This window comes from Shinella sp. 20P9.1.1 (assembly GCF_057798995.1).
Map to the genome: position 1 here is coordinate 1 of NZ_JBYOLC010000015.1, position 85,595 is coordinate 85,595.

General features: G+C 61.4%; 70 protein-coding genes and 5 pseudogenes. 44 read left to right on the forward strand and 31 right to left on the reverse strand.

Going from position 1 to position 85,595, the window contains the following annotated elements; all coding sequences use genetic code 11:
- Positions 1 to 62 precede the first annotated feature (62 nt).
- From dhaL (AC27VQ_RS22085) to AC27VQ_RS22100, 4 genes are all read right to left on the reverse strand, one after another.
- Positions 63 to 701 (reverse strand): dihydroxyacetone kinase subunit DhaL, encoded by a 639-nt coding sequence (dhaL, locus tag AC27VQ_RS22085; RefSeq protein ID WP_421591718.1) that lies wholly within the window; start codon positions 699 to 701, stop codon positions 63 to 65.
- A 28-nt stretch (positions 702 to 729) separates the two neighbouring features.
- Complete coding sequence (locus tag AC27VQ_RS22090) at positions 730 to 2,847, reverse strand: bifunctional sugar-binding transcriptional regulator/dihydroxyacetone kinase subunit DhaK (protein ID WP_488718003.1); 2,118 nt, start codon at positions 2,845 to 2,847, stop codon at positions 730 to 732.
- A 136-nt stretch (positions 2,848 to 2,983) separates the two neighbouring features.
- Positions 2,984 to 3,625 (reverse strand): dihydroxyacetone kinase subunit DhaL, encoded by a 642-nt coding sequence (gene dhaL, locus AC27VQ_RS22095; protein ID WP_488718004.1) that lies wholly within the window; start codon positions 3,623 to 3,625, stop codon positions 2,984 to 2,986.
- 14 nt (positions 3,626 to 3,639) lie between these two features.
- Positions 3,640 to 4,632: a dihydroxyacetone kinase subunit DhaK gene (locus AC27VQ_RS22100; protein ID WP_313530034.1), complete on the reverse strand. Its 993-nt coding sequence runs from the start codon at positions 4,630 to 4,632 to the stop codon at positions 3,640 to 3,642.
- A 543-nt stretch (positions 4,633 to 5,175) separates the two neighbouring features.
- Between AC27VQ_RS22100 and AC27VQ_RS22105 the strand changes: the two genes are divergently transcribed.
- The 5 genes from AC27VQ_RS22105 (at position 5,176) to AC27VQ_RS22125 (ending at position 10,934) form a co-directional block, all read left to right on the forward strand.
- Positions 5,176 to 6,162, forward strand: a complete 987-nt coding sequence (locus AC27VQ_RS22105) for an ABC transporter permease (RefSeq protein ID WP_488718054.1) — start codon at positions 5,176 to 5,178, stop codon at positions 6,160 to 6,162.
- A 119-nt stretch (positions 6,163 to 6,281) separates the two neighbouring features.
- Complete coding sequence (locus tag AC27VQ_RS22110) at positions 6,282 to 7,280, forward strand: autoinducer 2 ABC transporter substrate-binding protein (protein WP_313530036.1); 999 nt, start codon at positions 6,282 to 6,284, stop codon at positions 7,278 to 7,280.
- A gap of 81 nt (positions 7,281 to 7,361) precedes the next feature.
- Complete coding sequence (locus AC27VQ_RS22115; protein WP_488718005.1) at positions 7,362 to 8,930, forward strand: sugar ABC transporter ATP-binding protein; 1,569 nt, start codon at positions 7,362 to 7,364, stop codon at positions 8,928 to 8,930.
- Positions 8,930 to 9,961, forward strand: coding sequence for an ABC transporter permease (locus AC27VQ_RS22120; protein WP_488718006.1), 1,032 nt, complete (start codon positions 8,930 to 8,932; stop codon positions 9,959 to 9,961). Before AC27VQ_RS22115 ends, AC27VQ_RS22120 begins: the two co-directional genes overlap by 1 nt.
- Positions 9,962 to 9,986: 25 nt before the next feature.
- Positions 9,987 to 10,934: a carbohydrate kinase family protein gene (locus AC27VQ_RS22125; protein WP_313530044.1), complete on the forward strand. Its 948-nt coding sequence runs from the start codon at positions 9,987 to 9,989 to the stop codon at positions 10,932 to 10,934.
- A gap of 32 nt (positions 10,935 to 10,966) precedes the next feature.
- Here AC27VQ_RS22125 and AC27VQ_RS22130 read toward each other — a convergent pair whose 3' ends face one another.
- Positions 10,967 to 11,947, reverse strand: coding sequence for a sugar-binding transcriptional regulator (locus AC27VQ_RS22130; RefSeq protein ID WP_488718055.1), 981 nt, complete (start codon positions 11,945 to 11,947; stop codon positions 10,967 to 10,969).
- 185 nt (positions 11,948 to 12,132) lie between these two features.
- On the opposite strand from AC27VQ_RS22130, the gene AC27VQ_RS22135 reads away from it, so the two are divergent.
- Positions 12,133 to 14,184, forward strand: coding sequence for a bifunctional aldolase/short-chain dehydrogenase (locus AC27VQ_RS22135; protein ID WP_488718007.1), 2,052 nt, complete (start codon positions 12,133 to 12,135; stop codon positions 14,182 to 14,184).
- Positions 14,185 to 14,792: 608 nt separating this feature from the next.
- On the opposite strand, the gene AC27VQ_RS22140 is transcribed toward AC27VQ_RS22135, so the two are convergent.
- On the reverse strand, positions 14,793 to 15,263 hold the full coding sequence (locus AC27VQ_RS22140; protein ID WP_488718008.1) for a sterol carrier protein domain-containing protein: 471 nt from the start codon (positions 15,261 to 15,263) through the stop codon (positions 14,793 to 14,795).
- 134 nt (positions 15,264 to 15,397) lie between these two features.
- On the opposite strand from AC27VQ_RS22140, the gene AC27VQ_RS22145 reads away from it, so the two are divergent.
- Positions 15,398 to 16,423, forward strand: coding sequence for a CorA family divalent cation transporter (locus AC27VQ_RS22145; RefSeq protein ID WP_488718009.1), 1,026 nt, complete (start codon positions 15,398 to 15,400; stop codon positions 16,421 to 16,423).
- A 340-nt stretch (positions 16,424 to 16,763) separates the two neighbouring features.
- A complete protein-coding gene (locus tag AC27VQ_RS22150; RefSeq protein ID WP_488718010.1) occupies positions 16,764 to 18,512 on the forward strand; it encodes an ABC transporter ATP-binding protein/permease in 1,749 nt (582 codons plus the stop codon).
- Here the strand turns inward: AC27VQ_RS22150 and AC27VQ_RS22155 are convergent.
- The 6 genes and pseudogenes from AC27VQ_RS22155 to AC27VQ_RS22180 all read right to left on the reverse strand — a co-directional run.
- Positions 18,491 to 19,987: a mercuric reductase gene (locus AC27VQ_RS22155; RefSeq protein WP_488718011.1), complete on the reverse strand. Its 1,497-nt coding sequence runs from the start codon at positions 19,985 to 19,987 to the stop codon at positions 18,491 to 18,493. The two genes, AC27VQ_RS22150 and AC27VQ_RS22155, sit on opposite strands and share 22 nt — an antisense overlap.
- A gap of 2 nt (positions 19,988 to 19,989) precedes the next feature.
- Entirely contained in the window at positions 19,990 to 21,276 is a 1,287-nt protein-coding gene (locus AC27VQ_RS22160; RefSeq protein WP_488718012.1) for a glucoamylase family protein, read from the reverse strand.
- Between the two features lie 240 nt (positions 21,277 to 21,516).
- On the reverse strand, positions 21,517 to 22,224 hold the full coding sequence (locus tag AC27VQ_RS22165) for an ROK family protein (RefSeq protein ID WP_488718013.1): 708 nt from the start codon (positions 22,222 to 22,224) through the stop codon (positions 21,517 to 21,519).
- 217 nt (positions 22,225 to 22,441) lie between these two features.
- Positions 22,442 to 23,458: a phosphogluconate dehydrogenase (NAD(+)-dependent, decarboxylating) gene (gene gnd, locus AC27VQ_RS22170; protein ID WP_488718014.1), complete on the reverse strand. Its 1,017-nt coding sequence runs from the start codon at positions 23,456 to 23,458 to the stop codon at positions 22,442 to 22,444.
- Between the two features lie 30 nt (positions 23,459 to 23,488).
- On the reverse strand, positions 23,489 to 25,906 hold the full coding sequence (locus tag AC27VQ_RS22175; protein ID WP_488718015.1) for a glucan 1,4-alpha-glucosidase: 2,418 nt from the start codon (positions 25,904 to 25,906) through the stop codon (positions 23,489 to 23,491).
- A 158-nt stretch (positions 25,907 to 26,064) separates the two neighbouring features.
- Positions 26,065 to 26,906: pseudogene (locus AC27VQ_RS22180) on the reverse strand (efflux RND transporter permease subunit); the annotation flags it as partial.
- 213 nt (positions 26,907 to 27,119) lie between these two features.
- Between AC27VQ_RS22180 and AC27VQ_RS22185 the strand changes: the two are divergent.
- The 4 genes from AC27VQ_RS22185 (at position 27,120) to dhaL (AC27VQ_RS22200) (ending at position 32,415) form a co-directional block, all read left to right on the forward strand.
- Positions 27,120 to 28,067 carry a substrate-binding domain-containing protein gene (locus AC27VQ_RS22185; protein WP_488718016.1) on the forward strand — a complete coding sequence of 316 codons (948 nt, stop codon included), beginning with the start codon at positions 27,120 to 27,122 and terminating at the stop codon, positions 28,065 to 28,067.
- Between the two features lie 77 nt (positions 28,068 to 28,144).
- Entirely contained in the window at positions 28,145 to 29,644 is a 1,500-nt protein-coding gene (locus tag AC27VQ_RS22190) for a sugar ABC transporter ATP-binding protein (protein WP_488718017.1), read from the forward strand.
- Positions 29,634 to 30,611, forward strand: coding sequence for an ABC transporter permease (locus AC27VQ_RS22195; protein ID WP_488718018.1), 978 nt, complete (start codon positions 29,634 to 29,636; stop codon positions 30,609 to 30,611). The genes AC27VQ_RS22190 and AC27VQ_RS22195 overlap by 11 nt, the downstream gene beginning before the upstream one ends.
- Before the next feature lie 37 nt (positions 30,612 to 30,648).
- A complete protein-coding gene (gene dhaL, locus AC27VQ_RS22200) occupies positions 30,649 to 32,415 on the forward strand; it encodes a dihydroxyacetone kinase subunit DhaL (protein WP_488718019.1) in 1,767 nt (588 codons plus the stop codon).
- Between the two features lie 8 nt (positions 32,416 to 32,423).
- Here the strand turns inward: dhaL (AC27VQ_RS22200) and AC27VQ_RS22205 are convergent, their stop codons facing one another.
- On the reverse strand, positions 32,424 to 33,380 hold the full coding sequence (locus AC27VQ_RS22205) for a sugar-binding transcriptional regulator (protein ID WP_313525547.1): 957 nt from the start codon (positions 33,378 to 33,380) through the stop codon (positions 32,424 to 32,426).
- 185 nt (positions 33,381 to 33,565) lie between these two features.
- Positions 33,566 to 33,715, reverse strand: a complete 150-nt coding sequence (locus tag AC27VQ_RS22210; protein WP_488718020.1) for a hypothetical protein — start codon at positions 33,713 to 33,715, stop codon at positions 33,566 to 33,568.
- A 170-nt stretch (positions 33,716 to 33,885) separates the two neighbouring features.
- Between AC27VQ_RS22210 and AC27VQ_RS22215 the strand changes: the two genes are divergently transcribed.
- Entirely contained in the window at positions 33,886 to 35,265 is a 1,380-nt protein-coding gene (locus tag AC27VQ_RS22215; protein ID WP_488718021.1) for an enoyl ACP reductase FabMG family protein, read from the forward strand.
- A 567-nt stretch (positions 35,266 to 35,832) separates the two neighbouring features.
- On the opposite strand, the gene AC27VQ_RS22220 is transcribed toward AC27VQ_RS22215, so the two are convergent.
- Entirely contained in the window at positions 35,833 to 36,852 is a 1,020-nt protein-coding gene (locus AC27VQ_RS22220) for a LacI family DNA-binding transcriptional regulator (RefSeq protein WP_488718022.1), read from the reverse strand.
- 284 nt (positions 36,853 to 37,136) lie between these two features.
- On the opposite strand from AC27VQ_RS22220, the gene AC27VQ_RS22225 reads away from it, so the two are divergent.
- From AC27VQ_RS22225 to AC27VQ_RS22275, 11 genes are all read left to right on the forward strand, one after another.
- Positions 37,137 to 38,753 carry an extracellular solute-binding protein gene (locus AC27VQ_RS22225; protein WP_488718023.1) on the forward strand — a complete coding sequence of 539 codons (1,617 nt, stop codon included), beginning with the start codon at positions 37,137 to 37,139 and terminating at the stop codon, positions 38,751 to 38,753.
- A 77-nt stretch (positions 38,754 to 38,830) separates the two neighbouring features.
- Positions 38,831 to 39,691 carry a carbohydrate ABC transporter permease gene (locus tag AC27VQ_RS22230; protein ID WP_313525535.1) on the forward strand — a complete coding sequence of 287 codons (861 nt, stop codon included), beginning with the start codon at positions 38,831 to 38,833 and terminating at the stop codon, positions 39,689 to 39,691.
- A 2-nt stretch (positions 39,692 to 39,693) separates the two neighbouring features.
- Positions 39,694 to 40,644: a carbohydrate ABC transporter permease gene (locus AC27VQ_RS22235; protein WP_488718056.1), complete on the forward strand. Its 951-nt coding sequence runs from the start codon at positions 39,694 to 39,696 to the stop codon at positions 40,642 to 40,644.
- A 3-nt stretch (positions 40,645 to 40,647) separates the two neighbouring features.
- Positions 40,648 to 41,742 carry an ABC transporter ATP-binding protein gene (locus AC27VQ_RS22240; protein WP_488718024.1) on the forward strand — a complete coding sequence of 365 codons (1,095 nt, stop codon included), beginning with the start codon at positions 40,648 to 40,650 and terminating at the stop codon, positions 41,740 to 41,742.
- Between the two features lie 3 nt (positions 41,743 to 41,745).
- A complete protein-coding gene (locus AC27VQ_RS22245) occupies positions 41,746 to 42,804 on the forward strand; it encodes an ABC transporter ATP-binding protein (protein WP_488718025.1) in 1,059 nt (352 codons plus the stop codon).
- A gap of 26 nt (positions 42,805 to 42,830) precedes the next feature.
- Positions 42,831 to 43,925 carry a Gfo/Idh/MocA family protein gene (locus AC27VQ_RS22250; protein WP_488718026.1) on the forward strand — a complete coding sequence of 365 codons (1,095 nt, stop codon included), beginning with the start codon at positions 42,831 to 42,833 and terminating at the stop codon, positions 43,923 to 43,925.
- A 22-nt stretch (positions 43,926 to 43,947) separates the two neighbouring features.
- Complete coding sequence (locus AC27VQ_RS22255) at positions 43,948 to 44,862, forward strand: sugar phosphate isomerase/epimerase family protein (RefSeq protein ID WP_069061958.1); 915 nt, start codon at positions 43,948 to 43,950, stop codon at positions 44,860 to 44,862.
- Between the two features lie 77 nt (positions 44,863 to 44,939).
- A complete protein-coding gene (locus AC27VQ_RS22260; RefSeq protein WP_313525520.1) occupies positions 44,940 to 46,121 on the forward strand; it encodes an aldose 1-epimerase family protein in 1,182 nt (393 codons plus the stop codon).
- Positions 46,118 to 46,915 (forward strand): SDR family NAD(P)-dependent oxidoreductase, encoded by a 798-nt coding sequence (locus tag AC27VQ_RS22265; protein WP_421593289.1) that lies wholly within the window; start codon positions 46,118 to 46,120, stop codon positions 46,913 to 46,915. The genes AC27VQ_RS22260 and AC27VQ_RS22265 overlap by 4 nt, the downstream gene beginning before the upstream one ends.
- A 77-nt stretch (positions 46,916 to 46,992) precedes the next feature.
- Entirely contained in the window at positions 46,993 to 48,084 is a 1,092-nt protein-coding gene (locus AC27VQ_RS22270) for a lactonase family protein (RefSeq protein ID WP_488718027.1), read from the forward strand.
- Between the two features lie 53 nt (positions 48,085 to 48,137).
- The gene (locus AC27VQ_RS22275; RefSeq protein ID WP_421593287.1) at positions 48,138 to 49,127 is read left to right on the forward strand and encodes a LacI family DNA-binding transcriptional regulator; all 990 of its coding nucleotides are present in this window, start codon (positions 48,138 to 48,140) and stop codon (positions 49,125 to 49,127) included.
- Here AC27VQ_RS22275 and AC27VQ_RS22280 read toward each other — a convergent pair.
- From AC27VQ_RS22280 to AC27VQ_RS22305, 6 genes are all read right to left on the reverse strand, one after another.
- Positions 49,124 to 50,245 carry a M24 family metallopeptidase gene (locus tag AC27VQ_RS22280; protein ID WP_488718028.1) on the reverse strand — a complete coding sequence of 374 codons (1,122 nt, stop codon included), beginning with the start codon at positions 50,243 to 50,245 and terminating at the stop codon, positions 49,124 to 49,126. The genes AC27VQ_RS22275 and AC27VQ_RS22280 overlap by 4 nt on opposite strands.
- Positions 50,246 to 50,255: 10 nt before the next feature.
- Complete coding sequence (locus AC27VQ_RS22285; protein WP_488718029.1) at positions 50,256 to 51,212, reverse strand: ABC transporter permease; 957 nt, start codon at positions 51,210 to 51,212, stop codon at positions 50,256 to 50,258.
- Positions 51,209 to 52,186, reverse strand: coding sequence for an ABC transporter permease (locus AC27VQ_RS22290; protein WP_488718030.1), 978 nt, complete (start codon positions 52,184 to 52,186; stop codon positions 51,209 to 51,211). Before AC27VQ_RS22290 ends, AC27VQ_RS22285 begins: the two co-directional genes overlap by 4 nt.
- Positions 52,183 to 52,944: an ATP-binding cassette domain-containing protein gene (locus AC27VQ_RS22295; RefSeq protein ID WP_421593283.1), complete on the reverse strand. Its 762-nt coding sequence runs from the start codon at positions 52,942 to 52,944 to the stop codon at positions 52,183 to 52,185. The genes AC27VQ_RS22290 and AC27VQ_RS22295 overlap by 4 nt, the downstream gene beginning before the upstream one ends.
- Positions 52,937 to 53,770 carry an ATP-binding cassette domain-containing protein gene (locus tag AC27VQ_RS22300; protein WP_488718031.1) on the reverse strand — a complete coding sequence of 278 codons (834 nt, stop codon included), beginning with the start codon at positions 53,768 to 53,770 and terminating at the stop codon, positions 52,937 to 52,939. The genes AC27VQ_RS22295 and AC27VQ_RS22300 overlap by 8 nt, the downstream gene beginning before the upstream one ends.
- 74 nt (positions 53,771 to 53,844) lie before the next feature.
- Positions 53,845 to 55,041, reverse strand: coding sequence for a substrate-binding domain-containing protein (locus tag AC27VQ_RS22305; protein WP_421593281.1), 1,197 nt, complete (start codon positions 55,039 to 55,041; stop codon positions 53,845 to 53,847).
- 238 nt (positions 55,042 to 55,279) lie between these two features.
- Here AC27VQ_RS22305 and AC27VQ_RS22310 point away from each other — a divergent pair, with 238 nt between their 5' ends.
- The 11 genes and pseudogenes from AC27VQ_RS22310 (at position 55,280) to tnpC (ending at position 66,277) form a co-directional block, all read left to right on the forward strand.
- The gene (locus AC27VQ_RS22310) at positions 55,280 to 56,473 is read left to right on the forward strand and encodes a CaiB/BaiF CoA transferase family protein (protein WP_488718032.1); all 1,194 of its coding nucleotides are present in this window, start codon (positions 55,280 to 55,282) and stop codon (positions 56,471 to 56,473) included.
- A 2-nt stretch (positions 56,474 to 56,475) separates the two neighbouring features.
- Positions 56,476 to 57,624, forward strand: a complete 1,149-nt coding sequence (locus tag AC27VQ_RS22315) for an extracellular solute-binding protein (RefSeq protein ID WP_488718033.1) — start codon at positions 56,476 to 56,478, stop codon at positions 57,622 to 57,624.
- Positions 57,625 to 57,632: 8 nt separating this feature from the next.
- Positions 57,633 to 58,403, forward strand: coding sequence for an enoyl-CoA hydratase/isomerase family protein (locus tag AC27VQ_RS22320; protein ID WP_488718034.1), 771 nt, complete (start codon positions 57,633 to 57,635; stop codon positions 58,401 to 58,403).
- A gap of 10 nt (positions 58,404 to 58,413) precedes the next feature.
- Entirely contained in the window at positions 58,414 to 59,370 is a 957-nt protein-coding gene (locus AC27VQ_RS22325) for an ABC transporter permease (protein ID WP_313525484.1), read from the forward strand.
- Between the two features lie 23 nt (positions 59,371 to 59,393).
- Positions 59,394 to 60,368 carry a sugar ABC transporter substrate-binding protein gene (locus tag AC27VQ_RS22330; RefSeq protein ID WP_313525482.1) on the forward strand — a complete coding sequence of 325 codons (975 nt, stop codon included), beginning with the start codon at positions 59,394 to 59,396 and terminating at the stop codon, positions 60,366 to 60,368.
- Between the two features lie 100 nt (positions 60,369 to 60,468).
- Positions 60,469 to 61,905, forward strand: a complete 1,437-nt coding sequence (locus AC27VQ_RS22335) for a sugar ABC transporter ATP-binding protein (RefSeq protein WP_488718035.1) — start codon at positions 60,469 to 60,471, stop codon at positions 61,903 to 61,905.
- A 2-nt stretch (positions 61,906 to 61,907) separates the two neighbouring features.
- Positions 61,908 to 63,059: a fumarylacetoacetate hydrolase family protein gene (locus AC27VQ_RS22340; protein ID WP_488718036.1), complete on the forward strand. Its 1,152-nt coding sequence runs from the start codon at positions 61,908 to 61,910 to the stop codon at positions 63,057 to 63,059.
- Between the two features lie 1,193 nt (positions 63,060 to 64,252).
- Positions 64,253 to 64,360 (forward strand): annotated as a pseudogene (locus tag AC27VQ_RS22345) (transposase); the annotation flags it as partial.
- A gap of 12 nt (positions 64,361 to 64,372) precedes the next feature.
- A complete protein-coding gene (locus AC27VQ_RS22350; RefSeq protein ID WP_488718037.1) occupies positions 64,373 to 64,582 on the forward strand; it encodes a hypothetical protein in 210 nt (69 codons plus the stop codon).
- 17 nt (positions 64,583 to 64,599) lie between these two features.
- Positions 64,600 to 64,926 carry an IS66 family insertion sequence element accessory protein TnpB gene (gene tnpB, locus AC27VQ_RS22355; protein ID WP_488718038.1) on the forward strand — a complete coding sequence of 109 codons (327 nt, stop codon included), beginning with the start codon at positions 64,600 to 64,602 and terminating at the stop codon, positions 64,924 to 64,926.
- Positions 64,927 to 65,046: 120 nt separating this feature from the next.
- Positions 65,047 to 66,277: pseudogene (tnpC, locus tag AC27VQ_RS22360) on the forward strand (IS66 family transposase).
- Positions 66,278 to 66,564: 287 nt separating this feature from the next.
- On the opposite strand, the gene AC27VQ_RS22365 reads toward tnpC, so the two are convergent.
- From AC27VQ_RS22365 to AC27VQ_RS22395, 7 genes and pseudogenes are all read right to left on the reverse strand, one after another.
- Positions 66,565 to 67,062: an RES family NAD+ phosphorylase gene (locus AC27VQ_RS22365; protein ID WP_488718057.1), complete on the reverse strand. Its 498-nt coding sequence runs from the start codon at positions 67,060 to 67,062 to the stop codon at positions 66,565 to 66,567.
- 8 nt (positions 67,063 to 67,070) lie between these two features.
- Positions 67,071 to 67,421, reverse strand: a complete 351-nt coding sequence (locus AC27VQ_RS22370; RefSeq protein WP_488718039.1) for an antitoxin Xre/MbcA/ParS toxin-binding domain-containing protein — start codon at positions 67,419 to 67,421, stop codon at positions 67,071 to 67,073.
- A gap of 488 nt (positions 67,422 to 67,909) precedes the next feature.
- On the reverse strand, positions 67,910 to 68,842 hold the full coding sequence (locus AC27VQ_RS22375; RefSeq protein ID WP_488718040.1) for an FAD-dependent oxidoreductase: 933 nt from the start codon (positions 68,840 to 68,842) through the stop codon (positions 67,910 to 67,912).
- 47 nt (positions 68,843 to 68,889) lie between these two features.
- Positions 68,890 to 69,075, reverse strand: coding sequence for a hypothetical protein (locus tag AC27VQ_RS22380; RefSeq protein ID WP_488718041.1), 186 nt, complete (start codon positions 69,073 to 69,075; stop codon positions 68,890 to 68,892).
- A complete protein-coding gene (locus AC27VQ_RS22385; protein WP_488718042.1) occupies positions 69,039 to 70,214 on the reverse strand; it encodes a substrate-binding domain-containing protein in 1,176 nt (391 codons plus the stop codon). Before AC27VQ_RS22385 ends, AC27VQ_RS22380 begins: the two co-directional genes overlap by 37 nt.
- 363 nt (positions 70,215 to 70,577) lie before the next feature.
- Positions 70,578 to 71,624, reverse strand: a pseudogene (locus AC27VQ_RS22390) (ABC transporter permease).
- Positions 71,624 to 73,156 (reverse strand): sugar ABC transporter ATP-binding protein, encoded by a 1,533-nt coding sequence (locus AC27VQ_RS22395; protein WP_488718043.1) that lies wholly within the window; start codon positions 73,154 to 73,156, stop codon positions 71,624 to 71,626. Before AC27VQ_RS22395 ends, AC27VQ_RS22390 begins: the two are co-directional and overlap by 1 nt.
- A 126-nt stretch (positions 73,157 to 73,282) precedes the next feature.
- On the opposite strand from AC27VQ_RS22395, the gene AC27VQ_RS22400 reads away from it, so the two are divergent.
- From AC27VQ_RS22400 to AC27VQ_RS22410, 3 genes and pseudogenes are all read left to right on the forward strand, one after another.
- Positions 73,283 to 74,095 (forward strand): helix-turn-helix transcriptional regulator, encoded by an 813-nt coding sequence (locus tag AC27VQ_RS22400; protein ID WP_488718044.1) that lies wholly within the window; start codon positions 73,283 to 73,285, stop codon positions 74,093 to 74,095.
- Between the two features lie 73 nt (positions 74,096 to 74,168).
- Positions 74,169 to 74,953, forward strand: a pseudogene (locus AC27VQ_RS22405) (IS5 family transposase); the annotation flags it as partial.
- 301 nt (positions 74,954 to 75,254) lie between these two features.
- Complete coding sequence (locus tag AC27VQ_RS22410; RefSeq protein ID WP_488718045.1) at positions 75,255 to 75,572, forward strand: carboxymuconolactone decarboxylase family protein; 318 nt, start codon at positions 75,255 to 75,257, stop codon at positions 75,570 to 75,572.
- A 329-nt stretch (positions 75,573 to 75,901) separates the two neighbouring features.
- Here AC27VQ_RS22410 and AC27VQ_RS22415 read toward each other — a convergent pair whose 3' ends face one another.
- Entirely contained in the window at positions 75,902 to 76,906 is a 1,005-nt protein-coding gene (locus AC27VQ_RS22415; RefSeq protein WP_488718046.1) for a helix-turn-helix transcriptional regulator, read from the reverse strand.
- 323 nt (positions 76,907 to 77,229) lie between these two features.
- Between AC27VQ_RS22415 and AC27VQ_RS22420 the strand changes: the two genes are divergently transcribed.
- From AC27VQ_RS22420 to AC27VQ_RS22430, 3 genes are read left to right on the forward strand one after another with little or no spacing between them, the layout of a single operon-like run.
- On the forward strand, positions 77,230 to 79,365 hold the full coding sequence (locus AC27VQ_RS22420; RefSeq protein WP_488718047.1) for a TonB-dependent siderophore receptor: 2,136 nt from the start codon (positions 77,230 to 77,232) through the stop codon (positions 79,363 to 79,365).
- A 41-nt stretch (positions 79,366 to 79,406) separates the two neighbouring features.
- The gene (locus AC27VQ_RS22425; protein WP_488718048.1) at positions 79,407 to 80,510 is read left to right on the forward strand and encodes an ABC transporter substrate-binding protein; all 1,104 of its coding nucleotides are present in this window, start codon (positions 79,407 to 79,409) and stop codon (positions 80,508 to 80,510) included.
- 9 nt (positions 80,511 to 80,519) lie between these two features.
- Positions 80,520 to 81,599 (forward strand): DUF2218 domain-containing protein, encoded by a 1,080-nt coding sequence (locus AC27VQ_RS22430; protein WP_488718049.1) that lies wholly within the window; start codon positions 80,520 to 80,522, stop codon positions 81,597 to 81,599.
- A gap of 124 nt (positions 81,600 to 81,723) precedes the next feature.
- On the opposite strand, the gene AC27VQ_RS22435 is transcribed toward AC27VQ_RS22430, so the two are convergent.
- Positions 81,724 to 81,963 (reverse strand): BrnA antitoxin family protein, encoded by a 240-nt coding sequence (locus tag AC27VQ_RS22435; RefSeq protein ID WP_313525475.1) that lies wholly within the window; start codon positions 81,961 to 81,963, stop codon positions 81,724 to 81,726.
- Positions 81,964 to 81,988: 25 nt separating this feature from the next.
- Positions 81,989 to 82,615 (reverse strand): transcriptional regulator BetI, encoded by a 627-nt coding sequence (gene betI / locus AC27VQ_RS22440; RefSeq protein WP_488718050.1) that lies wholly within the window; start codon positions 82,613 to 82,615, stop codon positions 81,989 to 81,991.
- A gap of 100 nt (positions 82,616 to 82,715) precedes the next feature.
- Here betI and choX point away from each other — a divergent pair, with 100 nt between their 5' ends.
- The 3 genes from choX to AC27VQ_RS22455 all read left to right on the forward strand — a co-directional run bounded on the left by choX (position 82,716) and on the right by AC27VQ_RS22455 (position 85,552).
- Complete coding sequence (choX, locus tag AC27VQ_RS22445) at positions 82,716 to 83,666, forward strand: choline ABC transporter substrate-binding protein (RefSeq protein WP_488718051.1); 951 nt, start codon at positions 82,716 to 82,718, stop codon at positions 83,664 to 83,666.
- A gap of 20 nt (positions 83,667 to 83,686) precedes the next feature.
- Positions 83,687 to 84,694: an alcohol dehydrogenase catalytic domain-containing protein gene (locus AC27VQ_RS22450; protein ID WP_488718052.1), complete on the forward strand. Its 1,008-nt coding sequence runs from the start codon at positions 83,687 to 83,689 to the stop codon at positions 84,692 to 84,694.
- Positions 84,695 to 85,327: 633 nt separating this feature from the next.
- Positions 85,328 to 85,552, forward strand: a complete 225-nt coding sequence (locus AC27VQ_RS22455) for a hypothetical protein (RefSeq protein WP_488718053.1) — start codon at positions 85,328 to 85,330, stop codon at positions 85,550 to 85,552.
- Positions 85,553 to 85,595: the final 43 nt, after the last annotated feature.

The window sequence follows — 85,595 nt, forward strand, 5'->3', positions numbered from 1 at the left end:
TGGCTTGAATACCGTTCAATGTCATGGACGGCCGATAAATACTGCCGAGCCGGGGGCATTCGCTATAAATCAAGGCGCGCGATAGCTTTGATGAGCACTTCTGCCGATACGGCGCCGGGATCGGGATGGCCGAGCGAGCGTTCGCGCAGACGAGCGGCGCGGCCTTTGGTTGCGATCATGGTGGCCGTGGCCGTCGCGCCGTTTTCCGCAGCGATCTCGACGGCCTTCCAGAAATCCGACTTTGAAAGATTGTTGGTAACTGCCGCGGTCGCTACTTCGGCAACCGGCAACCAGACGTCGAGCATCGTCTTATCGCCGCGCTGCGCCTTGCCGCGGTCGCGAATTCCCTCGGAGATCGCAACCAGCATATCGCGGAAGGCGGCAAGGTCGAGTACGTCGCGGCCAGCAAGCATCTGGGCGGCACGGCGAAAACCCGTTGCATAGAGTGGGCCGGTGGATGCGCCGACGGCATCGAGAAAACCGCTTGCCGCCGTCGAGAACACTTCGGAGGGGCTAGCAGTTTCAAGGTCCAATTTAGCGAGCGCAGCTGTTACGGCCTTGAAGCCGATCGACATGGTGATGCCGTGATCGCCATCGCCGATGGCGCCATCGAGTTCGCTAAGATGGTCCTTCTCGGCTTCGATCACCTTTGACATCCGTTCGAACATTCGGGCAAGCACCCGTGCCGCAGTTTCCGACATGTCTTCCTCCCCTTGGGCGCTGGCGGCCTCAACCCTTTGCCGCTTCGTCCGTCTCCGGCGCATTGATGGTCAGGATCGCCGTCCGGCATGGATGGTGCAGTAGATCCGTCAGCTGGCGGTCGAGATGCAGGATCGAGATCGAGGCGCCCACCATGTCGAGCGATGTGCAATAATGGCCCACCCAGTTCGCCTCGATTTCGATGTTCTTGGCGGAAAGCCGCTGTTCGACCCGGCGATAGAGAATGTAGAGTTCCATCAGCGGCGTGGCGCCGAAGGAGTTGACGAGAACCGCCACCTTGTCGCCGGGCTCGGCCTTCATCTCCTTGAAGATGTTGTCCATGATCGCATCGACGATCTCGTCGGCGGTGCGCACGCGCTCGCGCGACACGCCGGGCTCGCCATGGATGCCCATGCCGAGTTCCATATCGTCGGGACCGATCTCGAAATTGTGCCGCCGCGTCTGCGGCATGGAGCAGGATTCGAGCGCAACCCCGACCGTATAGGTGCGGTCGTTCGCCTTGCGGGTAACGGCCTCGCATTCGCCGAGCGTCATGCCGAGGTCGCAGGCCGCCCCTGCCACCTTGAAGACGAAGAAATTGCCGGCGACGCCGCGCCGTCCTTCCTTGTCCTCGACGGGCGAGGAGGCGATGTCGTCGGTCGTCAGCACCGTGCGGATCAGGATGCCCTGCTCTTCGGCGAGCTCGGCGGCCATCTCGAAATTCATGACGTCACCGGCGTAGTTGCCATAGACGAACAGCACGCCCGCGCCGCCCGAGGCCGCCATGGCGCATTTGACGATGGGGTCTGGCGGGGGTGAGGAAAAGATGTTGCCGATCGCCACAGCATCGGCAAGCCCCTTGCCGACATAGCCGACGAAGCAGGGCTCATGCCCCGTGCCACCGCCGATGACGAGGCCGACCTTGCCGGGGCGCGGGCCGCTACGTGCGACAAGCGCACGACGGGAATTGCCGATCGGTTTGAGATACGGCCTATGCGAGGCGATCAAGCCATCCAGCATCTCCTCGACCACGTCATTGGCGTTGTTGAGGAACTTCTTGACGTGCGTGCGGTAGCTGTTGGCGACCGGTGTACTTTTCTGCCGCTGCAAGAGTTTACCGTCGAAGCTGGTCACGCCATCGGCGCGCAGGATGCCGGCGCCGGTCGCTGCATCCGTGACCAGCACATTGGCATAGCCGCCGCGCAAGGCGGCGAGAAGGGCAGGGACCTTGTCGAAGCCACCGGCCACGGCGACGCGAGTGCCTATGCCACGCAGCATTTCGAGCGAGATGCCGATGGTGCGGTCGTCGAGAGGGCCTGCGACGGGCCGGCCGCGCTCGTCGATGAAGCGGCCGGCGAGCACGCCGGCTGCTCCCTTTGCGAGGTAGTGCTGCAGGGGCACGGATTCGAAGAAACCGCTGGTGTGGATCGTCGAATTGGGGCGCAGCGAGGAGATGCCGAAGACGATACGATTGGCGCGGGCGAGCGTGTCGAACTGTTCGCGGATCAGCGGCTCGGCAAGCAGCATGTCGTGCATTTGCGCAGAGGCGACGACGGCGGGGGCGGTGATATTGACGCAGCGCGCGGAGATCGCGCGCGCAACGGCGGCAGTGGTCAGCTCCGGCGTATAGGCGAAGCTCGCGGTGGTGCCGCCTGTCGCCTGCACGACGGTGACATCCTGCAAAGCACCCGTTTCGAGATGTTCGCCGACCGACAGGATCGTGCGGCCCCAGGCGACGGCGAGCGTGTCGCCGGACTTGATCATCTTGGAGAGCGCTTGTGCGCCGGCGGCCCCCAGCCGGCCGATCAGCGGGCGCGAATCGTCGTCGTTCGGCACGACGAGGCAGTCGGCGAGGCCGAAATGGCGCTTCAGTTCCTGCGCGATGGTGAGAGAGGCGAGGCGGGCGGGCTCGATGGAGATATTGACAATACCCTTTTCGCGGGCGTCGGCGAGGTAGCTGTTGACGGTGGCGCGCGACACGCCCATCGCCTCGGCGATCTCGCCTTGCGTCATGCCGTCTTCGTAGTATAGCCAGCAGGCCCAGACATAGGGGTCGTCGCCATAGCGCAGCGGAATCGTCTCGAGGCCCTCCGGTCCATTGCCCCGGCCGGGGCCGCCCTTGCGCGGTGCGGAAGTCTTCAATGCCATCGGTTTCGCCGGTCCCCCATCAGGCGGCGACCATGAAAGCAACGCCGCCGGTTTGCAACATGCCTCGGCAAAAAAGCGGTGCGCGACCCGTCACGATGGACAGGCCGCGCATCCCGGGAGGAACTTTGCGCCTGTCTCAGGCAAGACGGGCGCGCGCGCCGTCGGAAAGCTCCTTGAGAATGATGGCGCAGGAGGTGGCGCCTGCATCGAGCACGCCAAGCGAGCGTTCGCCGAGGCGGCTGGCACGGCCGATCTTGGCGACGAGGTTTATTGTCGAGTCGCGGCCGGTTTCCGCTGCGGTGACGAGAGTTTCCAGCGCCTCGCCGAACGACTTGCCGTCCGCCGTCGCCGCGTCGAAGGCTTCGACTGCGGGCACCAGGGTGTCGAGCAGCGTCTTGTCGCCGACCTTGGCCGATCCGATCGACTGGATGCCGGCAAGGCCGGCATGCAGCATCCTGCTGTAGGCGGCCGCGTCGATCTTTTCGACGCTCTCGATGGTCTCGGCGAATTCCGTGAACATGACGCCGTAGAGCGGACCCATCGAGCCGCCGATCTCCGTCATCAGAACGGTGCCGAGCGTATCGAGAGACTGGGCAAGCGAGGCGTCCTTGCCCTTCAGGCGCTCAGCGGCCATGCCGAAGCCCTTGGCCATGTTCACGCCGTGGTCGCCGTCGCCGATCTTGCCGTCGATCTCGCTGAGATAGGCGCGGTTCTCAACGATCCGTTCAGCCATCGACAGCACAATGGCGCCAGAGGAGGCATTGTCGAAAATCTGCATCTTGTCTTCCTCCGTTACAGGATCATCGTGCACCGCGTCTCGACCTCGAGCAGCGTCTTCAGTTCGTCGTCGAGCGCCATGACGGTCAGCGTCGCGCCGACCATTTCCAGCGAGGTGAAGTAGTTGCCGATCCAGGTCTTCACGATCTTCAGGCCCCGAGCGGAAATCTCGCTCTCGATCGTGTCGTTGAGGATGTAGAGTTCGTTGAGCGGCGTCGCGCCCAGGCCTGAGACGAGCACGGCGACTTCGGTGCCCTCGGGCAGGTTGTGATCGTCGAGCACGATCTTCACCATGTCCTTGGCGACCTCTTCGGCCGTCTTCAGTTTTTCGACGCGCACGCCCGGCTCACCATGGTGGCCGATGCCGACCTCCATCGTGCCGGGCTCGATCTGGAAGTTCGGATGGCCGACGGCCGGCAGTGTGCAGGGGCCGAGGCCGACGCCGATCGAGCGGCAATTGTCGATCGCCTTCTGCGCGGTGGCGCGGACCTCTTCGAGGCTGGCGCCGGTCGCGGCCTTGGCGCCGCCCATCTTCCACATGAAGATTTCGCCGGCGACGCCGCGGCGCTTTTCGCGCTCGTGCGGCGGGGCGGAGCAGACGTCGTCATTGGCAACGACGGTCGCGATCTCGATCCCGTCCTTGGCTGCAAGCTTCGTCGCCATCTTTACGTTCATGTTGTCGCCGGCATAGTTGCCGTAGAGCACGACGACGCCCTTGCCACCATTGGCTGCGCGGATCGCATCGTGAAAACTTTTCGCAGTGGGCGAGGAAAACAGTTCGCCGACGGCGACCGCATCCAGCATGTTTTTGCCGGTATAACCGATGAAGGCCGGCTCGTGGCCGGAGCCGCCGCCCGTCACCACGCCGACCTTGCCGGCAAATGGGGCATTCTTTGCGACGACGACGCGCGGGTTCTCCGCAAGGCGCACGATGTCCGAATGCGCCTTGACGAAGCCTTTGACCGTATCCTCGACCACGAGGTCAGGATCGTTGATGAAACGCTGCATGGAAACTCCTTGAACTTCGCGGGTTTATAAAACCCGAACATCTGCCAACCTTGAACGCTCGCGCGACCGGGTGCGAACCCTCTCTTCATGTTTGCTGCTCGTATGCGCCGTGACGGACATCTGTCCGGCGGTGTGGCACTGCGTCGCCGACAAGACGTGACGAAGGGGTGCGGTGGGAATTGTCCTGCAGTGCCATGGCAACCCACTCCTCCTCGGTGCCCGACGAAACTTTCTGATTTCGGGTTTACAAATAACATAAGTTGCTAGACAAATGTCAACATAGGAGAGCGACAGATGACGAAATTCGGTTGTCATATGTAGAGAGTTAGGCATGTGGCCCGATAGCTTGAGGCGTCGCTTCCCTCAGAAAAGCTGATTTTTCAGCATCGTTGAGTGGTTTTGGCGGGACTTCGGCAGCGGCTTCATCGAGCTATTGACAAGCGCCACTACTATCTGACAAATGTCAGAGCATGATGATCTGTCGGCACGCGGAAGACCATGGAGGCATGGCAACTCGGGCTGAAAGCTCATGGAGGAGGATCGATAATGAGTTTGCGACTGGATCGGCAGACGCTTTTTCTGGCAGCCATCAATGGCCTCGTCCTGGTCGCCGGTGCGTTCCTGGCCGGGCGCGGCTTCCTTGACAGCTATAACTTGCAGTCGATGGCGGCTCAGGTTCCGGAGCTCGGTTTGCTTGCCCTTGGCGTGATGCTGGCCATGGTGTCCGGAAGCGGTGGTATCGACCTCTCTGGCATCGCGCTTGCCAATCTCGCTGGCATCGTCGCGTTCGGCATTGCCAAAACGCTTGTCCCCGTAGCCGACGATCCGCTGCTCTTTTCCTGGACATTCGCCGCTCTGGCGCTGGTGATCGGCCTCGCTGGTGGTTTCCTGAACGGGATGATCATTGCTTATGCTCGCCTGACGCCGTTGATCGCCACGCTCGGCACGCAGCTTCTGTTCACGGGGCTTGCGATCTATCTGACCAATGGCTCCGCCGTCGGCATGGGCTATATCGAACCGCTCGATGACTTTGGGAATCTGCCCGTCTTCGGCATTCCGCTCTGCTTCGCCCTGTTCCTGGTCATCGCAGCAGCGCTTGGATTCAGCCTCATATACACCCGCTTCGGCGTGCAGCTGATGCTGCTCGGCAGCAATGCGAAAGCGGCCCGCTACGGCGGCATCAATGAGCGGCGCATGCTGCTGGTGACTTACACGATCTGCGGTGTTCTGGCGTCGGTTGCCGGTATCATCATTGCCGCGCGCAATTCATCGGTGAAGTGGGACTACGGCAGCTCCTACGTCCTGATCGCTATCCTCATCGCTGTTCTCGGTGGAGTTAAGCCCGAGGGCGGTCACGGTAAGGTCATCTGCGTGCTTTTGGCGTCGACCGCCCTCCAGATCCTCTCCAGCCTGTTCAACTTCATGAACATCTCGAACTTCTTCCGGGATCTGGCCTGGGGCCTGCTGCTGCTCATGCTTCTGGCATCGGCGCGCGTCAATCTCGGCGTCTGGCTCAAACCCAGTCGCTAGCCGGTTTCCGGCGGCGATCGCCCTCGGGCGCTCGCGATACCAAATCCCGCAACCGCATCTGCCATTCGGCGAGACGGGGAGCGGAGACGTGAATTTGCTCACTTAAACGGAGGAGACGTATGAGCATGATCTCGAAACTCGCAGCCGGCACCGTGCTGGCAGGCCTCATGGCAATCGGCGCTGCGCATGCCGAAGACAGGCCGACGATCGTGACGGTGGTGAAGGTGACCGGTGAAAACTGGTTCATTCGCATGAATGAGGGGGTCGATGCCTATGGCAAGGACAATCCGGGCGTCGACGCGAGCCAGATCGGCCCGGCAAAGGCAGACGCTGCCCAGCAGACCCGCATCATCGAAGACCTGGTGGCCAAGAACGTCTCGGCAATCGCCGTCGTTCCGATGGACCCTTCGGCCCTCGAAGGTGTTCTGCGTCGTGCTTCCCAGCGCGGTATCAAGGTCATCACCCACGAAGGCGACAGCCTCGTGAACACCGACGTCGACATCGAAGCCTTCGACAACAAGGCGTTCGGTGCCCGCATCAACGAAAAGCTTGCCGAGTGCATGGGCAAGTCCGGCAAATGGTCGAGCTTCGTCGGCTCGCTCGGCAGCCTCACGCACAACCAGTGGGTCGATGCCGGTGCTGAGAATGCCAAGCAGTACCCGGAAATGGAGCTGGTTGCCGAGAAGAACGAATCCTTCAACGACGCCAACCGCGCCTATGAAAAGGCGAAGGAAATTCTGCGCAAATACCCTGACATCAAGGGCTTCCAGGGTTCTTCCGCCATCGACGTCATCGGCATCGGCCGTGCGGTCGAGGAAGCCGGTCTTCAGGACAAGACCTGCGTCTACGGCCTCGGCCTGCCGAAAGACACCGGTCCGTATCTCGAAACCGGTGCCGTCGACCAGATCTTCTTCTGGGATCCGAAGGATGCCGGCTATGTCATGAACAAGGTCGCCGATCTCGTCCTGAAGGGCGAAGAGATCAAGGACGGCATGGATCTCGGCGTGACCGGTTACAACAAGATGACTGTCACCAAGGGTCCGGGCAAGGGCATCATCATCCAGGGCCAGGCCTGGGTCGATGTCGATAAGTCCAACTACAAGAACTACCCATTCTAAGATCGTGTACGGACGCGGCGGCTTCAGTCGCCGCGTCCGCATTTCCGCGCCTTTCAGTCTTAAGCCGTTCAGGATTTCTCGATGAATGCCGTCCCGCCATCAGCATCGGCCGAAAAACCGCCCTTCCTCGAGATCAGGAACGTCAAAAAATCCTTTGGCGGCGTGCGCGCCCTCAAGGACGTCAGCCTGACCATCGAGGCCGGCAAAATCTACCATCTGATGGGCGAGAACGGCTGCGGAAAGAGCACACTGATCAAAATCCTCTCGGGCGCGCAGAAGGCCGACGAGGGGGAAATCCTGATAGACGGACAGCCGACTGGTGCCGTTGCCGGCGACCTCGGAGCGATCGGCGCCTTGGGCGCCGGTATCGAGACGGTCTATCAGGATCTCTCGCTGCTTCCCAATCTTTCGGTTGCCGAAAACGTGGCCTTCACGGAGCAGCTTGTGGCGTCTTCCGGGCGCCTTGCCCGGCGTCTCGATCTCGCTACGCTGCATGCGACGGCGCGCCAGGCGCTGGCAGACGTGCACTTGCCGACAGACCGCAGTTTTCTGACACGGCGAACGGACACGCTGCCGCTCGCCACCCGGCAGCTCGTCGCCATCGCGCGTGCGATCGCATCCGATGCGCGATTGGTCATCATGGACGAACCGACCACCTCGCTGACCCGGCAGGAAGTCGAGAACTTGATCAAGGTCGTCGCCCGCCTTCAGGAGCGCGGCGTCGCCGTGCTTTTCGTCACGCACAAGCTCGATGAATGCAAACAGATCGGCGGGCGAGCCGTCATCATGCGCGATGGTATGAAGGTTACCGAGCTGGACGTCGCCACGCACAGCAAGGCCGAGTTCAGCCATTGGATGACGGGCCGTGAGATCAGCGAAACGCGTTACCGCACCGACCCGAAACTGGGGGATGTGCTGCTCAAGGTCGAAGGCCTTTCCAAGGGCGTCGCCTTCGCGAATGCGACCTTCGAAGTCCGTCGTGGCGAAATTCTCGGCATTACCGGCCTGCTCGATTCCGGCCGGAACGAGCTTGCTCTTGCACTGGCCGGTATTTCACCCGCTTCTCATGGCACGATCCGGCTGGACGGCAAGACGATTGCCCCGCAATCGGCTGCCGAGGCGATCAGCCACGGCATCGGTTACGTGCCGGAGGACCGATTGACCGAAGGTCTGTTCCTGGAGAAGCCGATCCAGGACAACATCACGCTGCCGATCCTGGATCGCCTGAAGAATGCTTTCGGCATTATCAGTGCCGGCAGGGCACGCCGCACCGCCGAGGAAAGTGTACGTGATCTCCAGATCGTCGCGCCTGACGTCTCCGCGCCGGTGCAATCCCTTTCGGGCGGCAACCAGCAGCGCGTTCTCATCGGTCGTTGGCTGACCATCGATCCGCGGCTTCTGGTCCTGCATGGCCCGACGGTGGGCGTAGATGTCGGATCGAAGGACACGATCTTCCGCATTATCCAGCGGCTCGCCGATGACGGCATGTCGGTCATCATCATCAGCGACGACCTGCCGGAACTGCTGCAGAACTGCGACCGCATTCTCATCATGCGCCAGGGCCGGATCATTTCCGACGATAGTGCCGTGTCCCTCAATGAGGACAGCATCTATCGCGCCATGGCCGGACATACGAAGGAAACCATCTGATGAGTGACGCGATTTCCGTCTCCGATGCGGGCGATCAGCAACGGAGCCTCGGTCGGCGATTGTGGGACGTTCTGGGTGCACGCCCGGAACTGTTCACGCTCATGCTCGTGGTGGCGACATGCGTTGTCGTAATCATTGCCAATCCCGATTTTCTGCAGATGAGCAATCTGGTGGATATCCTGCGCGCCTCCGTCGTGCGTGGTCTGTTCGCGATGGGCGTGCTTGTGGTTCTGGCAGCCGGTGGTATCGACGTCTCGTTCACCGCCATTGCCGCATTCGTCATGTATGCGCTGACGATGCTCGTCATCAATGTCGCGCCGGGCATGCCGCTGGTGGCCATTCTCGTCATCGCCGCAGCCGGTGGTGCCGGGCTCGGCGCACTGAATGGCCTTCTGGTGCACAAGCTCAGCGCGCCATCGCTCATCGTCACGATCGGCACACAATACGTTTATCGCAGCTTCCTACTGACCTTCGTCGGCACTGCGCTGTTCATGAACATTCCGGCGGCGATGGACAGCCTGGGCAAGGCGTCGCTCTACACCCATGTCTCGTCGAATGGGGTCGCCTCGGCCTTGCCGGCGACGGTGCTGGTGCTTACCGTCGCCGCCCTCGTGACGTGGTTCATCCTCGAGCGGACCCTGATGGGGCGCGCCATCTTCGCGGTCGGCGGCAATCCGCAGATCGCCGAGCGGCTCGGCATCAAGCTGTTCACCGTTCGCGTCTTCGTTTTCGCCTATGCGGGCCTGCTGGCGGGCGTCGCCGGTGTCGTTCATGTCGCGAGCAACCGGCTGGCGAACCCCTTCGATCTCGCCGGCATGGAGCTCGAAATCATTGCAGCGGTGGTTCTGGGCGGGGCGCGCATCACGGGCGGATCCGGCTCGGTGATCGGGACGCTCCTTGGCGTTCTGCTCATCACCCTCGTCAGCAACGTCCTGATCTTTGTCGGCATTCCCAGCACGTTGCAGCTCTTTATCGTCGGACTGTTCATCCTGATCGCCGGCACGATCTTCACGCTGCGCAATCGCGGGTGAATATATTTGAGAATAGGAGGTTTTCGTGGCTCATGATGTTTCCGTCGTCGGGCTTTACATTCTGGACGTGCTCGGTCGGCCGGTCGATGCGATACCGGAAGGCGGCAATGTCGATTTCATCGACGAGATCCGTCTGACGGTTGCAGGCACGGCGGGTGGAACGGTTGTCGATCTGGCGAAGCTCGGACTCAACTGCCTGGCGGTCGGCGCCGTCGGCGAGGATGAAAAAGCCGATTTCGTTCTGGCCACCTTACAGCGCTTCGGGGTCGATACCACGGAAATGCAGCGCCTCAAGGGCGTGCCGACGTCAGCCACCATCCTGAACATTCGCCGCAACGGCGATCGTCCCGCGCTGCACGCCCGCGGCGCATCGGATCATTTCGACGTTCCCGCCGACCGCCTCGATGCGGTGCTGGCCGCGCCCATCGTGCATCTCGGCGGTACGGGGCTTCTCGCAAAACTCGACGGCGAACCGAGCCGCAGGCTACTGGCCGCAGCCAAGCAGCGTGGCCGAATCACGACGTTCGACCTGCTTGGCGCCAATGATGGCACGCTCGGCCTCATCGAGCCGCTGTTTCCGCATATCGATTATTTCATGCCGTCCATCGAGGAGGCCAAGCAGATTTCCGGCGCGGCCGATGTCGAAAGCGCGGGACGGTTCTTCCTAGATCGCGGCGTAAAGCATTGCGTCTTCACACTCGGGGGAGATGGCGTCTGCTTCATGGACGCAGCAGGCGCCGTCGTGCGCGAGCGGGCCTTTGAGATCGAGGTTGTTGACACGACCGGCTGTGGCGATGCCTTTGATGCAGGTTACATCACGGCGCTTCACCACAAGATGGATCTGACGACGGCGCTGAATTTTGCACAGGCGAGTGCCGCGCTCGTCGCCACCGGTTTGGGTTCGGATGCAGGCATCCGCTCGTTCGATGAAACGCTGGCCTTCATGAACAGCGCGCCGCGCAAGGCTGCATGACATCGGCTCATAGGGCGGCGCCTTCCGTCGCCCTAGTCCTGAAGCAGTCGCTCGGCGGACGCCATATCAGTGACGAGATGGGTGGCATAACCACCCTTCAGGACGGCGCGGATCGCATCCGTCTTGTTGGCGCCGCCGGCTATGCACAGGCGGCGTGGCAGTCTGCGCAACTCGTCAAGCTCGATGCCGATGACCCGACTGTCGAAATCGCGGGTGATCTGCTGGCCCGTTTTGTCGAGGAACCGGCATATGAGCACCGCGACTGCGCCTTCTGCGGCATATTCATCGATCTCGGTATTGTCGGTGACATCGGCGATGCGCATCGTGCTGTCGGACCCCAGCGCGCCGACGCCGAACACGATCAGATCGGCTTGGCCTATGCGTTCGAACTGACGACGCAGCACCGGTTCGGCCATCAGCGCATCCCGCAATCCTGCCGAACTCAACACCGCCGGAGCGACCATGTTGACACTGACGGCTCCCAGATTGCGCGCCATGATGGCGGTGCAGAATTCAGCCGAGAATGCCTTGTTGCCGGTCGATGCGCCGGTGACCTGCACCACGCTCAGCCCTTCGAGCGGGCGCGGCAATTCGAGGGCTTCTGCGACGGCGAGAACCGTTTGTCCCCAGGAAACGCAGATCGTATCGCCGGGCTTCGTCAGGCGTTCGATCAGGCGTGCGCCGCCGGCGCCGAGCGCCTTGAGCATCGCCGTCTGGCTTTTATCCTCCGTACCTGGAAGCACCATGACCTGTTCGAGGCCGTATCGTTCTGCGAGCCTGCGGGAAATGTCCGTGCGGGTGGCCACTTCCGCATTCATCAGAATGCGCACGATCCCGCGTTTTCGCGCTTCCTGGAGGTAATTGACGATGGTCGCACGCGAAACGCCCAGAAGTTTTGCAATCTCGTTCTGGGTGAGTTGATCCTCGTAGTAGAGCCACGTCGCCCACACGACGGCATCGTCGAATTCCGCCGGAGTTGGTTGCGCAGTCGGCGCGAGGTCGTCCCGTTTCATGAAGCGTTTCCAGTGAGGTCTCCGCGATTGACTGACACGAATTGCGGAGTTGATCAACCATGTGACATGGTCCATTGACTAATGTCATAACATGATGGCAATTGTAATTCGAGCTGATTTGGGGATGGCGCGTTGCGACTTTGCCCCGCTGATAGGGCGCGCACGTCGTCCGCAAGGGAGTTCTTATGCAGTCGAAATGGTCGCAAGCAGAGTTTGATGCAGTCGTCGGTGCTTATGAGCAGGCAGGCGTGAATCGTGATGTTGCAATCCGAACCTATACGACACGCCTTCTCGGCTCGGTGCCGCAACTGGTGCTGCATGGCGGCGGCAATACGTCGGTGAAGACCACGCTGATCGACCATGACGGCACGCCGGTCGAGGTTCTTTGCGTCAAGGGAAGCGGGTGGGACATGGGCAAGATCGAGCCCGCCGGCCTGCCGGCCCTTCGCCTGGCGGAGCTGAAAGCGATGGTGGAATACGAGACGCTGAGCGATGATGACATGGTCATGCTTCAGCGCAGGCTTCTGCTTGATCCGGCTGCGCCCAATCCGTCGGTGGAAGCCATCCTTCACGCTATCCTGCCATTCAAGCATGTCGATCACACCCACGCCAATGCGATCGTCGCCCTGACGAACCAGCCGAAAGGGGAGGCAATCATCCGGGACCTGTTCCCGGAAATGATCGTCGTGCCCTATGTCATGCCTGGATTCGATCTCTCCAAGGCCTGCCTCAAGGCGTTTTCCAGCCGGCCCGATGCGCCGGGCATGATCCTACTTAAACACGGCATCTTCACTTGGTCGGAGGATCCGCGCGAGGCCTACGAGAACATGATCGCGGCCATCGACAGGGCCGAGAAGCGCATTGCCGAGGGGCAGGCCGCCCCCTTCGGCCGCTTCATCGCGAAGGCAGAGCCGCTCGCAGCCGTTAGCGACATCGCGCCGATCCTGCGCGGCGCACTCGCACTGCCAGAGCAGGAGGAAGGGCGTTTCCGACGCTTCATCCTCGAGCACCGCATGAATGACAATATACTTGATTTTTGCGGCGCACCCAATGTCGGCAACCTCGTACGGCGCGGGAACGCGACGCCTGAGCACGTTATCCACATCAAGCGCTACGGCATCGCCCTTCCTGCACCGCAGGCCGGCGATCTCCGGGCTTGGGGCGAGACAGTCGCTGTGGCGGTCGCTGACTATGCCGCTGGTTACAAAGCCTATTTCGAGCGCAACAATGCCCGCAGCGGCGGTGGCAAGACAATGCTCGATCCGATGCCGAGGGTCTTCTATATCGAAGGCATCGGCCTGTTTGCTGCCGGCCCGACGCAGAAGGCGGCCCGGATATGTGCCGATGTTGCCGAGGCGACCATCGAGGTCATCCGCGGCGCCGAAGGTATCACTACGTTCGAGGCGCTATCCGAGGAAGACCTGTTCGATATTGAATACTGGTCGCTCGAACAGGTGAAGCTGAGCAAGCAGGTTGAAAAGCCGTTGACGCGCCAGGTCGCCGTGGTAACTGGCGGTGCCGGTGGTCTTGGCCTTGCTGTGGCGGAAGTTCTGCGCGCGCAGGGCGCCGAGGTTGCCCTGATCGACGTCGATGCGGAGGGCGTCGGGAGCGCAGCCAAGCGTTTGGGCGGACTTGCGATCGCCTGCGACCTGACGGACGAAGCGGCGTCAGCCGCGGCGATCGCGAAGGTGGCCGATGTCTATGGCGGGATCGATATTCTCGTTTCCAATGCCGGTGCGGCCTTCCAGGGCGCTTTGCTCGATGTGGATGACAGCACCTTCAAGGCGGCGTTCGACCTGAATTTCTGGAGCCATCATTATATCGCACGCGCTGCGGTCAAGGTCATGCGCAAGCAGAAGACCGGCGGTTCGATCGTCTTCAACGTCAGCAAGCAGGCGGTCAATCCCGGTGCGGACTTTGGGCCCTATGGTACGTCCAAGGCTGCGTTGATGGCTCTGATGCGCCAATATGCGCTTGAACATGCTGCCGATGGCATTGCCGTGAATGCGGTAAATCCCGACCGGATCAGGACGCGGCTCATGACCGATGCGATGGTCGAGGAGCGTGCTCGGGCGCGCGGCGTGACATCCGAGGTCTACATGCGTGGCAACCTGCTTCAACGTGAGGTCAGTGCCTTGGATGTCGCCCAGGCGGTGCTGCATCTTGCAATGACACGCACATCGACCGGGGCCGTCATCACGGTCGATGGCGGCAATGTCTCCGCAATGATGCGGTAAGCCGATCATAACTTCGCCTCGGCGTGTTCGATACGGGTGTGCGTCTGGAAGCATATTGCTTTGGGAAGAAGTGGAGCGAATCAGCCGATTGGCCCACTTGCGGGGCGCAGCAGGAGGAGGCCTGAAAAGTAGGGTGGCAGAAGCCGAGGGGTCGAACCAATCGACCGATTGTGCCGTTCGGCCTGCGGAGGTCGTAGCGTCACCTCGCGTTCGTCGGCATGCGTTCCATGGCTGCTCCATCTGACAACGCCCCTGCTACTGCTGTTCGTGTAGTGTTTCAGCCGCCGTTTTGATCGACTAACGAATCGTGACGGCACTCGTCGGCTGATTGATATTCTCGCGAGCGGGCGCTTTGGTAGAATTGCCGGGACACGCTAACTTGTGATCATCGGCACATCTTACGTCGTGGCCTATCCCTCACTGAGACAACAATTCGAATTCTTCGCATCCTTCACGGCGGCAGGAACGGCCAGGCTCATTACCGAAAAGGGTATATCGCTCCCACCAGCGGGTTGATGGTTCGAATCCCATCAAGGCGAGTGCATACCGGGGAGCAAGGGTTGAGCTAGTGTTGTACCTGCTGTCACCGAGCACGACTTACCTAGCATTCAAAATGATATTCCAGAGTGGGGGCGGCGGCTGGAGGCGAAGATCAGATTCAGTTCCTCCGCAACCTCGTCGGAAGCCGTCCAAAGACGGCCCGACGCTGCTAGAGATGACGCTTGGTGTGCGCCAAATATCAGTGCGGCCAATTCCGCGATTGCGATCCGGGCCTCCGGGCTTTCGGTGCTGCGTGCCGCACCCTCCGGGCCGAGAGACCAGAGACCGCCATTGTCGGGGAACAGATCGTCTTCGACGGCGAGCGTTACCTGCCGCGCTCCACCAAAGCGGCGGGCGGAGAGCAAAGCCGCGAGATCGAGAGGCCGTATCCAGCTTTCGTCACGTTGACCGGAGATTTCCAATGTCCGAGGATTGCGCAAAAGCAGGGGCAACGGGTCATCGACCGGTCGGGATGGGAAAACCGCGCGATGCAGAATACGCGTTGGTTCTTGCCCAATATACGATGCCCAATCGTACATGGCGCCAACTCCACGCCTATATATTTATGTATTCGTGCTCTCAAGACACTCGGCAGAGACAGCCGCACAGATGCCGGCCGGTCCTCGCGGCGTCGATATGGATGATGACGAGATTTGTTTGGGAATGATTGACGATGCTGCGTTTCTATCCCGTCGATAGCGATCAAACACGAGGGAGCACTTCGCCGTTATGGATGGACGTTTTCAATCCCAGCGCCGATGAGGTCGCGCAAATCGAGAAAATGACCGGTGCGACGCTTCCATCCATGGGGGCGCTTAGCGAGATCCAGGCTTCGCGTCGCCTCCGGAGCGAACATGGTGTCCTATATATGAGCACACCATCCGCCGCGATGCATCCAGAACAACGCCGGGTGACGCCGCCATTGGGATTTGTCCTTTCTCGCGATCAGTTGATCACGGTTCGATTCATGGAACTGACGACCTTTGATGCCGTTGCCGGCAAATTCACGTCCGGACGGGAAGCGCCGAAATCGGGCCTCGATGTCTTTGTCCTTCTCTGCGAAGAGATCGTGGACCGGGTCGCAGACATCCTCGAACATCTGGCCGGGGAGCTGAATACTCTCGCCGTCGATACATTTCATACCGACGATACGCGCGGCCGACACGCGGCTCGCTCCAACAGGCTTCTGCCGGCGCAGCTTCGCCAAGTCGGCCGGCTGGGTGACAGGCTGTCGCAGGTTCGAGACGGCATACAGGGTTTGGCGCGCGTCGTGGCCTATGCCGAGCAAAATTGCGGCGGCTGGTTCACGGAAGCGCCGAAATTAGCCATCGCCAGCTTGCATCAGGACCTTCATTCGCTGACCGAGTATGAAGAGCAACTCGCAAACAAGGTGCAGTTCGTTCTCGACGCGCTCGTCGGACTAATCGGCATCGTCCAGAACGATGTGATCAAGGTCCTGACGATTGTTTCTATCGCCGGCATTCCCCCCTACGCTGGTCGCGGGAATCTACGGCATGAATTTCAAGTTCATGCCCGAATACGACTGGTTCTGGGGTTATCCCTATGCCTGGGCTGCAATAATCTTCAGCACCCTCATCCCCTTGATCTGGTTCAAATTCAAGGGCTGGTTTTAGTCCGGATCTTGGAGTTCCTGATCTCGTGCCGAAAACAAAGTGACAGGCCGGCGAGGGCTAGCTGAAATTCTGAGCCGAACGCGACTAGTGTCACGCCCGGGGGGGGGGGGGACGGCGCGCTCGACGTGACCAAATTCACTCTCCTCTTCGCCCGCCGCATGTTCGCCAAAACGGCCGGCCCACGCCATGGGTGAAACTAGGTTGAATGATTGAGCTTAATTGCCTTCGGAAATAAGATCAAATACCAACCTCCAGTTGCACGATAGTTCCCAATAGTACGAGAAGTTCCGTCTGGTTTACGCTAGAGGATTAAAATAAGACTATGGGCGGTATCGGCATCGCGTTATCGGCTACGCCGAACGATACCGGGCTGACACGCAAAGTCCTCGATCATCCCGAGCATTCATGGCTGCTCTGAACCAAATTCGCGAAGCTACGGGAGAACCGCAACAGCGTCAATATATGGCGACAATCGCGGCAGCACTCAGCGGTTCGCCGCTTCGTGGCATACTCGTTGTGCTTGCCGTGGGCGTGCTAGTGGTTATTCTTGCCACTGCTTACGGGCAGATAGTTCTCAATCGCTGGAACCGGCCCTTCTATGATGCGCTCCAGCAGCGCAATATGGCTGCCTTGCTGGCCCAATTGCTGGTCTTCTTCGAGATCGCCGGCGGGCTGCTCATTCTCAATGTTGTGCAACTATGGCTCAACCAGATGTTGCACCTGAAGCTCAGAGAGGCGTTAACGCGGGACATGATTGACGAATGGCTTCGTCCCGGGCGCGCCTTTCACCTGGCGCGGCGGGGGCAGATCGGCGTCAATCCCGACCAGCGGCTGCATGAGGACGCGCACCATCTGTGCGATTTGTCGGTGGATCTCGGCGTCGGCCTGCTGCAGGCGGGGGTTCTCCTTGCAAGCTTCGTCGGCGTCCTGTGGGCACTGTCCTCCGGTTTCGTCTTTCATCTGTGGGGGGCCGCCTTCCAGATACCGGGCTACATGGTCTGGGCGGCAATCCTCTATTCCGGCACGGCCTCCTGGCTAAGTTGGATGGTCGGCCGCCCGCTGGTCGCCCTTAACGGAGACCGTTACGCGCGGGAGGCGGATTTGCGCTATTCTCTGGTGCGTGTGAACGAGCAGATCGATGCGATCTCCGTTTCATCCGGCGAAACCGACGAGGCCCAACGGCTTCAGGGCGACCTCAGCGCCGTCATCGCCGCGACGCGCCGGATCGTTTCAGCGACGGTACGCCTTGCCTGGGTTACCTCCGGCTACGGCTGGGTGACCATTGTCGCGCCGATAATCATCGCCGCGCCGGTTTATTTCGGTGGAGAAATGACGTTTGGCGGGCTGATGATGGCAGTAGGCGCCTTTAACCAGTTCCACGCCTCGCTGCGATGGTTCGTCGACAATATCGGTTCCATCGCCGACTGGCGCGCGACCTTGCTTCGTGTTGCCGCGTTTCGGATCGCGCTCCTCGACGCTGAGGTTGCCGACGGTGGGGTCGATCGCATCGTCTTCGTCCGATCGTCAGAACCTGTCATCGTGCTCGACGGGCTGGAAATGGACGTGCCGTCCGGGACGGTGCGGCTCTCGGAGCCGCAGGTGATGGTCCACGCCGGCGAGCGCGTGTTGGTTACTGGTTTGATGGGAGCCGGCAAGACACTTCTGACACACACTATTGCCGGGCTGTGGAGCCGGGGCAGGGGCAGCGTCCGCTTGCCACGCGACGCCAGCGTCGCTTTTTTGGTGCGAGAGCCTTACCTGCCTTCCGGCACGCTACGCGCGGCTCTGTGCTATCCGCGCAACGCCGATGCCTATTCGACCGGGGAGATCGAAGACTGCCTGCGGCGGGCGGGACTGCAGCGCCTGTCCCTGTCGCTGGACCGCAGCGCGCGCTGGGAACATGAATTCGGCAACGACCAGCGCCGGATGCTGAGCGTTGTTCAGGTGCTACTCCACCGCCCCGGCTGGATCGTGATAGACGATATCGAAGACCTGACGGTCGGCGCTGATGGCGAAAGGGTCGTTTCCTTGTTGCAGAACGAACTGGCAGACGCGGCCGTCCTCGCGATGGGAACAGGGGAAGGGCAAGGCAGCCTCTTCACGCATATCCTTCGCCTGCTGCCAGGGCTCGATCAGGCCGATGGCTTGCGCTGAACCGTTCCATCGACATCGCGCCTGTAGGCTTGCGCGGCGAGCATGAGCGCTCCGGACTGGGCCGGATAGGTGTGGACCACCTCCGCCAGCGCCGCCATGCCGATGCCGGTACTCATGACGACGGCCATCTCATTGATCAACTCGCTCGCCCGCGAGGCGACGATGGTCGCGCCGAGAATTCTATCGCTGCCTTCGGCGACGTGGATTTTCACGAAACCGGTCTCCTGCCCATCCGTAATGGCGCGATCGACGTCGCTCAGCATCACGGTATAGCTCTTGATCGGAATGGATTGCCGACGAGCCTGCCAGACCTGAAGGCCGATATGGGCTATCTCGGGATCGCAGAAGGTGCACCAGGGGATGACCGAACCGTCGTACCGCTGTCCGGCCTGCTGCAGCGCGTTGCGCACCGCCGTGCGGGCCGAGAATTGCGCCGCGTTGGTGAATTTCAGCGCCAAGCATACGTCGCCAGCGGCATAGATGTCGGGATTCGTACTGCACAGCAAATCGTCCACCTGGATGCCCCGTCCCGGTTTGAAGACGATGCCCGCTGCTGCCGGATCGAGTTCTTCGACGTTGGGGACCCGGCCTGTGCAGACGAGAATTTCATCAGCTTCGATCTCGCCCCGCACTTCATTGTTGAGAGTCTCCAGAACCTTGACGTCCCCCTCACGCCGCGCCCCGACGACGGCGGTGTTCAGGCGAATCTCCATGCCATCGCGGGCCATCGACCAAGACAGGATTTCGGCGGCGTCGCGCTCCTCTCGAGGGAGGAATTGGGGATCGTTCTGCACAATCGTTACATGCACACCAAGCCGGCAGAAAGCCTGTGCCAGTTCGCAGCCGAGCGGTCCTCCCCCCATGACCGCAAGGCGCTTCGGCAGGGTCGTGATGTCGAAGATGCTGGCGCTCGTAAGGTAGCCGGTCTGTTCAAGGCCAGGGACAACAGGGATCCGCGGCCGGGCACCCGTCGCGATGAGAGCTTTCCTGAAGGCAAGCTGCGTTTCTTTGAAGACAAGCGTATGCGGGCCTGTAAAACGAGCGACACCGAAAAAGATGTCGGCGCCAAGTGCGGCAAGCTCATGAACCGAGTGATAGACCGCGACACGCGTTCGGATACGGCGCATGCGTGCAATCGCCTCGCCGAAATCGAGCGGGAGATCGTTCGACAGTGGTGCGCCGAAGGCGTCGGCCTCGCGCATCCCGTCCTGGACCTGAGCCGTTCGGATGATCGCCTTCGATGGCACGGACCCGGCATTCAGCGAGTTTCCCCCCAAATGGGCACGCTCGACGAGCGCAACGGAAAAGCCGCGCCGCGCCGCCCATTCCGCCGCCTCGAGCCCCGCCGGCCCCGCGCCGACGATCACCAGATCATAGATGGCCTTCGGCTCCGGATCGCGCCAGTCCGGCGGCCGCACGCGCCGTAGGAAGAGAGCGTCATCATCGGGCCAAGCCCGCGGTTTAATCGGTTGCATGTCTATAACCATCCGCCTTCGAACCCGGCTCGCGTAAGACCGTCGCGTATGTATCCACAACCGCGCATGATCTCCCAGATCAGGCCGGTCCGGTGATTTTCGAGCGACATGGCAAGAAGACCCTGGTCGAGCCCGTACCAACCCTCTGACAACCATCCACCCGCATCCCTGCTCAGCGTCGGGTTGAAGCCGCTGGAGAACCTGTCCTTGGAGCAAACCTGCGGATAGCATTCGAGAAGGCGGCGCGTGCCGGAAAGCGCCGCCTCCGGCGAAAAGGGCAGAGTCGCGAGCATCGCCCACGGAGAGATCGTGCCGTCGTCTGGGCCGTAGGGTACGCCACGCGACATGTAGCCAAAGAACCGGCGGTCCCACCCGCTCTGACGCAATGCTGCGACCGATGGTCCGTCTCCTGCCGTCACGCCCCAGAAATCGCGGCTATAGCCCGCGAAAGCGTAAGGATTGCGCTCGCAGTATTCACGCTGGATAGCGATCGCGCTTTTGGTATTCTCGAAATAATCGCTGTTCTTCTCGCGCATGAAAGCGTCGCGGATACCGCGGAAGTCGATCCACGCATGCGAAAACAGATGCGTGAAGAGCGGGCCGGAATAGAGCACGTTCCGGTCCATGAGGTTCTCCCACTGATAGGTGAGGCTCCATGTCTCATAGCAGCCGGCCGCCAGCGGAAAGGTCGGCGACCCGAGCCCGAGGACATACAGGATCAGCGCCTCGTTGTAGCCCTCCCAGCCATAGTGGAGAAACCCGCATTCGGGTTTCCACCCTTGCGAAAGGCCGGAAGTACCATTTTGCGCCCAGTGCCAATCAACACGACGATAGAGCGCATCGGCATGATCGCGGATTTCATTTTCCTCGCCGCCGCGGTCGAAATAGCCGGCCGCCACCAGCACACCGGCCATGAGCAGCGCGGTATCGATGAGCGACAGTTCGCACTGCCAGACGCGCCTACCGGTCTTCATATCGAGAAAATGATAGAAGAAACCCTTGTAACCCGTGGCGTCGGGCGCCTCGCTTTGGGAGGCATCATGCAGGAACCGCAGCACCCGCAGCGTCCGGTCGACGGCCTGCGCGCGCGACAGCCAGCCGTTTTGCACCGCGACGGGATAGGCCGACAAGGCAAGGCCGACCACTGCAATGCTGCAGGGTGAGCCGGGACGCGACGTATCCGCGACAAGGCCTGTGTGCTCGTCGGCATAGTCTATCAGATAAGAGAAGGCCGCCCGTTGGAGCCGAAGGACCAGCGCCGCGTCCGAAAGTCTCCGAAAGCCGCTCATCAAGCCTTTCCCGTAGTGGAATGGAAACGGCCAATCACGGGGCGTGAGGCCTTGAAGCTCGCCATATCAACAATGCTTCTGGACGCAACCTAGCCTGCCTCAACCTGTTTTCAAGCCATTCGTTCTCGATGAAACGACCTCGGAGCGGTCCCGCTTTTGTCCCAAGGGCGAAGGCACTCTATCTCTTTTTGCTGACGCAATCCTGGGCGCTGTACTGTTTCGCACTTTGCTGGAATTGCACTAGGCAAAGACAATCTTGTCCTGCCAGAGTCGGAAGCCGCCTTCGAAGGCGTGGAGGTTGCCGCCGCGCCGACAGTTCTTCGGCAACTCGTCCAGCATTTCGATGTTGCCGCCGCCGATGACGATATAGTCGGGGAGCATCGCGGCTTGCAGCTTTTCGACGACGTCGAATACGCTTGCGCGCCATTTTTTCTTGCCGCGACGCTTGAGACCGGCCTCGCCGACATAGTCTTCGAAGCTGCGGCTCTTGCGATAGGGCATATGGGCGAGTTCCAGCGGATGCGCGACGTTCTCCAGAACCAAGGCTGCTCCGAGCCCCGTGCCGAGCCCAAGGAACAACATGCGTCCGCCGCTATAACTGCCGATGGCCTGCATCAGCGCAAAGTTGACGAGTTTTGCGGGTTTGCCGAAGCTGGCCGCGAAATCGGCGTCAAGCCAGCCCTTTCCAAGATGCACCGGTTCCAGAAGCGCCTTGTTGGTACGGGTCGGCCCCGGAAAACCGATCGACACAACGTCGTAGTAAAGCCCTGATGCGAGGGTCTTCACGGCATCGACCATCTGGTTTGCCGTCATCTTCGGCCCGGAATCCATCCGCAAGGGCTTTGCATCCGGTGCGTTCGTCAGGATTTTCACGTGCAAGCCGCCAATGTCCACGGCCAGAACGATCGTCTGGTTTTCCGGCGGAACGTTTGGACATTGCTGTGACATTGGTTCTCCATCGCTCATTTGTACGGCCCCGACCTAGGCGTTTACAGGTGCGAACTTCGCCGTCGCCCCGGTCGGCCCCCAGGTGCGCGGCCGGTAGATGTGCGATGCGGAGGTATCGTCAAGGACGCGAACGAGAAAGCACCAGGCGATTCCGCTGGCATCTTGCGCGCTGTCGGATCCGGTTTCGGTCACGTTCGCTTCCTCGGTTCAAGAACGCTCATTTGCCGATTTTCGGCTTCTCATGGTGACCACCGAAGGCGAAGCGCATGGCTGACAGAAGCTTGTCGGCGTAGAGTGATTCGCCCTGCGAATTGAACCGCTGGAACAGCGCTGACGACAGGACCGGCACGGGAATGCCTGTATCGATCGCCGCCTTTAGCGTCCAGCGTCCTTCGCCGGAATCGGAAACCCTGCCGCCGTAGGCCGAAAGCTCCGGGTCCTGTTTCAGGGCATCGGCCGTTAGGTCGAGCAGCCAGGAACTGATGACACTGCCATGCCGCCAGACTTCCGATACCGCCGCCAGGTCGATGTCGAACTTGTAATATTGCGGGGTTGGCAGTGGGCTGGTTTCGGCATCGGCATCACGCAACCTTTTGCCCGCATTGGCGGCCTTCAGGATGCTCATGCCCTCGGCATAGGCCGCCATCATGCCGTATTCAATGCCGTTATGGACCATCTTGACGAAATGGCCGGAACCGCTCGGGCCGCAGTGGAGATAACCCTGGTGCGCCGTGCGCATGCCTTCGCTGACAACCGGCGCCGCGTCCGCATTGCCCGGAGCCAACGTCGCAAACACCGGATCGAGATGATGTACGGCCGCGTCCGGACCGCCGATCATCAGGCAATAACCACGCTCCAGGCCCCACACGCCGCCGCTCGTACCGACATCGACATAGTCGATACCCTTGGCTCGCAGCTGTTCGGCCTTGTCAACGTCGTCGTGATAGTGGGAATTGCCGCCGTCGATGATGATGTCGCCAGCCTCCATCAAGGCGGCGAGCTTGTCGACATTTGCACCGGTGATCGCCGCAGGCAACATCAGCCAGGCGCAGGCCGGCTTCCTGAGCTTGGCGACGAATTCCTCCATCGAGGCGGTGCCGGTGGCACCTTCGGCGACGAGGGCCGCGACGCTCGCAGGGTTGATGTCGTAGACGACGCACTCATGGCCGTCCTGCAAAAGGCGCCGCACCATATTCGCGCCCATCCTGCCAAGTCCCATCATTCCGATCTGCATAACGTGTCCTTTCGACGAAGCTGAGTTTCTTCAAGGCATGTCCGGCGGGACGACCGCGACGGAAAAGTCGATATTTTCCCAATTGCCACCGTCCGGCCAGAAGAAGGTGAACATGATGGTCTGTCCAGATTTCAGATCCCCGACCGGCAGGTCGAGCAGGTGGATGGCGAAGTCGTTTGCGCGGGTGGCATCGTCATGGCTGTTGGCCCAGCCGTCCGTGCTCCAATGCACTATGGCGTGCGCCGGCAACTCCAGCCGCAGCGTCTTTCCCGCCGGCATGGACCGGATCTTATTGTTGAAGCGCCAGGTCCGCAGCGTTGAACCGGTCTTGTCGGCGATATAACGCTTCGGCCCTTGCGGCGGCATGTCGAAAACGGCGTCATCGCGCAGCGAGCGCAGCAGCTTGATATATTCCGCATGCGCCCACACGAGCGGCATGGCGCTTCCCGTCGGGCCGCCACGCAGAAGTTCCCGATCCGTCAGGTCGTCACCATCCCAAACCTGCTCCGGCAACAGGCCGCCGTGTCCCGCACAGGCCTCGAAGGTGGCGAGCAGGCTTTCGGCGCTTTGTCTGCGCCCCGCCGCCAGTTCGTAGTGGGCGCGCTCACCCACCAGCAGCGGCCACGGCCGGCCCTTTCCTGTGCCGTCGAAGGGGGCGCCGTTTTCGTGCTCGCCGTAGCCGTCCTCAGTGTAGCGGTACCAGACCGGGCCTTGCGGCAGGTCGCAGCGCAGATGCGCATCGATGACCTTGACCGTATTGACGATGCGCGGGTCGTCCGCCGATCTCAGACCGAAGCGGACGAGCGCGAGCACATCGGGGCTAACGATCTGTTCAACAAACCGGTCCGTATCGCCAGGCGGCCGGTTCTTGATCGGCACGTATCCGCGGGAGGCGGACGAGGCGTCGGCGATATCCAGAGGTGCGATACGCACGTAGTAGCCGTCGATGCCGAGAGCGGTCGCGATATCCGTGCCGTTCACATAGGTCCAGCGCTCGACCTGGTCGTTCCAAGCGTCGGCGGTCTCGCGCAGATACGTCGCCATGGCGGGTTTGCCGCAATCCTCCAGAAAATCGGCAGCGGCGAGCAGCGCGGCGATCTCTACCGCCAGCGTGAAGGGCGAATATCCCGCATCCTCCTCCCACCGGTCCTCGCCGGTAATCGGGCCGTTGCGGGAGATGTAGCCGGCCGCCCCTTCGATCATCGGCAGGAAGGAGGGGAGGCTATCACGCGGCAGCGCGCCGTTTCGGCGAAGTGCGTCTGCAAGCAGGATCGGAAAACCGCATTCATCCATCTGGATACCGTCCCAGTAGGCGGTTCCATCCAGCCAGGCATTTTGCGGCCAGTGTCCGTCGCTCTCCTGGATAGTACGCAGATAGGAGAGAATTTCGACGGCTTCCTGGCGGGCTCCCGCCGCCAGGAAGCCGCCCGCCGTCTCAACAAGGTCGCGCGGCCAGACGAGGTGATATCCGCCGAGATCGTCGTCCCCCTTGTTAAAACCCCAGGGGATGGACAGGCTGGCGACGACCGGGCCGGGAAAGGCGGAGGAGCGATGGGTCGCAAGAACGGCGGTGCTGATGCGGTAGATATTCCTCCCGCTCTCGGCAATTCTGTCGAGTTTCTCCAGGCTGGCTTGCCAGGTCCGCCAGCCGGACACATAAGGCCTTGCCGCCGCGTCGAAACCAGCCATCAAGCTGGCGAGCGCGTTGTAGCCTGCCTCTTCCGGCTCGCCAGCGAACCCGAGGGAGAGAAACACCCGGTCGTTTTCTTGTGAGAAACCGATCTCGCCGGTGAGCGATACATTGCCCTCATCGGCACGCAGTTGGCCGGGCTCGAGCATGCCCTGGTTCACAAGCTGCCGCCAGCCGTCTGATACCCCGACATATCCGGCCGAACTGGATAGCCAGGGCAGGGACGATGCGAGTGCCAGCGAAATGCCGTCGCGGCCGGTCGCAAACAGCATCTGTGTTCCCTTGTAGTCGCCGATCCAGGCCGAGTTGCCCATGCCGCAGTTGAAAAGATGCGGAGCGAGCAAGACGTAGACACGATAGTCGCCGAGCTGGCCTTTGAGAGGCGTGAAGACGATGTCCTGCAGCACGGAAGGGCGCACCGGATCCGTCAGGACACGCTTTTCGATCCGATATGCGCCGTCCATCGCGATATTGCTCAGGCGATAGGCGGGAACGCCATTTTCGACGGGTTCTATCAGGTGCTGCGCGTGCCGCTTCTCTTCGGAGAAATAGCCCTCGGGACCCGTGACGATCAGGCCGAGATCACGCGTGCAGGCGCGGTCCACCCGCGGATAGTAGATCTCGTTGAGAATGCCGTGGCTGACAGTGAACCAGACACGGCTCGCCGACGAAAGAGCGGTGCCGACGCCACTTTTGGCACTCGACGTCCAACGCGCAGCTATCCCCCGGGGGTAGGTCGATCCCCCTTCATTGCTCATTCCGTTCTCCTGTCGGCGGCTGGATTTTTCGGCGAAGACTTGCGGTGTATAAAGTTCGCCGAAATGTGTTTGGCGATTGCGACATATCGATGTTGCGGTGGTCGATCTCGGCGCTATCCGGCAAATTCATTTGGTCCGACTTTCTCCGGCTGCACCGGTTATGCGGTTGCGGTTTTCGCCCGAACTTTCGGCAGAAGCGACTTCAGCAGATCGAACAACCTTTCGATCTCGACGAAGATGGCCGGCGTCATGAACAGTGTGAGGGCCTGACTGACAATCGGCCGCCGATGGCGGCAATGCCGAGCGGCTGGCGCAATTCAGAACTCGCGCCCGTGCCCACCGCGATCGGCACGGCCCCGAGCAGCGCGCAGAATGTCGTCATCATGATCGGCCGGAAGCGCCTGACGGCGGCATCGTGAATGGCCTCGATGGGCGGGCGTCCTTCATCTCGTTGCAGGGTCCGGGCAACGTCTACCATCATGATGGCGTTCTTCTTTACAATGCCAATGAGCATCAGGCGCCCGATCAGGGCGATGACGAAGAGGTCAATTCTGCAGAGCTTCAATGCCAGCAGCGCGCCGAAGGCGGCCGAGGGCAGACCGGACAGGATGGTCAGCGGATGCACCGGGCTCTCGTAGAACACGCCGAGCACAATATAGATCGTCAGCACGGCGGCGGCGATTAGCAGGCCCGTATTGTCGCTGGCCTGCTGGAAGACCCGCGCGGCGCCGGCATAGCTCGTCGTCACCGTCGAGGGCAGGGCGATCTCCCGCTTTAGCGCATCGATCCGGGCGGTCGCCGTGCCGAGGGAAACGCCGGCGGGAAGGTTGAACGACAGCGTGACGGCGGTCAGCTGGCCGGCCTGGCTGACGGTGACCGGCCCTGCCCTGCGCGTGATCGTCGCGAAGCTGGAAAGCGGCACGAGCGTTCCCGAAGAAGACGCGACGCGGATGGCGCCGAGCGCCTGTTCGTTCCAGTCGAGCGATTGGTAGTATTCCAAAGTACCACGAGGCCGATGGTGATCATCATCGTGGTTTCCACGCATCTGTCCCCGAAGTTTGGGTATTCGATGCATCCTCAAATTTACTCTTGTATTTTTTTTATTACATATGTATCCATTGCCGCGTGGGTTTTGGGAGCAAGCCCCCGATACAAAGCCCTCGTTCCATCACTCAGGCGGGAGGAAATTTCGCCTGCTCCAAGGGAGGTCATCATGAAGAAACTTGCCATGCTGCTGGCGTGCGCCGCCGCATTCGCTTTGCCCGTCGTCGCTTCGGCGCAGGACGCTGCCGGAACCACCAAGAAGGACAGCTATCGCTTCGTCGTCGTGCCGAAGGTCGTGCATCCGTGGTTCGACAAGGTGAACGAAGGCGCACAGGCCGCCGCTGCCGCGATCAAGGCGCAGACCGGCTCGAGCGTTGAAGTCATCTATTCGGCACCGCAGTCCGCCGACGTCGTCCAGCAGAACCAGATCATCGACAGCGCGCTCGCGACGCAGCCCGACGGCCTCGCGCTCGACCTGCTCGACCCTTCGGGCAACCGCGCCTCGCTCGAAGAAGCGCAGAACCAGAAGATTCCGCTGGTGATCTTCGATTCGATCCCGCCGGAAGGCATGGCGATCCCCTATATCGGTTCCGACTTCTGCGAGCAGGCGAAGATCGCGGCCCGCCGCCTCGTCGAGGTTCTCGGTGGTGAAGGTGAAGTCGCCATCATGCAGGGCGTGCCGACCGCGCCGAACCATTCGATCCGCGCCGAATGCCACCGCCAGGTCTTTGCCGAACACAAGGGCATCAAGGTCGTTGCCGAAGGCATCGACAATGACAGCATCGAGACGGCGCAGCAGCAGGCCGCCGCCATCATGCAGGCAAACCCGAACCTCAAAGGCTGGGTCGCGTCCGACGCCGCTGGCCCGATCGGTATCGGCCAGGCGATCGTCGAAGCCGGCAAGCAGGGCAAGGTTACCCTCGTCGGTCTCGACAACCTTCCGGAAATGCTCGACATGATCCGCGATGGCGTCGCTGACAGCTCCTCCGCCTCGCAGCCGGAACTGCAGGGCTACTGGTCGGTCATGCTGCTCTGGGCGCAGGCAACGGGCGCCAAGGTGCCGGGTTACCTCGACACCGGCAACGCGTTTCTCACCAAGGAAAACGTCGGCGGCTGATCCGGCAGAAACCGGATTGCCGCGAGGCGCGGGTTTTCCCGCGCCTCTTCTGTCTTCATCCTGCGCGCAGGTATCCCATGGCTTATCTCGAAACCCGCGGCCTTGGCCGGGACTTTCCCGGCGTGACCGCCCTCGACGGGGTCGATCTGTCGATCGAACTCGGCCGCACGCACATTTTCGCCGGCGAGAATGGTGCGGGCAAATCCACCCTCGTCAAGATCCTTACCGGCACCGACCGACCCTCACGCGGCCAGGTGCTGATCGACGGGCGTGACCCGGCAGAGGATGCGAGCCTCTACAAGAACGTCGCCTATGTGCCGCAGGAGCTCAATCTCTTCCCGCAGATGAGCGTTGCGGAAAACCTTTTCATGCCGTTCGAACGGACAGGGCATGGCGGGCGTCTCGTCAATCGCGGTGCGCTCGTCGAGGAAGCCCGGACCTATCTCGAACGCTTCGGCATCGAGGCCGATCCGCGCGCACTGGTCGCCAACATTTCCGTCTCCGACCAGCAGCTGCTGCAGATCGCACGCGCCTGCACCAATGCCGACATGAAGGTCCTCATTCTCGATGAGCCGACCTCGTCACTGACGCGCGTCGAGGTGGATCGGGTCTTCAAGGTCATCCGCGGCCTGCTCGACCGCGACCACGCTATCGTCTTCATCAGCCACAAGATGGACGAGGTCTTTGCGATCGGCGACGACTACACGGTGCTGCGCAACGGCGAGAAGGTCGAAAGTGGCCGGATTATGGACATCGGCGAAGCGGACCTGATCCGTGCCATGTCCGGCCGGGACCTCGCCTTCGACGAACATTTTCGCCCGCAAGGGCCTGCTACCGACACGATCATGGATGTGCGCGGGCTTTCCGGCGCCCGTTTCCACGATGTCAGTTTTACCCTGCGCCGTGGCGAGATTCTCGGCTTTGCCGGGCTCGTCGGCGCCGGGCGCTCGGAAGTCATGCAGACGGTCTTCGGCTTCCTGAAAGCCAAGGCGGGTGCAGTGACGGTCGACGGCAAGCCCTGGGCGTTGAACGACACATCCGCCTCGGTCGGCGGCGGCATGCTCTACCTCTCGGAGGAGCGCAAGCATCACGGTATCTTCCCGCTGCTGTCGCTGCGCGAAAACATCGGCATTTCCATCCTCTCGCTGACCAAGGGCTCGTTCGGCATCAGCCGCGGCCGCGAGCGGGAGGCGGTGCAGAAGATCATCGACGACTACGGCATCCGCACCTCCGGCATGGGCAAGCGCATCTCGCAGCTCTCCGGCGGCAACCAGCAGAAGGCCATCATCGGCCGGGCGATGGCGACGCGGCCGCGCGTGCTGATCTTCGACGAACCGACCAAGGGCATCGACATCCGCACCAAGACCGAGATTTACAAGATCATGAAGGGTCTGGCCGAGGAGGGCGTAGGCGTCATTCTCGTCTCCTCGGAACTCGACGAACTCAAGAAATGCGCAAGCCGCATCGTGACCATGCACCATGGCCGCATCACCGGCGAGTTCGACACCACGAACACCAGCAATGAAACCCTCGTAGGCGCCATCTTCGGCACGGAGGCGAAAGCCCATGCACACTAGTTCCACGCAAACCAGCGCCCTCGCGCATCTGGCGCGCAGCCCGATTGCCGGCGTCTTCGTCGCGCTGGCGGTCATCTTCACGCTGTCCGCGCTGGTCTCTCCCTACTTCCTTACGCCCTATAACCTGTCGGTCATCGCGCGCGGGCTGGCCTTCGTCGGCCTGATCACCATTGCGCAGTCCATGCTGATGGTGCTGGGCGAACTCGATCTTTCGCTCGGCGTGATCGGCGGCCTGTGCGGCGTCATCTCCGGAATCCTGATGGTGCGGCTCGGCTTCGAGCCCTATTCGGCCATGCTGCTGGCGATCCTGCTCGGTGGCTGCCTCGGCCTTCTCAACGGCCTCTTGGTGACGGTGCTGCGGCTGCATTCGCTGGTGCTCACCATCGGCACGGCCGGCATCTTCGGCGGGGCAAACCTGGTGTTGACGCGCGGCGTCGCAATCACCGGCATTCCGAAGGACGTGCACTATCTCGGCCGTGGCGACCTGCTTGGCGTGCCGGTCCCCTTCCTCATCATGCTCGTGGCGCTGGCTTTCGCCACCTTCGTCATGCTGAAGACGCCGTTCGGCCGCTACATGTATGCGATCGGCAACAACCAGGCCGGTGCGCGCATGCTCGGCATCAAGGTCGACAAGATACGCCTTCTCGTGTTCGGCGTGGCCGGCGCGATCGCCGGACTGGCGGGCGTTCTGATGGTCGCGCGCCTCGGCACCGCCCAGCCGTCGATCGGCGATACCTGGGTTCTGGCGCCGATCGCCGCCTCCGTCATCGGCGGGGTCGCCACGACGGGCGGCATCGGCAGCCCGATCGGGGCGATCTTCGGTGCCGGCATCATCGCCATCATCGAGAACATCATCGTGCTCTTCGGCGTCTCTCCCTATTGGCAGGGCATCGTCTCGGGCGCGATTGTCGTGCTCGCCATTTCCTTCGACGCCATTTCCCGCCGTTATCTGCGCCGTGACGCTTGACGCAAGCCGCCGCATCGATCTGACGAAAGACAAGAAAATGAACCAGGAAGTCAAAACCAAGAAGCTGATCAACGCGCCGGAAAACATCATCGCGGAGTTGATCGAAGGCATGGTCGGCGCGCATCCGGACATGCTGCGCGTGGAAGGGTCTACCGGACGGGCCGTCGTCGCCGTCGATGGCCCGCGGGATGGCAAGGTGGGCATCGTCGTCGGTGGCGGCTCCGGCCATGAGCCGGCCTTTGCCGGCTATGTGGGGCGCGGCCTTGCCGATGCCGCCGCCGTCGGCAACGTCTTCGCCTCCCCCTCGCCGTCACACATCGTCGAAGCCGCCCGCGCCGTCGATGGCGGCGTCGGTGTCGTCATGCTCTACGGCAACTATACCGGCGACGTCTTGAACTTCACCATGGCCGCGGAAGAGCTGGAACAGGCCGGTATCGCCGTGCGCCATGTCGCGGTTGCCGATGATGTTGCTTCCGCCCCGATCGAGCGCAAATCCGAACGCCGCGGCATTGCCGGCGACTTCTTCGTCTTCAAGGTCGCCGGTGCCGCCGCCGATCTCGGCGAGCCGTTGGCGCGCGTCGAAGCCTTGGCGCAGGCAGCGAACGAGGCGACCCGCTCGATGGGTGTGGCGCTCAGCCCGTGCTCGCTGCCGCAGACCGGCAAGCCGAACTTCACAATCGGTGACGACGAGATGGAAATCGGCATGGGCATCCATGGCGAGCCCGGCATCCGCCGCCAGAAGCTTGCGCCGGTGGACGAGGTGACCGACGAACTGGTCGATGCCGTCATCAAGGAGCTTGGCCTGAAGGCGGGCGAGCGCGTTGCCGTTCTCGTTAACGGTCTCGGCGCCACGTCGCAGATCGAGCTCTACCTCATCTTCCGCCGCGTCAAGCAGCGGCTCGATGCACTGGATATCGAAATCCATGCCTCCTGGGTCGGTGAATATGCCACCTCGCTGGAAATGGCCGGCGCCTCCGTTACGCTGATGAAGCTCGACGACACGTTGCAGGCGCTTCTCGATCATCCCTGCCGCACGCCGGCCCTCGTCGTCGGCGCCTTCGAGAAGACCGACGGCATTGCCGCGCGCAGCCGCAAGGCCGTCAAGGCTGCCGAGAGCACGGCAGCCGCACAGGAAAAGCCGCGCGAGCTTCTGACCGAAGGCGACGTCACGCCTGTCATCTTCAAGATGATGATGCATGCCGTCGGCAACGAGATCATCGCGGAGAAGAACTGGCTTTCCGAACTCGACGGCGTAATCGGCGACGGCGACCATGGTGTGACGATGGAGATCGGCTGGAAAGCCGTACAGAGCGCGCTAGAAGACAGCCAGGATGACGAGACGATCGAGGGCATCTGCAAGCGCATGGCGAAGGCCTTCCTCGATGCTGTCGGCGCTTCCTCCGGTCCGCTCTACGCCACCGCGTTCCTGCGCGCCGGCACGGCCGTCAGCCACCGCCTCAACCTCGATGGTGCGGGCATGGCCGAATGGCTGAGTGCCGCCTGTCAGGGCATTCGCGATCGCGGCCGCGCTGATCCCGGCGACAAGACGATGATCGACGCCTGGGTGCCGGCGGTCGAAGCCGGCCAAGCGGTGGCGAAGGACGGCGGCTCCGCGCTGGACGTGCTGGTTGCCGCGCGCGGCGGCGGCGAGGCTGGCATGAAGGCGACGGCGGCACTGGAATCACGCCGTGGCCGCTCGGCGAAGCTTGGAGAGCGCTCGGTTGGCCATATCGACCCCGGTGCGGCGTCGACGTTCGTGACACTGCGCGCCATGACGGCTGCACTTCAGAAGGCGCTTGCCTGATTGAATGCTCAGCGCGGGCCTTGCAGCAGGGCCCGCGCGACACCTTCGTTGGTGACAAGCCGGTTGACATAGCCGGCGCGCAGGATCGCCCGGATGATCGGGATTTTGCGAATACCGCCGGAAACCAGCACGGAAATTGGTTTCAGCTTTAGCTTGTCCGGCGGCAGCGCGATGATCGAGTCGTTGAGGAAATGATCGATCGCCTGGCCGCGCGCATCGAGAAACCAGCCCATGAATTCGCCAACCGCACCGCGCTTCAGCACCGTGTCGAGATTGTCCTTCACCACGCGGATCTGCGTCAGCGATGTATCCTGCGCCAGCGCGCCGCAGGATACGATGCCGATATCGGCGATCTCGGTGCGCGCTAGCACGTCCGTCAGCTCGTCGTTGAGCAGTAGGGCGTTGCGGCTTTCGGGATTGGCGCAATAGATTGGCGCCGTCAGATAGTGACATTCGACGCCGAGCGCACGCGCAAAGGCGGTTGCCACCTCGAACGTGTTGGTGGCCGAGCCGCTGGTGACGCCGCCGGTGAGGCCGACGACCCAGCTTTCCGATTTCGGTTTTGCCCGCAGGCTGCGCACGGCAAAGCTCAGGGTTCGACCCGAGCCGATGCCGACGCCCATGTCGCGGCCTTCGATCAGGTCGCTGGCAAGCGAGCCGGCCGCCTCACCAATCACCCGTTTCTGCTCGAGATAATCGTCGAGATCCGGCACCACGATGGCGTCGACGAGGCCGTAGCGGGCGGAAACTTTTTCGGCGAGTTCGATGCAGTCGGTGAGCGGCAGGCTGACATTGACCTGCACGAAGCCGGATTCGCGCACCTGGCCGATGATCTTGTTGACCTTCAGCCGCGTGATGTTCATTCGCTGGGCGATTTCCTGCTGGGTCTGCCCGCCGATGAAATAGAGCCATGCGACACGGGCGCGCTCCAGGTCCTCGTCGAAATGTCCCCAATCTTCGCTCATGCGGTGCGGTATTCCCAGATTCACTTCGTCCTCGATACTCACTTCATGTGTAGCGAGCAACTGGGCAAATGACAGAGAATGAGACGCTCTCATGATCACGCGTCGCCCCGTCCGGCATCGCCTCCCGCAGTTGGTCGATCTGGCGCTCTGATTGCGAAAAGCTGGACCGTTCATAACTTGAGTTTTCAGCCGTAATTTTCCCGCTGGGAAAGGAGCGGAAACATGAAGGCATCGACGTTGTGAGACGCCCAGAAGGCGTTCATTCGGCGATGGTAACGCGCATCAGGCCAGATGGTGTTTTGGCCCAGAATGCGTCGCAAGGCTGCTTTGGCCATTCGTTCGCTGCTTCAGCATCTCACTAAACTTGAAGAATATCAGGAAGCGACTTCACGTTTTGAAATGAACCGTCACCGAAAATGAGTTCCTATTGCCCGCGAGTGCGGGCATTCCATAGTGAAAGATGTCTGAGCCATTGCTCGACAATACGAATCAGAGAGCATGCAGCATGGATAAACCGATCGCTTTGACGCGCATCTCCGAGAACACTGTATTTCGAAAAGGCGACGTTTTCGTTCTCTTCGGCGAATTGTTCGGTCGTGGATATGCCACCGGCCTTCTCGACGAAGCCCGACGGGCCGGAATGCAGATCGTGGGGTTCACCGTTGGGCGACGCGATGAAAACAACGTGTTGCGGCCGCTTGATGCCGACGAACTGGCTGTCGCCGAAGAACGGCTGGGCGGCAAAATCATCAACATCCCGCTCATGGCTGGTTTCGACCTTGATGCACCCGCTGGAGGTCCTACGCCAACCGACCTCCTGTCCAAGATGACGCTTGAAAGCTGGCAAACCGACAAAGTCGACTGGGATTACGTAGAGCAATGCCGCGATATAGCCACGGCTCGTTTTACGGAAGCTCTTTCGCAAGCCATGGCCGTCCTCGACGGAATGGTCGCTGCCGGCCGCAATGTCTTCTTTGCACACACAATGGCTGGCGGCATCCCAAAAGCGAAGGTGTTTTTGGTCGTCGCCAATCGGATATACAAGGGGACCGGACCACGCCACATGTCGTCGCAGACGTTGCTGGACAGCGACATGGGCAAGCTCATCCTGCAGAACTTTGATGACGTATCAGCCAACACATTTCGCCATCTCATAGATCTCAGCGCGGCGATCCGTGGACGGGTAGAAGCTTCGGGCGGTCAGGTCCGCTACACGGCATACGGTTACCATGGATCGGCAGTACTGATCGATGGAAGCTACCGTTGGCAGACATACACCAACTACACCCAAGGGTATGCCAAGATGCGGCTTGAGAGCATTGCTGAGCAGGCTTGGGCGGCGGGAGTCAAGGCAACCGTCTACAATTGCCCCGAAATCCGCACCAATTCGTCCGACGTGTTCACGGGGATCGAGCTGCCGCTGATCCCACTTTTGCTCGCCTTGAAAAAGGAAAATGGAGGCGGGTGGGCCGACGAGCAGTGGCAGGCCGGTCAGGCACTTTTGGCAGATGGCCTGACCATGGAGGACGTTTTCCACAAGATCACCGATATGCAGGCCAGCGAGGTCATGCGTCCGTTCTATGATTTCTCGGCCTGGCCAATGGCAAACAGTCAAGCCCAGGCCGATCTGACAATCGGAACATCAAATGAAATCACCCAAATGCACCGGGACAGCAAGTTTATGCTCGGTGATCTCCTGAGCGGTCTCGTGGTGGAGGCGACCGGGCAGCTTATCTTCGGCGAATCCTCGGAGCCCTCCGGTCCTGTGCTGTGGCTCAACCACGATATCGTCGCTCGGCGGCTAAATGCTTCTCACACGCGTTCGAAATCGACCGATCCGATGATGGCAGATGACGTGCTTTCCTTGGCGCGCGAGATTGCTTGACAGCTCGCAGTTTAGCCTGGAAGCGGGCCCTTTTGGCAAGAATAGTCGGCATTTCCTTCACCATTGTGTGATCCGATAGGAATGCTCGTGTATGCTTGGCCTGCTGACGAGCGCTGGTGTTGAAAGCGGTGGCACCGATCGACATTCAGGATTCCGAAATCACGAGATCGCTGAGTCATAGAGCCCTGTGTTGAACCACGGAGGCGTTTGCGTGGGTATGAAGTGGTATGAGTTGAATGATGAACAATGGCTGATCAAGTTGGGGACATCACGCAAGCCCAGGCTCTTCTGTGACCCAGCGCGGAGATGCCGTTCTGGCGGACAAAGCCTATGATAGCAATGCCTTGCGGGATAGGATCACAGACATGGAGCCGAGGCGGTCGTCCCGCAGAGGAAGCCCTCTACAAACACCGCAACCGCATCGAGCGTTGTTTCAACCGAATGAAACACTGCCATCGTTTCGCAATACGTTACGACCGCCGCACAATTCACTTCGAGGGCTTCGTCTATCTCGTCGCTGCAATGATCTGGCTACGGTGAATGTCGATTCGCCCCAGCGCTCTTCGTTCAGGATTCCGGAATGTTCTCCCGGAAGATGACCTGAAGGCGTGGAGGATGGTGTTCCAGTTTTCGACCAAGGATGGTGTTCTTGAGCACAGAGATGGCTTCGCGCGCCTCCACGCGCGGGTTCTGGTCTATAACGGCATCAATGGTGCCGTCGAGAAGGAAGCGCTTGGTGCTTTCCGTAAGCTCGTGACCAACGAAGATGACGGAGGAAGCCATGCCCGCCTCTTGCAAGGCTTGCCCGATACCGGCATTGCCGGCGCCGATATTGTAAATCCCTGACAAATCTGGGTGGCGCTTGAGCAGAGCGACCGCTTCTTCATAGGCGCGCTGCCGGTCGTCGCGGACTTCGCGCAACTCGACGATATCGAGGTCGAAAAACTCTTCCATGATGACATGCCGGAAGCCCATTTCGCGCTCCTCGTGGCCGCGATAGGAGAGGGACCCTGCAAATAGTGCGATCTTGCGCTTGGTGCCGCGGCCGAGGAACCGGCCGAGCAGATAGCCGGCAAGCCTGCCTGCCGCGCGGTTATCGATGCCGACATAGCCCGTGCGGGGAACGTGGAGGATGTCCGAGGCAAGCGTGACGATCGGCATGCCGGAAAGCGAGAGTGCGCGCATGGCCTCACGAACCGTCGGATGATCGAGGGCAATGACGCCGACGCCCTGCGTTACTCCAATCAGAGCGTGCAGAGTTCGAGCGAGTGTATCCGGATTGAAGCCCTCGATCGACTGGATGCGGATGTCGAGATCGTCCTGCAGGGCGCCCTGATTGACGATCTGCGTCAGAAGATTGGCGATGAAGGTGTTCGTGCCAGCCGGCAGTACGAAATCGAGCCGGATTTTTCCTGTCGTCTCAGCCGCCTCCGAAAATGGCGCGGCGAGATAGCCGAGTTTTCGAGCCGTCTCCAGCACGGCGTCGCGGGTTCGTTCCCGCACGCCCTGACGGTTGTTGAGGACCCTGTCCACCGTCGCCGGCGAGACGCCGGCTTCACGGGCGATGTCCGTCAATGTCGAGCGCAAGGCCTGTCCTTTCAAGAAATGATGGGAAATGATGTATTTCTCTGCGAAGAAAATACAAGATGGTTCGCATATTCCCGACGCCTTTTCCTCAAGAAACCGCAGAAGCGATGGTCGGGAACTCCATCATTTCTCGTCAAATGGTGATAAGCTCAACGTCAAACACGTAAACGTAGCAGCCAAAAGATGTAATATGATTGCTTTTGATGTTGACATACATCATTTCGCCCTCCATTACTCGTCACGCTGACGGGTGAGGAGACCTCTCGGCATGGAGGAGAACATCAATGAGCGAGATTCTGACGGTCTCGCGCCGTGGCCTTCTGGCAGCCGGCGCGAAGACATTTGCATTGACTGCTGCCATCGGCATTGCACCGCAGTTCATCCGTCCAGGCCGGGCCTTTGCGGCCGACGCGCTCGCGTCTGGCATGATCGGCGGCCCGACCGGCTTCGAAGGGGCTGAGCGCTACCAGTACGGCGCCGACACGCCGGAAGGCCGTGCCGTTGAGGCTGCCAAGGCACTGAAGGCCGCCGGCAAGGCACCGGAACGTATCGTACTCGGCCTGTCCGACGGTTCGATCGGCCAGCTGACGCAGGCCTTCCCCGCCGGTGCGCCGTCCATCAAGGAGCTTTGGGAGAAGGAAACCGGCATTGCGCTCGACATTGTCGGCGTGCCGAACGGTCAGGAATTCACCAAGACGATGCAGGACATCTCCACCAAAGGCGGGGCGTTCGACATCTATGCGGTGGAATGGAACCGTCTGGGCGACCTCGCGGAGACGGCCGGCATCATCAAGCTAGACGAGTATGTCGCAACCCACAGGCCGGAATGGGACGATCCGGAGCGCGGTTACGTCAATGGCGCCAGGGGCGTGTCGTTGCTCAACCAGTATCGCGGCTCGACCTATGGCGTATCGCTCGACGGCGACTTCCAGACCTGGAACTACCGCACCGACCTGTTCAACGACGAGGCCGAGAAGAAGGCCTTCTCAGACAAGTACGGCTACGCGCTGGCACCGCCGCGCACCTGGAAGGAGCATGCCGACGTTGCGGCCTTCTTCCACCGTCCGGACAAGGGTCTGTTCGGCTCGACGGACCTGCGCAATCAGGGTTGGGGCTATACCAACTGGTACCAGCGCTTCGTCTCGATGGGCTCGCCCAACCAGTTCCTGTTCGGCGACGATGGCAAAGCGCTGATCAATTCCGAAGCGGGCTATCTCGCCACCCAGGAATATGTCGAGTCGCTCAGCCATCATTCTCCGGATGCCATTTCCTGGGGCTGGCCGGAGCAGTACGGCAATTTCGCCTCGGGCGGTGCGGCGATGACCTGCGCCTTCTCCAATCTGCCGAAGTTCCTCGACAACAAGGCGAACGAGGGCTCGAAGGTCACCGGCAAGATCGGCTCCATGCTACCGCCCGGCCGTGATGTCGGCGGCCAGCTCGTCAGCCGCTCGGTGCTGTGGCTCAATCTGTCGGCCTCGGTCTCGGCGCAGAGCAAACATCCGGAGGTCTGCTATCTGCTGCTGCAATGGCTGGGCTCCAGCCGCATCTATTCGTGGATGACGGCCAATCCCGGTGGCTACTTCGATCCGTTCCAGCTGTCTAACTTCGCCGATCCGCTCGTGCGCGAGACCTACCACGACTACCACATGGATGTCGTGCGCGAGACGGTGGCGCGCACCGTACCCTCGATCAACTATCCCGGCGCGACCGCCTTCCACAACGCACTCGACGAAAACCTGATGGCCGCTCTCACCAAGGCGAAGACGCCGGAGGAGGCAATGGCCGATACCGAGAGGCAATGGCAGCGTATCGCGCGGCGCACCGGCGAGGACAAGCTGCTTGAAGCCATCAAGTCGAACAAGGAGGCCTGGCCGACGGTTCTCGATCCGCTGGCCGGCTGAGCCGACATGACCCGACCGCCGGGCGGCTTATCCGCCCGGCGCCCTCTGACCGCTTTCGACAAGTGACCTTCGCGATCATGAACCGCTCGCTGCCTTTCGAGATTTTCCGCTATGGCGCCATTCTTCTGGCGCTGGCGGTCACGCTCATCCCGACGCTCTGGATGGCCTCGATGGCCTTCAAGCCGATTGCCGAATGGTCCGCCGCCGGCGCCGACCTGACCTGGTGGCCGAAGAGTCCGACACTCGACAATTTCCGCTTCATCTTCGGCACTTCGACGTCCGATCTCATCGTCGCGCTCGACCGCACCGCCGGCAAGCCGATCCTGGCGTCGCTGCTCTCGGCTGTCTTCGGCACGCTGATCGCCATGACGGCTGGCACGGCCGGTGCCTACGGCCTGTCGCGCTTCGGTTCGGGCCAGAACCTGCCGCTCGCACTCATCCAGCTCAGGCTCTTTCCGCCTATGGCCGTCATGATCCCCGTCATGATCATGTGGGCCTTCTTCGGTCTCGTCGATACGTGGTGGGGGCTTGCGCTGATCTACGGCATCGTCACGCTGCCCTTCGCCTTCTGGCTGATGAAGACCTTCTTCGACGACATGCCACGCGAAATCGAGGACGCGGCGCTGGTCGAAGGCTGCTCGCGCCTGCGCGTCTTTATGAAGATCACGCTGCCGATGATGCGCCCCGCGCTCGCCAGTTCCGCGCTCTTCGTCTTCATCCTGAACTGGTCGGACTATCTGATCGCGCTTCTTCTCACGACACGCGAATGGGTGACGATCCCAGTCTACATGGCCTCGCTGTCGTCCTCGATGACCGGGCAGCTCTATGGCGCCAAGGCAGCACTTGGCCTGATCGCCGCTATACCGCCCGTCATCATGGGCATCGCCATCCAGAAACATCTGGTGCGGGGCCTGACCTTCGGGGCCCTCAAGCAATGAGCATGCTCGCAACCGAGGAGAAAATCTCCGTGACTGGCGATCCGTTGACGCCCGAGACCCGCATTGAAGATGGTGGGCGCCGCCTTGGCCTGATACTGACGCTGCCGGCTCAGCTGCTGGTGCTCTTCATCGCGGTCTTTCCGCTCTTGATGCAGCTCTATATCAGCCTCACCGACTGGTCGCCGCTCGATGGCATCGGCTGGTGGCAAGCCTATGAACTTTGGAACAACTTCGCCAACTATACCGACCTTGCCATCGACAGCCGTTTCTGGGATGCGCTCTGCCGAACCGCGCTGGTGATGCTGATCTGCGTACCGGCGGAATTCCTGCTGGGACTTGGCCTTGCCATCCTCTTCATAGACAATTTTGCTGGCAAGCGGGTGTTTTACTCAATCATGCTCATTCCCATGATGGTCGTGCCCGCGGTCGCCGGCTACATGTTCTTCATGCTGTTCCAGTCCGGCGGGCCGGTGAACGATATCATCTCGACGCTGACCGGCCGGCCCTTCGCGCTCGCCTGGTTGTCGAGCCCCGGCACGGCGCTGATCGCCGTCATGATCGCCGATATCTGGCAGTGGACGCCGCTGATGTTCCTCATCCTGCTTGCCGGCCTTGTCGGCGTACCGGAGGACCAGATGCGAGCGGCAACGTTGTTGGGTGCAAGCTGGTCGCAGCGCTTCCGCACCATCGTCATACCAAAGATGAAGACGATCATCATTATCGCCCTGTCGATCCGCGTCATCGAGAACTTCAAGATATTCGACACGCTCTACATCATGACGGGCGGCGGGCCGGGCGTCGCGACGGAAACCATCTCCGTCTACATCTACAAGGTGACGCAGCAGGACCTGATCTGGGGATATGTCGCGGCCATCGCGCTCGTCATCCTGATTGCACTTTCCATTCTCGTCTCGCTTGCCATCAGCCGGATGAACGCGGCGAAGGAGGCCTGAGCCATGACCGCCATTCACCTTGAAAACCTGGTCAAGCGCTTCGGGTCCTTCACGGCGCTGAAGACGATGGACCTCGAAATCCGCGATGGAGAGTTCATGGCGCTACTGGGGCCTTCCGGCTGCGGCAAGTCCACGACCATGAACATGATCGCCGGCATGGAACAGCCGAGCGAAGGCCGCATCACCTTCGACGGCCGCGACATGAACGGGGTTGCCATGGGTCGGCGCGGCGTCGGTTTCGTGTTTCAGAACTATGCGATCTTCACGCATATGAACGTCTACGACAATCTGGCCTACGGCCTGAAGGTCCGTGGAACGCCTGCGTCCGAAATCGACCGCCGCGTCAAGGCGATGGCCGATTTTCTTCAACTGACGCCGATGCTAGACAAGCCCTCGGTGAAGCTGTCGGTCAACATCCTGCAACGCCTGGCGATCGGCCGTTCGGCCATCGTCGAGCCGGCGATCTTCCTGCTGGACGAGCCGCTTTCCAATGTGGACGCCGCCTTCCGCGCCGTCATGCGCACGGAACTCAAGCATCTCCAGCGCCAGTTCCGCCAGACCATGGTCTATGTCACGCACGACCAGCTCGAGGCGATGACCATGGCGGATCGCATCGCAGTGATGGATCATGGCGTGCTGCAGCAGGTCGGCACGCCGCTGGAAGTCTATAACGACCCGGTCAATCTGTTCGTCGCCGATTTCATCGGCTCGCCGGGCATGAACCTGCTCAAGGGTACGCTTGCCGACAGCGACCGGGGGTTGGTGGCTGATCTCGGGACGCTCGGCGTCACCGCGCCGCTCGATCCCGCATTGTCCGCAATCGCGCGGGCATGCGGCGTGCGTGAGGTCGTCTACGGTTTTCGCCCGGAACGGGTCGTGTTAGCCGGGGCGGGGCAGGGGCTTGCCATGCCCATCACCTTCATCGAGCGCATAGGCGCGCGGACGGTCGTTCACTTCGGTGACGGAGAGCGACGCGTCAAGGCGGTGTTCGACAATGATGTCACCGTCCAGACAGGCGAGACCGTCCATGTCGCCGTCGAGCCGGGCTTCGCCCGGCTGTTCGATGCCGCGACCGGCGTCGCGATCCGGGAGGTGTAAAACATGGCCGGTATTTCCTTCCGCAATGTCACGAAGCGTTTCGGCAAGACGGTTGCCGTCAACAATGCGAGCTTCGATATCCAGCCGGGTGAGTTCTTCTGCTTCTTCGGACCGCCGCTTTCGGGCAAATCGACCGTCCTGAAGCTAATCCTTGGGCTGGAGACGCCGGATGAGGGAGAAATCCTGATTGGCGGCAAGCCGGTCAATCGGGTCTCGCCTGCTGACCGCAATGTGGCGATGGTGTTCCAGAACCTCGCGCTATTCCCGCATATGACGGCGGGCGAGAATGTCCGTTTCCCGCTTGTCGAGCGCAAGGTGCCGGAAGAAAAGATCCGCGCGCGCGTCGAAGCTGTAACGGCGAAGCTTCATATTTCGCACCTGTTGCACAAGCCGCCGTCGCAGCTTTCCGGCGGCGAGCGCCAGCGCGTGGCGATTGCCCGTGCGCTTGTGCGCGATCCCGTCGCCTATCTCATGGATGATCCAATCTCGGCGCTCGACGCGAGGCTGCGTGAGGAAACTCGCGTCGAGCTGAAGCGTATCCAGCGCGATCTTGGCCAGACGCTGATCTATGTCACGCACGATCAGGAAGAGGCCATGTCGATCGCCGATCGCATGGCGATCATGGAAGAGGGCGAGATCCGCCAGATCGGTTCGCCGACCGACATCTACGATACCCCGGTCAGCCGTTATGTCGCCCGCCTGCTCGGCGCCCCCATGATGAACATCCTGCCCGCGGTGCGCGGCAAGGCGCTAGAAATGGCGGACGGCACGATCAGTCTGCCGCTCGAGACGGTTCCGGATGGTGCCGCACATGTCGGCGTGCGTCCGGAAGACCTCAAGGTCGAGCCGTGGAACGATGCGCGTCCGGGGCGGCCGGCCACGGTCTACGAGATCGAACCGCTCGGCGGCTACACCGTGGTAACGGTCGATACCGGGGCGGAAAAATTGAAAGCGCTGATGCGTGGCCAGCCAGATATACGGCTGGAAAGTGCGGTGGCGCTGAGCTGCAATCCGATCAAAGCGCATTTCTTCAATCTGGCGGGTGAGGCTGTCAGCCTGTGAAAGAGCATATCTAACGGGAGGTTACCATGAGCGAAGCCAGGGGTTTTGCGCCCGATCCGCAGGTGCGGGTGAGGGATTACAAGATCGGCTGCATCGGCGCCGGCATGATCATGGCGGAATGCCATCTGGCGGCCTACAAGGAGGCCGGCTTTCCGGTCGTCGCCATTGCCTCGCGCACGAGGGACAAGGCGGCGGCGGTTGCCGAGCGCTGGGGCATCGCCACCGTACACGACACGCCGGATGCGCTGATCGCTGATCCCACCATCGACATCATCGACATCGCCTTCCCGCCGGATCAACAGCCGGAGCTGATCCGCAAGGCGCTCGCCCAGCCGCATATCAAGGGCGTTCTTGCGCAGAAGCCGCTTGCGCTGACGCTGGAGGACGCCATCGAGCTGCGCGATGCCGCCGCCAAGGCCGGCAAGATCCTCTCGGTCAACCAGAACATGCGCTACGACCAGTCGATGCGCGTACTCAAGCAGATCCTCGACAAGGGGGAACTTGGCACGCCGGTCCTGGCGACGATCGAGATGCGCGCCATTCCGCACTGGCAGACCTTCCTTGAGGACTATGACCGGCTGACGCTGTCCAATATGAGCGTGCACCATCTCGACGTGCTGCGCTTCCTGTTCGGCGACCCTGAGACGATCACGACGCTGACCCGCACCGACCCGCGTACGACATTCGCCCACAAGGACGGCATCACCGTTTCGACTCTGACCTTCCCGAGTGGCGTCATGGCCGTATCGATGGAGGACGTGTGGTCCGGTCCGCGCGAAGAGGGGTTCGACAGCGACATCTACATCAAGTGGCGCGTCGAAGGCACGGACGGTGTGGCGCAGGGCACCATCGGCTGGCCCGACGGTTCGCCCTCGACGCTGACCTATGCCTCGAAGACGACGACCGGCGGCAAGTGGGTCACGCCTAAATGGGACACGATGTGGTTCCCGCATGCCTTCGTCGGTGTGATGGAGCAACTGCAATATGCGGTCAAATCCGGCGAGCCGCCGGCGCTCTCCGTCGCCGACAACGTCAAGACCGTGGCCCTGGTCGAGGCCGGCTACATGTCGATCGACGAAGGCCGCACGGTCAGGCTTTCCGAAATTTCCATCAATTCATGAATAACGAGGGAGGATTCTCATCATGATGCAAACAGGTATTTTCACCGGCTATTTCCCCTATGCGCTGGAAGAGACGGCGAAGAAGATCCGGGCACTCGACTTCAACACCGTGCAGCTCGACATGCACTTCAAGGATATCGATCTCTCGGCGGGCCAGATCACCAAGGACAAGTGCGTCAAGATCCGCGAGACCTTCCGCGATCACCACCTGCCGATCTCCTGCATCTCGGGCTACACGAACATCATCCATCCTGATAAGGCCGAGCGCGAGCGCCGCGTCGGCTATCTCAAGGAAATCATCCGTAACGCGCGCCATCTCGGCACGCCCTATGTCATCTCGGAAACCGGCACCTACAACACGGAATCCGACTGGGTGCATCACCCGAAGAACAAGACGGAAGAAGGCTTCGAGGAATGCCGCAAGGTCATCGCCGATCTCGCCCAGCATGCCTATGACCACGGCGCGGTCTTCCTGCTCGAAACCTACGTGAACAACGTCGTCGGCTCCGTCGAGGAGACCGTCAAGATGTTTGCGCAGGTCGATCATCCCGGCCTCGGCCTGCTGATGGATCCGACCAACTATTTCGAGACGCACAATATCGACCGCATGGACCAGATCCTGAACCAGGTGTTCGATACGCTCGCCGACAAGATCAAGATCGGTCATGCCAAGGACGTGAAACGCTCGGGCGACGACAAGTCGGAGAAGCATGCCGATATCGGCGACGCGGATGCACTGGAAAGCCACACCTTCCGCGGCGTGGGCGAGATCGAGCTGCCGGCCCCCGGCCTCGGTTCGCTGAACTATGATCTCTACCTGAAGCGCCTCAGCGAGAAGCACCCGAACATCCCCATGATCATCGAGCATCTCGACGAGAGCGACGTGCCGCGCGCCAAGAAATTCCTCGACGGCAAGCTGCGCGCTCAGGGCCTTTGACAATCCGGCGGCCGGGCTTCGGTCCGGCCGCCTCTAGAGACAGCATGACCTGCCTGGCAGGGAGAAGGAACAACACGATGGTCGAACTATTCGGGGAAGCGAAGTCGCGCCGCGATATCGCTGCCAGCGCAGGACGTTTTTCGCAATTTGCCGGCGTTCGGCTTATGACGTTGTCCGACGGTCTTGAGCGTGGCATCCGCATGCTCGAGTTCCGCAGCGGCACGGGCCTGCGTTTTACGGTTCTGGTCGATCGCGCCCTTGATATTGCGGACTGCGAGTATCGCGGCATGTCGATCGGCTGGCATTCGCCCTCCGGCTTCCGCCATCCGGGCCTGCACGAATACGAAGGCGAGGGCGGTCTCGGCTGGATGCGCTCCTTCTCCGGCCTGATGGTCACCTGCGGCCTCGACCATATCCTCTTCATGTATGACGAGCCGGCCGACCACTATGTCTATGGCCCGAAGAAAACGGTGAAGCACTCCATCCACGGCCGCGTCGGTACCATTCCCGGCAAGCTGGACGGCTACGGCGAACGCTGGGACGGCGACGATTGTTATCTCTGGTGCGAAGGCACCGTCACGCAGGGAACGGTTTTCGGCGAACATCTCGAACTGAAGCGCCGCATCGAGATCAAGGCGGGCACCAACGATATTCGTATTGCCGACACGGTGGTCAATCGCGGCTTCTACCGCACACCGCACATGTTCTGTTATCACATCAATGTCGGCCATCCCGTTCTAGCCGAAGGGTCGCGCTATCTGGCACCTGTGCGCGACGTCGTCTGGGCCGCGCATGCTGGGGCAGATTATGAGAAGCAGGGCGTCGGATACCGCACGATGCCCGCGCCGCAGTTCGGCTTCCACGAGCAGGTCTGGCAGCATGAAATGGCGGTCGACGAGAAGGGCGAGGTTCCCGTCGCGCTGGTCAACGATCGCCTGGGGATTGGCTTCGAGGTCGTCACCCGCAAGGATCAGTTCCCTTGCATGTATGAATGGCAGAACCTGCAGGCCGGGCAATATGCTGTTGGCATCGAGCCCTCGACCAACCATGTGCTCGGCCACGGCGCCGCCCGTGACCGAGGCGAGCTGATCTGGCTCGAAAATGGTGAAGAGCGCCACTACGACACGACGTTCCGCATCCTTCCCGATGCCGAGGCGATCGCGGCGAGCGAAGCGCGGATTACGGCCATTGCCCGCCAGCCGGATGGCGATTTCCCGCAGCCTTCGGGCAACCACGTTGTTCTGGAGGGCCGGTCATGAACATGCAGGCACAGCAGCCCGTGCAGAAGGAGAACTCCATGATCTCGGTCGCTGGCAAGGTCATCCTGTATACCGGTGCGGCTGGAGGGCTCGGTGCGGAGACCACGTTGAATTTCCTCCGGGCCGGCGCAAAGGTCGTCGCCCTAGACAACGATCCCTTGAAGAACGCGGCCTTGCAGACCTCGGCGGACAAGGAGGGCCTCGGCAATCTGGTAATCCAGGCCATCGACCTCTCGGATCTCGCAGCGTTGCGCACGTCTCTCGAAGAGCTGTCGCGCGAGGTCGGCGGCTTCGATGTGGTCATCAACAATGCCGCCATCTATCCCTCAAAACCATTCGAGAATTATTCCCTTGAGGAAATGCAGCGGGTCCAGCGCATCAATGTGGATGCCGGCATCGTCTGCGTTCAGGTGGCGCTGCCGCATATGCGCGAACAGGGCTGGGGGCGTATCATCAACATCGCCAGCGTCACCTCGAATGGCGGCTGGGCCAACCTTTCGCCCTATGTCCAGTCGAAGGGCGCGCTCATCGGCCTTGCACGCGCCTGGGCACGAGAGTTCGGCGCCTATGGTATCACGGTCAACGCGGTTTCGCCCGGCGCCTTCCCGACGGATGCGGAGAAGATCCATCCCGATCCCGAGGGCTACACCCGCTTTGTGCTGGATCATCAGGCGATCAAGCGGCGCGGTAGCGCCAGCGACATTGCCAACGCCTTGATGTTTCTGGCGTCGGATGCTGCCGGTTTCATTACCGGGCAGACATTGAATGTCGATGGCGGCTGGGTGATGAACTAGCGCCAAAGATGCGAATATGCCATGTCGGGCCAGAGCATGACCGCGCCCCGTGATGCCTGCAGCACTGGACTTTTCGCATGAACCAACCTCTTTACCTCGCCGTCGGATCGCTCAATCGCGAGGCACCCTATTTCCAGGGTGCCCGCGGCGAGGGGCTCACCATCTTTTCCTTCGACGAGGATGCGCTGGGCTGGACGCGCCTTGCCAACACGTCGACCATCGACAATCCCACCTTCCTGAGCGTCGACGCCGCCTCTGGCATAGTCTACGCCAATTCGGAGGTGTTCGGCTGGCATGAGGGCACGGTCAGTGCTTTCCGTTTTTCACCTGCAACGAAGACGCTCACCTATATCAACAAGCAGCCGACGCTCGGCAGCATTTCGGCCTATAACATGGTGTCGCGTGATCGACGTTTTGTGCTTGTCGCCAACTACTCCATGGGCAGCGATGGCCCGGACCAGTCCGTTGCGGTTTTCCCCATCCGGAAGGATGGCGGTCTTGCACCGGCTGCGACTTCGGTGCGGCTTGATGGCCCGCTCGGCCCGTTCGCCGACCGGCAGGAGCGGCCACATGCCCATATTGTAAGCGAGATTCCCGAGGGAGGCGCTGTGCTCGTCGCCGATCTGGGCCTTGATCAGGTCGTGGAATATGCACTTTCGAACGACGGTACGCTCATGCGATCCGCCAGCGTGACGCTGCCGGCAGGCGCGGGGCCTCGCCATGTCGCGCAGCATGCGAACGGTCGTTTCATTTATATTTCCAACGAGTTGGATTCCACGGTGTCCTTCGTTGCACGCGACGCTGGCAGCATGACGCTCAAGCAGACGCTGTCAACGATCCGGCCCGGCGTGGAATCTCATGGCGCAGATATTCATCTGTCACCGGACGGGCGTTTCCTCTATTGTTCGAACCGGGGCGAGGACAGTATAGCGTGTTTCATGGTCGATCAGGCGACGGGTCAGTTGACGCTGCAGGATATCCAACCTTCGGGTGGCAAGACGCCGCGCAATTTCGCGCTCACTCCGAGCGGTCGCCATGTGCTGGTCGCCAACCAGAACGGTGATGCGATCGTGATCTTTCGGCGAAACGAGGAGACGGGTGCGCTGACGGACAGCGGAAAGCGTATCGAGATCGGCACACCCGTATGCGTGCGGCCCTTCATCCCGTGACGGAGGAAAAGCAGCCTGCAAAACGTGGCCGCCGAAAGGGCTCAGGGGTGACGATGGCGGATGTCGCCGCCGCCGCTGGCGTCTCCATGCAGACGGTTTCACGCGCGCTTCGCTTTCCCGATACCGTGACACCGGAAAACCGCAAGATCATCGACGATGCGATCAGGAAGACGCACTACGTCCACAATCTCGCGGCTAGTCATCTTGCTTCGCATAAGAGCAATACCGTCGCTGCCGTCATTCCGACGCTGTCGGCCTCCGTCTTCGCTGAGACCATGCAGCACTTCTCCGAGGTCCTGCATCGCGAGGGCTATCAGATATTTCTCGGCAACACCGATTACCGGTTGGACCGCGAGGAGGAGGTGATCCGCAGCCTGCTCGGACGACGGCCGGATGGCGTGTTCCTGATCGGCGCGCACCACACCCGCGCCAGCGTGACCATGTTGAAACGTGCCGGCATTCCAGTCGTCGAAGGCTGGGACATGACGGAAAAGCCGATCGATCGGCTCGTCGGCTTTTCCAACACGGTAGCCATTGCGGAAATGGCGCGGCATCTGGTGCGCTCTGGGCGAACGAACATCGTTTTTGCCGGCGTTCTGCGCAAGGGCGACAGCCGCGCGGCCGAGCGCCGGGACGGGTTTGCTGCCGTCATGGAGGAATTGTTTCCCGGTAAGACGCCGCGCATCTCCATATCACGCGACCTGCCCTTGACCATGGCGTCCGGCGCGGACCTGCTGCGCAAGGCACTTGCGCGCTATCCCGAAGCGGATGCTGTGATGTTTTCGAGCGACATCATTGCCTCGGGCGCGCTGCAGGAAAGCGTGCGCATCGGGCTCAAAGTGCCGGAGCGACTTGCCATTACCGGCTTTGGTGATTTCGAGCTCGCCCGACACCTCATTCCGTCGCTGACAACAGTATCGGTGCCCTCGGCGGAAATCGGCCGTGAGGCCGGGCGCCTTCTTCTCGAGGGCATGCGCGGCATCCAGTCCGAAACCACGCTGATCGACATGGGCTTCAAGCTAATGATCCGCGATAGCGGTTAGCGCGCTGGAATGCCCGGACGGTGCTCGAAGTCGGTGAGCACCTCGCAGCCGGTCGACGTTACCCGCAGCATGTATTCGAGCCGCACTCCGCCGATGTCAGGATCGAGCGCTGTCGGCTCGACCATGATCACCATGTCTTCCCTCAGCGTCTCTCGTTCATAGGCCACCAGGCGTGGCCATTCATGCACGCTCGTACCGATCGAATGGCCGGAATGGTGCGCGTAGGAATAGCCGTGTCGGGTGATCGACGCCTGCAGGCTCTGGTCGAGCGTGTCGATGCCGAGGCCGGGGCGGATGGTTTCGATTGCCAGGTCCAATGCAGTGCGGGCGGCGCTGAAGAGCTTTTTGAAGCCGGACGACGGTTGCCCGATCATCGCGGATGCACAGCTGTCGCCCCAGTAACCGGCGACGCGCGGTGCGAGATCGCAGATCAGCGGATCGCCTTTTTCGAGGATGCGCTTGCCTGGCCACCCCATGAACTGCGACGTACGCCCGCGCCCGGAGATCATATCTCCAGTCACCGGCAAGCGTTCGCCGGCGCGGGTTTCCATGGCCAAGCGGACGGCGGCGAACACGTCAAGTTCACTCATCCCGGCACGGGTCGTTGAAAGGAACGCCTTCTGGCCCTCTGAGGCCGTCAGCGACGCTTCGCGCAGCAGGCCGATTTCGGTTCTGGTCTTGATGGCGCGCTGGCGCCGGAAGGCTGGCTCCACGGGAACGATCGCGTTGCCTTCCAGCAGCGGGAGGATCGAAGCGGGTAGAGCGTGGTGCTCGACCGCGATTTTTCCACCGACCTTTAGGCGTTGCAGCAGGCCCCTCGCCTCCGAAACGTAGTTCGCGAAGATATCGGTCGGCTCCTTGAACGAGAAGCCCGTATAGGTGACGACGAGATCGGCCCAACTGCCGGTCCCTGCCTCCAGATTGGTGACGAGCAGCCCGGTTTCACCGTTCACACCGACGATGCCGAGGCTGGGGCCGCCTGCGAAAGGCGAAGGGCCGGCCTCGATGCCGGAGATATGGCCAAGCGCATAGGCGACGCCGTCGGGAGTGGTAAAGAGGCCCCAGTCCGCGCCGGATTCTCTGATCGCGGCGATGGTTTTTGCAAGTCGTTCGTCCATGGGCCTCTCCTCAGATCAGGTTGCGGATGTGCTGGTCGCGTCCGTAAGCCGCAACCAGCAGGAGGATTAGCAGGCCGAGTGCGGACTGAACCAGCGCCTCCGACAGGCCAAAGCCGATCAGCACCGTGCGCAGTTCGACGAGGACGATGGCACCGGCGACCGTGCCGACGAAACCGCCGCGTCCGCCAATCAGCGCGGTGCCGCCGATCACCACCGCTGAAACCGTCTGGAACAGATAGGGCGTGCCGACGGTTGCGCTCGATGAACCCGTAAATCCGACAAGCAGGATACCCGCAAGGGCGGCGAAGGCCGCACTGAGTGCAAACGTCGTCGTCCACATCGCAACCGGTCGCACGAGGGCAAGTTCCGCCGCCTTCAGGTTGGAGCCGAGCGCATAGAGGCGACGGCCGTAGACCGTTCGCTGCAAGACAAAGACGCATCCGAGTGTCAGCGCGAGCGTGAACGGGATCAGCCAGGGAAAGGGCAGCGGGCCAATCGTTCCGCCGAGCGACACGAAGTCATTGATAAACGGCGGCGCCGAGCCGGTAGGAAGGCCGCGTGTCCAAAGCTGCACGGCGGCCTGAACGATCGTGCCGACGCCGAGCGTGACGATCAGCGGGTGGATCGAGAGGCCAGCCGATAGCGCGCCGGACACCGCGCCGATTGCGCCAGCGCAGGCGATGACGATGAGAAAGGCCGGTAAAGCCGGCATGCCGCTGCCATACAGGCTGGCGAAGACGACGTTGGCGAAACCGATCACGAAGGGGATCGAAAGGTCGATGCCGCCGAGGATCATGACGAGCGTCTGGCCGAGGGCGGCGATCGCCAAGAGCGATGCCAGGATCAACATGGCACGCACCGAGAACGCGCTGCCGAAGCCCGGAATGAAGATCGTTCCGAGCAGGAAGACGACGACCACGCCAATGAAGGCGATCAGGGCGCGGTTGGAGAAGAGGGCGGTCGTCATCGGCTGGCCTTCCAGGTCTGGAACCGTTCTTTGAGCGTTTCGGAATTGAGGCAAACGGCGAGCACCAGAACGAGGCCATAGGCGGCCTGCAGCATGAAGGTGGAGACGTTGAAGGAGGTCAGCACGTTCTGCAGCAGGAAGATATCGGCCGCGCCGATGAAGGCTGCCGCCAGCCCGCCGACGCCGCCGGCGAGACTGACGCCGCCGAGAGCGGCCGCCGCAATGGCGATCAGCGTATAGCCGGGCCCGATGTTCGGGTCGCCGGAACCGATCAGCGCGGTTAGCGCAAGGGCCGCGACACCTGCAACCAGACCGGAAAACACATAGGCGAAGAACCGGATGACGGGCACATTCACCCCGGCGGTAAACGCGGCGCGATCATCGCTGCCGACGGCCATCAGAAGCTCGTAGAATGGCAACCGCTTGAAGAAGGGCCAGGCGACGATGACGACACCGACGGGGATGAAGGACAACGGGCCTGAAAGCGCAGACAGCCATCCCGGCACGGTGCCGGACGGCGAGGGCAGAATGGAGAGCGCAAGGCCGCTATAGATAAGATAGGTCGCGAGGGTCGCAACGATCGGCTGGATGCGCAGGATCGCGGCCAGGAAGCCGTTCAGGGCACCGGAGGCAAGCCCGAGCAGGAGAGCGGCCGGAACGATGATCCAGGGCGAGGATATGCCGAGATCACCGATGACCACCTTGATGAGGATGACGTTGATGAGGCCCATGAGTGGGCCGACCGATACATCAATGGAGCCGCGACCGGCGAGGAACGGCAGCGTCGTCGCCATGGTTGCAAGGATCATCGGGGCGGCGAGGCCCAGTACGGTCGACCAGTTCGCCGGGGAGAACCGAACGGGGTTGAGAACGGCGTTGAGCAGAATGAGTACGACGAAAAGGATCGCTGCGAGGCGTGTTTCGCTGCGATCCCAGAAGTGCGGTTTTTTAAATGTCATTGGATCGGTGCTCATGCCTGCACTCCTTCCTGACCGAACATGGCGGACATGACGCGCTCCATCGACATGGAGGCGCGGTCGAGAACCGTGCTGCATTCGAAATCCCGGAAGATCGAGACCGTGTCGCAAAGCGTGAGGATTTCCTCGATCTCGCTCGAGAGGATGACGAGGGCGATGCCGTTTTCGGCCGCGAGCTTGCGGAATGCTTCGTAGAATTTGAGGCGCGTGTTGAGATCGACACCGCGCGTCGGGTCGTTGAGCAGCATGACGCGCGGCTTGAGCGCGAGCAGGCGCGCCAGCAGTACCTTCTGCTGGTTTCCGCCGCTAAGTGCGGAAATCGGTGCATCGGCGGAGGGGTAGCGGATCGACAGGAAGTCCGTGTAGGCGGCGAGTTCGTCCTTCAGGCGCTTGCGGTTCAGGATGCCGGCCAGTGAAAAACGCGGCATGGATGGTATTGCGAAATTGTCCAGCACGGAGAGGACGGGGAAAATGCCGGTCGCCCGCCGGTCGCGCGGCAGGTAGACAACGCCGTGCCGCGCCGCTTCGTAGTGATCGCGATAGCCGAGCGGGCCGCGATCTGTCGTCTCGACGGTAATCGCGCCTTCGCGGATCCGGCCGAGGCCGGCCAGTGCCAGCAGGAATTGCTCCTGCCCATGGCCTTCGAGGCCGGCGATGCCGGTGATCTCGCCGGCACGGATGGCGCCGGACAGCGGCGCCCTTCCGGGCGCGAGGACGAGGCTGTCGTAGCGCAGAAGGATGGTGTCGTCAGGCATGGATCGCCGCCTCCGGGGCCATGAGCTTCAGGAGCCTCTCGGCGGTAATACCGTCCCGCTCGAGCGTTTCGACGATGTGTCCGCTTCTGAGCACGGTGACGTGGTCGGACAGACGGCGTACCTCTTCAAGACGGTGAGAAATGAAGATGACGATGTTGCCGGCAGCCGCATAGTTTTCGATCGCATTGAAGACGAGATCGCGGTCGGCATAGTCGAGGGCGGCCGTCGCCTCGTCGAGCAGCAGGATGGACGGCAGGCGGACGAGGGCGCGGGCGAGAACGATGAGTTGCTGACTTGCGAGCGGCAGTTCTCCGGCCGGCGCCGACAACGGGATGGGGAAGCGCGAGATTTCCGCAAGCAGCGCGTCGGCGAGCGGCGCGCGCGCGGATTTCGCGATCCGCCGCTTGAGCGGGCCGTCATAACCGAGAAAGATGTTTTCGATAACCGTTCGATGTGGCGCGATCAGCACTTCCTGGAAGACCGTGGAAAGGCCGAGATCGTGCATGTCGCGCGGCGTGCGCGGGTTTATCGCGCGGCCGTTCAGGGCAACGGTGCCCTCGCTTTGCGCAACAACGCCGGAGAGGATCTTGAGAATCGTGCTCTTGCCGGAGCCGTTTTCGCCAAGGATCGTGTGGATGCCGGCCGTGAACGTTACGGATGCGTCGCTGAGGGCCAGCGTTTCGCCATAGCGCTTGGTCAGGTGGCTGACAGAGAGTTCAACGCTGCCCTCGCGATGGGGCGTTGCCCCGCCGTTCTCGGCGACGACGCGATGGATCCGGGACGTCGCGACCGCCAGTCCGGACTGCGGATGTGTCGTAGCAAGCATTCAGAGCAGCCTTCTCATTGCCGAACGCGGCGGGACCACCGCCGGGCATCCGGCGGTGGTCCTCGCACAGGCGATTACTTCGCGCAGGAGGCCGGGACCTTGGCGAAATCGTAGAGCGGCGTTGCCTGACCGTTCGAGAAATAGCCGTTGAGCAGCTCTTCCGAGAACGGGTCCTGCGGCGGGATCGGAAAGATCGCGGCCGAATCCGGCTTCATGCAGTCCTTGTACCAGGTCGGCAGGTCGGTCTGCGTGATGGTGGGCATCGGCGCAATGATCGTGTTCACGATCGGCTTCTGACCCGAGATGATGCGCAGGGCGACGCGGAACGCGTTCTGCGCGGCAACATGCGGCGAGACCTCGCCGCCGTAGAATTTAAAGGTGTCCTGGTTTTCGTGCCAGAAGCCGAGCGCATCGCCCGAAATGGAGCCTGCGATCAGTGGGAGAGGTCGGCCGGCCTGCTGAAAGGCCTCGGCGATGAAGCGGGCCTCGCTGCCGGTGGACCACACCGCATCGATCTGCTGCGGCGTTGTTGCCAGCGCCTGTAGAACGGCGGACTTGGTGGTCGTGCCGGTCCATTCGCCGCTCACCTTGCGGGCGATCGTCAGGTTGCCGCTTTCGGCAACGGCCTTGTCGAGGCCTGCATTTTCCTGCTGCACCAGCGGGTGACCGGAAATGCCTTCGACCTGAAGGATGGTGCCGCCATTGGGCAATGCCTCGGCTATGCCCTTGCCCATCTGGTAGCCCCAGAGGTTCTGGTTGTGCATGACATTGATGGCAGCGGGCGTCGTTACCGCGCCTGCGGACGTGATGACGGGAATGCCTGCCTTCTGCGCGTCTTCGATGACGGCATTGAGCGCAGTCGAGGAGCCGGCAATCGTGGTGATGACCGAGCAGCCGCGTTCGATGAAGGAGCGGATCTGCGAGATTTGCTGCGTGGCGTCGCCGTTGGAGTCGGAAACGATGAACTCCGAGACATCGCCGGCTTCCTTGGCGCCGTCGACGAGACGGGCGAGCTCGTCATTGAAGGTCACGCGCCAGGGGTTGCCCATATAGGATTCCGAATGGCACCAGCGCCACGGCTTGGCCGGCGCCTTGAAGTCGGCGAGGGCGGCCGGCGCTACATCGACGGCGTCCGTATAGAGCGCGCGCACGTTTTCCGGCAGAGCCTGCAATGCGTCGGACCGGGCGTCTGCGTATGCGGGTACTGCGGCCGACGAAAGCAGCGCGGCGGCAAGCAAGCTCAGGCGAAAGCCTGACTGAAACGTCTTCATTGATTTCCTCCTCCAGCGGCGCTTGGGCCGCTCCACCTTTACCAATGAATTATCTATTCATCATGCATCCGTTGGTCAATATCAAAGTTAGCGCTCATCAAGTCACGCTTGATAATTGCCATGATGAACGGATCATTGTGCCGAAGCAATTCAAAAATAGTTAGCGCTCACTCTGGACAGGCCAAATTTATCCGCTAAGTTGCCGCCAACTTGAAGGCTTGCAGGAGAGCGACCGCATATGGGTGTTTTGTCGGGTATCAGAGTCCTGGATTGCTCCATCGCCATGGCGGGACCGTTTGCGGCCCAGCGGCTTGGCGATCTGGGCGCGGACGTAGTCAAGGTCGAACCGACGACGGGTGAATGGCAACGCCATGTCGCGGCCGGTGGCGCTGGCGGCAATCGCGTCAACGTCTCGTTTCTGTCGCTCAATCGAAACAAGCGTTCGCTTGCCGTCGACCTCAAGTCGGAAGACGGCAAGAAGGTCTTGCTGGATCTCGTGAAGACGGCTGACGTCTTCCTGCAGAACTATCGTCCCGGCGTCGCCAAGCGCCTCGGCGTCGATTACGAAACGCTGTCGAAGATCAATCCGCGCCTCGTCTATGTGTCGATGTCGGGTTATGGCGAAGACGGCCCCTATGTGAACCGTCCGGGACAGGATCTCGTTCTCCAGGGCATGTCCGGCGCCATGCTGTCGGCCGGCCGCGAGGGCGAGCCGCCGACGGCCGCCGGTCAGTATCTCGTCGATGCGATCACGGCTTATACGGCTTTCGAAGGCGCGCTAGCCGCACTGTTCCATCGCGAACGGACCGGTGAGGGCCAGCTTGTGCAGGTCAACATGCTGGATGCCATCACGACGATCCAGATGCAGGAGCTTTCGGTCTTCACGGTGGGCGGCAAACCGCAGCAGCGCTCCGCCGAGCCGCATGCCCATGTCTATATCCGCGCACCCTACGGCGCCTTCGCCACCAGCGACGGTTTTATCATCGTCGCCTTCCCGAAGCTGAAGACGCTGGGTGAGGTGATCGGCGAAGACAGTTTCCTGACGATGGACGACGAGGTCGATAGCTGGGCGCGGCGCGACGAAATTTTCGCCAAGACCCGCGACCGGTTGAAGGCCAGGTCCTCGGCCGAGTGGCTCGAATTGCTGCGCGCCGCCGATATCTGGTGCGGCCCGGTCTACGGCTATGCCGATCTCGTCCAGGACGAGCAGATCAAGCACAACGGCACCTTCGTCGACTACGATCATCCGACGGAAGGCCGCGTCAAGACGCCGGGTTTCCCGATCAAGTTTTCTAAAACCCCGTCCACGGTCGAGCGTGGCGCGCCCGTTACTGGCCAGCACACGCACGAACTGCTGAAGGAGGCCGGCTACGACGACGCGGCGATCGCCGCGCTCGTGGCGAATGGCGCTGTTGCGACGGGAACGATCTGACCATGGCGACGATCAAGGCGCTGACCTGGGACCATCCGCGTGGCTTCAACGCGCTCGCCGCAGCCGCAAAGCGTGATGAGGTGATTGCGGCCGGTCTCGATATTCAGTGGGAAAAACAGCCGCTCGAAGGATTCGAGTCGCATCCGATCGCCGATCTCTGCGCGCGCTACGACCTCGTCGTGCTTGATCATCCGCATGTCGGTGAAGCGGTTGGTGGCGATTGCCTGCAATCGCTCGAAAGCGTGTTCGGCACGGATGTGGTTGAGGCCCTGGCGGCCGAAAGCATCGGCCCTTCTCTGTCGAGCTATCGTTATGCCGGCCAGCACTGGGCGCTGCCGCTCGATGCCGCGACGCAAGTGATGGCGCTGCGCGCCGATCTCGTGGAAGGCGAGGCGCCGGAGACATGGGCGGCCGTGGCCGAGCTTTCCCGCCGCACGGGCAAGGTTGCGCTTTCTCTTGCGGGGCCGCATGCCGCTTTGAGCTTCCTGTCAATTGCTGCTGCCCATGGCGAGCCGCCGGCCGAAGCCGACCCCGATGTTCTCGTTTCCGCCGAGACTGGAAAGACGGTCTATGACCTGATGACCGAGCTGGCATCACGCAGCCCGCGTGTTGTTTTCGAAAAGAACCCGATCGGCATTCTCGGCCATATGGCCGCTTCGGATGACGTATCGCTATGCCCGCTCGTCTACGGCTATGTGAACTATTCCGCACCCGGCACCGGCAAGCCAGTCACCTTCGCGAACGCACCACGGCGCGCTGCCGGCGGTCGCCCCGGTTCCACGCTTGGTGGCACCGGCATCGGCATCTCGAAGCGTTGTGATCCGACCCCCGAATTGAAGACGCACCTGCTCTGGTTGATGAGCCGCGAGGCGCAGATCAATTTCATTCCCGCCCACGACGGCCAGCCCTCGCGGCGCGAAGCCTGGTTCGACAACGGCGTCAACCGGCACTGGAACGGCTTCTACCGCCAGACGGCCGAGACGATCGAGGCGGCTTATGTCCGTCCGCGCCATGACGGTTACATCGCCTTCCAGAGCAAGGCATCCGCGCTGCTGCGCCAATCGTTTGAAACAAAGGCTGCGGCTGCGGGTGTGCTCGCCCAGCTGCAAGTCCTCTACCGTGCCCACAGGCGCGGCGGTGAGGAACGATAGGAGACGACATGACGGAGGAAATCATTTTCTCGGTGGACGGCGCGATCGCGACGATCACTCTGAACCGCCCGGCCAAGCTGAATGCCGTCACGCCTGAAATGGCCGATGCCATCGTGGCGGCGGTGAAGGAGTGCAACGACAGCGACACGATCCGCTGCGTCATCCTGACGGGAGCCGGGGAGCGCGCCTTCTGCGCTGGCTCCGACATCCGCGAGCTCGATACATACGAGACGCCCTGGCAGTTTCGCAATCGCGACGACTATTGCGACGCCATCCACGCGCTGCTGAAGCCGACGATTGCTGCCGTCAATGGCTATGCATTCGGTGGCGGGCTTGAGACGGCCATGGCCTGCGATATCCGCATCGCGTCGTCAAACGCGCAATTCGCGGCTCCCGAGATCAAGCTCGGCTGGATCGGTGGCGGGGGCATGGCGGCGGGCCTAGCTCATTCCATCGGTCCGTCGAATGCCGCGCTGATGATCATGACCGGCGATCCTATCAGCGCGGAGAAGGCGCAGCAGTGGGGTCTCGTCAGCGATGTGGTGAGTTCCGAGGAATTGCTGCCGCGGGCGCGTGCCATCGCTGAAACCATTGCCTCGCGCGCACCGATCGCGGCTGAAACCGCTAAGCTCAACCTCAAGGCCGCGGCTTCGATGCCGTATGAAAAGGCCGTCGAATACGAGCGCGATCTCCAGACGATCTGCTTTGCCACCGCCGACGCCCAGGAAGGCCGGCAGGCCTTCAAGGAAAAGCGTCCGCCAGTCTTCCGGCGGCGATAGGAGAAGGCGCATGAACACGGGTCTTGTCGCGCTGAAGCGTCTCGGACGCCACCGCGAAGCATCGGTTCTGCTGATGCTTTTGGTGGTTGCCGCCTACCTTTCCTTTGCCAGCGAGTATTTTTTGGCGCCGCGCAACCTCCTGAACGTCGGCCGGCAGGCCTCGGTCGTGGCCATCGTCGCACTCGGTCAGGCGCTGGTCATCATCGGCCGCGGCATAGACCTTTCGGTCGGTTCGGTCATTGGGCTGTCCGCCGTCGTGGCCGCCGTCGTCATCAGGGATACCGGGTTTGAAAGCGTCGGTCTCATTGCGGGCCTGCTCACGGGCCTCGGCTGCGGCATCATCAACGGCCTGCTCTATACGCGGCTAAAGATCAATCCGTTCATCGCGACCCTGGGCACGTTGTCGGTCGCGCGCGGCATCGCACTCCTGATGACGGGGGGCATTCCCGTGCCGATGGGTGGCTTTGCGGAATTTGTCGGCGCAGGCCGCATCGCAGGCATTCCGGTCTCCTTCCTGTTGATGATCGTGCTGGCCGTTGCCGTTCATGTCTTTTCCGTTCGCACCGTAAGGGGCCGCGAGATCTACGCGATCGGCGACAATCCGAAGGCGTCGCGTCTGGCGGGTGTCGATCTCAAGGCAACGCGGCTCTTCATCTTTGCGTTCTGCGGGCTGCTTGCCGGTCTCGGCGGGCTCATCCTGTCCGGAAACCTGGCAAGCGCCGATCCCAATCTCGGCGTTGGCTACGAACTCGACGTCATCGCCGCCGTCATTCTTGGCGGCACGGCGCTCAGCGGCGGCCGAGGCTCGATTGCCGGTGTCGTCATCGGCGCGCTGCTGATGGCGCTGCTTAACAATGCTTTCGTGCTGCTCGGCATCTCCGCCTACTGGCAGGTCGTCACCAAGGGACTGGTGATCATCTTCGCCGTGGCGTTGGACGGCCTGCAACGCGGCAGTGAAGACGATTGATCAATCCAGTGGAGGAGATGAACATGACCAGAAAAATCACGAAACTGACGGCTGCGGCCGCGCTCGGTCTCGCATCGATTTTTTCCGTGGCGAATGCGGCGGAGCCACCCAAGGGCGGCACGGTCGCCGCCGTGGAAAACACGAAGGGGCCGGTGAAGATCGCCTTCCTGTCGTTCCAGAATAATCCGTTCTGGACGCCGGTGACGGATGGCGCCAAGGCCGCCAACGACTATCTCAAGGGCTTCAATGCCACCGTCGATTTCGTTGATCTCGGCAACGAGCTTTCGGCCGAAGCGGTTGTCGCCGGCATCGAAGGCGCGCTGGCCAAGCAGTATAACGGCATCGTCGTCGTTCCGATCTTCGACGGCACGGCCCGCATCATCAACGAGGCGACGGAAGCCGGTGTGCCGGTCTTCAACATCGTCGCGGAAGGGGCCGCCCCCTCCGAACGCCTCGCCTTCATCGGCCAGGACGCGACATCGGCCGGCGAGCAGATCGGTAGGTTCATTCAGGAAAAGATGAACGGCAAGGGCAAGCTCGGCGTGATCACCGGCTACTTCGGCGCCACGCAGCACACCCAGCGCATGAACGGTGCGGTCGATTATCTCAAGGCCAATGCGCCCGACATCCAGATCGTCGGCCCGTTCGAGAACAAGGACAAGGCGGAAGAGGCCTATTCGCTTGTTCAGGACATGATGACGTCCAATCCGGATCTGTCGATGGTCTATGTCACGGCAGGTGGCCCGTTCGGCGCGGCAAAGGCCGTCAAGGATCTCGGCCTCACCGGCAAGGTCGGCGTCATCGGTTTCGACCATACGCCTGACAACATGCAGTATCTGAAGACCGGTGAGATGGTAGGCCTTCTCGACCAGGCGCCCTACCAGCAGGCGCTCGATGCCAGCGTCATGCTCTACAACTATCTCGTTGCCGGCAAGGAGCCGCCGGCCAAGGTCATCCCGGTTGTTGGTAACCTGCTGACCCCCGCCGATGCCAAGTAAGATTGCCGAAACCACGACCGGCGCGCCTCGCGCCGGTCACGATGGCCGCGAGCCGCTCGTTCGCGCCCGTGCGGTTGCGAAGGACTTTTCCGGCAATGCGGTGCTGCATTCCGTCGACCTCGATCTCTATCCGGGCGAGGTTATCGGATTGCTTGGTGAAAACGGTGCAGGCAAATCGACGCTCATGCACATCCTGTCCGGCGGACTCACTGCCGATTCCGGCACGATCGACCTTGCCGGCGAGACCGTTCGTTTCAGCAATGTCGGTGATGGCATTTCGGCGGGCATCAGCTTCGTCCACCAGGAGCTTTCGGTTGTCGGCGCATTGTCCGTGGCAGAAAATCTCTATCTCGGGCGCTTTCCACGCACGCCGTTCGGCTTTATCGATAAGGCATTGATGCGTGCCTCCTCAAAGGCCTTGCTGGAAAGGGTAGGGGCGGGCGGCCTTGATCCGGCGCAGGAAGCGAGCGGGCTTCGCGCAGGCGAGCAGCAGTTGATCGAGATCGCCAAGGCGGCGGGACGGCAGCCGCGCCTGCTGATCCTCGACGAACCGACCTCCTCTCTGACCCCACATGAGGTGGAAAGCTTCTTCTCCTATGTCCGCAATGCGCGGGAAGCCGGTACGGCGATCATCTTCATCACGCATCGTCTGGAAGAAGCACTCGGCCTCTGCGACCGGCTGGTGGTTCTGCGCAACGGCGCCATCGTCAGTGAGCGCAGACCGACGCAAACGAGCCGGGAGCAGTTGATCGCAGACATGACCGGCAAGCCGGCAATCTACGATTACAAACCGCGCGCCATCGATGAGAGCGCCGTCGCGCTGTCGCTCAAGAACGTCTCTGATGGTGCGCACCTTAAGGATATCAGCCTGGACGTGCGGCGAGGCGAGGTCCTTGGCTTGTTCGGCCTTGTCGGGGCAGGGCGTACCGAACTGCTCGACGTGATCCATGGCGTTCGCCCCGTAAAATCGGGACAGCTCACGCTCAATCAGCAGCGCTTCGCGCCGCGAGACCCGAGTGATGCGGTGAAGAGCGGTGTGGTCCTGGTGCCGGAGGGGCGCAAGACGGCGGGCATTCTCCCGCAGCATTCCGTGCGTGACAACGGCGCGATTTCGAGCTTGCGGCGCTTCGCCGGCCGCGTCTTTTCAGATCGCAGCGGAGAGGCGGGTCGCATGGGGGCCTTCGCCAGGAGCCTCGGGATACGCATGGCCAACGACATGCAACCGATCTCGACGCTCTCGGGAGGCAATCAACAGAAGGTCATTTTTGCCAGGGCACTCATGGCCGAGCCGCAGCTTTTGCTTCTCGATGAGCCAACACATGGCGTGGACGTGGGTGCGAAGGCTGATCTTTACACCATCATCGCTCAAGCGGCCGAGCAGGGGCTGACGGTCATCATGGCCTCGTCCGAGGTGCCGGAAATTCTCGCGCTTTGCGACCGCGTCGCGGTCCTGTCGAAGGGCCGGCTCGCCGGCATCCTTGAACGCGTGGAGATGAGCGAGGACAGAATTTTGACATTGGCTTTCAGGGAGCACTGATCATGGTGACCTATATTACTTCAAGCTTTGCAACGGGATGTTTCGTCGGCCGGGCCTGGTCGCCTGAGGTCGAAGGGCCGATCATAGTGACGATCCGCGGCGGGCGTCTCTACGATATCACCGCAAAGGCCTGCGCCACCGTGCGCGATCTGCTGGAGTTCGAAGCGCCTGCGGATTTCGTTCGCAACGCTCAAGGTCGCGACCTGGGCCCGCTCGAAAGCCTGCTCTCGCTTAACGAGCCGCATCGCTCCCGGCTTCACCTGCTGGCGCCCATCGATCTTCAAGCCGTCAAGGCGTGCGGCGTCACCTTCGCCCGTTCGATGATCGAGCGGGTGATCGAGGAGCGCGCGGCGGGAAATCCCGCACGCGCTGCAAGCATCCGCGAAAAGGTCTCGCAGATTATAGGGGCCAGTCTGCGAGACCTTAAGGCCGGGTCGGAGGATGCCCAGAGGGTGAAGTCAGCGCTCATCGAGGAAGGCTTGTGGTCGCAGTATCTCGAAGTGGGCATCGGCCCGGATGCCGAGGTCTTCACGAAGGCTCAGATCATGGCATCTGTCGGCACGGGGGCAACCGTCGGCCTGCATCCGATATCGAGGTGGAACAATCCTGAACCGGAGATCGTGCTTGCGGTCGACAGCGAAGGCCGCGTCAAGGGCGCGACGCTCGGCAACGATGTGAACCTGCGCGACGTGGAAGGGCGCTCTGCCCTGCTCCTTGGCAAGGCCAAGGACAACAACGCGTCCTGCGCCATCGGCCCGTTCATCCGTCTGTTCGACGAAACCTACACGATCGACGACGTGCGCAATGCGGAACTCGATCTACGTGTAGAAGGCAAGGATGGCTTCGTTCTGCATGGCAAAAGCTCGATGAAGGAGATCAGCCGCGATCCGCTCGATCTCGTTGCCCAGACGCGCGGCGCTCATCATCAATATCCCGATGGTTTCGTTCTGTTTCTGGGCACGCTTTTCGCGCCCGTCGAAGATCGCGATGCACCCGGCGAGGGTTTCACGCATAAGATCGGTGATGTCGTTACGATTGCGAACGACAAGCTCGGCGCGCTCGTCAACACCGTGAGGCTCTCCACCGAATGCTTACCTTGGACCTTTGGAGCCTCTCATCTGATGCGAAATCTTGCCAGTCGTAAACTCATTTAGTTGGTGTGGGTCCTGGGATCGGGACACGCGTTTCGTCGGGCGGCCTCCTCTGCCACGGGTGGTGCACCCAACCATCGGAAGATTGCATCCAGGGCAATGCGGATCTGTTGTCCAAGATCTCCCTTCAAATCTCCGACTAGCCGGCAAGCTTGAGCGATTTCTGCCCAGTCGATGCGACCGTTCAGGAGAGGTGGTACCCTACGATGAGCGATGATTGTGACGAGATACGCCTCGCATGTTGCTCAACGAGCGTTTCGATGCAACTGGCGAAATGCGCTCGCAGAATTTCGAGATCTTGCTCTGAAAATGACGTGATGAAAGGTCCGGTTTTGACATGTTTGCATTCCCGTTCGCTCGGCGCCCATGCCGAGGGCGCGCGGGGATACGGGGTGTCATTTAACAAAGAATGTACCATCGGCAGCGGTGTAAGATCGCGTGCCTCTCCCTTGGGAGAATTAGTTCCGTGCTCTTCTGCTGTGCGGTTGAAATTTATTCGGCTCGCAGTTTTTTTCGAAAATTTGTTAAAAAATTTAATTATTGATGCAAAAAACTCCTCTTGCTGCACTTATTGTGAATATCGGAAATTCGTAATTATTGACGACTGCAATCTAATAAATCGATCATATCATGTATAGAACTGCAATATTGATATAGAATTCCTTCAGGAAAGCAATTACCATAATTTCAACCCCCACTGAACCAATCTAACTTGCGGAAGCCGCCGATATTTGAAATTATCTCAAAGCCCGTTGATGCTGTTCGGATTACCGCCTTTTTAAAACCTGCCGTAACTCTCGTGAGCGACCCAAGCAGTGAGTGTGACTTTTGTGCCGTAACCGCGCTTACAGTAGCGAGATTAGATGCTGCCGGTGGTTTCTTTGACTTCGGTAAACATACGCTTCGAGATGTCACCCAAACAAAACAGCGTTACGCTCGGCATGATAGATTACCGCAGCACCACAGGCGATGCGATGTGTAGGTTCTATCCGAAGAAAGGCCAAATCGGAGTAGACCTTTTAGCGGTTCTTTCGTAAGCGTCCGGTGAAGCTGCCTTTGAGATTTCCCACGAACAGCTGAAGTTACGTCACTAATTCCGTCATTAGAGACGTCATCGGGGATGAACTATGGGCCGCATGGAGATTTTGACAGGCGTCGAGCGTTGGCGTGATTGGTCCGACGACGAGAAGCTTTAGATACTACAAGAGGCGGCGGACCCGGATGCCAGGATCGCCGACGTCGTTCGGTGGCACGATATCAAACCCCAGCAGATTTACACCTGGCGACGGAAGTTTGCAGCGGAGCATGCTGCGCCAGTGGTTTCTTTCCTGCCGGCCGCATTGATCGCGACGCCATCGAGCGACGAGGCTGAGCGTCCGGCACCAGTGGACAAGCCTACCACAAAGCGCTCGGTACGGCCCATACGGATCGAGATCGGCTGCAAGGGCGGTCGCGTTTTGAAGTTGGAAGCCAACATTGAGCCTGATGTCCTGAAGGCACTGATCCGCTCGGTTGAAGAAGCATGATTGCGCCAGGCGCAAATGTGCGCGTCTATCTCGCCTGCGGTGTGACGGACATGCGCAAGGGGATCGACGGCCTGATGTCGCTGGTGCAGTCGTCACTTCGCCAGAAGCCCGCGTCGGGTTCGGTGTTCGTGTTTCGAGGCCGTCGCGGTGATCGCATAAAGCTGCTGTTCTGGGATGGCCAGGGATTTTGCCTCTACTACAAGGTCCTGGAGAAGGGTCGCTTTCCCTGGCCGTCTGCGACCGACGGCACGGCCCGGCTGACGGCCGCGCAGTTGTCGATGCTGTGGGAGGGTATCGACTGGCGGCGACCTGCCTGGACATCCGCACCGACACGGGTAGCTTAGAGTAGAGGCCAATCTTTACAGACAGATAGGTGGCATTCTGACGCCAAATCAGGTATAGATTTTGGCATGGAAGAAGGCCATTCGAACCTGCCGGATGACGTCGATGCATTGCGAGCCATTATCGCTGCGCAGGCCGATCAACTGGCTGAACAGGCTCGAAGGCTTCAATCCCGCGACACCCTGATCGACAAGCTGAAGGCACAGCTTGCGGTTTTCAAACGGGCACGGTTCGGCTCGTCGTCCGAAAGATGGACCGCGCCATCGAGCAGCTCGAACTGGCGCTGGAAGATATCGAGGCCGCCGAGGCGCAAGCGATGATCCCGGCGCTGTCGTCGATATCAGGTGCGGCAAAGGCCAAGCCCAGTCGCCAGCCGCTGCCTGATCACCTGCCGCGCCATGACGCGACACATCAGGCAACTTGCGCATGCCCGGTCTGTGGCGGCTCAGACTTCATCCGCGCTGGCGAGAGCGTCAGCGAGGTTCTCGATTATGTCCCGGCCTCGTTCCGTGTCGTACGCCATATCCAGCCGCGCTTCACCTGCAAGGGCTGCGATAGGCAGGTCCGGGCCGAGATGCCGTGGCTGCCCATCGAACGAGGCAAGCCGGGACCGGACCGGGTCTGGTTGCCCACGTGCTGATCGCCAAATATTGCAGATCATCTGCCTCTCTATCGCCAATCCGAGATTTACGCGCGGGAAGGCGTCGATCTTTCCCGCTCGACCATGGCCGACTGGATCGGCAAGGCCAGCACATTGCTTGAGCCGGTGCTGGTGAAGCTGGGACCATGTGTTCGCTGGCCATTGACGTCATGGTGACGACACGCCCGTTCCGGTTCTGGAGCCAGGCAAGGGCAAGACCAGGACCGGGCGGTTGTGGACTTATGTTCGCGATGGCCGTCCCTGAGGTCACACGATCCCACCTGCAGTCTACTACTTCTTCAGTCCGGATCGTAGGGGACTGCATCCCAGGCAGCATCTTGCCACCTTTTCCGGCGTGCTGCATGCCGATGGCTATGCGGGCTTCCGTGACCTCTACGAACCACACAAGCCAGGCGGCCCACCGACCATCCTGGAAGCCGTCTGCTGGGCGCATGTAAGACGCAAGTTCTTCGATCTGACAACGTCGGGCAAAGCGCCGATTGCAGAGGAGGCCCTGAGGCGGATCGGCGAACTCTACGACATCGAAAAGGCCATTCGTGATGAGCCGCCAGATGTGTGGAAAGCTGCGCGGCAACGGCCTCGATCCGGAAGCCTACCTGCGGGAGGTCCTCACCCGCATCGCCGATCATCACATCAACCGGATCGACGAACTCCTGCCGTGGAACCTACAAGTTCCGTCAGAAATGCCCTGACCTGACGCTTACGTTCAGTCTAATGGTCAGATCATTGGTCTGCTCCAGCGTCCCGCCCCCCGCTTTTAGGAAAAGCTAACTACCGATTTCTAAAAAGTAAGGAAAAATTGAAGCCTGTTAAATTCCATGTATTTAGCCGATATCAGATTCGAAGTCTGGTTCATATCCTTTCAAGAGCATAAGAAACAAGATTTCTTGAATGACGCTATTGGTGAAAAAACCAAAAGGGCGGCGGTCTCCAGCTGGCCAGTTTCATGTCGATGTGTAGTGGTCGGTCGACACCGATCCTATCGCGACAGGCGACCTTCGTCGTCGATTAGCGTCAGCCGGCAAGGCGCCGCATCGCTCCACGTCCAAAGAACTAGATTGGCATCGTCTCGGGCCGCGCCGGGTGCAAAGCTCCTCACGATCAATCCATGATAGCCGGCAGCGGCAAGCCGACCAGCGAAGGCTTGCGTCTTCGCCTGTCCGGCAGTTTTCATCTGATCGCGCCATGTGGGATCCGCCAAATCCGCATCGTCCATACCTTCAGTGCGCAGGGCGATATCGTCCCGCGTATCGAATATGCGTTCGAAGACCGCATCATAGGAGACGAGTGTCGTGGGTTGCAGGGAGCCGGCCTGATTGGCTTCACGCAAAGCCGTGACGATTGACAGCGACGTATAGAGTGCCGGCGTCCCCTTTCGGTTGAACCGACCTCCATAGAGTTCGGCGCCGCGTCCCGACATCGGCTCGCGCGCATAGATCGGGTTGAGCGCCCGGTAGAGTGTTCCTCGAAACTCCATCGGCACGGTCAGGCGTGAACGCCTGCATCGACGGCGTCGATATAGTCGAGAACCTCGTCGGCACGGCCGTCGCGTACGAGCTGCATCGCCGTGAAGCCTGAAAAGCCGGGCAACGGTTCGGAGCGATACCAGGCATAGGCCATTAGGGCGGAGCCAAACCGAGGCTCGACCTTATTGACGATCTCGGTCATTTCCCGAAGACGCCGCTGCGTCTTGTCCGAGCGAATGCGATCCTGCCGCTGGATCGCGTCCTTCCCGAGCCCTGCGGTCCGAGCGATCTCTTCGCTCGTGGTGCGCAGGGCGCTGGCGATCTTGCGCGGCGAGAAAAGCCCGCCATCGGCGTATTGGCCGAGACCCATCTCGAAAACCTCCGTTTGATCTACCAATCATTGTGACGCAATATAGCGTCAGAATTTGCGGAATTCAATGAAGAGAGGAGGGGCAAAAGAGATAAGAATCGGAGAAAATGCTGCTCGCAGATCGGGCGAACTGCTGATACAGGCGCCTAACCGTGTTTCATACTCCCGGCTGTCGCCTTGCGCAACGCTGTAAGCCCTGCTGGGCGGGGCAGGAAGGGGAGGCTCGGCCGCACTTGCGCCATCCCGTCCGCTCGGCGGCGACGGTCTCGATAACAGTAGGAGTTTGCGTTGAAGTTAAGCTTCAGATCGCGGATCGTCGGTTCGGTTCCTTTCAAGAGCTTGGACGTGAGGGCAAGGACTTTAGAAAATCGAAAAACGCGCGCATTCCGGCGCCCAGATGGCGGTGTCGCGGATAGTAGATGCAGAGTCCAGGATAGGGCGGCGTCCACTCCGCCACCACATGTCAGAGTCTCCAGTCGGCGAGTGCGTCAGCCGCCATCCACCGTCACGTAGCAAAGCCCGCAGTCGTGCAGAGCCGCGGCCAGAAGAAGTTGAGACTGATCGACGACTAGGTTGCCCATCGTCGCTACCACGACATCCTCGCCGCGACGCTGGAACTCCCAGCGATAAATCGACCCGCCCGCCATACGGAGCTGGATGCACTGGTGCAGAGTAAGATGCGTCGGGCTCTCGAAGGGCGGCGCATTGCCGAGATAGGCAGGCGGCGCCACGACGATATGCTGCTGGTTAGGGCTGATCGGTTTTGGCGTCGGCCCACATTGCACCGATTCAGACGGGGCAACAATGCCATCGGTCGTCGCACGTTGAGGCTTTCTGGTTGAAATCGCGGAGGCTGCCTTTTTGGCGGGCGCCATTTTGTCCGGGCGAGTTGTCTGCTCTGTGTGGTTCACCTCCACCCCGCAGGTCACCTGCGCGCCGAGATCGCCGATGAGCTCGGCCATGCGGCGTACCGCGCCATAGTCGGCGATGCCTGTCGCGGGGCTCAGCAGCGCGCCGAGCCCGACGATGTTGGGCTCGATATCCCGTAGCTCCGTGGCGCCGACGCGCCGGACGGCGAGGCCGTTCGCTGCTGCTCGCGCTTCGAGCGCGGCAAGGCGCTCCATCTCGACCGGCGACGTGGCGACCAGCAATTTTCCCGGCTGCTCGTGCGCGATGCCGTGCTCGGCGGAAAAGTGCAGCGTGGCGGCGAGGCCGCGGCGGCAGAATTCCGCCTTCAGGCTGCCCGGCGCATAGTAGATGCCGGCATGGATCACGCCGCTGTTGCGACCGGTCTGGTGCAAGGCAAGCTCTTGTTCCTTCTCCAGCACTTCCAGCGAAATGCCGGGGAAGCGCCGCAGCAGTTCATAGGCCGTCGCGATGCCGACGATGCCGCCGCCGATGATGGTGATGTCGATCAACACACTCTCCCTGTGCCGGGCGGCGTCGCCGCCGCCCGCCTCTCCATGCTTCAGGCGATCGGCCGGATCTTCTGGTCGCCGTGGCGGCGTTCCCATTCGGCCCATTCGGCATGCGGATTTGGGTCGCGCAGGGTAGTCGGCTCGGCGATGGCGAAATCGGCGATGGCGTCCTTGCGCAGGCACACAACGCCCTTGTGCTTCAGCGCGTAATCGAGGAACCGGTCGAGCGAGCGCACGCGGAAGGGCCGGCCCTGCACGCGGTCGTGCGTAGAGATCGACATAATGCGCCGGCGCGTGGCGGCCTCCTCGTAGAGCACGTCGAACTCACCCTTGAGCTGGCGCTCATATTCCGTATTGGTGAACTTGTGCCCTCGAACTGCACGATGTCGTTGAGTGTCAGCGAATAGGGCACGACGGCGAAATCCCTGCCGCGAACGGGAATGAGGAAGGGCTCGTCCCGGCTGACATCGTCGATGTGATAGCGGAAACCCTCGTCCTGCAGGATTTTCAGCGAGTTGACCGTGCCGCGCATCGCTGCGCCGTTATAGCCGACGGGTGCGACGCCGGTGGCGCGCCGGATCGAATCGACGTTGTCGCGGATAAATTTCCGCTCCTCAGCCTCCTGGAGGTCGACCTGCAGGATCCAGTCGCGCCCGTGGGCGGCGGCTTCGTGGCCGCGCTCGACGATTTCGCGGGCAACGGCAGGGCTGCGGTCGACTGCCGAGCCGACCATGTGCGACGTCACCTTGACGGCGAAGGCGCGGTTCAGTTCGTCAACGGCCTGCCAGCCGTGCAGCGACAGTGGCTCGGCGACCGTGCCCGTCTGGTAGTAGTTCTGCTGGATGCGTTGGAAAGCGGCTTCCGAGCCGTCGCCGGCCGAGACGTTGCGCGGAAAACCGTCGGCGGGCTTGCCGGCGGACTGCAGGGCAGAGGCCATGAAATCGATCGGCAGGTCGTTGATCGTCAGTGAATAGGTCCATTCCTCTCCGAACCGATGCAGAAGCGCGTTGGTCAGCGGCGGCATGCGATTGGAGGCTTCGGAAAATGGCGTGTCTTCGAGCGTCAGGAGCTTGCAGGTAGTGCCGGCGCGAATCACCTCGGCCATGGCATCGGACTTGGCGATGGCGATGTCGTAGACGCTGTCTGTGAAGATCACGACATTAGCCCTGCCGTCGCTATCGGCCACGACGAACGACGCGGCCGCCTTGGAAATATCGAGTGGATCGGTGGTGATGTTGGTGAAGACGGCATGTTTTTCGGAAGGCTCGGTGGTGGCGGTGGCATGCCAGCAGACGATCTTTATGCTGGCCTCTGCAGCCTGCTTGATCGCCTCGGCTTGTTCGTTGGCATCGACGGATGCCGAGCACGATGCCATCGGGCGAAAGCGCGATCGCCTGTTGCAGGGCCGCAGAGCGGCCGGACACTGTGCCTTGCCCGTCAATCACCCTGACGGTCCAGCCGACGGCTGCGGCCGCTTCCTCGATGCCTTTGGAAACGCCGAGTACGCCGCCGTTGCGCAGGTCCGCCGCCACATAGACAATCGACTTGCCCTTTTCGGCGAGCGGTCCGGTCGTCGGTTCCGTCCAGACGGGGTTGGGCTTGGTGATCTCAGCGATATAGGCCTTGGCGTCGGCCACGGCATCGGCCGGGGCTGTCGTGGCGGCAACGGCCGCCATAAGCGCAAGCGCGGTCGTCTGAAGCAGTCTCTTCATGTCTTCTCTCCTCCTTGAAGACGGTCTTACGATTTGGGCGTGGAGCGGCGGACGTGGCGCACGGAGCCGCGTCGGCGCTGGGCGTAGCCGGCGATGCCGATCGCCACGAGCAGGGTCGCGCCGTTGAAAAGCGGCTCGACATAGAAAGCGCCGCCCATCTGCTGAGTGCCGGAAATGCCGACTGCGAGAATGATGACGCCGATTATCGTGCCCCAGACATTGACGCGGCCGGGCTTAATGGTCGTAGAGCCGAGGAACGCGCCGACAAGGGCCGACAGCAGGAATTAGAGGCCGACGCTCGCCTGACCGATGCGCAGCTTTGCGGCAAGCACCACGCCGGCGAAGGCGCCGATGAGGCCGGAGGCGACGAAGGCGCCGATGACGAAGCGGCGGGTGCGGATGCCGTTCAGTTCCGCCGCGCGGGAATTGGCGCCGATGGCATAGAGATAACGCCCGATCGGCAGGTAATCGGAAACGAGCCGCAGGGCTATCGCGACAGCGAGCACATAGAAGGCGGCGATCGGAAGGCCGAAAAGCTGCGTCGTATAGAGCACGGTAAAGGCGGGTGGGAGGAGGCCGATAACCTGGCGCCCCTCGGTATGCCAGAGCGCGGCGGCATAGATCAGCGTGCCGGTGCCGAGCGTCGCGATGAAACTGTCGATCTGCGCCACCTCGACGAGCAGCCCGTTGATGATCCCGAGCTGACAGCCGCCGAGAAGCACGATTAGCACGGCCACCGACCAATGCAGCCCGTAGACGGTTTGCAGGCTGATGGCGAGCACATGCCAGATGACGATGCCGTAGCCGACGGTGAGATCGATGCCGCCCGTCATCATCGGGATCATCGCGGCGAGCGACAGAAGGGCGATTACCGCCTTTTCGCCAAGGACGGCCCTGAGATTTAGGAAGGTCGGAAAGGTGTCCGGCAGGGCGAGCGAGAAGAACAGGATGAGCGCCGCCGTGAGCAGGGGAAGGCCGTAGACCGGCAGCAGCCGGACTAGCCGAGCGCCGCGGGCAAGGCTTGCAAGCTCCGGTCGCGTTGGCTCGAGCGCGTTTGAACGTAGAGACTCCATCAGGTTTCCTCCTGCCTTGAAATCGGTTCCAGGGATGCGGTGTTGAGCAAGCCCTCGACGGACAGGTCTTGGCCGGTGAGCTCGGCGGCGACGCGCCCACTGCGGAAGACCAAGGCGCGGTGGCTGATTCCGGCGACCTCCTCGAAATCCGTCGAGATGAGCAGGACGGCGAGCCCTTTCGCCAGCGCCTCGACCAGCAGCGCATAGATGTCAGCCTTCGAGCCGACGTCTACTCCGGCGGTCGGGTCCTCGAGGATCAGCACGTCCGCGCCGATCTGCATCCAGCGGGCCATGACGACCTTTTGCTGGTTGCCGCCCGAGAGCGTTGCGATATCAGCGGCGGGATCGTTGGGGCGAATGTCGAATGTCTGGCCGATCGCGACGACCGCCTTTGCTTCCGTGTTTGGATGGGTGAATTGCGCGAGGCGCCAGCCGGTGAGCGCCGGATTGAGAAAGAGGTTTTCCTGCACGGATAGGCCGCGCGCCACCGATTCCGCGTTCCGGTCGCCCGCCACCATGGCGATGCCGGCGCCTATGGCTTCCTGCGGGTGGCGGCTTGCAAGCACGCGGCCGTTGCCGAGCATGGCGCGGCCGGAATGGATGGTGCAACGGCCGAATAGCGCCTGGCCGACGGGCATCCTGGCCGGCGCCGCGCAGGCCGACGAGCCGAGCACCTCGCCGCGCCGCAGCGTCAGTGACACCGGCCCCACGTCGGCTGCGACGAGGTTTTCCAGGCGGAGGGCCACCGACGCATTGGCCGGAACGGGCGGGCGCACGAAAACGTCCTTCATCCGGCCGCCGATGATCAGCTCGATCAGGCGGGTGCCGTCGAGCCGGCCGATCGGTTCGTCGGCAACGACATAGCCGTCGCGCAGTACGACCACGCGGTCAGCGATGGCGAACACCTCGTCGAGCCAGTGCGAGACATAGACGATGGCGACGCCGCGGGCGCGAAGCCGCATCAGCACGCCATGCAGCATCTCAACATCCGACTGGGGAAGGCTCGCGGTCGGTTCGTCGAGCACCAGAGGCTGGGCGGCGCGTGCTAAGGCGCGGGCGATGGCGACGAGGGATTTTTCGGTGCGCGTCAGATCCTGCACGCGGGCATCCGGGTCGATCTCGTAGGAGACGAGGGCGAGCGCCGCGGCGGCCCGGCGCCGTGCGCCACGCCAGTCGATGAGGCCGAGCCGGCGCGGATAGCGGCCGTGCATAAGGCACATGTTTTCCGCCACCGTCATCCAGTCGATGAGGCCGAGGTCCTGGTGGATGAAGGCGATGCCGGATTGGCCCTCCCGGGGATCGAAACGCGCGCCACGAAAGCGGAATTCACCGCTATCCGCGCTGTAGACGCCGGCGAGCATCTTGATCAGCGTCGACTTGCCGGCGCCGTTCTCGCCCAGCAGCGCCAGGATTTCGCCGGTCCGCACGGCAAAGCCGACATTGCTGACCGCCTGCGTGCCGCCGAAACGCTTGCTCAGCCCGTCGAGCGATAAGACGGCGTCGTCCGCCGCCCCTACTTCGGTAAGTGCCATGACGATGTTCCTCCCATGCAACGTCGCCCCGGCTGCTGTCCGTTTTTCGACGTTGTGCGAGCATAATGGCTAGATCGGACTTGTCCTGCATTCGATAATCGGCCAATCGGATGCAGGAGGTTCAGCATGGCGGGCAAGGGCAGCGGAGAACAGTATTTCGATGTCTCGGCCGACATGGCGAGCCATGCGTGTGCCTTCGGCCCGGGGCGTTTCGATTTTGCCAGCGAGGGCGAGGCGGGCGGCCAGCTTGTGCGCTGCACGACGGGCGAACTGGAGCTTTTCAGCCATGCCGGCGAATGGGTCATCCCGGCGGACCACATGGTCTATATTCCGCCGTCCCGCATGTTTCGCCTACGCGCGCGCCTTCCGTCGGCCGGCGTCGTCGCGAAATTCTGCGGCCGGGAGGTCGCCTGGCAGCACAATGGCTGCTGGGTCGGCGCGGTCAGCGATTTTGCCGGCAACATGACGGACTATGCCCTGCGCTGGAACGCGGAGTTGGCGGGGCGGGACCGAAAGGCGCGCTGCTTCTTCGTGACCCTCGGCGAAATGCTGCCGGACTGGTTCCGCCACGAGCGCATCCTTTGGACGCCCTATGCGGAAAATTCCTCGATCCAGAAGGTCATCGATTTCGCCAGCCGCCGCGGGCCGGGCGTTACCCTGCCCGAAGTCGCCAGCCACGCAGGAATGTCAGAGCGCACGCTCCGCCGGCATCTCCAAGCCGAGCTTGGCCAGAGCTGGCGCGAGTTCATCCGCGAGATGCGCATGAACCGAGCGATGGAGCTTTTGCGCAAGGAAGGCCGCTCGATCACCCAAACCGCCTTCGACGTGGGTTTTTCCTCCAGCTCCGCCTTCTCAAGCGCCTTCTATGGCTATGTTGGTAAGACACCGTTAGTCTATGCGAAGAGCTTTAGCCGTAATGGGCGACCACCTGCGAACTAGGGCCTTGGTCCGTGGATCGTTAATGGCGTTGTCGTAGGTGCTCGGCAATCGCAATAATCGGTCTTCTCCAACGATGGCTTCCAAGCACAAAGCTGCCCGCCGCCATTGTATCGGCAAGATGAAGTTCAAGGTGACAAACTGGCTGGAGTACGAGGCTGGTCTTCGCCACCGGGGAAGCTTGACGCTTTGGATGACGCCGGAGGTACTGTCGTCCTGGCGAGCCCCGAAGCGAACGACGCGTGGCGGCCGGCCGCGCTATTCCGATCTGGCGATTGAGACCGACCCGACGCTGGGACTGGTGTTCGGCCTGCGGCTGCGTCAGATGCAAGGCCTCTTGACCTCCGTGTTGAGGCTGATCGGCGTGGATCTTCGCCGTTCCCAATCACACGACCCTGAGCCGTCGGGCCAGTAAGCCGAGAGCGCCGAACAAGCGGCACGATGATCGCATCCCGGAGAAAGGGCCCATCCAGATCCTGATCGATAGTACAGGGCCGCAAGTCTACCGGCGCTGGCCAATGGCTGAAGGAAAAGCATGGTGTCAAATCCCGTAGGAGTTGGCGGAAACTGCACCTGGCGCTGCATGTCGACTGCGGCGACACAATCGCTCACGTTATGACGGACCAGGATGCCGGCGACGCCTCGCAGGTGGAACCGCTACTCGACCAGATCAACATGCCGATCAGGCAGCTCACGGGCGATGGCGCCTGTGACGGTGAGTTGACCTACGATGGCGTCACCAGGCACAGCGCCGATGATGCGGATGTTGTCCCGCCGCGCGCCAATGCGGTGGAACTTCAGCACGACGATCCCACCAAGCAACGAAACCAACATATCGCCACGATCAAAGCCGATGGCCGGACGACGTGATCAGCATCTGCGCGTCGTGTTGAAGCTGGGTACTCTACTGGCACGAGCGCCGCTCCCAGCATGTTCTACGGCTCGCACAAAATGAACGGCGGCGATCTCGCCGAAAAACGAAATAGACGCTTTCAGTCACGAATATGGACAGCACCTGATGTTGACGGGGCAGACATCTACCATGAGATCAGGGGCAACCAGGCTGGAAAGAGTGGGTTGTCGTAAGTAAGTTGATTTGCGACACTCGCATCCAGGATGAAGCGCCTATGCTGGTTTTAGAATGAACATCCGAGGGATTTGAATGAAACAGCGGTCACGTTTCAGCGATGCATTTCACACCTTCATGACGGAGGCGCCCGATCACCAAAAAGCGTGGCTTGGTGCTGTACAGCAACTCGGCGCGGCCTCCCGCCTCGACGCAAAAACTGAATCCTTGGTCTATATTGGCATACTTGCCGCCACGCGTCTGGACAGTCGCCTGGCGTTCCACGTGGCAGAGGCCAAGGCGCATGGCGCGACCCGCGATGAGGTGATCAGCGCGGTGGTCGCTGGACTGCCCGCCGTCGGAAATACCGTGATCCAATCCCTGCCGATTGCTTTGCAGGCGTATGATAGGTGATCTCGTCGGGCTGCGGTTTGCTTGATTACTCGGCGACCCAGTTTTGTCGCGGAGGTAGATAACACTCTTCAGGTCCGACTGCCGGCTGCTGATCGGTGTATCGTGGAGCGCTGGGGCCGCAATGCCCGTGGGCAGCCAAGCAAGGAGAACTCGACCGGCGCCTGCCGGTTTGCTGGCGCTGATCGAAGCGCAGAAGAATCGATCGCACAGCAATCGCCGCGTCCGGGCCCAAGACATTTCAGTGGTTTAAGAAAAATCCCCTGGTTGCCGACGATCCGAATCTCTTCAACGCCAGATGATCGCGTCCCTTTGGCTCAATGGCGTGGTTGTCAAATCTTGTTTTTCACGGCCATGGGAACAATGCCGAACCGGCGACGGAAGGCCGTGGCGAAGTTGGCGGGGTTGGTGTAGCCGGCGATGACGCTTGCGTCCTGTATACTGGCGTCGCCCTTGGCGAGGACAGCGAAGGCGCGTTCGAGCCTGATGTTGCGCACGTAGTCGAAAATGCTGCGGTTCTCCGAGGCGCGGAATAGGCGTTGCAGGCCGCTGGCGCTGATGCCCGCTTCGCGTGCGATAGCGTCGACGCTGAGGGGGGCGGTAATGTGAACTTCGATGAAATCCTTCGCGCGTTGCAGGCAGGCTGCGTCCTGCCTTGTCAGAAAGCTCCCGCCGGTGTCGCTGCGATCGGCCTGAAGGACTGCGGCCATGGTCTCGGCCACAAGCTCCACGGCACGACTTTCCAGATAGAGGTCGCGCAGTTCCGGAATGAGCGGCGAGGGGGCGAAAATCTGGCGGACGAGCTCGACCATGCGCGGGGTCAGCGTCCAGCGATGCTCGGCAAGGTGATCACGCAGCAGCCGCGCGCCGCCCTTGCTATCGGCGACGGCTTCCAGCGCGTCGCGGTGCAGCCATTCCGGCGTGGCGGAGACGACGAGATGGCGCAAGTGCTGGCGCCCGCGCGAAGCGCGTGCGAAATGCTCAGGAGAGGCATTCATGATCGCCGCTCCGCGTGCAACGCCTCGATCCGCCTGGAAGGCGAAATGGCGGTCGCCGATCGACAGGTCCACGTTGCCCTCGAGGAAGAAGATGCAGGAAAGCTCCTCCGGCAACAGGGACGTGGCGGTGAAGGCACGTTCCTCTATGGCGTCGCTGACATGCAGGACGAGACCGCGGCGCAGTTCGCGGTGCAGGAAGGCGCCTTTCATCAGGGTGTCATCGGGAGAGAGCCGGTCGTCGGGGCTGTCGAGCGCAATACCGTCGTGCCGCAGAAAATCGCGCACGCGCACATGTCCTTCGTTTGCCTCCTGCCCGGCTTTGCCTGATGCGGCCGCCATGCTCAATCCTTCACGCTTGCCGTATTCGAACCGCCGACATTGACCCGCTGATATTATCGAATCTTCGCGGCGTGCCGAGATTTCTCGGATCGCAAAGGTATCTGCGTGTTTCGCAAAGGAACCGACATTGCCGGTCATGCCAATGCTGCCTTAAGGAGTACATTAACTTGATTTAACTAGTCAAGTTTAAGGATAGTGATTGGACTGTTGGGGCCGTGATGATGAATTTGGTTGAAAAGACGAGCATAGGCGGAGCGGCGAGGACAAGGGGCGGGATTTCAGGCCGGCGCCTGTGGCTCGTTTCGTCCGTCGGGCTTCTGGCAATGGGCCTTTACGAGCCGGCGCATGCGCAGGATGCCGGCGCCACGGCGCTGGAAACCATCACGGTCGATGGCGGCACGGATAACGGCCGTGGGCCGGACCGGAGCATCGTCGCAAAGCGCGGCCGCAGCGCTGCCAAGACGAACACGCCGCTGCGCGAGACACCGCAGGCTGTCAGCGTCGTCACGCGTGAGCAGATGGATTTACAGGGCGTCAACACGGTCGCCGAGGCACTGCGCTATACATCGGGCGTGCTTCCTGACCCGAACGGTTACGACATCCGCTACGACTGGCTCTATATCCGCGGCTTCAATAACTACGGCACGATGTGGCTCGATGGGCTCGTCCTGCCGGGGGATCCGAGCAACTACGCGACGCCGAGCGTCAATCCCTTCGCGCTGGAGCGCATCGACGTCATCAAAGGGCCGACCTCGGTGCTTTATGGCAGCTCTGTCCCCGGCGGCCTCGTCAGCCAGGTCAGCAAGCGGCCGCAGGCGACGGCACATAACGAGGTCGGTCTTCAGACCTCTTCGCACGGCGGCCTGCTAGGCACGCTCGACATGACGGGTCCGCTGACGGAGGACGGCGACTGGCTTTACCGGGTCGTCGCACTTGGCAAGAACATGGGCACCCAGGTCGACAAGGAGCGTGAGCGCCAGCTGATGCTCGCGCCGAGCCTCACCTGGGCGCCGACAGATCAGACCTCGCTCACCCTTTACGGTTACTACCAGAAGGATCGCCCGGAGGACTTCAATCCGCGCTTCTATCCCGCCGTTGGTACGCTGCTCGAGAATCCGCTCGGCCAGATTCCACGCGATATAAATTTCGGGGATCCGAATGCCGATGTCTTCGAGCGTGATTTCTACATGCTCGGCTATGAGTTCGAGCATGAGTTCAACGAGATCTGGACGGTACGCCAGAACCTGCGCTACGGCCGGTCCAATCAGAACATGTTCCTCGTTCTCGTCAATCCGGCCTTTGCCTACGGCGCGGATGGCCACACGCTGAACCGAGCCTCGGCGATCTCCGACGACTGGGTATCGAGCTTCAATGTCGATACCCAGGTGGAAGCACGCTTCGATACCGGCGCGTTCGACCACACGCTGCTGCTCGGCCTTGATTATCTGAAGGCGAGTTCGTCGACCAATTTCGGCAATGCCATTGCCGGCGTGCCGCCGATCGATTTCCTCGATCCTCGTTACGGCGAGGTCGACATTCCCGTACCGGCCATCCAGCGCTCGGGCTTGCAGGAACAGCAGCAGGTTGGCATCTACATGCAGGACCAGATCCGGTACGACAATTGGGTCGGCACCTTCGGCATGCGCTACGATTTTTCCGACATCGACAGCACGAACCGCATGCTGACGTCCTCGCCGGTCGTATCGACCGAGGACCAGAAGCTGACCTGGCGGGCGGGCCTCACCTATCTCTTCGACAATGGCCTGGCACCCTACGCCAGCTACTCCACAGCCTTCCTGCCGACGCTTGGCACGAACAAGGCGGGCAATCCCTTCGAGGCGCAGACGGCCGAACAATACGAGATCGGCGTGAAATACGAGCCGCTGGAAGGGCGCGGCATGGTCGCCGTCTCGCTCTTCAACCTGACTTTGGAAAATGCGCTGACGCCGGATCCGACCGATGCGCTCTATAACGTCCAGTCCGGCCGCCAGCGCGTGCGCGGTATCGAGATCGAGGGCAAGTACGAGCTGACGCACAACCTCGATATCCTGGCCTCCTATGCCTATTCGCATTCGAAGGTGCTGGAATCCAACAATCCGGCGGAGTTGGGCCGGGAAGTGTTGCGCCTGCCCGAACATCAGGGCGGTCTGTGGCTCGCCTACCGGCCGGATATGATGAAGGGCCTGACGCTGAGTGCCGGCGTGCGCGCGTTGTCGTCCTACCAGACCGATAGCACTTATAAGGACGAGCTACGCATTCCGGGACGGGCGCTTGTCGATATCGGCGCGGAATATGATTTTGCCGCGATCAACAAGGACTTTGCCGGCACGAAGCTACGCGTCAATGTCACCAACCTTTTCGACAAGGAGTATGTTTCCCATTGCCTCAACAGCACGGGTGGAAGCTGCAACTACGGCGCTGGCCGCGCCATCACCGCGACCCTGAAATATTCGTGGTGAGCGTGGACAGCCAGGACCATGCGGGGGGAGGGACAGCCGGTTTGCCGGCTGCCCTCTGCCGGCTTCTGGCTGGGTTGTTCCTGCTAGTGACCGTGCTTGTCGGTCCGGCGCGGGCTGAAATCGTTCTCTCGGATGCGGCGGGCCGTACGGTTCGACTCGCCGAGCCAGCTCGACGCATCGCCATGAACGAGAGCCTCATTCTCCTGTCGCTCGCTCTCGTCGATCCCGATCCGGTGTCGCGTATCGCCGGCTGGGCGGCGCCGCAGCGTATCGACCGTGGCATGTACGAGGCCTATCGCCGCCGCTTTCCCGCTATCGAGGCTATACCGGCTGTCGGCGGCGTGCTGCCGGCAAAGACCTCGGTCGAAGCGATCCTCTCCGTCAAGCCGGACCTTTTCGTCGTTTCGATCTGGGAGGGCGGCTGGGCGGAGGCTATGACGACGCTGGAGGCGGCCGGTGTGCCGGTCCTTTTCCTCGACGGGCCTGTCAATGACGGCAAGGGCCCGGCGGAAACGACCGCGTTTTCCGTCGAGCTTTTGGCAAAAGCCATTGGGCAGGGAGAAAAAGGCGAGGCCGTCGGCGATTTCCTGCGCGCCCGCTACAAGCGCATTACGGATCGCACCGCGGCACTCGCACCTGTTTCCGTGCTCGTTGATGCCCATGCCGGCGCGACTTGTTGTGCGACGCCAGGCAAGGGCAACCGCATGACGGAGTATCTGCGTCTTGCCGGCGGAAAGAGCATCGGCGCCGACGTGCCGGGCTATGACGGACTGCTTAGCCCGGAATACGTGCTCGGCGCGGATCCGGCCGTCTACATCGCGACCGGTGGACCGCATCTCGCCCTACAGGGTGGCCTGGTCCTGGGAGGAGGTATCGAAGCGCCGGCGGCGCAAAAATCCTTCTCCGGTATTCTTGGCAAGGACATCCGTGGCGCACTGAACGCGGTGCGGGAAGGGCGTGCCCATGCCGTCTCGCACCAGCTGTCGATCTCGGTGCTCAACATCCTCGTCTTCGAGTGTTTCGCGAAGTGGATGCATCCCGCGGTCTTCGCGGATGTCGATCCCGACCAGACGCTCGCCGAGATCAACGAACGCTTTCTGGCGGTGCCGCTCGAAGGCTCGTTCTGGATCGATTTCAAGCTGTAAGGACAGGACATGCAAGGTAGTGAATACACCGCCAGGGCTCGGATCGCCCTTCGCAATCCCGGCCCTGTCATCGCGGAATTCTGCGATCATATGCTGGAACATAATGCCGAGGTGAAGGAGGGGCCGGAAGGCCCCGTACTGCGCCTTGGCTCCATCCGTGCAGCCTTTTCACGCGATGGCGAGGAAACGCTTGTCGACGTTACGGCTGCGGACCTCGAAGGCCTTTATCTCGCGCGCATGTCCGTCGCCTCGCATATCCTGGAATTTGCCGGCGACGATCCGCCGGTCATCTCCTGGACGGGCGATGGCGGGGAAATCGCCCGCCCGCCGAATTTCCACATCCTCGATGTCGTCGGCTGTCGGACGCTGACACCCCATATGCGCCGACTGACGTTGGCCGGTGAAAATGTCGCACGCTTTGCTAGCCTCGATGCGCTGCACGTCAACCTGATGATCCAGCACCCCGAGGCGATCGAGCCGCAATGGCCGCATGTCGGGAGCAATGGCGTCATCGCCTGGGATCGTCCCGAGCTTCGCCCCCTCATGCGCAAGTATACGGTGCGCTCTCTTGATCTTGCCGCCGGTACGCTCGACATCGATTTTGTGCTGCATGCCGATGCTGGTCCCGGCTCGGGCTTTGCGCAAACAGCGCGCATAGGTGACCGCGTCGGTGTTGTCGGCCCCGGCGGCGGCGGTCTGGTCGAGGCAGACTGGTATCTCTTTGCCGGCGACGAAACTGCGCTTCCGGCCATCGCGCGCATGCTGGAACACTTGCCGGCCGGCGTGCGTGGCAAGGTCTTTCTCGAAGTGATGGACGCGGCAGAGGTGCAAACTCTCAGTACGGCGGCGCTGGTTGAGATCGAGTGGCTCTTTCGCGGCGACCACCCCCCCGGCACCACGACACTTCTCATGGATGCGATCCGAAAGGCCGATTTCCCTGACAAGGGCGAGCGGCTTTACCTATGGGCCGGTTGCGAATTTAATACGTTCCGCGCCATCCGCGCTTTTGCTCGCCAGGAAATGCAGCTTTCCAACAACCAGCATCTTGTCGTTTCCTACTGGCGTCGTGGCGCCACGGAGGACGAATAGATTTGGTCGCCGGTCGTCAAGAAAAGACCGGGTGATCTTGGTGCAATAGATTCACACGCCAGCCTTGTCTACTAAATCAGTGACTTAGTTGGACAAGGCTGGCGCTTTGTCGGTTCAAATCCCTTCAAGAGCAATCAGATGCTTTCATCGCGGCTCGCAAGGTGTCGTTGATACGCTCTTGCCAGCCCGGACCATCCGCTTGGAAATGCGCCAGTACATCGCTGTCGATCTTCAGCGATACAAGCTCCTTGGTGTTCGGGATTGCCGGCCGTTCAACGGCCGGCGCCGCGACCTTCTTTGCCGGTTTGAACAGCGCCTCGGCTGAATCTTTCGGATTGAACGGCCGTCGGGGTGTTGTCGCCATTTGTCATTTCCTTTTTGTGCGTGTTTCAATACGGCTCGGCCAGCGGCTGCATGACCTCCGGCCCGAGCGCCTTCTCGACATATTCGACCAGTATCGCCTTGGCCTGCGCCAGAGACAGGTCGATATCCGCATGTCCCCGGCGCAACCACAGGCCATCGATCATCGCGGCGAAACCGAGGATGAAATGATCGATCTCGCCCTGCTGAAGATAGGGTCTCAGGATGCTGGATACGTTCGACCCGAGACGGCGATAGTAGGGGCGTAGCAGGCGGGCGTAACGTTCATTGTGCGAAGCCTCGGCGTAAAGCGATATCCATGCACTCGCCGCCTGTTTGTCGAAACGTTGCGCCGGGAAATTTCCGTCGATGAGTGCCATCAGCCGTTCCCAGCCCGAACGCGCGCGGCGCAGGTTTTCGACGATCTCGTTGGCCAGGATGCGATTGTTCATTCGCACCATTTCGAAGAGAACCTCTTCCTTGTCCTTGAAGTAGTAGGTGAGGATGCCTTGGGAAAGGCCAGCTTCCGAGCAGATTTTCGTACTCGTCAGGCCGCGCAGTCCCTCCTTCAGGAAAATGCGGTGCGCCGCGTCGATCAACTCGACGCGCCTGATATCCTCGATACGGGTTCGTGGTTTCTTCGGCTTCTGTTGCATGGTTTTACGTAGCAGATCAATTTTTTGTACGCTTTAACAAAATTTCGCTTGCTATAAAAATATGTGCTTTTATCCTCTGGAAACCAAAAGGGGGATGCTGATGAACAAGACAGTTTTTGCGATGATCGTCGCTGCCGGCGCGGCATGTCTCACGCCCGCCGACGCGGCATTTGCGGGCGAGGCTGAGGCATGCAGGGCGGTGCGTCTTTCCGATCTCGGCTGGACCGATATCGCCCTGACCAACACCACGGCCGAACTCATTTTGAGCGCTATGGGTTATGAACCCAGCCAGACCCTTCTCGCGCTCAACATCACCTTCGATTCTCTGCGAAATGGCGATATCGATGTCTTCCAGGGGAATTGGCGTCCGGTGCAGGACCTCGACTACAAGGCCTATTTCGACGACGGCTCTGTTATCCCCATCGCGACCAATCTGACGGGGGCCAAATACACGCTGGCGGTCCCCAAATATGTTTTTGATGCGGGGCTGACATCGTTCGACGATTTGCAGCGGTTCGCAGACAAACTCGACCACAAGATCTACGGCATCGAGCCCGGAACCAACAAGCCGCTGCTCGACATGGTCGAAAAGAAGGCCCACGGACTGGACGGTAATTGGGAGATCGTGGAATCCAGCGAAGCCGCGATGCTGACGCAGGTACAGCGTGCTGCCGAAACTAAGGAATGGATCGTTTTCCTCGGTTGGCAGCCTCATCCGATGAATGTGAACATGGATATAGCCTATCTGGCGGATGGTGACGCGGAATTCGGACCGGATTTCGGTGGTGCGACCGTCCACACCCTCGTCCGCAAAGGCTATCCCGAACAGTGCCCGAACGTGACGAAGTTCTTCAGCAATCTCGTTTTCGATATCGACTACGAGAACACCGGCATGAACATGATCATGACCGACGGTCTGGAAGCGCGCGACGCTACTCTTAAGATGCTGAAGGAGCATCCGGAAAAGCTCGATACCTGGCTGAAGGACGTGGTGACCTTCGACGGCAAGCCGGCGCTCGAAACGGTCAAGGCGGAGCTCGGTATCCAGTGACAACGAGAGCGACACCTCCGATGCGCGCAGCCATTCTGGCCGGCTATGGGGAGCCGCTGCAGGTCAGGGACGTGCCCCGACCCGTTGCAGGGCGCGGCCAGTTGCTCGTCCGGTTGAAGGCATGCGGCATCTGCCATTCGGATGTCCATATCTGGAAAGGCGATGTCCGGCCGCCGCATGTGCCCGAACCCTTCATCCTCGGCCATGAGGGCGTCGGTATCGTCGAGGCGATTGGTGAGGATGTGCCGGACTGGACTATCGGTGAAACGGTCGGGGTGCCTTGGCTGCACGACACCTGCTTGCGATGCGATGAATGTACCGACGGCTACGAAGCCTTCTGCCAGCACCAGCGGGCCCATGGATTGAACGTGCCCGGTGGCTTTGCCGAATATGTCGTCGCCGATGCAGCATTCGCCGTGCGGCTGCCGTCAGACGTGGACACTTCGATGACGGCGCCGGTCATGTGCGCGGGTGTCACCGCCTATGGTGCCGTCCGCAGGGCGGCTGTGATCCCCGGTGAGCGGCTGGCGGTGTTCGGCTGTGGAGGTCTTGGTCTCTATGCGGTGCAGATCGCTGCTCGGATGGGCGTTCACGTCCTGGCCGTGGACCGCGATCCGGCCAAGCTGAAGCATGCCCGTCGCTATGGCGCAGCAGAGGTTGCAATCGCCGGCGAGGGGCTTGTGCAAAACCTTGCGGCAAGTCCCGGCTATCATGCGGCAATCAATTTTGCGCCCACGCCCGCCACCTGGTCGGCAATCGTCGCATCGATCCGGCCGCGCGGCCGCATTGTCGCCGCAGCACTGGTCTCCGAACCTGTTCCGCTGGTTCAGGAGTGGCTGACCGCGACCGGCGTCACCATCACGGGCACCAGCGTCGGCACACGCCAGGAGATGCGTGAGGTCGTCGCCATGCATGCCAAACAGCCGCTCCTCAATCCGATCGAGGAGGTCGACTTGTCGCACGCAACAGATGCCCTCGTTGCACTTGAGCAGGGAAAAGCGGGCGGGCGTTTCGTGATACGCTTCTGATGCAGAGTGAGAAGGTTGGGGTTTGAAGCGAGTTGTAGGTCTAGAAAGCAGTGCTCCAACGAGCGCCGCTACCTCGTCGTCTACCGCGCGTAAAACAGATGTAGCGCTAAAGGGCATTCCAAATCGTAGACCTGTCTCGGTCAATATATTGGAATTTTGGAGGAAAATTCGTGCGACTAGTGGGAGGCGATGTGAGCTATCGTTTATATCGCTGCTTCAGTATGTACGCCTTTCAACTTCAGGGGTTCATTCCGTTCGACGCTAAATACTTCCGACTCACTGTTCAGGGGCAGGCCGGCGCCACTTCATTGTCGATTCGTTGCGGCCCGGAAATCCATTGAATATGAAATGCCACAGACCGCTCATTGATGGAGAAGCGTGACATCGATTATAAGACGAATGCGCGGCCGCATTCTCTACGATTGCAGTTCAAAATACGTAGAATCCCTGAAATTTGTAGACCTATCATCGCCATTTTTCACTAACAGAGCTGATTGGTGAACGGCCATCTCGCCCATGAAGGAACAGTTTAATCTTTATAGTGCGAAATTGAAGTTTCTGATGCGCGCTATAAATGCCTAATCGATAGCATACACGGATGGTTCTGAAGGGATCCAATTGTTAGACACCGAATTGACTGAAGCGATTTATGAAGCCGCCTTCTTGCCGGACCTTTGGCAGGTCGTCTTGGAGAGGTTGGCAGTCAGGTCGGATTCCGTGGGGGCTGCGATATTTCTATTCGCCCAAGGAGTTCCCGCAAAAGGAAAAGCGCTTCCCCATCAAGCTGAGATGCTGGCCGAATTTCTCTCCGACAACGATCTGCAGCTTTCTGCTGGCGTAACGCGGATGCGCGATTGATCGGCTCCTTAGGAGCGGCGGATCAGCGAATGTGCGTCACAAC

What these genes read in the sequence shown, in the direction of transcription:
- dhaL (WP_421591718.1), bottom strand. Translation starts at nt 701, where the DNA reads ATGTCGGAAACTGCGGCACGGGTGCTTGCCCGAATGTTCGAACGGATG.
- AC27VQ_RS22090 (WP_488718003.1), bottom strand. Translation starts at nt 2,847, where the DNA reads ATGGCATTGAAGACTTCCGCACCGCGCAAGGGCGGCCCCGGCCGGGGC.
- dhaL (WP_488718004.1), bottom strand. Translation starts at nt 3,625, where the DNA reads ATGCAGATTTTCGACAATGCCTCCTCTGGCGCCATTGTGCTGTCGATG.
- AC27VQ_RS22100 (WP_313530034.1), bottom strand. Translation starts at nt 4,632, where the DNA reads ATGCAGCGTTTCATCAACGATCCTGACCTCGTGGTCGAGGATACGGTC.
- AC27VQ_RS22110 (WP_313530036.1), top strand. Translation starts at nt 6,282, where the DNA reads ATGAGCATGATCTCGAAACTCGCAGCCGGCACCGTGCTGGCAGGCCTC.
- AC27VQ_RS22115 (WP_488718005.1), top strand. Translation starts at nt 7,362, where the DNA reads ATGAATGCCGTCCCGCCATCAGCATCGGCCGAAAAACCGCCCTTCCTC.
- AC27VQ_RS22120 (WP_488718006.1), top strand. Translation starts at nt 8,930, where the DNA reads ATGAGTGACGCGATTTCCGTCTCCGATGCGGGCGATCAGCAACGGAGC.
- AC27VQ_RS22130 (WP_488718055.1), bottom strand. Translation starts at nt 11,947, where the DNA reads ATGAAACGGGACGACCTCGCGCCGACTGCGCAACCAACTCCGGCGGAA.
- AC27VQ_RS22135 (WP_488718007.1), top strand. Translation starts at nt 12,133, where the DNA reads ATGCAGTCGAAATGGTCGCAAGCAGAGTTTGATGCAGTCGTCGGTGCT.
- AC27VQ_RS22140 (WP_488718008.1), bottom strand. Translation starts at nt 15,263, where the DNA reads ATGTACGATTGGGCATCGTATATTGGGCAAGAACCAACGCGTATTCTG.
- AC27VQ_RS22145 (WP_488718009.1), top strand. Translation starts at nt 15,398, where the DNA reads ATGCTGCGTTTCTATCCCGTCGATAGCGATCAAACACGAGGGAGCACT.
- AC27VQ_RS22150 (WP_488718010.1), top strand. Translation starts at nt 16,764, where the DNA reads ATGGCTGCTCTGAACCAAATTCGCGAAGCTACGGGAGAACCGCAACAG.
- AC27VQ_RS22155 (WP_488718011.1), bottom strand. Translation starts at nt 19,987, where the DNA reads ATGCAACCGATTAAACCGCGGGCTTGGCCCGATGATGACGCTCTCTTC.
- AC27VQ_RS22160 (WP_488718012.1), bottom strand. Translation starts at nt 21,276, where the DNA reads ATGAGCGGCTTTCGGAGACTTTCGGACGCGGCGCTGGTCCTTCGGCTC.
- AC27VQ_RS22165 (WP_488718013.1), bottom strand. Translation starts at nt 22,224, where the DNA reads ATGTCACAGCAATGTCCAAACGTTCCGCCGGAAAACCAGACGATCGTT.
- gnd (WP_488718014.1), bottom strand. Translation starts at nt 23,458, where the DNA reads ATGCAGATCGGAATGATGGGACTTGGCAGGATGGGCGCGAATATGGTG.
- AC27VQ_RS22175 (WP_488718015.1), bottom strand. Translation starts at nt 25,906, where the DNA reads ATGAGCAATGAAGGGGGATCGACCTACCCCCGGGGGATAGCTGCGCGT.
- AC27VQ_RS22185 (WP_488718016.1), top strand. Translation starts at nt 27,120, where the DNA reads ATGAAGAAACTTGCCATGCTGCTGGCGTGCGCCGCCGCATTCGCTTTG.
- AC27VQ_RS22190 (WP_488718017.1), top strand. Translation starts at nt 28,145, where the DNA reads ATGGCTTATCTCGAAACCCGCGGCCTTGGCCGGGACTTTCCCGGCGTG.
- AC27VQ_RS22195 (WP_488718018.1), top strand. Translation starts at nt 29,634, where the DNA reads ATGCACACTAGTTCCACGCAAACCAGCGCCCTCGCGCATCTGGCGCGC.
- dhaL (WP_488718019.1), top strand. Translation starts at nt 30,649, where the DNA reads ATGAACCAGGAAGTCAAAACCAAGAAGCTGATCAACGCGCCGGAAAAC.
- AC27VQ_RS22205 (WP_313525547.1), bottom strand. Translation starts at nt 33,380, where the DNA reads ATGAGCGAAGATTGGGGACATTTCGACGAGGACCTGGAGCGCGCCCGT.
- AC27VQ_RS22210 (WP_488718020.1), bottom strand. Translation starts at nt 33,715, where the DNA reads ATGGCCAAAGCAGCCTTGCGACGCATTCTGGGCCAAAACACCATCTGG.
- AC27VQ_RS22215 (WP_488718021.1), top strand. Translation starts at nt 33,886, where the DNA reads ATGGATAAACCGATCGCTTTGACGCGCATCTCCGAGAACACTGTATTT.
- AC27VQ_RS22225 (WP_488718023.1), top strand. Translation starts at nt 37,137, where the DNA reads ATGAGCGAGATTCTGACGGTCTCGCGCCGTGGCCTTCTGGCAGCCGGC.
- AC27VQ_RS22230 (WP_313525535.1), top strand. Translation starts at nt 38,831, where the DNA reads ATGAACCGCTCGCTGCCTTTCGAGATTTTCCGCTATGGCGCCATTCTT.
- AC27VQ_RS22235 (WP_488718056.1), top strand. Translation starts at nt 39,694, where the DNA reads ATGCTCGCAACCGAGGAGAAAATCTCCGTGACTGGCGATCCGTTGACG.
- AC27VQ_RS22240 (WP_488718024.1), top strand. Translation starts at nt 40,648, where the DNA reads ATGACCGCCATTCACCTTGAAAACCTGGTCAAGCGCTTCGGGTCCTTC.
- AC27VQ_RS22245 (WP_488718025.1), top strand. Translation starts at nt 41,746, where the DNA reads ATGGCCGGTATTTCCTTCCGCAATGTCACGAAGCGTTTCGGCAAGACG.
- AC27VQ_RS22250 (WP_488718026.1), top strand. Translation starts at nt 42,831, where the DNA reads ATGAGCGAAGCCAGGGGTTTTGCGCCCGATCCGCAGGTGCGGGTGAGG.
- AC27VQ_RS22255 (WP_069061958.1), top strand. Translation starts at nt 43,948, where the DNA reads ATGATGCAAACAGGTATTTTCACCGGCTATTTCCCCTATGCGCTGGAA.
- AC27VQ_RS22260 (WP_313525520.1), top strand. Translation starts at nt 44,940, where the DNA reads ATGGTCGAACTATTCGGGGAAGCGAAGTCGCGCCGCGATATCGCTGCC.
- AC27VQ_RS22265 (WP_421593289.1), top strand. Translation starts at nt 46,118, where the DNA reads ATGAACATGCAGGCACAGCAGCCCGTGCAGAAGGAGAACTCCATGATC.
- AC27VQ_RS22270 (WP_488718027.1), top strand. Translation starts at nt 46,993, where the DNA reads ATGAACCAACCTCTTTACCTCGCCGTCGGATCGCTCAATCGCGAGGCA.
- AC27VQ_RS22275 (WP_421593287.1), top strand. Translation starts at nt 48,138, where the DNA reads ATGGCGGATGTCGCCGCCGCCGCTGGCGTCTCCATGCAGACGGTTTCA.
- AC27VQ_RS22280 (WP_488718028.1), bottom strand. Translation starts at nt 50,245, where the DNA reads ATGGACGAACGACTTGCAAAAACCATCGCCGCGATCAGAGAATCCGGC.
- AC27VQ_RS22285 (WP_488718029.1), bottom strand. Translation starts at nt 51,212, where the DNA reads ATGACGACCGCCCTCTTCTCCAACCGCGCCCTGATCGCCTTCATTGGC.
- AC27VQ_RS22290 (WP_488718030.1), bottom strand. Translation starts at nt 52,186, where the DNA reads ATGAGCACCGATCCAATGACATTTAAAAAACCGCACTTCTGGGATCGC.
- AC27VQ_RS22295 (WP_421593283.1), bottom strand. Translation starts at nt 52,944, where the DNA reads ATGCCTGACGACACCATCCTTCTGCGCTACGACAGCCTCGTCCTCGCG.
- AC27VQ_RS22300 (WP_488718031.1), bottom strand. Translation starts at nt 53,770, where the DNA reads ATGCTTGCTACGACACATCCGCAGTCCGGACTGGCGGTCGCGACGTCC.
- AC27VQ_RS22305 (WP_421593281.1), bottom strand. Translation starts at nt 55,041, where the DNA reads ATGAAGACGTTTCAGTCAGGCTTTCGCCTGAGCTTGCTTGCCGCCGCG.
- AC27VQ_RS22310 (WP_488718032.1), top strand. Translation starts at nt 55,280, where the DNA reads ATGGGTGTTTTGTCGGGTATCAGAGTCCTGGATTGCTCCATCGCCATG.
- AC27VQ_RS22315 (WP_488718033.1), top strand. Translation starts at nt 56,476, where the DNA reads ATGGCGACGATCAAGGCGCTGACCTGGGACCATCCGCGTGGCTTCAAC.
- AC27VQ_RS22320 (WP_488718034.1), top strand. Translation starts at nt 57,633, where the DNA reads ATGACGGAGGAAATCATTTTCTCGGTGGACGGCGCGATCGCGACGATC.
- AC27VQ_RS22325 (WP_313525484.1), top strand. Translation starts at nt 58,414, where the DNA reads ATGAACACGGGTCTTGTCGCGCTGAAGCGTCTCGGACGCCACCGCGAA.
- AC27VQ_RS22330 (WP_313525482.1), top strand. Translation starts at nt 59,394, where the DNA reads ATGACCAGAAAAATCACGAAACTGACGGCTGCGGCCGCGCTCGGTCTC.
- AC27VQ_RS22340 (WP_488718036.1), top strand. Translation starts at nt 61,908, where the DNA reads ATGGTGACCTATATTACTTCAAGCTTTGCAACGGGATGTTTCGTCGGC.
- AC27VQ_RS22365 (WP_488718057.1), bottom strand. Translation starts at nt 67,062, where the DNA reads ATGGAGTTTCGAGGAACACTCTACCGGGCGCTCAACCCGATCTATGCG.
- AC27VQ_RS22370 (WP_488718039.1), bottom strand. Translation starts at nt 67,421, where the DNA reads ATGGGTCTCGGCCAATACGCCGATGGCGGGCTTTTCTCGCCGCGCAAG.
- AC27VQ_RS22385 (WP_488718042.1), bottom strand. Translation starts at nt 70,214, where the DNA reads ATGGCATCGTGCTCGGCATCCGTCGATGCCAACGAACAAGCCGAGGCG.
- AC27VQ_RS22395 (WP_488718043.1), bottom strand. Translation starts at nt 73,156, where the DNA reads ATGGCACTTACCGAAGTAGGGGCGGCGGACGACGCCGTCTTATCGCTC.
- AC27VQ_RS22400 (WP_488718044.1), top strand. Translation starts at nt 73,283, where the DNA reads ATGGCGGGCAAGGGCAGCGGAGAACAGTATTTCGATGTCTCGGCCGAC.
- AC27VQ_RS22410 (WP_488718045.1), top strand. Translation starts at nt 75,255, where the DNA reads ATGAAACAGCGGTCACGTTTCAGCGATGCATTTCACACCTTCATGACG.
- AC27VQ_RS22415 (WP_488718046.1), bottom strand. Translation starts at nt 76,906, where the DNA reads ATGGCGGCCGCATCAGGCAAAGCCGGGCAGGAGGCAAACGAAGGACAT.
- AC27VQ_RS22420 (WP_488718047.1), top strand. Translation starts at nt 77,230, where the DNA reads ATGGGCCTTTACGAGCCGGCGCATGCGCAGGATGCCGGCGCCACGGCG.
- AC27VQ_RS22430 (WP_488718049.1), top strand. Translation starts at nt 80,520, where the DNA reads ATGCAAGGTAGTGAATACACCGCCAGGGCTCGGATCGCCCTTCGCAAT.
- AC27VQ_RS22435 (WP_313525475.1), bottom strand. Translation starts at nt 81,963, where the DNA reads ATGGCGACAACACCCCGACGGCCGTTCAATCCGAAAGATTCAGCCGAG.
- betI (WP_488718050.1), bottom strand. Translation starts at nt 82,615, where the DNA reads ATGCAACAGAAGCCGAAGAAACCACGAACCCGTATCGAGGATATCAGG.
- choX (WP_488718051.1), top strand. Translation starts at nt 82,716, where the DNA reads ATGAACAAGACAGTTTTTGCGATGATCGTCGCTGCCGGCGCGGCATGT.
- AC27VQ_RS22450 (WP_488718052.1), top strand. Translation starts at nt 83,687, where the DNA reads ATGCGCGCAGCCATTCTGGCCGGCTATGGGGAGCCGCTGCAGGTCAGG.